Raw genomic sequence first — 115343 nt, forward strand, 5'->3', positions numbered from 1 at the left:
GGGACGCGTCGTTCATCCTTGGATCGATCATCGCAGCGTTCTTCCAGGGCGTGATCCTCGGCGCGATCCTGCAGGGCGTCGCGGTCGACGGCCGCGGCTATGGCGGCGGGGCGTTCGACTGGTGCACCGGCTTCTCGATCCTGACCGGCATCGCGCTGGTGATCGGCTATGGTCTGCTCGGCGCCACCTGGCTGGTGATGAAGACCGGCGGCGCGTTGCAGGCGCATGCCCGGCGGCTGGCCCGCCCTTTCGCCATCGCGACCCTTTTCTTCATCGTCGCGCTGAGCGCTGCGACACCTGCCCTGGAGCCCGGCTATTATCAGCGCTGGCTCTCGATGCCGAACCTGATCTTCACCGCGCCGGTGCCGATCGCCGTCGCCGCGGTCGTGCTGCTGCTGTTCCGCTCGCTCGCGCGCGGCCGGGACGAGGTTCGTCCGTTCCTGCTCGCGCTCGCATTGTTCGGCCTGTGCTTTCTCGGGCTCGGGATCAGCATCTTCCCTTATGTCGTGCCCGTCCGCGTGACGATCTGGGAGGCCGCCGCTCCCGCGATCAGTCAGGCGTTCATGCTGGCCGGTACGGTCGTGCTGGTGCCGCTGATCCTCGCTTATACCGGTTATGCCTATTGGGTGTTTCGCGGCAAGGTCGAGCCTGGGCAGGGCTATCATTGATGCGCCGCTCCGTTGCGCGCCTGGGCGCCAGGCTGGGCTGGTTCGTCGGGATCTGGCTAGCCAGCGTGCTGGCGCTCGCGGCAGTCGGCGGGATCATCCGCGCAATACTCGCGCCCTGACGCGTAACCCGGATACCCATCCTGAGAAGTACGTCGCTTTCATCCCCTGAATGGGGGATCGAAGACTAGCGGGTTCCGGTCTTCAGCGCGGCGCCGAGGCTGCGATGATGCTCATGCTGAAGTCTTCATCGGAGTAGCATCGTGACCCCAGTATATTGTCGTCACCGCGCCACCTGGCCGCGGGCTGGCCGATAGCGGCGGACCATGCTGGAGGGGCAACCAAGCACGCGCACATTTTTCGAATATCTGCCGGCCTTCGCCTGGCGGACCGATGCGGTCGGCAATTTCCTCCATCTCGATCCACGCTTCCTCGAATGGCAGGGCGCCCGGATCGAGGATCACAAGGTCAACGCCGACGGTAGCTTCAACTATGTCGACGCGGTGCATCCCGATGATGCGGCCGCCGCGCTCGGCGGATGGGCGGAGAGCTTGGACACCGGCACGCCCTATCGCTCGCAGCACCGGATGCGCGGCGCGGACAATACCTATCGCTGGTGCCAGTGCGACGGCATGCCGGTTCGCGATGCCAGCGGTGCGATCACCGACTGGTATGGCACGATCATCGACGTCGACGAATTCAAGCGCACCGAAACGAGCCTGCGCGACCGCGAGCACGAACTGGTCCGGCTCGCGGATACTGTGCCGGTGCTGATCTGGAGCACCACCGCGACCGGCGAGCCGATCTTCATCAATCGCCGGCTGTGCGAATGGGCGGGGATCGAGCTGACCGACCTCGACGACCCCGATCGCTCAAAGCTGGCGGCGGCGGTGGCGCGATCGGTGCATCCCGAGCATGCGGCGTCGGTCGGCAACGCGTTGCGCCACTCGTTCGAGACCGGCGCGGCATTCGCAATGCGCTATCGCCATCGCTGCGCCGATGGCGGCTATCGCTGGGTCGAGGGCAAGGCAGAACCGCTCCGTGACGACGCCGGCCGGATCGTGCGCTGGTACGGAGTGTCTCGCGACATAGAGGACGAGATCGGCGATCGCGAGGCGCTGCGCAAGGCGAGCCTTCGGCTGGCCCGCGCGACTCAGGCGGCAAGCCTGTCGGCGCTTTCGGCGTCGATTGCGCACGAAGTGAACCAGCCGCTCGCGGCGGTCGTCACCAACGCCCAAGCGTGCCAGCGCTGGCTCGCGGCGGATCCCCCGAACCTCGATCGCGCGCGCCAGACCATCGCCCGCATCGTTCGCGATGCCTTTGCCGGCGCGCAGGTGCTCGATCGGATCCGTGCGCTGTTCCATGACACCGACCCGCAGCGCCTGCCGACGCAGATCAACCACGTCGTGACCGAAGCGCATGCGCTCCTGGGCGACGAGATGCGCGCGCACGGCATCGAAGTGTCGCTATCGCTGGATTCTGGCTTGCCGCCGCTTCCGCTCGATCGCGTCCAGGTCCAGCAATTGTTGGTCAATCTCATGCGCAACGGCGCCGAGGCGATGGCGGAAAGTGCGATCCGGCGGCTCGAACTGGGGACGAGCCGTATCGATGGCCATGCGCGGCTCGAGGTGCGTGACTTCGGCACCGGGCTCGACGATCCCGACGCGGCGTTCGAACCCTTCGTCACCAGCAAACCCCGGGGCATGGGCATGGGGTTGGCGATCTGCCGCTCGATCGCCCGCGCCCATGGCGGCGAGCTGGAGGCGCAAATCGCCGCGCCGGTGGGTACCCGGATGATCTTTTCGCTCCCGCTCCCAGGCTAAAGGAAGTCGCCATGCCCCATCAGGAGCAACCGCTCGTCCTGATCGTCGACGACGATAAAGCGGTGCGCGACGCACTTCACGAACTGCTCGAGTCGGTGGGGATCGATGCGGTGCGCTATGCGTCGCCACGCGACCTGTTGGCGGCGGATCGCGAGGATCGGCCGGGGTGTCTCATCCTCGACGTCCGCATGCCCGGTGGCAGTGGGCTCGACCTCCAGCATCGGCTGGTCTCTGCGCGCGACGCCAAGCCGATCATTTTCCTCACCGGGCATGGCGACATTCCGATGTCGGTCGAGGCGATGAAGGCCGGCGCCGTCGATTTCCTCACCAAGCCGGTCCGCGACCAGACTTTGCTTGACGCCGTATCGACCGGGATCGCGCGCGACCGCGCCCGCCGCGCGGAAAGGCGGGTTACCGATCAGCTGCTCGATCGCCATGCGTCGCTCACGCCCCGCGAGCGCGAAGTGCTCCGCCACGTCGCACGGGGAAGGCTCAACAAGCAGGTCGCCTACGACCTCGCGATCAGCGAAGTCACCGTGAAGCTTCATCGCGGCAACGTGATGCGCAAGATGGACGCCGCGACGATCGGCGAACTGATCCGCGCGTGGGAGATGATCGCGCCGCATTTGCCGGCCTAGGCCGCGTCGGACTCCCGTACCACGGGTATCGGCAGGTGCAGCGTCACCGTGGTACCCTGTTCCGGCTGGCTCGCGATGGTCGCGCTGCCGGACAGCTCGCGCGCGAACTGCCGCACCATCGGCAGGCCCAGACCGGTGCCGCGGCCCTCGGGCTTGGTCGTGAACATCGGCTCGAACGCCGCGGCGGCAACCGCCGGCGTCATCCCCGTCCCGGTGTCGGACACTGCGATCACCAGATGCGCCGGCTCGGCGCTTGCGGAAACGGTAAGCCGGCCGCCCTCGGGCATCGCGTCGCGCGCATTGAGCACCAGGTTCAGGATCGCGTTCTCGAACTTGTGCCGGTTGCAGATGAGCGTCGGCAGCACGGCATCGAGCTGCAGCGTCAGCCCGACCGGATGCGGGCAGAGCCAGCGCAGCAGCCGCTCCATTCCCGCCAGCGCCAGCGCGACGTCGATCGGCTCGGCAGTCGCTGCATCCTCGCGCACGAAACCGAGGATCTGACGCACCGTGCCGCCCGCCCGGTCGAGCGAATCGATCGCGGCGGCGACTACCGGCTGGAGCGCGGCGCTGCCGCGAACCTCGGGGTGGCGCTCGACGATGTTGACTGCGCTGGCGAGCACCTGGATCATGTTGCCCAGATCATGGACGATCCCTGCGGTCATCAGGCCGAGCGCTTCGAGGCGCAGCAGATCGCGGACGCCCTCGGTCACCGGGTGCGGGCCGCGGCCCATTCAGGCTGCAGCTCCTCGCGCAACCAATCCTCGAACCTCGAGGAGGCGAGATAGGCGTCCGGACCCGGCAGCAGCGACCGCTCCTGAAGCTCCGCGCCGAAATAGCGGGCATGGACATCGGCCACGACGCGGCGATTGTCCTCCAGGGCGGTGGCGATCTCGGCCGCGACCCAATCGAGATGGAATTGCTCGGGCCCGGCGATCTCGATCCTGCCGTTTCGCGGATCGCCGAACGTCGCGTCCGCCAGCGCATCGGCGACGTCCTCGCCGGCGATCGGCTGGACCAAGGCTGGCGAGATAGGGATGTCGCGCGTGGTGCCGTCTTGCACCACATCACGAATGAACTCGAAGAACTGAGTCGAGCGGACGATGGTGTACGGGATCCCCGACGCTTCGATCATCGCTTCCTGCAGCTGCTTGGCGCGGAAATAGTCGATGGCGGCGAGCCGATCCGAGCCGACGATCGACAGCGCGATATGGTGCCGCACGCCCGCCGCGCGTCCCGCCGCCATCAGGTTGCGGCCCGATGCCTCGAAGAATCGCAACGGCGCCTCGCCGGTGAGCGTCGGCGAATTGGAGACATCGACGACGATATCCGTATCCTCCAGCACCTGAGCGAGCCCGGCACCGCTAACCGTATCGACGCCGTCCCTTCGCGAAGCCTCGAAGACCCGGCAGTCTTCCTGCCGGAGGTTCGCGACCAGCTTGGTGCCGATGCGGCCGCTGCCGCCGATGACGACGATCTTCATGACGCGAGCCCTTCTTCGGCGAGCGCCCGGCGCACCGTCTCGCGCTCGGCGACGCGGTCGAAATAGCCGGCCAGTTCGATCGGGATGCGGACTCCGAACGCCCGGGCCCAGCGCAGCATCACGAACAGATAGGCGTCGGCGACGGTGAAGTGCGCGCCGAACAGATAGAGTTCGCTGACATCGTCGACGAGATAGTCCAGTCGCCGGGCCACTGCCTCGATCGCCGCGGCCTTTTCCTCGGCGTTCGCCTCGTGCCACAGCGGCTTGAACGCGACATGCAGCTCGGTCGACAGCCAGGACAGCATCTCGATCAGCCGGGTGCGGCCGAGCGGGCCGCCCGCGCCGAGCCTGGGTTCGCGATCGGCGATGAATTCGAGCACGGCGGTGTTCTCGGTTACCGCGCTGCCGTCGTCGAGGACGAGCATAGGCACGTAACCCTTGGGGTTGATCGCAGTATAGTCATAGCCGTGCTCGGTGAGCTTGGTTGCGATGTCGACCCGCTCGAATGCGGCGTTGAACCCGGCCTCGTGGAGCGAAATGCGAACCGACAGGCTGCATGCGCCAGGTGCGTAATAGAGTTTCATCATATCTACCTTCGAAAGGGGTGCTCAAGCTGCCGCAGCCGACTGCGTTTCCATCGGGTGGACCGCACGAAGGCCGATCTGCGCGCGGTTCCACAGGTTGATCGCGCCGATCACCAGCGTCAGATGGGCGATCTCGGACTCGTCGAACTGGCTCTTCAACTGCGCATAGTCCGCGTCGGAAGCATGCGTCTTGGTGATGCGGGTGAGCGATTCGGTCCAGTTGAGCGCGGCGCGCTCGCGATCGGTGAATGCCGGCGAATCGCGCCAGCCGTCCAGCAGGTGGATGCGCATGTGACTCTCGCCGTTTTTCACGGCCTCGTTGACGTGCATGTGGATGCAAAAGGCGCAGCCGTTGATCTGCGACGCGCGCAGCCGAACCAATGCGAGCAGGCTGTGCTCAAGCCCGCTTTTCTGGATCGCCGCTTCGACGGCCAGCATCGCCTTGGTGGCTTCGGGGGCGGCCTGGAAGATGTTCAAACGAGGGGTCATGATATTCTCCTAGAGATGAGGTTCAGCGGCGGTCACGGATCGCCCAGAGAGTCAGTGCGACGCCGATCAATGCCGGTAGCGTGACTGCCGGAAAGTCGCGGAGGAGCGCCGGGCTGCCGCAGATGCCGACGGCGACTTCCCAGAAGTGGAACAGCGCATGGCAGCACAGCCACAGCGACGCAGCGCTCCACAGCACCACCCGGAATTCGGGCCGCGCGGCGCCGATGAGAAAGGCGGCACCGAGGAACAGGAAGATGATCCCGATGTCGCGGATGAAATGCTGGTTGAACGGCCCCGTCGTCGTGACGCCGGGCACTGCAAAGTACCAGCCGGTCGGCGACACCAGCATGAATCCGCCGTTCGCCAAGGCGCCGAGCCCGAGGATCACGGCGACCGCGATGCAGAATTGCCTGAGCATCACTTCTTGGCCGGCGGGGGCACGTTGGCGATCCACCAGTCGAAGCTGGTCGCGCCGAGGCGTGCGTCCGGACCGGGCATCAGCGCGCCGTCGTCGAGGCTGACACCAAAATAGAGCGCGTCGGGATCGAAGACGATGTGGCGCGGATCCTCGTCATGTTCGAGCACGCGGGCAACGATCGCATCCATTCGGAAGGCTTCCGGACCCGCCACTTCGATCGTGCCGTTCGCCGGCGCCGCGAGCGCGGCATCGGCGACCGCGGCCGCAACGTCGCGCGCCGCCATCGGCTGGAACAATGCGTCGGGCAGACGGACCGTGTCGCCCTCGGTCGCCGACGCGGCGATACCGCGGAGGAACTCGAAGAACTGGGTTGCGTGGATCAGCGTGTACGGGATCGGCGAGCGCCGGATCTGGTCTTCCTGCGCCAACTTGGCGCGGAAATAGCCGCTGTCCTGCAGCCGCTCGGTGCCGACCACCGAAAGCGCGACATGATGGCCCACGCCAGCCTCGATCTCGGCGGCGGTGATATTGCCGCCGGCGGTCTGGAAGAATTCCATCGCGGCCCGCTCTTCGAACGACGGCGAATTGGAGGCGTCGATGACGACCTGCGCGCCGGCCATGGCGTGGGCGAGCCCCTCGCCGGTAATCGTGTCGACGCCGGTGTTCGGCGCCGCGGCGATCGCCTCGTGTCCCTTTTGCTCCAGCAGCTCGACCAGCTGTGAACCGATCAGGCCGGTGCCGCCTATGACGAGAATCTTCATGCTATTTCCTTTCAGATTGAATGTGCGGGCGCGGATCATGCGGGGGTCAGGGACTGGTGCAGCCAGTCCTCGAAGTCGGTTGCGCCGATCTGCGGATACATGCCGCCGGCCAGCGGCTCGCTGACCGGCCCGCCGAAAAACGGTGCGGCATCATCGACGATGACCGGGCGCAGGTCGTCGTTGGCGGTCAGGATCTGTCCGGCGAGCGACGACAAAGCGTAGGTGTCCGGCCCGGCGATCTCGACGACTGCGTTTTCGGGAGCGCCGAGCGCGACGCGTGCCAATGCCCGCGCCGCGTCGTCCGCCGCGATCGGCCGAAGCCGAACCGGCGGCAAGCGCACGGCGGGGCGATCGCTCTGCGCGCCGACGATGTCGTAGATATACTCGAACAGCGGCGCCGAGCGGATGATCGTGAACGGGATGTTCGACGCGACGACCAAATCTTCCTGCGCGTTCTTGGCAAGGAAATAGCCGTTGGTGATGCGATCGCTGCCGATCGCCGAGAAAGTGACATGGTGCGTGACGCCGGCACGGTGCTCGGCGGCGAGGAGGTTTGCGCCCGATGCCTCGAAGAATCGCAGCATCTCCCCTGGATCGGCATAACCGGGATTCGACAAATCGACGACAACCTCCGCGCCGTCCAGCGCCTGCGCGAGTCCGGCGCCGGCGACGATATCGACTCCGGTCGAGCGCGCGGCGACCACGACATCGTGCCCCTCCAGCGCTAATTCGCGGACCAGCCGCGAACCGATCAGGCCGGTGCCGCCCACAACCACGATCTTCATGCCATCACCTCTTTGCTGCCGGCTCGGGGAACGAGGAGGAAGATTGCGCAATCGGCCGTGCCGTCCCACTGTGCGGACGGATGCCCAGGCTCGCCGAAGGTCGTGCGGACCTCACCTTTAGGGCAGGTTGATCCGTCCGATTCCGGCTGTTTCAGCGGTTCTCGAAAGCTCCGCCTGGCATCGCGGTCAGCGTGCCGGGACTATCGGCAGTGCAGCGCTGCGCGCCACGGGAAGCGACACCCGGAATGCCGCGCCGCCGGTCGCTCGATTCGCGGCGGTGATCGCGCCGCCATGCCCGGCGATGATTGACTGGCAGATCGCAAGTCCGACGCCGATGCCATCGTCCTTGGTGGTGAAGAAGCTGCCGAAGATCCGGTCCAGGTTTTCGGGATCGATGCCGGGCCCGTCGTCGCGGATGGTGACGACCACGGCATCCGCATCGATCGCAGTGGCAATTTCGATACTGCCGTGCGACGCTGCGCCGTGCGCCAGCGCCTGCACGGCGTTGAGCAGCAGGTTTACGATAACCTGCTGTAGCTGCACTCGGTCGCCTAGCACGCGCGGTAAATGTTCCTCGGTTACGACCGACAAGCCGATCGAGCTGGTCTCGATCTCATGACGGACGAACAGCAGCGCCTCTTCGACGATCGCCCCCAGATCGAGCAGCACCCGCTCGGGCGCGCCCTGCGACGCCATTCCCCGAATACGCTGGACGATCTCGCTCGCCACCCGTGCGCTTTCGACGACGCGCACAGTGAGCTGTTCGACCTTGGCGAGGTTGGGCTCCGGGCGGGCGAGCCAGCGCAGGCTGGTCTCGGCATTGGTCACGATCGCGGCGAGCGGCTGGTTGACTTCATGCGCGATCGAGGTGGCGAGTTCGCCGAGCATCGAGATCCGCGCCGCGCGGCTGTACTCGCCCTGAAGCTGGCGCAGCTGCGTCTCGGTGCGGACACGATCGGTGACATCCTCAAGGCTGATCAGCGTGACATCGAGCCGCTCCGGAGGGGTCGGATAGGTCACCGTCAGCTCGACGTCGCGGAGACGTCCATCGAAGGTCTGCAGCCGGGTGCGTTCGGCGTGGCTGCGTCGGCCCTTAAAATGCGCGGCGATTACGCGTCTCGCGGTCTCGGGCGACGCGGAAAAGAGGAATCCGATTGGGCCGATGCACTGGGTCGAGCAGTCCGCGCCGAGCAGCTGTATCGCGTTGCGATTGACGTCGGTGATTTGGACCACCCGGCTCGCATGGGCGACCAGTTCGGGCGTTTCGGCCAGATATCGGGCGATGTCGGTGACGCCTTCGAGTCGGATATTGTCGAAGATCGCGGTTATCGGGGTCGAATCGACCTGCAGCAGCGCGATCGGCAGATGATGAATCAAGTTGCGATAGCGCTCCTCGCTCGCGCGCACGCCCCACAGCGAACGCTGGTCGACCGGCGTCCCGGAGAGCGCGACGAAGACGATGTCGTGCGCTACCGCAGATACGCTGAGCGCCGGGTCGACGAACGCCAACGAAGTGATCGTGCGTGTCTTCGCATCGCGGGATATGGAGTCGGTCACCGCCGCTACGATCAATTCCGCCAGCGGCGCATGCCCCTCGCGTGGCCAATAGCTTATTGCCCGCGCGCCGATCATGCCCTTTCGGCCCGCATAGGAGCCGACCAGATGCACCGTGTTCTGGTTGACGTCGACGATGCGGGCGCCCGCCAGCAGCATGTCGACCCAATTGGCCGGGGCAGTCCCCGCGGCGACTGATTTGATAAGGCTGCGGACGTCCGCGATATCGAGCCACCATCTGGCGACGGCATCGTCGCCCTCGGCCGCCTCTGCTTTCGAGCGAGGCGCGGCCGTCACGTCATCGTCCAGAGCGGCCACCCTGGCCAAGCGCCCTCCGCAACGCATCCAGCAACGCCTGGTCGGCGACGGGCTTGGTGAACCACGCCGTCGCGCCGCCGCGCATCGCCTGGGCGCGCGTGCTGTCGGCGACCGAGGAGGTGATGAAGATCACCGGGACCGACGATCCCTGCGCGCGCAGTCGCGCCTGGAGCTCCAACCCGTCGATCTCGGGCATCCGTACGTCGGTGACGATGCAATCCACCTCTCCGACATCCGCTTGTGCGAGGAAAGCGGCGGCGCCGTCGAACGGGCGCGCCAACAGGCCTTCCACCAGCAGGAGGTCGCAAAGCGCCTCGCGTACGGCTCCGTCATCATCCACGATCGCGATCACGGGCGGCTTGGACAATCACACGGTCCTTGTTGAAGCGGCCGGATTGGCCATCGCCGCATGTCGCCGAGGAGCGAGGGGTTCGTAACCACACCATGGTCTAGGTCGCAGCTTCGCGGCGTTCCGCAGGGAGGATTTCCCAGGCGCGGATCAACTCGCCGACCGACCCCGCCTCCATCTTCCGCATCACGTTGCTGCGGTGCAGTTTCACCGTCACTTCGCTGATGCCGAGCTCGAAGGCGATCTGCTTGTTGAGGCGGCCGAGCGCCACCAACTGCAGCACCTGGCGTTCGCGCGCGGTCAGCGTCGCATGCCGATCGGTGTGCCGCTTGATCAGCGACGCATCGACGCGCCGGGCGATATCCTGCTCGATCCCGGTGGCCACTGCGTCGAGTAGCGCCTGGTCGCGGAACGGCTTGGTGAGGAAATCGATCGCGCCGGCCTTCATCGCCTGCACGGTCATCGGAATGTCGCCATGCCCGGACAGGAAGACGATCGGCTTCGCGTTGCCGCGCGCGGCGAGGTGCTGCTGCAGGTCGAGGCCGCTGGATCCCGGCATTCGGATATCGACCACCAGGCAGCCGGGCCGCTCGGGCAAAGGCGCTTCGAGCAATTCGCGCGTCGAGCCGAACCCGACGGCATCGATGCCGACCGAAAGCATCAATTCCTCGACCGAATCGCGAACCGCTGCGTCGTCGTCCACGACGAGGACCAACGGGCGTTCGAGAGTGGCCACGGTCATGACGGTACCTCCTGTTGCAACGGCCGCTGCACCTTTCCGGTGCGGCCGCGGAAGCGGGTATCGAGCCAGCCCTGGACATCGCGGGCGAATTCGGGGGGGGCCTTGCGGTCGACTGCTTTAGCGATATCGCGCAGCGTCGTCCCCGCCAGCACGTCGCGCATCGCCTTTTCCGCCTGGAGCATCACGGCGTGCACTGCGCAGACCCCGGTCGACGCCCAGCCGGGCGGCGTATCGCCGAATACCGCGCACTTGCCGCGGATCTCCTGGCAATCGAACAAGGGTTTTCGCCCTTCGATCGCATCTATGACCTCAAGGAAGCTGATCTCTTCGGCCCGCCGGGCAAGCAGATAGCCGCCGCGAACCCCTTCGGAAGCTCGGACGATTCCGGCCTTTTCGAGCCTGGGAAATATCTTGGCGAGGAAGCTGGGCGATATCCCCTGCAATTCGGCGAGATCGCGCGAACTCAGCGGCCTGCCGTCCGAGTCCACCAGCCAGAGCAGGCAATGGATGCCGTATTCAACGCTCGCGGTAATGTACGCCATAACGCGGACTATATCAGTCTGCGTTATGCGAGGCAACTCCCGGAGCCTCGACGTTGGTCTAGGCCCGGCGACCCTGTTGGCGTGTCCACGCTCGCACCTCGTCCGATTGCGCGGTCCCGCGCACGCCCGCATTTTTCGCGCCATCGGCAGTGAAGAGATCGCTCCCGACCGTCGCTATCCGGGAGGATCGCATGCCGAACCACGACCGACCGCTGCCGTTTGAAGCGCTCGCGCGCGGTTTCGCGGGGCGCACCGTTTCACCCAGCAGAAGGACTCAAGCCATGAACTATGTGACCACCACGGACGGCGTCGAGATATTCTACAAGGACTGGGGGCCCAAGACCGCGCAACCCATCGTCTTTCACCATGGCTGGCCGCTGAGCGCGGACGATTGGGACGTGCAGATGATGTTCTTCCTGAACCAGGGCTTCCGCGTCGTGGCGCACGATCGGCGCGGGCATGGCCGATCGAGTCAGGTCGATGGCGGGCACGACATGGACCATTATGCCGCCGACGCCGCGGCGGTGGCCGACCATCTCGATCTCGAGCGCGCGGTCCATATCGGCCATTCCACCGGAGGCGGCGAGGCGACGCGGTACGTGGCGCGCCACGGCACGGACCGCACTGCCAAACTGGTGCTGATCGCAGCGGTGCCGCCACTGATGCTCAAGACTGCGAACAACCCCGGCGGCCTGCCGCTCGCGGTGTTCGACGGTTTCCGCAAGGGCTTGGCCGACAATCGCTCGCAAAACTATCTCGATATCGCGAGCGGCCCCTTTTACGGCTTCAATCGGCCCGGCGTGGCGACCATCCCGGGGCTCGTCCAGAATTGGTGGCGCCAGGGGATGATGGGTGGCATCAGGGCGCATCACGACGGCGTGAAGGCTTTCTCCGAGACCGACTTCACGGATGATTTGAAGCGCATCCAGGTCCCGACCTTGGTGATGCACGGCAGCGATGACCAAGTGGTGCCGGTAGACGACAGCGCGCGACTTTCGGTGGAGCTGCTGAAGCACGGCACGCTCCAGATTTATGACGGTTTCCCGCATGGCATGATCACCACCCATGCCGAGGTAGTGAACCGCGACATTCTGGCTTTCATTCGGCGCTGAGCGTCTCGGGACGAGCGCCGAGTCGAACGGCTCTGACCGACAGGGGCTCGCCGATCTGAGATTGGGCCGTACGCGTCGCGGCTGGTGGGTGATCGGACGGCCGCTCGTGCCACAAATTTCAAGCGACTGCCGAAAGTAATTGCAAAGAACCGAAAAAGAGGAGAACTTGAAAGAACTGGGACGTTGAAGGTTGGCCAGTAAATGTCAGCTGTCGTCGCCAGTCATGAGGAGAAGGACATGACGAAGTCGACCAAGTCGGAACAGTTGCGTATCCAACTCAAGGCGCTCGACGCTTCGCTGGTGCCGGACTCAGCGCACGGCAAGGCACGGACTCTCGCCCTAAAGGTAAATTATGGAGAGGATCGAGTCCACGGCGAGGCGCCCTGAGATTGATCTGTCCAATCGAGAATGATCGAAAGCGCCTAGACAATTGTGTTTCGCGCTAGGTTGGACTTCCACGATATCGCTTCCCCCATCGGCTTGGCCGATGGGGGGCTGTTTCTGGGCCGCTCCTCGGTTTTCCCCGTCCAGCACCGAATGCTGCGCACCGAAGTCCTCGAGAGCGAGGATCGAGTCGTCCTGATCTCCTACGAACGGTTTACCGACGATCCGGAAGGCGTGGTGCTGGTTACCGGTCTCTCCGACTCGGCGATTCAGGGACGGTTGGACGCGCTCGACGCGTATCTTCTGGATTTCGCGGTGCTCGAGATTGATCGTCGAAAGCGGACGATATCTTATCGCGCATCCCCCGTCGTCTCGATCCCGGCCTATCTGATCGCTGATCAGGACGGTGTGGCGATCGATTGGGATTATAGCCGCTTGCTGGTCGATCGCGAGGTCGAGATCGTCTGGGACGTGGCGCTCGCGCAGATCGCAGGTCGTTCGACATACGCGCCGACGACGATCGTCGCAGGCGTGTATCGCGCCACCGCCGGGGCCGTGCTGAGGGCCAGTGCAAACGGCGTTGCCGTCGAATTGCCCGAAAGCATCGAGCATGACGGTCCGCACGACGTCTGGCCCGACGCGCATGTCGAGGCACAATTGTTCGAGGCGATCAAAGCGATCCTCGATTCGCGACCGCTCGATCCATCGCGCTTGGCAGTCGAATTGAGCGGCGGCATGGACTCGGCGCTGACCTCGATCGCTGCGGCGGCCGTCGCCGGCCCCGGGGTGATGAGCGTGGGTGCACAGTTCAACGGTCCGATGGGTGCAGCGCAACGCGAACGCAGGTCGATGCTTCGGGATCATGGCGGGTTTGACGATCTCAGCGTCCCGGCCGAGCGATTTGCTCCCTTCGGGCCGACAAGCCTGCGTCGCATCCGCTACGGAGTCTGGCCCGAGGACGAGAATTACCCGGAGTTGTTCGAGGCGATGTTCGGTATGTTGCAGGCGGCCGGCATCGATACGCTCGTCTCGGGATTGGGTGGGGACGAACTCTATACCGCCTATGAGGGCGAGGAAGGCGCGCCCGCCGGCAAGGGCGAGTCCGCCTGCGCATTCCTGACTGCCGAGGGGCTCGCAATCGCGCATCGTGCACGGAGTCCCTATCCGGCCGGCTGGCTACAGGAAACGTGCTGGAGCGGGGCCGCGAGCGAGTCGCAGCGGGTGCTGCGGTACGGGTTGTGGCCCGTTCACCCCTATCACACGCTCGCACTGGCGCGCTTCGTCTCGCGCCTGCCACGCCGATATCGGCGCGATCGTCGGTTGCTTCGCGATACGCTCTGCGAGCTTCTCGGAAACCAGGTCTTCGCGACGGACTATGTCAAAGAGACGTTCAAACTGGTGGCGCATCGCGGAATCGCCGAAAACAGGGCCTATCTGATCGACCTTGTGCAGAGATCGAATCTGTCGCGGCATCCTGGCATCGCGGATCAGGCAATCCTCGCCGCGTTGGCGGGGGACATCGAGGCGCTGGACCATCACACCTACAACGCCCTGTTTCGCGTTCTGAAAGTCTTCTGCTTCTTTCAATAGAAGCTCAAGGACGTGTCTGCCCACCCGGCGCTTCGCCGCGCCCGCCTATCCGTCCCGATGCGCTGGCCCGCTGTCGCGAACGGGATGGGATCGCGTCTTCGATGCTCTCACCGTTGCGCGCCGGGTGAAACCGGCTAGTTCGGGAGCGACGCAATGTGAAAGGACCCTAGTGGCACGAAGCGCACGCCCACGAAGCGCTACGATCAAGGATGTCGCGGCAATGGTCGGGGTGTCGCCGATGACCGTGTCGCGCGTAATAAACGATCAATATGGAGTCGGCGCCGAAACCCGCGCCGCCGTGGAAGAGGCTGTACGCGCGCTCGGCTACACGCCCAACGTCGCCGCGCGCAGCCTCGCAACCTCGGCGGAGCCCAAGATCGGCGTGATCTATTCCAATCCCAGTGCGGCGTTCATGAGCGACTTCCTGATCGGCGTTTTCGAGGAGGCCTCCGCGCGCGGGGTTCGCCTGGTTCTGCTGAAGGGGGAGGGCGGCAAGCCCCCGGCCGAGGCGCAGCTCAGGGATCTGGCGGCGTCGGGCGTGGCGGGCTTCATCGTGACGCCGCCGCTCGGCGAGTCGCGCGCGATGCTCGAACTGCTCGGCGAGACGGGACTGCCGATGGCCGCGGTGGGCGCGCATGCCGTTGAGAATGCGATCTGCGTGCGGATCGACGATCGCGGCGCGGCCTATGAAATGACCCGGCATCTGATCGATTTGGGGCATCGACGCCTTGGCTTCATCGTCGGCAATCCCGATCAGGCGGCGAGCGCGGAGCGGCTCGCCGGCTTCTACGCGGCGGTTCGGGAGGTGAACGACGTGCGGACGACCGTTGCGCAGGGTGACTTCAGCTTCGCGTCCGGATTGAGCGCCGCCGAGCAACTGCTCGACGCCAGCGAAATGCCTTCGGCGATCTTCGCCAGCAACGACGACATGGCGGCGGCGGTGATCTCGGTCGCGCACCGACGCCAGCTCGACGTGCCGAACGCGCTGACCGTCGTCGGCTTCGACGATACCCCTGCGGCCGTGATGCTGTGGCCGCCGCTGACGACGGTGCACCAGCCGGTTCGCGCGCTGGCATCCGAAGCGCTCCGCCTGCTCGTCGCCGAGATCGCTGCCGTCGAGGCGCCGCCCGCCGGCCGCCCCGACCGCGTGCTGGAGCACAGCATCGTCAAGCGGCAGTCCGCCGCGGTCGTCGCGCCTGACCCTGCGGCCGTTTCCGCCGCCGCCGAATAGCAAAGCCTCAGTCGGAGTCGCGGCCCTCATATCGGAAAAAGGCGAAATCCGCCGGGGCGGCGGTGCCGGCCATATCCTGGCACGCCATCCCGACGAACGCGCCGGTGAAATTCGGCAGACCGGAGAAGGAGACTTCGTCGGAAAGCACGCTGGCATCGAGCGCCGGCGCCAGCTGCCAGTCCCGATCGCCTTGCGGACGCCAGGCAAAGCGAAGCTCGTCGAGATCGACCTCCACTCGCAGATCGATCGGTCCGCGAGGAAGGTCTGGGGCGACGGTGACGACTGACGAACCACCGTCGACCGGCGAGCTCGACATGATCTGCAGCTGCCGCGCATCACCATCGCGTGTCACGAACAGATAATGATATTTCGTGCCGTTATAATAGCAGATCAGACCAGCTGCCTGCTGGAAGTGTGCGGGGTCGAATTCCACCTGCGTCGTCGCTGTGTAGCGGAAATGCTGCTGCCGGCGCGCCACCAGCGCCTGAGTGAAGTGGCTCCCCAGACTCTCGCGTCCGTACAGGCGCAAGTGACCTGGCCGGGCCGACAGGCTGAACAGCGCTTCCGGATGCGGGGTTCGCAGCCATTGCAGGTCCTGCGGCAAATCGGGCGTATCGAAGCTTCCCTCCCACGGCGTGGCTGGCCACGGGGCAGGGGGCAGGTCGGGCGCAGGCGGTGCGGGATCCGGCAGTGCATCCCCCCGAATCGTTCGCAGCCAGCCGTCGTCGCCCCATTGCATCGGCTGAAGTGCGGTCTCCCGGCCGAGCACGCAGCGTTCGCGTCCCGGCAGCGGGCGCCCGCACAGATAGCCGATCCACGGCGTTCCGTCCGCCAGTTCGACCAGGTCGCCATGGCCTGCGCGGGTCAGCGGCAGGTCGTGCTTGCCGAACGACGTCAGCACCGCGCCGTCGGGATGCACTTCATACGGGCCGAACAGGTTGCGCGACCGCGCCATCACCACTGCGTGCTCCCAGCCGGTGCCGCCCTCGGCCACGAGCAGATGGTACCACCCGTCGCGCTTGTAGAGGTGCGGGCCTTCAGTGAAGCCGCGCTCGGTGCCTTCGAAGATCAGATGCCGCCCCCCGAGCAGCTTGCCCGTGCCACGATCGAGCTCCTGCGCGACGATCCCCGCGAAGCGCGGCTTGGTGGGCCGATGATCCCAGAGCATGTTGAGCAGCCAGCTGCGCCCGTCATCGTCATGGAACAACGCAGGATCAAAGCCGCTGCTGTTGAGATAGACCGGGTCGGACCATTCGCCGTCGATACGATCGCAGGTGACGAAATAATTGTGAAAGTCGCGCAAGGTCAGGCCAGTGGCGCCGTCGAGCGTCGACTGGCCGAAGCGCTTGACGTCGGTATAGACCAGCCAGAAGCGGCCATCGGCATAGGTCAGGTCGGGCGCCCAGACGCCGCACGAATCGGGCGCGCCGCGCATGTCGAGCTGTTCCGGACGGCGCAACGGCCGCGTTGCCAGCCGCCAATGGACCAGATCCCTGCTGTGATGGATCTGGACGCCGGGAAACCATTCGAATGTGGAGGTGGCGACGAAGAAGTCTTCGCCGACGCGTACGATCGAAGGATCCGGATTGAAGCCGCGCAAGATTGGGTTGGAAATGCGATCGTTCATGTCGGTTTGCGCACGAGGCTCCAGAGTAAGGCGGCGCCTGCCAGATCGAGCACGCCGAGCACGATGAAGAACGGCACATACCCGACCTGATCGACGATCTGGCCGAGCACGAGCGTGAAAGCGAGGATGCCGAAATTACCGGCAAGCCCGGCGAGGCCGGCGGCGGTGGCGACTTCTTCGGCGCCGAACAGGTCCGATGCCATGGTGATGACCGTCACTGACAGCGTCTGATGGGCGAACCCGCCAAGGCACAGCAGGGCGATCGCGACATAGGGATTGGAGGCGAGACCGACGAACGCCATCCCGGTCATCAACACCGCGCCGATGGTGAATGCCCAGCGCCGGGCGTCGATCAGGTCGACTCCGCGCCGCTGGAGATGCGCGACGACCGCCGGTCCGAACAGGCAGCCGAGGTCGGCGGCGAGGAACGGGAGCCAGGCGAAGATCGCGATCTGGGCGAGATCGAAGCCGCGCACCTTCGCCAGGTATAACGGCATCCAGAAGGACAGCATTCCCCACACCGGATCGGCGAGCATGCGCGGGAGCGCGATGCCCCATAATTCCCGGCGACGGATCAGCTGCAGGATCGGTGTTCGCTTGCGCCCGGCCGCGCGCCAGGATTCCTTTCCGGCGTGGATATAGGCGCGCTCCTCGACACCGAGGCGCCGGTGCTCGCCGGGCGGACGATACCAGATCAGCCACGCCACGCACCATATCAGCCCGCAGGCCCCGGTGACGAGAAAGGCGAGCCTCCAGCTTTGAGTCAGCACGGCCCATGCGACCAAGGGAGGGGCCAGGACGGCGCCGAACGACGCGCCGATATTGTAGATACCGCCGGCGAGGCCGCGCTCGCGCGCCGGGAACCATTCGGTGATCAGCTTCTGGCCTGCCGGCTGCGCCGAACCTTCGGCGAACCCCAGCGCGAACCGCAGACCCGCGAACGACACCCAGCCAGTCGCCAGCACATGCGCCATCGTGATGATCGACCAGAGCGCGGCGCAAAGCGCGAAGCCTAGGCGCAGGCCGGTACCGTCGAGGAAATAACCGATCAACGGCTGGAGCATCACGCCCAGCTGGAAGGCGCCGGTGATCCAGGAATATTGTTCGCTCGAGATCGCCTGTTCGCTGAGAATCACCGGCGCGGCGACACCGAGGACCGAACGGGCAAGATAGTTCAGCACCATTGCCCCGACAAAAAGGCCGATGATGGTCCATCTCAAGTGACGAAAGCGGAAGCGCTTGGCAGGCTCCGCGGGTGCACTCCAGTCGTCTGCCATATGCTCCCCATGCGATAGCGCTATCGTAGCCCAATGACTCTCCGTCGTCGCGATATCGGCACTGCTGCTCCCGAGATGTGGGACAGACAGCAGGAGGCCGACGGGATTTCAAGCGCAAAATTTGGAAACAGGTTGAAATTTGTCGGAGCATTGACTCCCGGCGAAGGCGAACTTACCACACTTATGGTAACGCTAACGTAAAATCAAAAGCAGACGATGGCGAATGGTCCGAAGAGGCCGATCACTAGGAGGAGGGATGATGTCTAAGAGCGGGAATTCGCAACCGGAATTCGGTGCGGTAAGCGGATATGGCAGTGTTTTGCACTGTGGCATTCGACACGAATCGGCACTGCGCGAATCAGAGGTGCGGCGCGGTTTGCGCACCCAAGCGCGGTCTTTGCACGGAAACATACGCTTCCGAACCCTCCTTTCCGCAACTATTCTCTCGACGCTCGCGCTGGTTGCCAGCCCGGCCACCGCGCAAGAAGTAGCGACGCCGCCGGCACCGGCACAATCGCCCGGTCCTGCGCAAGTTTCTGAGGGAGCGACGCGGGCTGGCGAGCCGGCCGAAGCCGAGATCATCGTCACCGGCTCGCGGATTCAGGCCACCGGCTTCGCGGCACCCACCCCGACGACGATGGTCGGCGAGGAGCAGATCCAGAACAACGCCCAGCCGAACATCTTCGCAACCATCACGCAATTGCCTTCGCTGCAGGGATCGAGCGGTTCGACGACGAACACGTTCAGCACTTCGAGCGGACAGCAGGGTTTGAGCTCGTTCTCGCTGCGCGGGCTCGGTACGATCCGTACGCTCACTCTGATCGACGGCCAGCGCGTCGTGGGGGCATATTATACCGGCGTCACCGACGTCAGCCTGTTCCCGCAATTGCTCGTCCGCCGCGTGGACGTGGTGAACGGCGGCGCCTCGGCATCCTATGGCTCGGACGCAGTGGGCGGCGTGGTCAATTTCATCACCGACACCCGCTTCACCGGGATCAAGGGCAATATCCAGGGCGGCATCACCACGTATGGCGATGACGAGCAGGGGCTGATCCAGCTTGCCGCCGGCCGCAGCTTCTTCGGCGACCGGCTGCATGTCGTCGCCAGCGGTGAGTTCGCGAAGGAGGCGGGTGTGGGGCCGGGCGATTTCGGCACCGATCTTGCCGGCAAGCGCGACTGGTTCAAGCAGACCACGATGATCAATCGCAACGTCACCAACGACGGGTCGCCGCAATATGTCATGCGCGATTTCGCGCAGCCCTATAACTTCACCAAATACGGGCTGATCAGCGCGGGTCCGCTGCAGGGTATCGCGTTCGATCAGAACGGCCGGCCTTTCCAGTTCAATTACGGCTCCAACGGCAGGCCGGTTGGCAACGCCGCCGGCACGGTCGCCGGCTGCTTCCCGGGCTTCTGCGTGGGCGGCGACCTGTCGGGAAATACCGATACCGGGCGGACCCTGCAGTCGGGCATCCAGCGGCTGACCGGCTATGGCCGCATCGGCTACGACTTCGCCGAGGGCAACGAGATCTACTTCACCTACAATGCCGGCCAGGTGAAGACCCACAACCAGCCGGTCAACGGACAGAACCGCACTGGGCTGACGATCCAGTGCGCAAATCCGTTCGTCCCGGTTTCGGTCCAGACGCAATGCGCGACCGCGGGCGTCACCAGCTTCACCTTCGGCACGGCCAACGCGCTGCTGCCGAACACCCGGGTCCGCACCGACCGGCGCCAATATCGGTTCGTCGGGGGCATCAAGGGCCGGTTCGGGGTGCTGGGCTCCGACTGGAATTACGACGGCTATTACGAGCGCGGCGTCAATCACACGGCAGTCGACGTCGAGGATATCCTGCTCACGCCGCGGTACAATCAGGCGATCAACGTAATCACGCTCAACGGCGCGATCGTCTGTGCCGATGCCGTCGCGCGCGCCAACGGGTGCCAGCCGATCAACATCCTCGGCGGGGCCGAGCCGTCCGCCGCGGCGCGCGCCTATATCATGCCGGAGAACGGGCCGTTCCAGCGACTGCGGATCACGCAGGATGTGGCCAGCCTGAACTTCTCGGGCTCGCTGTTCGACTGGGGGGCAGGGCCGGTATCGCTCGCGTTCGGCGCCGAGTATCGCAAGGAATTCTATCAGGTTCGCGCCGACGCCTACGGTGCCGGTGTCACCGCGATCAGCCCGAACAATGCCGAATATCCCGCGGATCCTTTGCTCTCGCCCCTGGGCAACAATTGGTATGCGGGCAATTACAAGAACGGCGACGGCAAATACGACGTCAAGGAAGCGTTCGTCGAACTCAACGTTCCGTTGTTCAACAGCGACGTGCTGGGGCGCGCAAACATCAATCCGGCCGCGCGTGTCACCGACTACAGCACGTCGGGCACGATCTGGGCGTGGAAGGTCGGCGGCACCTGGGATACACCGCTCGACGGACTGCGCCTCCGCGGCGTGACCTCGCGCGATGTCCGCGCGCCCAATCTGTCCGAGCTGTTCGCGGCACCCGTCACGACGACGTTGCCCAACTTCCTGGATCCGGTGCGCAACGTGAACGTCGTCGCGATCCAGAGCGTGGTCGGCAATCCGAACCTCACGCCGGAAATCGGTCGCAACACCACTTTCGGCGCGGTCTACGCGAACCCGTCATGGCTGCCGGGCCTCAGCGTCTCGGTCGATTACTACAAGATCAAAGTGCGGGACGTCGTGTCGAGCCTGGGCGCGGCGCAGATCGTCGACCTGTGCTTCCGCAACATCATTCCCGAGACGTGCAGCGCGTATAATCTGAACAATCCGAACGGCCCGAATTTCATCAACGTGCAATCGTTCAATCTCGCTTCGATCAAGACCAGCGGGATCGATATCGAAGCCAGCTATCAATGGCGCCAGCCCTTGGGGCTTCCCGGAAGCTTCACGTTCCGCGCACTGGCGACGCATATCCGCGAGTACATCACCGAGGCTGGGCTTCCGGGCACCGCGCCGACGGACTCCGCAGGCGTCAACACCGGGAATACGCCGCACTGGAAGGTATTGGGGGTGCAGACCTATACCAACGACCGGCTCAGCCTGACGGTGCAGGAACGTTGGTTCACCGACGGCAATTACGGCAACCAATATGTCGTCTGCTCGGCCGGCAACTGTCCGGTATCGACCGCGATCGCGCCGACGATCGATAGCAACTTCATGCCCGGTGCCTTCTATCTGGATGTCGGCGGAACCTACAACTTCACCGAACAGGTGACCGGCTATTTCAAGGTCGACAATGTCCTGGATCACGATCCGGCAAAGTCGCCCAACAACGCGAACCCGGCATTGTACGACATTGTCGGCCGCATCTACCGCGCCGGCGTCCGGTTCAAATTCTGATCTCGTGCCGGCCGGCTACCCGGAGGGCCGCCGGCCGATTTTCCGATCGATTGCGTCCATATCTCGTTTGATAATGTCCGACTAATAGATATGGTAGCGCTAACTTGGCGCTCGCGATGTCCGGTCGGACCGAGCAGTAGCCACTGAAACGATATAGCCCGAGGCATCAGCCGCCATCGGGCAGAAAGCAGAGGAGGGACCTGTCATGAATCCGATCGAAAGCTCGAGGCCCTTGCGCAGAATCTGGCGTGCCCGCGGTATTGCAGCGTCGCTCGCTCTGGCTTGCGCCGTCGCGTCGCCGGCGAGTGCCCAGAAAGACAAGATGACGCCGATCGCGATCCCGGCGCAGCCCAGCGCGATCACGCTGGATACCGGCCCGCTGCCGGGCGCGACCGCGGCCGAATCGTGGCATAGCCAATATGGCAGTGTCTTCGCCCGGAATGTCACCGTCGCGACGCTGACTCCGTTCCTGCCCGATCCCGCCCGCGCGACCGGCGCCGCTGTCGTCGTCGCCCCTGGCGGCGGGTTCCGGACGCTCTCGATGGAGAATGAGGGCTGGGACGTCGCCAAAGCGCTTGCCGCAAAGGGCGTGGCTGCCTTCGTGCTCAAATACCGGCTCAATCAGACCCCCGCCGACATGCCGGGGTTCGAGCGTTCGATGAAGGAGATGTTCTCCGCGACCGCGCAGCGGCCGCGCATGGACCCTCAGCAGGCAATGGCGGGTCTGGCTCCGCAGATCGCCGACGCACGCGCCGCCTTCGCGCTGATCCGCCGCCGCTCGGGCGAATGGCACGTCGACAAGGACCGCATCGGCATGGTGGGCTTTTCCGCCGGGGCGATGCTGACGCTGGCGACCACGCTCGCGGGCGAGGATGCCAAGCCGGCATTCATCGGCAATATCTACGGGCCGCTTGCCGCAGTCACCGTCCCCGCCGACGCACCGCCGATGTTCGTCGCGCTGGCCGCCGACGATCCGTTTTTCGCCAATGGCGGAATCGGCCTGATCGACAATTGGCGCGCGGCCAAGCGGCCAGCCGAGTTCCATCTGTTCGAACAAGGCGGGCACGGCTTCGGCATGTATCCGAAGAAGACGACGAGCACCGGCTGGTTCGACTCGTTCGTGCGGTGGATCGGGATGCACGGCATGCTGGAGCGCGCGCATTGACCGCCGGCACGCCGGGTCTCGCGATCGTCGAATGCTGATATTGGGAGGGAAGATGTTCGATTTCGTCCGCGCGGGCGCCGCGATTTCGCTCGCTTTGGTGCCGGTGCCGCCGGCGCTTGCCCAGAGCGGATCCTCCGCCCCCGTCGTGGTGACGGTCGACCCGTCGAAACCGGGCAGCAGGATCGACCGCAACATCTTTGGCCAGTTCGCCGAGCATCTCGGCACCGGCATCTATGGCGGCGTCTGGGTCGGCGAGGATTCGCCGATCCCGAACGTCCGCGGCATCCGCAAGGACGTGGTCGCGGCGTTGCGCGCGATCCGGGTGCCGAACGTCCGCTGGCCGGGCGGGTGCTTCGCCGACGAATATCATTGGCGTCACGGCATCGGCCCGGCGAAAGACCGCCGAGTCACGATCAATTCGAACTGGGGCGGCTCCACCGAACCCAACAGCTTCGGGACCGAGGAGTTCATGGACTTCGTCGATCAGATCGGCAGCGAAGCCTATGTCTCGGTGAATGTCGGGTCGGGCACCGTCGCCGAAGCCGCCGAATGGATCGAGTACATGACCGCCGACCCGGCGACGACGGCGGGCAAGGAGCGCGCGAAGAACGGGCGCAAGGCGCCGTACAAGGTCAAGTATCTCGGGCTCGGCAACGAGAGCTGGGCGTGCGGCGGAGCGATGACGCCCGAACATTATACCGACGTGATGAAGCCGTTCGCGCGGTTCGTCCGCAACTATAATCCGGCGCAGACCGGTGCCGAGGCGATGCAGCGGATCGCGGTCGGCCCGAGCGACGATGATCCGGCGTACACCGACGGTGTGATGAAGGCGTGGAAGAGCCACGACTGGAGCTGGAACATCGAGGGCCTCTCGCTCCATCATTATACCACCGGCGGCTGGCCCCCTTCCTATCCCAGCACCGGCTTCGACGAGGGCGGCTATGCGCGGCTGGTCAAGGCGACGCTCGGCATGGATGCGCTGATCGCGAAGCATTCGGCGATCATGGACAAATACGACCCCGAGAAGAAGGTTTCGCTGGCGGTCGACGAATGGGGGGTGTGGCTCGCGCCGACGCCGGGAACCAATCCCGGCTTCCTCCAGCAGCAGAATTCGATGCGCGACGCGATCATCGCCGCGCTCAACCTCAACATCTTCGCGCGGCATGGCGATCGGGTGCGGATGACCAACATCGCGCAGATGGCGAACGTCCTCCAGGCGATGATCCTGACCGACGGCGGCAAGATGGTGCTCACCCCGACCTATCACGTCTTCAAGATGTATTTGCCGTTCCAGGATGCGACGCTGATCCCGGTACGCTTCGATGCCGCCACCTATTCGCAGGGCGGCATCACGCTGCCGCGCGTCGATGCCGTCGCGGTGCGGGACAAGGCAGGCCAGCTCTGGCTGGCGCTGACCAATCTCGACCCGAACCGTCCGGTGCGGATCGACGCGCACTTTGCCGGTTTGCAGGTGCGCGCTGCGCGGGGCGAAGTGCTGACGGCGCCGCGGGTGGACTCGAACAACAGCTTCGAAGCGCCGATGACCGTCGTCCCGAAGCCGTTCGCGGCCAAGGCGATCAAGGGAGGTGCGCAGATCGAGCTGCCGGGCAAGTCGGTCGCAATGCTCCAGATCGAGGAGTGACGGAGCGAGCGATTGCGTTCGCAGCAATTCGGTCGCGCCCAGCTCCTCTCGTCGCCCATCCCCCCGGCGCAGGGACGATTATTAGCACGCGCTCTGTACTCGGACTAATACGCCATACGCCTTGCGCTCGCTGGCCGGGCTGGGGATAACGCGCGGCGCATGGGGGAGATCGGGCATATGGCATCGGACAGCGAAGACGCCCCGGCGCCCATGGCCTCGATCGCGCCGCTGTCCGCGTCTGCCAAGGGCAGCGGCCGGCGGCTGCGCGGCGCGGTTGCCCATTATCTCGGCACGGCGATCGTTTCCGGGAGCATCGCCCCGGGCGAGCGACTGACCGGCGAAGTCGCCAATTCGGAGGCGCTGGACGTTTCGCGCAGCGCCTATCGCGAGGCGGTGCAGGTGCTCGCCGCGAAAGGGCTGGTCGAAAGCCGCACCAAGGCGGGAACGCGGGTGCTGCCCCGGAGCCGCTGGAACATGCTCGACCCCGTCGTGCTGGCCTGGGCGTTCTCGGGCGAGCCCGATTTGGAATTCGTCCGCGACTTGTTCGAGTTGCGCGCGATCGTCGAGCCGGCGGCCGCGCGCATCGCCGCCGGGCGACGCGACAAGGCCGATCTCAAGGCGATGAAGAACGCTCTGGCCGGAATGCGCCGGTTCACGCTGGCGACCGAGGCCGGCCGGGCGGCCGATCGCGACTTTCACAGCGCGCTGCTGCAGGCCACGCACAACAACGCACTGATCGCGCTCAGTGCGAGCATCGGCGCGGCGGTGAACTGGACGACTCAGTTCAAACAGCGGACGCGCGCGCTGCCCCGCGACCCGCTGCCCGATCATGCGCGTGTCTACGAAGCCATAGCGGCGGGCGATCCCGAGGCGGCGAGCGAGGCGATGCGGGTGCTCGTCGAGCTGGCGCTCGAGGATACGCGCTCGTCGATGTGAGTTCGCTACCGCGCCGCCGCAAACACCAGATGCTTGCTGAAGAACGGGATCACCTGTTCCTGGAAGCGCGCGGCGACATCGCTCGTGTGATCGCCAGGATAGATTTCGAAGCTGTTGGCGATGCCGTAACGGTCGAGTGCCTCGTGCAGCTTCGCGGCGTCGTCCTTGAGCCCGTCGCGATCGCCGACATCGATGGCGATCGCCTTGTAGCGCCGGAGATTGCCGACATATTGGTCGATGAACGCGAGCGGCGCGTTCGCCGCCCATTTTGCCAGTATTTCGGGCCGCACCACGCCGTCCTTGACGGGTAGGTCCAGGTACAGGGGCGGATTTTTGGGATTGGGAGACCATGCCGCGGCAGTGGCGAGCTGCGCGCGTTCGCCCCAGCCGAGCCTGCGCGCTTCCTCCAGCGACTTGACCTTGGCGAGTGCCTCGCCGGTTGCGGCGTTGAACTGCGCCGGATCGCGCGGCGACAGGCAGCACGGACTCATCATATAGATCGCCCCGAACGTCTCGGCGTGCTTCATTCCGATGCGCGCGGTGCCGTATCCGCCCATCGAATGCCCGGCCAGCCCGCGGCTCTCCCGCACCGCCAGCGTGCGATAATGCGCGTCGATATGGCGCACCAGATCGCGCGATACGAACGCCTCGAAATCGCCGGTGGTCGGCGAGCTCGAATACATAGAGCCGTTATGCACCGTCTTGCTGTCGGGGAGCACGACGATCATCTCGTTCGCATCCTTGGCAAAGGCGCCTTCGATCGTCTGCGGAACATGGATCTCCTTGATCCATTGCTCGGCGCCGATCGAATAGCCGTGGAGCGCATAGAGCACCGGATAGCGCTTCTTCGGGCTTCGCGCGTAGCCGGGGGGCAGCACCACCAACACGTCGCGATCCGCCGCCTCGCCCTCGAGATTGCCGACGATGGTGGGAGAGTGCACCTTGATGCGCTCGATGGTTGCCGAAAGCGCGCCCGGCACCGGTGCCGGAACGCGAGTCGCTACCTGCGCCGCAGCCGGACCGCTTGCGACCAAGGCCAATGCGAGACCCAGCATGTACGCAAACCGGTTCGTCATCGCTTCACTCTCCCTGCGACAGATCGCCCGTTGTCGACCGGCCCGATATTGGCATCCCCTTCTCGCTCCCGAACCTTGAATTGCGTCGAAGGGGGCTGGCGGAATGGTAGCGCTAACGTTACGCATAACGGCTATAACCGATAACACAATGGAGGGATGGATGAGGCTGGCGGCAACGGCGATGCTCGCGTTGATTCTCGGCGCGCGGGGGGCGCCGCTGGCGGCACAGGACATACGCGCGACCATCCAGGGCTCGCAGCGGTCGGCGCCGGTCACGCGCTATGCCTATGGCATGTTCATCGAGCCGATCGGCGGGCTGGTGGCCCGCACCTTGTGGGCGGAGATGCTCGACGATCGCAAATTCTACTATCCGGTCGTGTCCGAGGCGCGGGATGTTCCGCCGCCGCCGAACGCCGAGGGCCGGCCCGGGGTCTTTTATCGCAAATGGCGTCCGATCGGCGGCGACGCTGCAGTGACGATGGACGTGCAGGATCCGTTCGTCGGCCCGCACAGCCCCAGCGTCGCGGTCGGGGAAACCCCGCACGGTCTCGCACAATCCGGCATCGGGGTCGCGAGCAATGCGCAATACACCGGATCACTCTGGCTATCGGGGGATGCCACCGCCAGGGTACAGGTGGCGCTGATTTGGGGTGTTGGCGCAAACGACCGGCAGGTCGTCACGCTCCCCGCCGTCGGGCCCGCGTGGCAGCGCGTCGCCTTCGCTTTCGCGCCGGGCGCCGACACCCTCGACGCGCGGCTCGAAATCACCGGCACGGGTGCGGGCCGCTTCCGGGTCGCCGCGGTCTCGCTGATGCCTTCGGAGAATGTCGACGGCTGGCGCGCCGACACCACAACCATCGCAAAATCGCTCAACTCGGGCTTCTGGCGACTGCCGGGCGGCAATTTCCTGTCGGATTGGGATTGGCACGGCGCACTCGGTCCGCGCGATCGGCGGGCGCCGATGTTCGATCACGCGTGGAGCGCGATGCAGCCTAACGACATCGGCATGGACGAGTGGATGCGGCTCACTCGCATCCTCGGCGTCGAGCCCTATGTCACCGTCAATGCCGGGCTGGGCGACGCAAACTCCGCCGCCGAGGAAGTCGAGTATCTCAACGGTCCGGCGACCAGCGACTGGGGTGCGAAGCGCGCGGCCAACGGCCATCCCGAACCGTACGGCGTCCGCTTCTGGAATATCGGCAACGAACCCTATGGCTGGTGGCAGATCGGCAAGACCAGCCTCGCATATTATCTGATCAAGCATCGCGAGTTCGCCGAGCGAATGCGCGCAGTCGACCCTTCGATCACGCTAATCGCCTCGGGTGCGATGCCCGACCAGCTTCATCCGCGCGACGTCAAGGAGAATTCGACGCTCCAGAGCATCCAGCACAAGTTCGGCACCGAGGAAGACTGGACCGGCGGCTTCTTCGCCCATGCGATCGACACCTTCGACGGGATCAGCGAGCATTGGTACGATCGCCCGGAGGAGCGCCCCAACGCCCCCGCCGACGCCGAGCTGATCGAATATGCCCGCGCGCCTTCGAACCATGTGCGGATGAAGGCGGAGGAGTGGAAGATCTACCAGCAGCGCTTCCCGGCGATCGCCGCGCGCAAGACTTTCCTGTCGATCGACGAATATGCCTATTTCGGCAAGCCGACGCTCAAAAATGCGCTGGGCTACGCGATGGTGATGCAGGAAATGCTGCGCCACACCGATTTCCTGACGATGAGCGCCTTCACCACCGGCGCCTCGACGATGGACATCACCCCCACGGCGTCGACGCTCAACACCACCGGTACGGTGTTCAAACTATACGGCGAGCACTTCGGCGCGGGTACGATCCCGCTGGCAGTCGAGGGCAATGTTCCGCAGCCCGACCCGCGTCATTCGGTCGGCTTCGCGCATCCGCAGGTGAAGGCAGGGAGCGCGACCTGGCCGCTCGACGTCATCGCCGGGCTGAGCCCCGATGGCCGGCGGCTGCGCATCGCCGTGGTCAACGCCACCTACGAGCCCCAGCGCCTGCAGCTCGAACCGCGCGGTCTCAAGCCGGGCGGGGCGGGCATTCGGTGGATGCTCACCGGCCGATCGATCGACGCGGAAAACAAGGTCGGCGCGCCGGCGGGAGTGACGATCAGCGAGAAGCGCGTGCCGGCGCCCGGCCGCGCGCTCACCGTCGATCCGATATCGGTGACGATCTTCGAATATCCCGTCGGAAAATGATGCTGCATCGCGACGTGATCGCACGATCCATCGCCTGAACAGAGGATTCCCCATGACTAGATCCCTGGCCGTGTTCGCGGCGTTACTGCTGGCGAGCGCCGTCTCCGCGCCACCGGCCCAGGCGCAGGAAGCCGCATCGCGCGCGCGGGCCGGCGCCGACAAGCTGGCGGCCGATCTGGTCGCCAAGCTCACCCTCGACGAGAAGCTCGACCAACTGCTCAACACCGCGCCGGCGATCCCGCGGCTCGAGGTGCCCGCCTATAATTGGTGGACCGAATCGCTCCACGGCGCGCTGGGCTCGCTGCCGACGACGAATTTCCCCGAGCCGATCGGGCTCGCCGCGACTTTCGATGCGCCGCTCGTCAAGCAGGTCGCCGGGATGATCGGTGCCGAAGTGCAGGGTCTCCACGCTCTGGCGCGGCAGACCGGCCGGATGGGGCGGATCGGCACCGGGCTCGATACCTGGTCGCCCAACATCAACATCTTCCGCGATCCGCGCTGGGGCCGGGGACAGGAGACCTATGGCGAGGATCCTTATCTCGCCGCGCGGCTGGGTGTCGCTTATGTCACCGGCATGCAGGGCCCGGATGCCGACCTGCCGAATGTGATCGCCACGCCCAAGCATTTCGCGGTGCACAGCGGCCCCGAATCGACCCGCCACAGCGCGAATGTCTTCGTCTCGCGCCACGATCTCGAAGACACCTATCTGCCCGCGTTCCGCGCCGCGATCGTTGAGGGGAAGGCCGGGTCGGTGATGTGCGCCTATAACCGCATCGACGGCCAGCCAGCCTGCGCCAGCGACATGTTGCTCGGCGAATATCTTCGCGGCGCCTGGGGCTTCAGCGGGTATGTCGTGTCGGATTGCGACGCGGTAAAGGATATCAGCGACAACCATCATTATGCGCCCGACCCGGCGGCGGCAGTCGCGGCGGCGATGCGCGCCGGTGTCGACAGCGAGTGCCACGGCGCAACGCTTTCCGACACCGCCGGGCTCGGCGAACGCTATCGCGAAGCGCTTGCCCGCGGGCTGATCACAGAAACCGATGTCGACCGCACGCTCGTCCGCTTGTTCTCCGCGCGCTACCGCGTCGGCGATCTCGCCGGAGTGCGCAAGCCTGGCGGCAGCATCGCAGCGATCGGCGCCCCCGCGCACGCTGCCGCGGCGTTGTCGGCGGCGGAGAAGAGCCTTGTCCTGCTCAAGAATGACGGAATTCTGCCGCTGCGGCCGGGGCTGAGGATCGCGGTGATCGGTCCGCTCGGTGACGCGACGCGGGTGCTGCGCGGCAATTATTCGTCGCCGCTGTCGGGCACGCCGATCTCGGTGCTCGACGGCCTACGCCGCGCGCTGCCGGGCACGCGCATCAATCATGTCCCGTTCGCCGAGACCTACACCGATGGCGATCCCATCCCCGTGACCGCGCTGCGCGGCCCCGACGGCCGCCCCGGCCTGCTCGCGCGGTACTTCAATGTCCTCGGCATGCCACCGGCGCGCTTCGTCCCTGGCGCCATGGCCGATTACGTCGCCAAGGCGCGCTTTGCCGACACGCCGGTGGCCACGCGCATCGAGCCCGGGGTCAACGGTCGCAGCCTTGATCTGGCCCAGGTGTCGGATCATCATCGCGTGATCTGGACCGGTTTCATCGTCCCGCCCGAGACCGGCAGCTACCGGCTGGGCCTGTCGGGCTTCATGAGCGGCACGATGCGCTTCGCCGGCAAACCGTTCGTCGATCTCAAGGACGCGCCCTGGGGCAGCCTGCCGACGATGAAGACCGTGCGGCTCAAAAGGGGCAAGCGCTATCCGATCGTGGTGAGCGGCGACGCGCATACCGGGACGACCGGCGTGGGGCTGGTGTGGAAGCGCATCACCGCGACGCCCGAGCGCGACCTCCGGGCGGCCGCGGCGCAGGCCGATGTGCTCGTCGCGGTGGTCGGACTGACGTCGGATCTCGAAGCCGAGGAATCGCCGGTCCAGGTTCCCGGTTTCAAGGGCGGCGACAAGACGACGCTCGACATTCCGCCCGATCAGCAGGCGCTGCTCGAACGGGCGAAAGCGACGGGCAAGCCGATCATTCTCGTCGCAATGAACGGCAGCGCGCTCAACTTTGCCTGGGCCAAGGAGAATGCGTCGGCGATCCTCGAGACCTGGTACCCCGGCCAGGCCGGCGGGCTGGCGATAGCCAATGTGCTTTCGGGCCGAACCAACCCCTCAGGCCGCCTGCCGCTCACTTTTTATCGCGGCATCGACGATCTGCCGTCGTTCGGCGACTATGGCATGGCCGGCCGGACCTATCGCTATTTTACCGGAACGCCAGTCTATCCCTTCGGATACGGCCTCAGCTACACGCAATTCGCTTATGGCCCGCTGACCGTGACCCCGTCCGGCGGCGACGCCGCCAAGGGGCTTCGCGTGACCACCGAGGTGCGCAACACCGGCGGCCGCGCGGGCGACGAAGTAGCGCAGCTCTACCTCGACTTTCCCGACGATCCGGGTGCGCCTCGGATCGCCTTGCGTGGCTTTCAGCGGGTGACGCTCAAGCCGGGCGAGGCGCGCATCCTGCGCTTCGATCTCTCGCCGCGCGATCTCAGCGCCGTCACCGTGGAGGGCGTGCGCAAGGTGCTGGCGGGCGACTATCGCGTCACCGTCGGCTCGGGTCAGCCGGGCACCGGCGTGGCGGGGCAGAGCGCCGGCTTCAGCGTCGCGAAGCCGGTCGCCCTTCCCAAGTAAGGTTAGCCGTCTAGCCGTGCGCGCAGCGTCGCGCCGGTGAGACGCACCGGCCGTCCGGGCCGGAGCATGACGGAGACGCTTCGCGCGCCCAGCCGCACGCGAAACTCGCCGCCGACCGCGCTCACCAGGACGGCGTGCCGCAACCGCCCCGCGCGCCATTCGAGATCGACGGTGCACGCCCCCCGGGCCCGCAGCCCACGGACCGACCCGGCCGGCCAGGCCTCGGGAAGCGCCGGCAGCAGCAGGATCTCGTTGCCGCGATTTTGCAGCAGCATCTCGGTGATCGCCGCCGCTCCGCCGAAATTGCCGTCGATCTGAAAGGGCGGGTGTGCGTCGAACATATTGGGATAGGTGCGGCCCGGCCCGAGCAGGAATTTGAGGATCCGATGGGAATGCTCGCCCTCGCCGAGCCGCGCCCAGAGGTTGATCCGCCATGCGGTGGCCCAGCCGGTCGATTCGTCCCCGCGCAATTCGAGCGAGCGCTTGGCCGCGGCTGCGAGGGCGGGGGTGTCCCGAAGGTTGATCTGGTGCGACGGGTAGAGCCCGTAGAGATGCGAGACATGCCGGTGGTCGCGCTCGGGCGCGGCGGCGTCCCAATCCTCTTGCCACTCCTGCAATTGGCCGAGCGCGCCGATCTTGTCGGGTGCCAATTGCCCGCGGAGCGTTCGCAACTGCGCCGCGAATGGCGCGTCTGTGTCGAGCACATCGGCGGCGGCGGCGGTCTGATCGAACAGGTCGCGCAGGATCTGCATGTCCATCGCCGGCCCGGCGCACAGCGAGGCACCGTGCGGGTGCCGGTTTTCGGGCGAGAGCGACGGGTTGGTGACCAGGAAACCGGTCGAGGGATCGCGCTGGAGCGCATCGACGAAGAACTCGGCGGCGCCGCGCATCAACGGATAGACCGTCGCGAGCCACTTCGTGTCGCGGCCATATTCGTAGCGGGTCCAGAGATGGGTGCACAGCCATGCCCCGCCGGTGGGCCACAGGCCCCATTGCGCGCCGTCGATCGGCGCCGTCGCGCGCCACAGATCGGTATTGTGATGCGCGACCCAGCCGCGCGCGCCATACATCTCGCGCGCCGTCCGCGCGCCGGTTTCGGCGAGTTCGCGAATCATCTCGATCAGGGGCGTCGTGCATTCGGCGAGGCCGGTCACCTCGGCGGGCCAGTAATTCATCTCGGTGTTGATGTTGATCGTGTATTTGGAGCCCCAGGGCGGATCGAGGCTCTCGTTCCAAATCCCTTGCAGATTGGCGGGCTGGCTCTTCGGCCGCGAGGCGCAGATCAGCAGATAGCGCGCGTAATTGAAGTAGAGCGTGGCCAGCGCCGGGTCGGTTGCGGTTTCGCTCGTGCGGATGCGCGCATCCGTCGGCTGGTCGGCAGCGGCGCTGCGCCCGAGGTTCAGCCGGACGTTGCGGTAGAGGCGGCGGTGCTCGGCGGCAGCGTCGGCCGCGATTTCGGCGAAGTTCTTTACCGCCGCCGCATCGAGCCGGGCAGGGGTGAACGCGGTGGGATCCGCGTCGGTATCGTCGAAGTGTCGAAAGCTCGTCGCCATTGCGATCAGCAACGTCACCTCGTCCGCGCCCTCCACCGCGATCTTGCCATCGCGCGCGGCGAAGGTGCCACCGCGGGTGAACACGCGTACACGGATCTCGAAGCGTAGCGCGCCGGCGACACCCCCCATGTCGCCGTTCCGGCCCGACAGCACGATCGTGTCGCCTTCGATGACCAACCTGCGTTGCAAGGGCGAAGAAAGCCCCAATTCGCAGCTGATCGCGCCGGATCGATCCGAAGACAGCCGAACCGCGATGATCTGTCGGATCGGGCAGGCGACGACCTCGCGGTGGAAGCGCGTTCCATTCGCCGCGAAGCGCGTGGTGGCAAGGGCGGCATCGAGGTCGAGTTCACGTTCATAGTCGCGAATTTCGGCCTGGGCGAGCTGAGGCATCTCGATCAACAAATCGCCGGCCGTCTGGTACGCCATCTGCTTCAGCGGCCGGGCCATCAGTTTCGCGTCTGCCAGCGCCTGCGCCTCGGCATAAAGGCCCGCGAATATCAGGCGTCGAACCTCGGGCAGCGCCGCGTGTGCCGACGGATTGACGGGATTATACGGGCCGCCGGACCACAATGTGTCCTCGTTGAGCTGCAGCCGCTCGCGCGCCACCCCGCCGAACACCATCGCGCCCGCCCGGCCGTTGCCGACGGGCAGGGCCTCGGTCCATTTTTCGGCCGGCTGCCGATACCAGAGGCGATGCGCATGCGCTTCGAGTGCCTCGGCGGCCGCCGATGTCGGCTGGGTGGAAAAGCCGACCGCCGCCGCCGCGGACCCACCGAGCAGAAAGCGCCGCGTGATGCCTCGATGTTCTCCCTCTTCCCGAGAATCCATCGCCATTCCCCCCCCGTTTTGATCAGTCTAGCGCGGGAGTGATAGCGCTACCAGTGGTTGGAGGCGGAGGGAGCCAGGCAAGTCCCCCGTCGACAAGGTTCCGGAGTCACCCAGGCTGCATCGTACCGAGGTCGGGCGCTGGGTCGGCCGGAAACGCACGCGGCAGCGGCGTTGACGTTTTTCCGGCAGCGATGCAATAGAGCGCCTCGGGATGCCATCATGGCTGCCCAGTCGGGCATCGATGCGATCAAGGCGGGCAAAGATCGAGCATCCATCGACTATCGCTGCTGCCGAAAGCCGAATGTGGGCATGAACATGTTGAGTGGCGGCGGTCTCATTCCCCTGTTCGCGGAATTGCGCCCGGCCTTGTCGCGCTTTCTCCAGACCCGCGGGGCTTCCCCGGACGAGGCGGAGGACATCCTGCAGGATGTGAATATCAAGCTGCTTGCTGACGTGTCGGGACCTGTCGCGCAGCCGCGCGCCTATCTCTACAAGATGACCAATAACCATTTCCTGCTGCATCGGCGCACCGCCGGCCGGCGTGAGCGCCGCGAAGAGGATTGGGTGAGCGCGCATGGCGGTGACGGAGAGGCGGACGACCAGCCCTCGGTCGAGACCGAACTCATCGCGCGCGAGCAACTCGCGATCTTGCAGCGGGTTCTGGATGGTTTGCCCGAACGGACGCGGGTCATCTTTCGCCGCTTCCGGATCGACGGAGAACCGCAGCGCGCGGTTGCCGAGGAACTCGGCATCAGCGTCAGCGCGGTCGAAAAGCATCTCGCAAGGGCCTATGAAGCGATTTCCGTCGCGAAGCTGCGGCTGGATGAGGATCATTCGAGTCGGCGGAGTCTCACAGGGGAAAGAGGCCGCCATGCCATCTGAGACGCCGGACAGCATCGAGGCGCGCGCTATCGAGTGGCACATAAGGCTGCGCGATGGCGACGACGCGATTTGGGAGGGTTTCGCCGAGTGGCTCGTGGAAGACCCGCGCCATGCGGCCGCCTATGATTCGATCGAGCAGACCGATCTCGCGCTCGAGCCCCTGCTTCCGCACGTCGTCATTCGAGAGGCGGCAAACGATGCCGAGGCGCAGCCAGAACCGCCGGCGCGGCGCGGGTGGCGCTGGGGCCTCGCGGGCGGCGCACTCGCCGCCTCGGTGGCCGGCGCCTTCCTGTTGCTGCCGCAGGCCGAATCCAGCCGCTACGAGGTGGCCACGCGACCGGGCGAACGGCAGTTGGTCCAGCTCGATCCGGCGACGCAGGTGACGCTGAACGGCGCAACGCGGATGATTTTCGATCGCGAAAATCCCCGTTTCGCTGCCCTGGCAAAGGGGGAGGCGCTCTTCCACGTCCGGCACGACAGCGCGGAACCCTTCCGGCTCGAGGTCGGCGACAACATCGTCGAGGACGCCGGGACCGTGTTCAACGTGGTCCATGAGACCGACGAAGTCCGAGTGGCGGTTGCCGAAGGAAAAGTCGTCTACAATCCCGGACGGAGCGCGGTGTCACTGGGCGCGGGGCAGGCATTGGTGGACCGCAAGGCGTCGGATACCGTCGACGTGACTCGGGTTCCGGTCGATCGGGTGGGCTCGTGGAAAACCGGATCGCTGGTCTATTCCGCCGCCCCGCTGTCGCGCGTGGCGGCCGACCTCAGCCGTGCGATGGACTTGCGTGTCACCGTCGCGCCCGGCCTGGGCGATCGGCCGTTTTCAGGAACGATCATGCTCGATGGCACCGGACCCGAGCAGCTCCGGCGCTTGCAGCTCGCCTTGAATGTGAACCTCGAAAAGGGGTCTGACGGGTGGATCATGAAACCGGTCGGCAGTGCGGGGCAATAAGCGGGCGGCGGCCGTCGTCGCGATCGTATTAGGCCTCGGTGCGGCCAGCACCGCCCGGGCAGAGACGTTCAACATCGCGCCGGGTCAGCTTGGTGAGGTCGCCGCAGCCATTGGCGCGCAGGCCGGAATAACCGTCGCCGTCACCGATCCCGAACTCGCGCGGCGGCTCTCGCCGGGGGTGCGCGGCACGTTTTCCGCGCGTGCCGCGCTGGAGCGGGCGTTGCGGGGAACCGGCGCCGAGGCCGTGTTCTATGACAAGGCCACCGTGCGGATCGTAAAGGCGCGCGCGAAACCTCGCTTGGTCAGTCAGAAGCCGGCAGCTGTCGCAACCTCCGCTCCGCCCGCCGTGCCGGAGGAGATAATCGTCACTGCCAGCAAGCAGAATATTCTGCTCGACAACTATCCGGGTTCGGCCAAGATCGTCGACTTCGAGCCGGCTTGGCTTTCCCGCCACGGGCCGAGAGGAACGGCCGCGCTGACCGAGACGCTGCCCACGCTCAGCTCGACCAATCTCGGCCGCGGCCGGAACAAGCTCTACGTGCGCGGCATTTCCGACAGCAGCTTCAACGGACCCACACAGGCGACGGTGGGGCAATATCTCGGCGACGCGCGGCTCAACTATAATGCGCCCGACCCGGACCTGAACCTTTACGATCTGAAGCGAGTGGAGGTGCTCGCCGGGCCGCAGGGCACGCTGTATGGTGCCGGCTCGCTGGGCGGCGTGGTGCGGCTCGTTCCCAATGCGCCCGACAGCGCGGAGACTTATGCGACCGCGTCCACCGGCGTCAGCGCGACTCGTTTCGGCGGGGTGGGGGGCGACGCCGCGGCGATGCTCAATCTGCCGCTCGCCAAGGGGCGAATGGCGCTGCGTCTCGTCGTCTATGCCACGCGCGAGCCCGGCTATATCGACGATCCCTCGCGAAACCTGCACGACATCAACGATAGCCTGAGCTTCGGCCAGCGTTTGATGTTCCGGATGGACGATCTGGCGGGATGGACGATCGACGCGGGCGTGGTGGCTCAGAACATCACGACCGACGATGGGCAATATATCCTGCGCGGCGATCCGCCGCTCGAGCGGAGCAACGCCCTCGCCCAGCCATTCCGCAACGATTACCGCCTCCTTTACGTCACTGCGCGGCGCCCGGTGTTCGGCAGCAGCGAACTGGTCTCGACGACATCTTTGGTCTCGCACGATCTGAAGACGGTGTTCGACGCGACCGGCTCGGATGGCACGACATCGCCCCGGCGTTTCGAAGAGAAGAACAACATCGCGCTCCTCTCGAACGAGACACGGCTTTCGGGCGGCGACCGGCGGACGCCATGGGTTGCCGGCATGTCGGGGATCTACAGCATCAGCCGACTGTCGCGGTTCCTGGGATCCCCCGACAACCCAGGCCAGATCGCGGGCGTGCGCAACCGGCAAGTGGAGCTCTCGCTGTTCGGACAGGCTTCCTACCCGATCGCATCATCGCTGGTCGCAACCGGCGGCGGGCGATTGACCGTCTCCGACGGCGCTGGAAAGCTGCTCGACGATGCCCCGGGCGGGAAGGAGGAATCGTCGCATGCACGCGCACGTTTCGCGGGAAGCGCGGCGCTCGATTGGCATCTGTCGCCGTCGCTGTCGACCTTCCTCCATTACCAGCAGGGATTTCGTCCCGGGGGGTTTGCGGTCGCATCCGGCTCGACCACCGAAAGCCAGGAGTTCGAGGCAGACGATCTGAGCCAGGTCGAGCTCGGCGTTCGCTGGCGAGACAAAGCGCGGGACCGGCTGTCGGTCCGCGCTGCCATCTTCGCGGTAGACTGGAACCACGTCCAGGCGGATCTCGTCGACAGCTCGGGCCTTCCCATCACGGCCAATATCGGCAGCGGCAGGATCTACGGGCTGGACGGCGAGATTACGTGGCGTGCATCCCCGTTCTGGACACTGACGACCGCGGCCTTCCTGAACTACAGCAATTTGGTGGCGACGGATCCGGCAGCAGCGAACGATGCGATCACGCTGCCGAACATTCCCCGCGACGGGGTGCGGATCGGCAGCCAGTGGCGGTTTGAGCTGGGCCGCGACGTCATACTGACGGGCGAAGCTTCGGCGCACTATGTCGGCGAATCGCATCTGGGCGCGAGCCCGCCGCTGGACGTGATGCAAGGGCGGTATATCGTCAGCGCGATCGGCGCCCGGATCGACTTTGCACGCTTCGGGATCTCGCTGGACGTCTCCAATCTCGGCGACGCGCGCGCGAACACCTTCGCGTTCGGCAATCCCTTCGGACTGAGCCGACAGAACCAGATAACGCCGCTGCGGCCGCGCACCGTCCGGCTGGGGGTCGATGCGCGCTTCTGAGCGCGCGTAGGCACGCTTTCCGCAACGCTCGGACTCGGACTTTCCGAGCTTTGCAGGCTGCAAACACCGACGCATTTTTTTGGTGAGGGTCTTCGGACCTGGCGGTGTCTCAGGGCGGAAGGAGAAACCCTGATGTCCGAAGAACTGACGCCGCTCGAAAGGGCGGTGGTCGCCTTGTCGCGCACGGATTCGATCGCAAGTCTGCGGCCTATGAGCCGCAGGCGCGGCTGGATCCTGGGATGGCCGTCCAGCCCGCTGCCACTCGCCAATCCAAAGCTGGAGGCGTTGCGGCGCTATTCGGTCCTTCGCCGAGTGCGCGGGACTGCCCGGGTCGAAGCCGAGCGTGCGCTGCTCCGCGAAGCGGGCTTCAGCAGCCAGACGATCGAGAAGATCGACGACCTTGTCGATCCGTCGCGGCAGCGCCGGCGTGCGCAACCCCAGCCAGACGGGAATCTCTTCATCTTCGACGGAAGCTGCTTTCCGGCGCCCCGCTGGAGCTGAACTTGACCGAAACAATCAAATTAGTGGGATTATCCATGAAATTCACGAAGACGATGTCCGGTGGCGCGATATTGGTCATGGCCGCGCCGCTTTGCTTCTGGTCCGGGACGGCTTCCGCGCAGGGGGTGATCCCGGCAGGAGGGGAGGCCGCGGTGCCGGTCCAGCTCGAATCATCCGAGCGGGAAGACGAGAACCATATCGCGATCGGCGCCGGTGGCGGCTATATGCCGGCATATCAGGGCTCGGATAAATACCGGTTCCAGCCGCTGCCGGTGGTCGACATCAAGCTCGGCCGCTTCTTCGTCAATTTCGAGGACGGTATCGGCGCCAACCTCTTCGACAGCGAGAACGTGACTGCCGGCGTCGGCCTGACTTTCGCGGACGGGTTTCGCAAGCAGGACGCGCCAGTCGGGATCGGCAAGCTTTCGGACGGGGTGGGCGCGCGCGGCTTCGTCAAGCTTCGGCAATTCGGGTTCGAGGCCATGCTGGGCGGCACCAAGATCCTCGCGGGCAATACCAAGGGCGTCCTGGTCGACGCGAGCCTGTCTTACCCGATCAGGATAAGCGACAAGCTCGCGATCAGCGCGTCTATCGGCACGACCTATGGCGACCGGAAGAACAACAACCGGTATTTCGGCGTGACCGCGCAGCAAGCGCTTGCGTCGGGGCTTCCGCAATATCGTGCCGGAAGTGGCTTCATCGATGCGACGGCGAGTCTCGGGGCCCAATACCGCCTGACCGATCGCATCGGCGTGGGAGTCGCGGGCGGCGTCACCACGCTGCTGGGCGAAGTCAAGGACAGCCCGATCGTGAAGCGCAAGACGCAGCCCTTCGGCATGGGGTTCGTCAGCTTCCGCTTCTGAGCGGCTGTCCGGGGCGCCCTCGTCCCCCCTCGCGGGGGCGCCCTTTTGTCCGCCTCGATGACGCATTCCCCGGCGAGCGAGCAGCTCGCCGTCGTCTTCCGACGCGCCGTTACGCGGAGTTATTTTCTGGTGGTGAGACGATTTGCCGGTTCGATGCTGTTGCCTTTCGCATTGATCGGCGGGTGTACCCTGCAACCCGCGTACCAGCGCCCGGCGCTCGATCTGCCCGCCGAATGGAACAATGCCCCTGACGGCGCGGCGCAGCAGGCAGCGATCGAACGCGAGGGCTGGTGGGCGCTGCTCGGCGATCCTGCCGTCGACCGGCTGGTGGCGGCCGGTCTGCGCGACAATCCGACGCTTGGCGAAGCGGCCGCGCGAGTCGATCAGGCGCGGGCGGCGGCGAATGCGGAGAATGCGCGCCGCATGCCGAGCGTCGGCGCCACGGCGAACCTGTCGGGAGCGAAGGACCGCGCGGGCTCGGGCACCGCGACCGTCGCCCAGGCATCGGCCGATATCGGCGCCAATCTGGCGTGGGAGCTCGATCTCTGGGGTAGGCTTCGCGAAACCGCGACTGCCGCGCGGCACCGTCTGACCGCGCGCACCGCCGATGCGGAGGCGGCCCGCCTGTCGATCGTCGCCGAGATCGCCGACACCGCGCTGGCGCTTCGCGCGTGCAACCTCGTCCACGGCATCCGCGAGCGCGACATCGCCTCGCGCGAAGTGGAAGCGAAGATCATCCGGGCGCGGCTGGCGTTCGGCTATGTCGCGCCGGTGGCGGCCGCCACTGCGCAGAGCAATCTCGCCTCCGCGCGGACCGAGCGGATCGCGCAGGCGGAATCGTGCAGGCTGCTGGCCGATGCGCTGGTGGCGCTCTCGGGGCTCGATCTTGCGACGGTGCTGCAACTTCTGCCGAGGGAAACACCGACGCAGGGCGACATGCGGATGCCCGAGCCGCCGCCCTTCGCGCCGGCGCTTCCCGCCACGATCCTTCTCCGGCATCCCGGGGTGGTGGCCGCCGAGCGCGAAGTCGCCGCCCGGTGGTCGGAGATCGCCGTCGCGCGGGCCCAACGGCTACCGCGGATCGACTTGACGGCATTGCTCACCGGACAATGGCTCCGGGCGCTCGGATCCAGCGATTCCTATGTCAGCGGTTCGATCGGCGCCGGACTTACGGCACCGCTCTTCGACGGCGGCGCCGGCGCCGCGAACGTGCGGCTTGCCGAAGCGAGGTACCGCGAGGCGGTGGCGCAACTCGTCTTCGCGCTCCGCACCGCCGTACGGGACATCGAAGATGCCCTTGCTGCGCAGCAATCGGCCGCTGCGCGAATAGAGACCTCGAGCGAGGCGCTCGCGGCGGCGCGGTTCACGCTCTCGGCCAGCGAAGCGCGCTGGCGGGCAGGTTCGATCGCGCAATTGGAGCTCGAAGAGGCGCGCCGCCAGTCGAACCGGGCGCAGGAGAGCGCGGTCGGCGCCGCGGCCGACCGGGCGCGGGCCTGGGTCGCGCTGGTGCGACGAACCGGAACCGCCTGGCAGGCGCCACCCATCGGACCCGGCTCCGGGAACACCCCGGCCGGCGAAATTGACTCTGGAAGCGGGAATGTTCGGTGATGCGCGATACGATCGAACAGATAGCGGCGACTCGGTTGCGACGGACGATCGCCGTGCGCGCAATCATGGCCGCGGTCCTTCTCGCAGCGCTCGGCATCGGCGCGTATCTGCTCTGGCCAATGGCAGCGCCGCCGGCCGTGGTCGCGCCGCGACCCAAATTGACCGTAACCGTCGCCCATCCGGAACGCGTGGTCTTGCCGCAGCACCTGACCGCCTCCGGAGTCATTGCGCCGTGGCAGGAAGCGAGCATCGGCACCCAGATCGGCAGCTACCAGCTGATCGACGTGCGGGTGAATGTCGGCGACCAGGTCCGGCACGGCCAGGTCCTCGCCCAGCTCAACCCGGCATTGCTCCGTGCCGAGGAGGCGCAGTTGCTCGCGCGTCACGAGCAGGCGGCGGCGAATGACCGGCGCGCGAAGGGACTGCAGGCCAACGGCGCGATCAGCGATCAGGAAGTGCTCCAGTTCGCGACCGAAGCGAAGACGGCGGCCGCACTCCTTGCCGCTAAGCGCCTCGAGCTGCGCTACACCTTCGTCCTCGCCCCCGACGACGGCGTGATCACCGCGCGTACCGCGACGCTGGGCGCGGTCGTGCCGTCCGGGCAGGAACTGTTCCGCATGATCCGCAAGAATCGGCTCGAATGGCGTGGCGAGCTGACCGCCCCCCAGCTCAATGCCGTTGCCGTCGGGCAGCGGATCGCGCTGGTCCTTCCCGACGGAAGCAGGGCGAGCGCAGTGGTTCGCCAGACCGCGCCGGCGCTGGATGCCGGCACCCGCCTCGCCGTCGTTTACGCCGATGTCGCGCCGGGCAGCCGGGCGCGGGCGGGGATGTACGTGACCGGCGAGATCGCCTTCGGCGAGTCATCCGCGCTGGCCGTGCCGGCGGAATGCATCGTGATCCGCGACGGACGCAATTACGTCCTGCAAGTCGCTGGGACGGCGGCGGCTCCGCAAGTCGTGTTGCGCGGCGTGACCATCGGCAGACGTCATGGCGATCTGGTCGAGGTCCTGCGCGGCCTCAGCGGCGAGGAGCGGCTCGTCCGCAGAGGGGCAGGGTTCCTAGGCGACGGGGATGTCGTCCGCATTGCCGGCGCCCGCGAGGCCCGGCCATGAACCTCGCCGCCTGGTCGATCCGCAATCCGATCCCGTCGATCCTGCTGTTCGTTTTGCTGGCCATTGCGGGCATTCGCGGGTTCGGCATGCTGGCGGTCCAGGATTTGCCCGACATGTCGCTGCCCTCGGTCTCGGTGGTCGCGGCGCTCCCGGGTGCCACCCCGGCGCAGCTCGAGACCGAGATCGCGCGGAAGGCCGAGGACGCACTCGCTTCGCTGGACGGACTGCGCCACGTCACCACGTCGATCACCGACGGAACCGTGCGGATCGAGGCGGCATTCGATCTGGAAAAGCCGCTGTCCGATGCGCTGATCCAGACCAAGGATGCGATGGACGGCATCCGATCGGACCTGCCGGCCGATATGCTGCAGCCCACTGTCAGCGCCGTCACCTTCGCCGCGGAGCCGGTCCTGGTCTATGCGGTCGCCTCCGCGCGGCTGGACGAGACGGAGCTCTCCTGGTTCGTCGACGACAGCCTGACCAAGGCGGTGCGCGCGGTCGCCGGCGTCGGGCGCGTCGAACGCCTGGGCGGGGTCCAGCGGGAAGTGCGCGTGACGGTCGATCCTGCGCGCCTGATGGGGCTCGGCGTGACGGCGGGCGATGTTTCGCGCGCCCTGCGCGAGGCGCAGCAGCAATCGTCGGGCGGGCGCACGCAACTGGGCGGAGCCGAACAGGCGATCCGGACGGTCGCGATCGTGGAGCAGGCGTCCGCACTCGCGGCGCTGCCGATCGTATTGGCCGACGGGCGTCGCATTCGCCTTGATCAAGTCGCGACGATCCAGGACGGGGTCGGCGAACGCACCCAGGCGGCGGCGCTGAACGGTAAGCCCGTCATCGGCTTCCGGGTCTATCGTGCGCGCGGGGCAGGGGAGACCGAGGTGGCGAAAGGCGTCGCCGCCGCGCTCGACACGCTCATGAGCCGCAATCCGGGCCTCAACCTGACGCCGGTCGGCGGATCGGTCGACTATACCGTGGAGCAATATGAAGGCTCGATGGCGATGCTCTACGAAGGCGCGCTGCTGGCGATCCTCGTCGTCTGGCTGTTCCTCCGCGACTGGCGCGCGACGCTGATCGCCGCCACTGCATTGCCGCTCTCGATCCTGCCGACCTTCGCCGCGATGCAGTGGCTTGGCTATTCGCTCAACACGCTGACTCTGCTCGCGCTTGCCGCGATCGTCGGCATCCTCGTCGACGATGCGATTGTCGAAGTCGAGAATATCGAGCGGCATCGGCGCATGGGCAAGCCGGTCATGCAGGCGACCGAGGACGCCGTCGCCGAGATCGCCAAGGCAGTGATCGCGACGACGATGACCTTGGTCGCGGTATTCCTGCCGACTGCGATGATGTCGGGTTTCGCCGGACTGATCTTCAAGCCCTTCGGCTGGACCGCGGTAATCGCCGTGCTCGCCTCGCTGCTGGTCGCCCGGCTGCTGACGCCGATGATGGCCGCTTATCTCCTGAAGGGAGACGCGGCGCCCGCGCCCGAGAACCAGCGGCTCATGCGGCCGTATCTCGCCGCCGTGCGCTGGTGCCTCGACCACCGCAAGTCGACGATCGTGGCCACGCTCGCCTTTCTCGCTGCGTCGATCGCATTGCTGCCGTTGATCCCGACTGGTTTCCTGCCGGCGGACGACCGCAGCACGACCGAACTGTCGATCGAGCTCCCGCCCGGCGCCGCGCTCGGCACGACGATCGCGGTAGCCGAGGAGGTTCGCGTCGGCCTTGAGAGTATCGCCGGCGTCCGGGGCATATTCACCACCGTAGGGCAGGCGGGAAGCGATGGGGACGACGCCAGCGGCGTCCGTCTCGCATCAACGACGCTGCTGCTGGCGCCGCGCGGGTCGCGACCCTCCAAGTCGGAGATCGAAACCGTGGTTCGCGACCGGCTGGCCAAGGTGCCGGGTGCGCGCTTCGCCGTCGGCGACGGCACCGAGCGGCTGGAGCTGATTCTCGCCGGCAGCGATTCGCGTGCGCTGGCGGCGACTGCGCAACAACTCGAACGCGAATTGCGGGAAGTCGGCAGTCTATCGAACATCGCTTCGACTGCGAGCCTCGACCGGCCCGAGATCGTGATCCGGCCCGACCTCCAGCGCGCCGCCGAGCGCGGCGTCACCACCGATGCGATCGGCGAGGTCGTCCGGATCGCGACGAGCGGCGATTTCGACGCACGCGTGGCGCGGCTCAACCTCGACAATCGGCAGCTGTTCATCCGCACCCGGATCGCGGACGAAGCGCGACGGGACCTGGAGACGCTGGGCAATCTGCGCGTTGCCGGGCGCGACGGGCCGGTGCCGCTGGCAAGCATCGCCGACATCGCGATCGAGAGCGGACCGTCGCAGATCGATCGCTACGATCGCGAGCGCCACATCACCGTGACGGCGGATTTGAACGGAATGGCGCAGGGCGACGCACTGGCGAGGATCAACGCGCTTCCGGCCATCGCCGCCATGCCCTCGGGCATTTCGCTGGACCCTGCCGGCGGTGCCGAGATCGGCGAAGAGATCGCAGTCGGTTTCGCCACCGCGCTGGTTGCCGGCGTGCTGTGCATTTTTTGCGTATTGGTGCTGCTGTTCAAGGACTTCCTCCAGCCGATCACGATATTGTCGGCGATTCCGCTCTCGGTCGGCGGCGCATTCGTGGCGCTGCTGGTGGCCGGCAGCGCGCTCGACCTGCCGGCGATGATCGGCCTGGTCATGCTGATGGGCATCGTCACCAAGAATTCGATCCTGCTGGTCGAATATGCGATCCTCGGCATAGCCGAACGGGGGCTGTCGCGCGCCGATGCGCTGCTCGACGCCTGCCGTATGCGCGCGCGTCCGATCATCATGACGACAGTAGCGATGATCGCCGGAATGACGCCCATCGCCCTGGGCTTCGGCGCCGATGCCAGCTTCCGCCAGCCAATGGCGATCGCGGTGATCGGGGGCCTTCTCACATCGACCTTCCTCAGCCTGCTGGTAGTGCCGGTGGTGTTCACCTTGGTCGACGGCTTGGAGCGGAGATTACGGCGGTCCGTCGCCCGGCTGCGCGCCACCGGCGCGGAGCCCGCGCGGCGATCGGGCGCTCCCTCTGCCGCTGTCCATTCGGAGTGAGGAATTCCCAGCCGTCGGTGTCTTAGATCGAAAGGAGATTGCTCCATGTGCCTTCCTGGTCTGCGGAGCATCGCCTCGGGCGAGGAGTCGGCAGGCTTGGCTGCGAAAATGGTGCGTAACCTCGGTTGGGCTTTGTTCTCGCTCGGCGGCCTGCTGATACTCGTCAAGATCGGGATCCTGGTTGCGCAGGAGCTCCGCTCCGCACCGCTTGGCGTGATGGCGGCGGCCTTGACGTTGCTGCTGGCCATCACGCTTCGAGCCTCGCTCCTGCCGCGACGACGCTGAGCCCGCGTCGGCTCCGCCGCGACGGGGTTGGTTGCGCCGCGCCGCCTGCCTCGGCACACGACGCCGACGAGCGTAGCATGCCTGTCAGCTGGCTCAGGCAAATGCGACCGGGCCGACAGCACCGTACCAATGCTTCACCTGGCTCGTGTCGCACTCATCCATGTGAAAGAAGTGGGTCATGGTCGGCGCGAGCGGAGGATGGCTGGCGTCGTCCGGCGTCATCAGCACCTTGCCGCGAAACACCTTGAGGTGCGCACTGTCCCAATATTCCAGCACGTCGTGATGTGCGGTGAAACCGGTATCGATGAAGGCCTTCAGGTTTTGCCGGATCGTCTCGCGGCCGTGCCAGTCGGCAACGCCGAGATTGCAGATCGCATCCTCGGCCAGGCAGTCGAAACCTCGACCCCAGGTCTTGTCGTCGATCTCCTTCCAGAAGGCGAGCAGCCAGGCGGGAGGATCCCTCTTCGTGAAGGTCACCTGCGTACGATCGCTTCGCGTACGGCGCGATAATTCGTCCTTGATCATGGTCTTTCCTCAATCTTAGCCATGGCATGCGATCCGCCGTCGGCCATGGCGGCCGTGGAATAGCCGGCATAGGTAGTCATAACAATTACCTCATAGGTAATCATAACTTCCCGTGACGCGCCATTTCGGGTAGGGCGCGCGGCGTCGCTTTGGGCGATGGAGGCCTTCACGGTGAGCACGAAAGTCTTGAACTCGACCGCGGCTGGCGACCTTCTAAAGCTCTGGCGCGAGCGGCGGGGCAAGAGTCAACTCGACCTGGCGATCGACGCCAGTGTCTCCCAGCGGCATATCAGCTTCATCGAGAACGGGCGCAGCATCCCGAGCAGGCAGATGCTCCTGAGCCTGGCGGGTGTGCTCGATTTGCCGCTGCGCGATCGCAATGCGCTGCTGCTGGCAGGGGGATTTGCGCCGATCTATTCCGAGCGAACGTGGGACTCGCCGGGGATGGGCAGCTTGACCGCCGCTGTCCAACGCATGCTTCGCCAGCAGGAGCCTTACCCCGCGATCGTGCTGGATCGATATTGGAACGTGGTCATGACCAACGAGGCTTCTCCCCGGTTCTTCGGCAAGTTCGTCGATCTGGGCCGGCGACCCGAGCCGAGAAACATGCTGCATCTGATCTTTGATCCCGATGGCATGCGGCCGTTTGTGGTCGACTGGGAAAGAACAGCTGCAACGTTGATCGCCCGCGTGCATCGGGAAACGGCCGGTCGTGTAACTGAGGCGCGCACGCGCGCATTAATCGATGGCCTTCTGGCCTATCCTGATGTCGAGAGCCATTGGCGGGACGTATCCCAGCAGGATGACTTGCCGATGATCCCCCTGAGTTTCATGCGCGACGGCACCGTCCTGAGCTACTTCTCCATGGTAACGACGGTTGGCGCACCGATGGACGTTCTCACCCAGGAACTGCGGATCGAGAGCCTTTTTCCGGCCAATGCCGAAACCGAGCTGTATCACGAGAAGCACTTTGCCTGACGGGCGGGCGAGGGGGCGAAGGTCATGCTTGCGCCGGTTCCGCACCGATGATCGTGACGGGTAGCCCAGCGTTGCGGCACCGAGCGCGCCCAGCTGATAAGTGTCTCGGCATCAGGCTCACAGGGCGAACGCGGAGTTGATCAACCGGGTTGACGGCGCGGTTGCCGCTGAGCAGGTTGGATCCGCGAACTAGTACCGGAAAACTGATCAGGGGGTCCAATGCTGCGGCCATGGAAAGTGGTACTGGCGCAGCGCCTCCAACCGGAGAGCGATACGCCGCTTTACATGCAGATCGTTCACGCGATGATCCATGAGATCCAGCGCGGGCGGCTGCCGCCCGGGACCTTCCTTCCCGGGACGCGGGATCTCGCCGAGGCGCTCTCGGTCAATCGAAAGACCATCGTGACGGCCTATGAGGAGCTGGTCGCCCAGGGGTGGTTCCAATCGCTCGGCCGTCGCGGCACGATCGTGTCGACCTCGTTGCCGGAAAGCGATGACGCGCCGCACGCTTCCGGACTGCCGTCGGCTTTCGAGCCCGAGCGGCCGATCGCCTATCCCTTTCGCCAGCCTCCGGAACGCCCGTTGGCAGTGCCGGGCGGCGCCTGGCTCAAACTCGACGAGGGTGCCCCGGACGGGCGGCTGTTTCCCGCCGATCTGCTCGCGCGCGCCTATCGCACCGCGATACTTTCCGCCTCGCGCGAGGGGCGGCTGCTCTATCGCGACCCGCGCGGATCGCCGGCGCTGCGGCGGAGCATCGCGCTGATGCTGCACCGCGAGCGCGGGCTATTGGTCGAGCCCGAGAATATCTGCATCACGCGTGGCAGTCAGATGGGGATATTCCTCGCCGCGCGGGTGCTGTCGCGGCCGGGCAGCGTCGTGCTGGTCGAGGAACTGACCTATGAGCCCGCCGTGGCCGCATTCCGCGCTTGCGGCGCTTCGGTGGTGCCGGTGCGGCTGGATGGCGAGGGGCTCGATGTCGTGGATGTCGAACGACAGTGCCGCGCGCACCGGGTGGGCGCGATCTTCCTCACCCCGCACCATCAATTCCCCACTACCGTGTCGCTGCGCCCCGAGCGCCGGCTGCGGCTGCTCGAACTCGCGCGTCAGTTCGGCTTCGCGGTTATCGAGGACGATTACGACCACGAGTTCCGCTTCGGATCGCAGCCGCTGCTGCCGATGGCGAGCTATGCGCCCGAGCATGTGCTGTATCTCGGCTCGCTGTCCAAGCTGCTGATGCCGGCGCTGCGCATCGGCTATATCGCCGCGCCTCAGCCGCTGATCGACTCGCTTGCCCATGAAGTGTCGATGCTCGACGGGATGGGCAACACGATCACGGAGGACGCCGCCGCCGAGCTGATCGACAGCGGCGAGGTCCGTCGCCACGCGCGCAAGGCTACGCAAGTCTATGCGGGACGGCGCAAATCCTTCGCCCGCGCGGTCGAAACGCACCTTGGCGGGGTGTGCGAAATGCGCCTGCCGCAGGGTGGGCTCGCATTGTGGCTCGCCTTTCGCGACCATGCCGCGCTCGATCGTATCGAGCGCCGCGCGCCCGAGCTCGGGCTGAGTTTCGCGCCGTCGCATAGCCACATGGTCCACCCGGGCGCTGCGCGGGGCCTTCGCCTCGGCTTCGCGAGCCTCGACGAAGCGGATGCCGAGGCCGCGATTGCGGCACTGGGGCAGGCCGCACGCGCCTAGCGTCGTGCTGGACCCATCAACTTTGCAAATCTGGACGTTTCAATGGGATCAGGATCGTAACAGCATCGCAACATGAAGTTCGATCCGGGCACCGATGCCGACCTTTTGAAACTCATCGCCGAGCATCCGCTCGCCTGGCTGGTGTCGCGTGGCGCCGGCAGGTTCGAGGCGACGCCGCTGCCGATGCTCGCCGAGACCGACGCGGAGGGCGCGCTGGTGTCGCTGCTCGGCCATTGCTCGCGCTTCAATGCGCAAGTGGCTGACCTGCGAGCCGACCCGTCCGCGCTGCTGCTGTTCACGGGGCCACAGGCCTATATGTCGCCCGAGCCGGTGCGCCAGCCGCGCTGGGTGCCGACGTGGAACTTCGCGGTCGCGGTGATCGCGGTCGAGGTCGAATTCGTCGAGGAGGAGACGCTTGCCGCGATCGACTCGCTCACCAACGCGATGGAGACCGGGCGCGCCCGGCCCTGGACCTTGGCCGATGCCGGCGAGCGCGTCGCGGCGCTGCTGCCGAGAATTATCGCCTTTCGCGCGCATGTTCGCGGCATCGACGCCCGCTTCAAGCTGGGGCAGGAGGAGAGCGCCGCGACGGTGTCCGATCTGCTCTCCGCCTTGCCCGAGGGCGGGCTGGCGGACTGGATGCGGCGCATGAATGCCGATCGCCTCGCCAGCCTGGAGACTGCGAAATGAACGCCAGGATCAGCCGCCGCCTGTTGCTGGGCGCCGTCCCCGCATCTTTGCTGGCCCGCGCCGCCTGGGCGGCCGAAGGCGATCTCGACATCGCTTATCTCAACGCGCGGGTCTGGACAGGCGCGCGCACGCCACGTGCCGATGCGATCGGGATCAAGGGCAATCGCATCGCAGCGCTTGGGGCCGGCGCGGTCCGCGCGGCGAGCGGGCGCGGGACGCAGATGATCGACTTGCAGGGCGCCTTCGTGATGCCCGGCTTCATCGACAACCACACGCATTTCCTGCGCGGTTCGGCGATGCTCTCGCAGCCCAGCCTGCGCGACGCGGCCACGCCGCGGGAATTCGCACGCCGCATCGGCGAGGCCGCGGCGAAATTGCCCAAGGGCAAATGGCTCGAGGGCGGACATTGGGACGAGCAGCTCTGGGGCGGCGAGCTGCCCCGCCGCGCGTGGATCGACGCGCTGACGCCCGACACGCCGGTCGCGGTCGCGCGGCTCGATCTCCACATGTATCTGTGCAACGCGGTGGCGCTCAGGCTCGCCGGGATCACCCGCGATACCCCCGATCCCGCCGGTGGCGTGATCGTGCGCGATGGCAATGGCGAGCCCACGGGAATCGTCAAGGACGCCGCCAAGGACCTGATCGATCGAGTGATCACACCGCTCACCGACAGCGAGATCGACGCGACCCTGGCGCAAGGCGCGGCCTATGCGTTGTCGAAGGGCGTCACCCAGGCGCATGTTACCGAACTCGACTGGACCACTCAGCACGCTTTGCGCCGCATCCGCGCCCGCTCGGCCCTGCCGATGCGCTTCTATTCGTTCGTGCCGCTCAAGGACTGGGAGAAGATGGCCAGCATCGTCGCAGCCGAAGGGCGCGGCGACGACTGGGTCCGCTGGGGCGGGATGAAGGGGTTGATCGACGGCTCGCTCGGCTCGCGCACCGCATTGTTCCGCCAGCCTTACACCGACGCGCCCGACAGCCACGGCATCGCGCTCGATCCGCTCGACAAGATCGAGCAGTGGATTGCCGGCGCGGACAAGGCGGGGCTTCACGTCACCACGCATGCGATCGGCGATGCCGCGAACGGGCAATTGCTCGACATCTATGCGCGTGTCGCGAAGGCCAACGGCAAGCGTGACCGCCGCTTCCGGATCGAGCATGCCCAGCATCTCGACGTGAAAGACATCCCGCGCTTCGCCGCGCAGGGGGTGATCGCGTCGGTCCAGCCCTATCACGCGATCGACGACGGCCGCTGGGCAGTGAAGCGCATCGGCGAGAAGCGGCTCCACGGCACCTATGCCTTCCATTCGCTGATCGCGAGCGGCGCGCACGTGACTTTCGGATCGGATTGGCCGGTGGCGCCGGTCGATCCGCTCACCGGCATCGCCGCGGCAGTGCTTCGCCAGACGATCGACGGCGCCAATCCGGGCGGATGGCTGCCCGAGCAGCGCGTCAGCCTCGCCCAAGCGCTGCACGCCTACACTGCCGAGAATGCCTATGCAGGCTTCCAGGAAGACCGGCTGGGCACGCTGCAGATCGGCAAGCTCGCCGATCTCGTCGTCCTCGACCGCGACCTCGCGCGCGACGACCCGGCGGGGATCACGAGCACTAAGGTCTTGCGGACGATCGTCGACGGCACGCAGCGCTTCGGCGAGGCGTGAACAAAGGCTGCCGGGGAGGCCTGAGGATTTCGGGGAGGAACGCGAAGACGCGGCGCCCCAACCAGCGAAGGGGGAAGACAATGATCGGGAATCACGGGTTGCGGCTGGCGCGGGTTTCGGCGCTGGCGCTCGCAATCGCCGGCGCGGCGGGCGTCGCCCAGGCGCAGGAAGTCGTCGGCGAAGCGCGCGACGAGATCCTCGTGACCGCCACCAAGCGCGAAGAGGCGATCAGCCGGGCGCCGCTGGCGATCAGCGCAGTGACGGGCGAGGCGCTGGCCGACGCCAATGCCAACAGCCTGGCCGATTATATCGTCCGGCTGCCAGGCGTGGTGTTCAACGACTATCAGCCTGGCGTGTCGGAAGTGGTGATCCGCGGCATCGCGGCGACCACCTATCACGAGCAGGGCCAGACGACCGTCGGCTATTATCTCAACGAGATCCCGCTGGTCGAGCCCGGCTTCCCGATCGGCATCCCCGATATCGACACCTTCGATCTCGATCGCGTCGAAGTGCTGCGCGGGCCGCAAGGCACCTTGTTCGGCTCGTCGTCGCTCGGCGGGCTGGTCAACTATGTCGTCAAGACGGCGGATGCGTCGAAGTTCGACGCCGCCGCCTCGGGCCTCGTCGGTGTCACCAAGAATTCGAACAGCGAGCTCAATTATGCCGCCAAGGCGATGATCAACCTGCCGATCATCGCGGACACCCTGGCGGTGCGGGTGATGGCGCTCCAGCGCGTCGATGCCGGCTATCTCGACAATCCCGGGATCGGCGTCAAGGGATCGAACGACTTCCGTACTCGCGGGCTGCGCGGCTCGGTCGTGTTCACGCCGGGGCCGGACACCACGCTGACCTGGCTGTCGACCTATCAGGACACCCAATTCGACGACCAATCCTATCTCGACACCGACCATCCCTATGTCCGCATCACCCAGCGCGCCGAGACCCAGAAGACCGACTTCTGGCTCAATTCGCTGCGGCTGGATCAGGGGCTCGGCTTTGCGAAGCTCACGGTGCTCGGCGCGGTCACCAGGAAGAACAACGAGACCGTCTTCTCTTATCCCTATGCCTATGTGACCGGCGACACGACCGGCGACGAGGCGGCATATTCGTTCGGCACCGCCGATGCGACGATCAAGACGATCGAGGCCCGGCTCACCTCGCCCGGCACCGGCATGTTCAACTGGCTGATCGGCGCCAGCTATCTGCGCGCCGACAAATCCAGCTATGACCAGATCTTCCAGAAGGGCGCCGAGGCATTCATCAACGCCAATCCGGCGGGCTTCGGCGGCGTTTCCGGCAGCGTGCTCGCCCCCGGCGACCGCATCTATGGCTATATTTCGGACGGCGTGAACGAGGATCTCGGCGTGTTCGGCGAGCTCTCGATCAAGCCGATCCCGGCGCTCGAGCTGATCCTAGGCGGACGTTATTACTGGAATCGCTACCAGGCCACCGTCGCCAACCAGCCCGGCGCGGTGAGCGGCAGCGCCACGGGCAGCACCGCCACGGTCGAGGAGAAGGAGGACGGCTTCACGCCCAAGGTCACGCTGGCGCTGCGCCCCAGCGAGACGTTCATGGCCTATCTGACCTATTCGCAGGGCTACCGCGTCGGCGGCATCAACCCCAATGCCGGCTTCCTGCCGACGATCCCGCAAAGCTATGGCAGCGACACCACCGACAATTACGAAGCGGGAGTGAAATTCTCGCTGTTCGACCGCAAGCTGTATATCGAGGCGACTGCGTTCACCATCGACTGGACCGGCATCCAGGCGCGACTGTTCGGGCCAGGCCCGAATTTCTATTCCTATGTGTCCAACGCCGGCGGCGCCAATGTCGGCGGCGTCGAACTCGCGGCGACGGTGCAGCTCGCGCCGTTCGCCAGTTTCTCCACCAATATCACCTATCAGGATGCGCAGCTGACCGACTTTCTGCCGGATACCTTTGCGCCCGGCGGCGGCTATGTCTCGGGCACGACGCTGCCGGGATCCTCGGACTGGTCGATCGCCAACAATCTCCGGTTCGAACTGGCGGATTCGCCGCTCGCGCCCAGCTTCGAGATCGCGCACCGCTATCTCTCCGAGGCGCCGGTGGCGTTCGGCAATCCGAACACCCGCGGCAATTTCAACATCGTCGATCTGCGCGTATCGATCACTGCGTTCGACAAGGTGAAGCTGCTGGTGTTCGCGAACAATGTGCTCGACGAATACGGCATCCTCAACGCCCCCTTCACCGATGCCGTCGCGCCGGCGGGATCGATCGTGCGGCCACGCACGATCGGCCTTCGCCTCGATTGGTCGCTCTGACCTAATCCCGCCTCCGCAGCCACGAGCTTGCGGAGGCGGCCCTTTCTGGCGAAGCAACCGCTTATGATCCGGGCCCTTGCTCTCCTTGCGGCCTTGCCGATCGCCTCGACGGCGCTTGCCCAGACCGCGGCGCTGCCGCTGGCCCCGGCGCGCATGCTCGAATTCACTGCGCGTGAGGCGACGTGGATGCAGCTCGATCTCTCGCCGGACGGCAAGACGATCCTGTTCGACCTGCTCGGCGACATCTACGCGCTCGACGCAGCGGGTGGGACCGCGCGGCCCTTGCTCACCGGCATGGCATTCGAGCGCAACCCGGTCTTCTCGCCCGATGGCAAGCGCATCGCGTTCGTCTCCGATCGCTCGGGCGTGACCAATCTCTGGGTCGCCAATGCCGACGGCAACGACCCGCGCCAGCTGTCGCAAGACAGTGCGCTGACGCTCTACGCCGCGCCGGCCTGGTCGCCGGACGGGCAGAGCGTCTATGTCTCGCGCGCGGTGCATTCGGTGCTCGCCTTCGAATTGTGGCAATTTCCCGCGGCGGGCGGCGCCGGAACCGTAGTGGTCAAGGCGCAGCCGAACGGCGACGACGATTGGGACAAGCGGGTCAATGCGATGGGGGCGGTGATCTCCCCCGACGGGCGTTATGCCTATTACGCCACCAAGCACGGCCACACCTGGACCGAAGGCGATCCGCCCAACTGGACGATCGCGCGGCGCGATCTGGCCGAGGGAACCGACGAACCCTTCCTCACGCCGCTGGGCGGCGCGATCGCGCCGCAGCTCTCGCATGACGGCAAGGCGATTGCCTATGCCACCCGCGAAGCAGGGCGGACTGCGTTGCGGCTGCGCAGCCTCGAGACCGGCGAGGATCGCCGCATCGCTTTCCCGCTCGATCGCGACGGGCAGGAGGGGGGCTATTATGACGGCCTGTTGCCGCGCTTCGTGTTCGCGCGCGATGATCGCTCGATCGTGCTGAGCGTCGACGGCGGCATCCGCCGGCTCGATCTCGCCAGTGGCGGGGTGACACCGATCGCGTTCGAGGCGCCGGTGCGGCTAGATCTCGCCGGGTCGACGCGGGTGCGTCAGCGCGAAGAAACCGGCCCGGTGCGGCCGCGCGTCGCGCAGGCGCCGAAGCTGTCGCCCGACGGGCGGGAGGTTGCCTTCACCGCGCTGGGGGCGCTCTACGTCCAGCGCGACGGCGCGGCGGCGCGCAAGCTCGTCGCCGAAGACGCGTTTCAGCCGAACTGGTCGCCAGACGGGCGCACGCTGGCCTATGTCACCTGGAGTCCCGCGGGGGGCGGCCTGTGGACCATCCCCGCAGCGGGCGGAAAGCCGCGCCGACTGGCCTCGGGTGCATTCTTCACCGAACCCTTGTTCATGCCCGATGGTAGCGGCGTGGTGGCGATCCGGGCCAATCACTATGACCGCCTGCGCGCGCTCAATGAACTCGAACCCGATCGCCCCTCGGACATCGTCCGCTTTCCTGCGGCGGGGGGCGCGGCCGGTCTGCTCGCGCATGTGGCGGGCGCGCGCTCGCCTGCGTTCACGCGCGACGGCCGGCTGTGGTTTTACGGCACGGGCGCGCTGCGTTCGCTCGATCCTGGATCGGGCGTGGTGCGCAGCGAAGTTGCGGTCGTCGCACGGGCAATGGGGCAATATGTCGGCGTGCCGCTGCCGGTGCAGGACGCGCAGGTCAGCCCCGACGGCACCCGCATCCTCGCGCGGGCGGCATCGCAACTCTATCTGGTCGACATGCCCGCGCGCACCGGCGGCAAGCCGGCGACGGTCAATATCAGCATCCCGGGCGCAGCGCGGCGGCTCACCCGCGACGGCGCCGATTTCTCCGGCTGGGCGCAGGAAGGCGCGCGCATCACCTGGTCGGTCGGATCGACCTTCCGCACGGTGGCCGCGGCGGCTGCCGAGACCGGCGATACCGGCGCTGCCGAAGCCGGCGCGCAAAGCCGCGCGCTGGCGGTCGAGGTGCCGCGCGACGTGCCGAAAGGCACGCTCGTCCTGCGTGGCGCCACGGTGCTGCCGATGGAGGGCGCGGCGCGGATCGAAAATGCGGATGTAGTGATCGAAGGCGATCGCATCGCCGCGGTCGGGCCTGCCGGGACTGTTCCGGTGCCCGCCGGCGCCACCGTCCGCGACATGCGCGGCCGGTTCATCGTGCCCGGCTTCATCGATGCCCACGCCCATTTCTTCGGCATCCGCCGCGGCGTGCACGAGCGCGGTTATTGGGAGTTCGCGGCCGATCTGGCGTTCGGCGTCACGTCGGCGCTCGAGCTCCAGCCGTTCACCACCGACATCTTCGCCTATCAGGACATGATCGACGCCGGGATGATGCCGGGCCCGCGGGTCTGGTCGACGGGGCCGGGGGTGTTCGTGAACAGCGAAATCCATTCGCGCGCCGACGCGGTCGACGTGCTGCGCCGCTACCGCGACCATTACCGCACGCGCAACATCAAGGCCTATATGGTCGGCGACCGCGCCGCGCGGCAATTCACCATCCAGGCCGCGCAGGAGCTCGGCATGATGCCGACCACCGAAGGCGCGAGCGATCTGGTGCTCGGCCTCACCCACGCGATCGACGGCTTTGCCGGCAACGAGCACAGCCTGCCGGTGACGCCGCTGCGCGACGACGTGATCCGGCTGCTGGCGGCGACCCGGATCGGCTACACGCCCACCATCTCGGTGCTCTATGGCGGCGGGCCGGGGCTGTTCGACTTCGTCATCCGGCAGCATCCCGAGCAGGATGCCAAGCTGCGCATCTTCACGCCGGGCCCGGTGCTCGCCGAGAAGCTGCGCAACCGGCACTGGATGGCGGATCAGTCGCAATCCTGGCCGCGCTTCGCCACCGACGCGGTGCGGGTCCAGCGCGCCGGCGGGCTGGTCGGGATCGGCAGCCACGGCGAAATCCAGGGACTCGGTCTGCATTGGGAGATGCGGGCGCTGGCCGGCGGCGGCGCCACGCCGATTGAGGTGCTGCGGGCAGCGACGATCGACGGCGCGACGATCATCGGCCATGCCGACGACGTGGGCAGCATCGTGCCGGGCAAGTTTGCCGATCTGGTGATCCTGGCGGCCGATCCGCTTGCGGATATCCGCAACACCACGGCGATCGTCGCAGTGGTCAAGAACGGCCGGAGCTATGATCCGATGTCGCTCGCCAGCGATTGGCCCGAACCGCGGACCTCGCCTGCGCGCTGGTTCGACGAGGTACCGCGTCCTACGCCGGGATTGCCGGCGAACTAGGGCCAGGTAAAGGCGAAGCGAAGCGTCGAAGTGATCGAGCGGCTGGGCACGGTGATATGCGTCTCGCCTTCGAACATCTCGAATTCGCTGCGCAGGCCATAACCCGACAGCGCCTCCAGCCGTTTGGCCAGCGATACGGCATCGGTGCGTTCGACCGCGGTTTCATCGAGTTCGCCGGTAACCAGTCGAAGGCTGCTGACGGGCCCCGGCAACTTTCCCTCGGCCAGTTTCGCGGCGAAGGCGCGCTCCTCGGCGAGGATGGCCTGGTCGTTCCAGAATATCGACGGACTCGCGGCGACGATCGCGTGGAAGGCGCCCGGATGGTTGTAGAGCATGTACAAAGCGAACAGGCCGCCGAAGGAGTGGCCGAACAAGGCCTGGCGATGCGGATGGATCGAATAGCGCCGGGCGAGCTCGGGTCGCAGGCGACCGAGCAGGAAGGCGGCGAACTGCGCGCGGCCGCCGGCCTTGTATTTAGTCAGATAAAGCTGGGCGGGCGGGACCGGTTGGCGGAAGTCCTCGACGAAGTCGTATATGCGGCGGACGTCATAGGCCGCTTCCGTCTTGTAGCCGACGCCAACGACAATCGTCTTGCCGAGGTCCGCCTTCATATAACCGAGGATGCGCCGGGTCTCGGCGAAGCCGGCGAACATCGCATTGCCGTCCAGCACATAGAGCACCGGAAAGCCTTCGGGCGGGGGCGGGCCCTTCGGCCGCGAGACGAAGATCTGATACGGATAGCCGTCATCGGACTTGAGCTCCCACGTCTCGGTCTCGGGGAGCACATAGCCGGGGGCCGGCGCCGTCTGCGCTCGTGCCGAATGCACAGACGGCGGCATACCCAGGGCCAGAATGGCGGCCAGCAGGCTGCGTGACGCAAGGCCAGTCATCGTGCTCCCTTCGATCGTTACGGAATCATGCCGACACTGCCACCAGCGACGGGTGGGTGGCAGGCCGGTAGCGCTGCAGCAGCCCGAACAGATCGACCGGATCGTCGGGCTGGGCGATGAGGTCGATCTCGGCGATATTCGCATCGTCGGCGGTGAGCGCGTCGAGGTAGCGCAGCGCCGAGAAATCCTCGAGCGCGAAGCCGACCGAATCGAACAAAGTGACCTGCGCCGCGCTGGTCCGTCCGGGCTCGAGCCCGGCGAGCACGCGCCACACCTCGGTCACCGGGAAGTCGGCGGGCATCTGCTGCAGTTCGCCCTCGATCCGGGTCTGCTCCTCCAGCTCGACGAAGACGCTCGCGCGCAGCAGGATCTCGCGCTGCAGCTCGGTCTTGCCGGGGCAATCGCCGCCGATCGCGTTGATGTGGATCCCGGCGCCGACCATGTTGCCCGACAGGATCGTGGCATTGCGCTTGTCGGCCGTCGCGGTGGTGATGATGTCGGCGGACATCACTGCCTCTTGCGCGCTGTCGAACGCTTCGACGGCGAAGCCCTGTGCGGTCATGTTGCGGACGAATTTCGCGGTCGAGGCGGGCTCGACATCGTACACCCGCAGCCGTTCGATGCCGAGCAGCGCGCGGAAGGCGAGTGCCTGGAAATCCGATTGCGCGCCGAGACCGATCATCGCCATTACCCGGCTGTCCGGGCGGGCGAGGCGGCTGGCGACCAGCGCCGAGGTGGCGGCGGTGCGCAGCGCGGTGAGCAGGGTCATCTCCGCCACCAGTCGCGGATAACCGGTATCCATGTCCGCGAGCACGCCGAACGCCGCGACGGTGAGCAGTCCCGCGCGCGCATTGCCGGGATGGCCGTTGACGTACTTGAACGCGAACCGATCCTTGTCGCTGATCGGCATCAGTTCGACCACGCCGAGACTGGAATGGCTGGCGTGGCGCGGCACCTTGTCAAACTCGGCCCAGCGCCGGAAATCCTGTTCGATATAGCCGGCAAGGCCGACGAGGAACGGCTCGACGCCGATCGCATGGACGATAGTGGCGAGGCTCTCGACGCCGATGAACCTGGTCATGTGCTGCTCCCTGTGACGGTGGATTGATGCGACACTAGGCGGAGCAGAGTTTTGGGTTGAATGCGCATGATGTATAGATGTTGGGGGTCAAATTTGACAATCTGCCATGTCTGGTAGAGCATATTGTCATGCAAAATCTCGACGAGCTCGATCGACGGATCATCGCGGTTCTCCGCGGCGACGGGCGTGCGCCGGTCGCCAAGATCGCCAGCATGCTGCAGGTGTCGCGCGCCACGGTGCAGGCGCGGCTGGATCGGCTGCTCGATACCGGCATGATCCTGGGGTTCACGGTGCGCGTGCAGGAGCCCGGCGGTGCGGAATCGCTGCGCGCGGTGATGATGATCGAAGTCACCGGCCGCTCCACTTCGGCGATCATCCGCCGCCTGCGCAGCTTCCCCGAGATCCGCGCGCTCCACACCACCAATGGCGGCTGGGACCTGGTCGCGGAGATCGCTGCCGAGGGGCTTCAAGGGTTCGACCGCGTTCTGCGCGAGATCCGCGCGATCGAGGGAATCCTCAACAGCGAGACCAGCATCCTGCTCAGCAGCGCGTAAGGACGCGGCTCAGCCACTGCAGCGCTCGCCGCGCATGCTCAGCGGGCGAGCGGCTGGAGCTTGCCGAACACTTCGCGGCCCTGGAACAGCGTGAGCAGCACCCTGGTGGCGTGGATCTGGCGCGCGGGCGTCTCGAACAGATTGCGATCGAGTACGATGAGGTCGGCGCTCTTGCCAGGCGCGAGCGAGCCGGTCTGCTTGTCGAGGTGATTCACATAAGCGACGTTGAGCGTATAAGCCCGCAGCGCTTGCGCCAGCGTGATCCGCTCGCCGGCGCCGAGCGGGGGACGATCGCCGTCCGGCGCGACGCGGGTGAGCGCCACTTCGATGCCTTCCATCGGATTGGCCGAAGCCACCGACCAGTCGGCGCCATAAGCCAGCCGCCCGCCGAAGCGCAGCACGCTTCCCGAGGGGTAGATATAGGTTGCGCGTTTGGGGCCGATCCGCTCGATCGCGAGGTCCATATAGGCCTCGTTGCACGCCCATAGCGGCTGGAAGATCGCCGTGACGTCGAGCTTGGCGAAGCGCGGCTGGTCGGCCGGGTCGATCACGTTCATGTGCGAGATCATCGGGCGGGTATCGTGCACGCCGCCGCCCTTGCGGGCGCGTTCGACGGCGTCGAGCGCCTGACGGACGCCGGCGTCGCCGATCGCGTGGAAATGCGACTGCATGTTGCGGGCGTCGAGCTGCGCCACCGCCGCGGCGAGCGCATCGGGAGTGATCTGGGTCGCGCCTTTCACATCGGTGCCTTCATAGGGCGCGAGCATCGCCGCGGTCTGTTGCGGGATGACGCCGTCGATGAAGAACTTCACTCCGTTCGCGGTGAGCCCGATTTCGCGGGCACGGGCGGAGAGCTTGAGGATGTCGGGCATCTGATCGAGCCCGCGATCGTTGTTCCAGTGCAAGTCCATCACGGTGTGGACGGTGAGCGCGCCGCGATCCCTTACGGCCTTGTAGGCGTCGAGCGCCTTGCTGGTGCCGCCCTTGTCCCATTCGAGCGCCGCGTCGTGCCACGACGTTATGCCGAGGCTGTTGAACAGAGTCACCGTATAGGTGATCGCGCCTTCAAGGTCCTTCGCAGTTGGCGGCGGCACCAGCGGTTCGACCAGAGCCATTGCCGATTCCTCCAGCGCGCCGACCGGTTCGCCGCTTGAGTCGCGGTCGATGGTGCCGTTCTTCGGATCCGGGGTATCGCGGGTGATCTTCGCGAGTTCGAGCGCCTTCGAGTTCACCCACAAGGTGTGCCCGTCGGATTCGAAGATGAGCGCGCGGTCCTTCGAGACCGAGTCGAGCAATGCCTTGTCGGGGATGCCCTTTGGCGGGAATAGCGACTGGTTCCAACCCGAGCCGAAGATCGTGCCGTTGCCCGGCGTCTTCGCGACGCACTCGGTGATGATCCGGCGGTAATCGTCCAGCGTCTTGCCGTCATGGAGCGCGCAGCGCGCATGGCTCATGCCGCCGAAGATCGGGTGAGCATGCGCGTCGCCGAACGCCGGCATCACGAAGCGCCCGCCGAGATCGACGACGCGCGTCGCCGTGCCCTTGCGCCGGGCGATTTCGGCCGCCGATCCGATCGCGAGGATCTTGCCGTCCTTGATCGCCACTGCCTCGGCCCAGGGCTGGCCGGTCTCGACCGTATAGACCTTGGCGTTGGTGAGGATCAGATCGGCGGTCGGGCCCTTGGGTGCCGGGCCGGCGCCGATGGCGAGCATCGCGGCGCCTGCCAGCAGGAGGCGGGTTTTGGGGAAGCGGGGCGTGGCGGTGCGGTTCATGCGATCGATCCCGATGTTAAGGTTGTGGGGCCGGAGCGGCGCGGCTCCGGCCCTGCGCGCTCAGAAACGGCGGCGCAGCGAGGCGAGGACCGTGCGATCCTTGCCGAGATAGCAATAGCCCTCGTTGATCGTCCCGGCGCTATAGCTGCAGTTGGTGTAGACCTTCTCGTCGAAGATGTTGGCCCCGTTCACCGACAGCGACCATTTGCCGTAGCTCAGCTCGAGCATTGCATCGGCCAGCGTCACCGGATCGATTCGATAGATCTGGTCGAAGCTGACCTTGTCGCTCTGATAGCGCACGCCGCCGCCGAGCTTGACGCTGAGGTCGCCCCCCAGATCGAACCGCTTCGATGTCCAGACCGATGCCTGATGCTCGGGCAGATTTTCGCGCCGATCGCCACGCAGGCGGCCGTCGACCACGAGATATTCGGCGCGGGTATAGCTGTACGAGGCCGTGACGTCGAAATCAGCCGGCAGCTTGATATTGGCTTCCGCCTCCACGCCGCGCGAACGGGTCGAGCCGCCCTGGATGAAGTTCTGCAACTCGTTCGGGTCGGCGATCAGGACATTCTGTTCCTTGATGTCATAGGCCGCAATGGTGAACAGCATCCGCGCCAGAGGCCGGAACTTGATCCCTGCTTCGTACTGGCGGCCGCTCCGCGGAACATACGCCACGCCAAAGAAATTGGACCCGAACACCGGCAGGAACGATTCCGAATAATTGAAATAGGGCGATACGCCCTTGACTACATCAGCGATGATGCCGCCGCGGAAGGTCCACGCCTTGTTGGCCTCGAGCTGCACATTGTTGACGTTCGACTGCACATTGTCGTGCCGCGCGCCGAACACGAGCGAGACCCGGTCCCAGGCCCGGATCTGATCCTGGAAATAGAAACCCGTCTGCGAATTCTTCGTATCGGTGGTCCAGCCCACGCCACTGGCGAATGGCACGCCGTACACCGGCGCATAGAGATTGAGCCCGGGCGCGGCGCCAAAGCCTTCCTCCTTGTCCTCGCGGAACTCGGTATAGTCGAACCCAGCGAGGATCTGGTGCGCCAGCGGCCCGGTGCCGAAGCTCAGCACGAGATTGTTGTCGCTGTTGAGGCCGGTATATTTGGCGCGATTCAGATACCAGGCGCGGTTGGCGATGGTGCGGCCCGCATCGTCATAGGCGCCGCCGAAGCCGGTATAGCCGAACACTTCCTGATAATCGGTGTCCTGCTCGAAGGCGCGATTGCGGCTGTTGAAGGTCAGATTGTCGTTGAAGCGGTGCGTCACCAGCAGCGACAGGGCATAATGGCTCGCGCGGGTATGGTTGAAGTCGGGCTCTCCCAGATAGAAATCGTCGGAGATGCGCGTGGCGCCGCTGCCATCGACAGTCTTGCTGGTCGGCAGATAGGTCTGGCTGCCCAGATGATCGCGCTGGTACAGCCCGATAAACGTCACTTCGGTGTCCGGGCCCGGCTTGAGCGTAACCGCCGGCATGACCGTGATGCGGTCGTTCTTCTGCCCCGGCTGCTGCAGGTCGGCGTCGCGGTACAGCCCGACCAGCCGCGCCGAAACGCCGTCGACGATCGGGCCGGTGACGTCGAGCTGCGCCTGCTTGTAGTCGTCGGTGCCATAGGTGATTCCGATCTCGCCGCCGAAGGCTTCCTGCGGCCGCTTGCTGATCGAATTGAGGATGCCGCCGGCGCCGCCGCCGCCGTACAATGTCGACGAGGGGCCGCGCAGCAGCTCGGCGCGCTCGACGGTGAAGATTTCGAGCCGCCCGCCATAGATGAAGCCGGGCATACGGTTGAGGCCGTCGAGATATTGCTCGGCGCCGGTGCCGCGCACCGCGAGGAAGTCGCCGCGGGTATCGACCCCGTTCAACTCGCTGGTGGCACCCGCGCTGTAGCGGATCACGTCCTGCAGGTTGACCGCGGCGCGATCCTGGAAATCCTCGGCGGTGATCACGCTGATCGACTGCGGAACCTGAGTCAGCGGCGTATCGGTCTTGGTGCCCGAAAGCGCGCTGCCGGTCACGACAACGTCATCTTCCGCGGGCACTTCCTGCGCATCCTGGGCGCGTGCCGCCTGCGACCAGGCCAGCATGCCGCAAGCCGACAGCAGCACCAGCCGCAGTCGCTTCGCTCTCAGGGAACCGCTTAATTCGAACTGCCGTGTCATATGCCACCCCTTGTCTAGTCGTTGCCGATACCGGCCGCGGTGCGTTGCGCGGTCCAGTCCTCCCATCGGCATTGAACAACAGGCGCGCGGACACGCCACGCGCAAATCAGGGTAAGCAAGGAGTGAAGACGGGTAAGCCGCCAGGAGAGCGGGCGTCAGGGTGCGGGCAACTGGGCTCCGGGGAGGAACCCCCGTTCGCGCGAAACCCGCACGGCCTCGCGACGCTTGTTGACTCCGATCTTCCGGAAAACCGATTTGAGCCGATACTTTACCGTGTCCGGCGACATGCCGATCAACCGGGCGATTTCCTTGTTCGAATAGCCTTGGCTCAGATGCGCGAGGATCGCGGTCTCGGCATCATTGAGCGCATCGTCGGCTATCGGCGCCGCCGAACGGATGACGACGGCCCGGGAGAGATTGCGCAGGAATTGGGCGCGAAAGCGATCGATCCGCGGCGCGCCGGCGAGCGCGGCCTCGACCAGCTCGCGCGAGAAACGCCGCGCGTCGACGAACGGCCGGACCACGCCCTGGAACATCGCCACACCCACCGCCTCGTCGAAACAAGCCTGGGCGCGGGCCGCGTCCCCAGCCTGGCGCAGGCCGTGCGCGCGGAGCAGATTGACGTCGATCAGTAGCCGGCCGGCGCCGTGCTGGCTGGCCCAGCGGTGAATATGCGCCAGATCGGCCAGCGCAGTTGCAGGATCGCCATCGAGTAAGTGCAATTGCGCGCGGCACATCGCCGCGGCGACCGCTACCGCACGATATTGCGGAGATTCCTCGCGCATCGGGGCGGCGAGCGAGTCGAGCCCGATCCTCTCCGCCAATGCCTTGGCGGCCGCGACATCCGGCGCATGGTGGAGCAACAGCTCGAGCTCGCACAAATCGGTAAGCAAGGTGAGTTGGTGGAAGCGCCGACGCTCGGCGGTGCGCCGCGCGCGCTCGAGCAATGCCTGCGCGGCCGCGAGCGCACCATCGCTCGCCGCCGCCCGCGCGGCAGTGAAATAAGCCGCGGCGTAGACATCGACCCAGCCGTCGAACAATTCCATGTGCGGCAGCGCCCATTCGAGCAAGGCGAGCGCCTCGGGCGCGCGATCCTGCTCGTAGAGCAATTCCGCCTCGAACGCCGCGCAATTGGCCGCGAGATCCGATCGCGAGCCGAAGCCGCGTTCGATTTCGTCGCGTGCATCGGCGAGGATCGTCGCGGCGTCCTGCATGCGCCCCTGGGCGCGCTTGATCCGCGCCTCGTGAAAGCGCGTGAACAAATCCGAATAAAGCGAGCCGAGCGCCTGATAATGCTCGCGCGCGGCCAGCGTCGGTTCGAGCGCGCGTTCGAGCCAGCCGCCTTCATAATATTTGGCACCCAGCGTCTCGTAGAAATTGGCGAGCACCAGATGATCGTCGGCCGGCAGCGTGCGAAGCAGTGCTTCGCGCTCGAGCAACGTCTCGAACGTCATCGGCAAATTCTCGTACTCGACCAGCACGTCGCCGACGACGCGAATCTCGGTCCATAGATCGGCGGAGAGATCGGGATCCGCGGTCGCGACGAAGCGATCGTAATCGGCGCGGGCGACTTCCATCTGGCCCCGCTTCACTTCGAGATAGATCCGCGCCAGCACCAGTCGCGGCCGCGCCGCGATGGTGGTTGCAGGCAGTTCCGCGAAGCCGCGCTCGACCAGTCCCTGGAAGCCCTGCGGGATCAGCCGCCAGCCGCCGGCGTCCTCGACCACCGTCGCCAGCAGCGCGTCGTCGCGGGCCTGGATCGCATGATTGACCGCTTCGACGACTTCGCCGCGTTCGGAGAACCACAAGGCCGCGCGCCGCTGCAGCGTACGGAACAACGCGGCATCCCCGCGGGCAAGGCGCTCGCGCAGATATTCTGCGAAGAGCTGGTGATAGCGATAGGCTTGGCGATCGGGCGAAAGCGGAGTTAGCACTACGCCCTGCTGCTCGAGCCTTTCGAGGAGCAGCCAGCCGTCCTGCCGATCGCACAGCAAGTTGATCGTGTCACCAGTGAGATGGTCGAGCAAAGCAGTGCGCAGGACGACTTGCTGGGTCTCCTCGGGCAGCGTCATCAACACTTGCTCGGAAAGGTAGCGCGCCAGTTCGGAGCTCGCCCCGCTGAAACGTGCGACGAGCTGGCGCGGATCGGCGCCGCGCTTTAGCGAGAGCGAAGCGAGTTGGAGCGCGATCGCCCAGCCTTCGGTGCGCTCGACGATGCGCGCCACGTCTTCGCCGGAGAGTGCGGCGCTGTCGCCGCGCGCGAACAGCGCCTGGGCTTCCTCGGCGGAGAATTTGAGGTCCTCGGCACGGAGCTCGAGCAATTGCTCCTCGGCGGCGAGAAGCGACTGGCCAAGCCATGGATAATCGCGCGACGCGACGATGAAGTGGCAGTTCGGCGGCGCGAGCTGGATCAGCGACTTGAGGAACTCGCCGACCGGCGCACCTTCGGCGAGGTGGAGATCGTCGAGAATCAGCACCACTCGGCGCGGTTCGCGCGCTAGCCGGTTGATGATTGCGGATAATGCCGCGCGCGGCGGCAGATCGATGCGCTTGCGTTCGCCTTCGGCGTCGACGCCGTCTACTGCCAGCGCGATATATTGGGCCAGCCGCCGCGGATCGCCGTCGTCGCGCTCCAGCGTCAGCCAGGCGACCAAAGTCGTGTCGCCGTCGACTCGGCCGCGCCACTGCGAAAGCAGGCTGGTCTTGCCGTAGCCGGCGGGCGCGTGGACGAGCGTGAGGCGCCGCTCCAGCGCACCGTCGAGCCGGGTGAGCAGCACGTCGCGCCGCACCTGATTCCCCATCCAGGCGGGAGGCGCAATCTTCGTTGGGATCAGTTCATCCACGCAATCATCCGTTGCCAGGGCTTCTTGTCGCGCCCGCCGGCATCCCGCTCCGGCGTGAAGTCTAGGCGTGAAATTGCGACGCGCTCAAGGCCGCCGCGCAAGGAATTACCCGATTGGGCGGGTCGATTACCCGAACCGTCGGCATCGGCACCCGTTTTACGAGTTGCGCGGCGAACGACGCGGAACCTACCCACAAGGGGTTACCGGGGCAGGAGTGGTGGTCAGTGCGGATTGGTGTCGATGTCGGGGGCACGAATACCGACGCCGTGTTGATGGATGGGAGCGATGTCCGCGCCTGGACCAAGCAGCCGACCACGGCCGATGTGAGCTCGGGCGTGGCCGCGGCGATTACGGCCGTGCTGCGGCAGGCGGGCGTGGCGCCTGGCGCGATCGCATCGGTGATGATCGGCACCACCCATTTCGCCAACGCGCTGGTCGAGCGCAGCCAGCTCGACCCGGTCGGCGTGCTACGGCTGGCTAGCCCGTCGGGCGAGGCGCTGCCGCCGATGACCGGCTGGCCCACCGACCTGACCGCACAAATCGGCAACCATGTCTTCCTGCTACCCGGCGGCTATGAAATGGACGGGCGCGAGATCGCGCCGCTGGACGAGACCAGGATACGCGACGCCGCACGCACGTTGCGGTCATCCAAGGTCGACGCAATAGCGATCAGTAGCGCCTTCGCCCCGATCAACCCCGCGATGGAGCAGCGCGCGGCGGAGATCGTGCGGCAGGTTCACCCCGATGCGGTGGTCACCGTCTCCTACGCGATCGGCCGGATCGGCCTAGTCGAGCGCGAGAATGCGGCGATCCTCAACGCCGCGCTCACCAGCCTCGCGGGCCGCGTTATTTCGTCGTTCGAGCGGGCGCTGGCCGCGATCGGCGTGTCTGCGCCGCTCTACATCTCGCAGAATGACGGTACTCTGATCTCGGCGACGCAGGCGGCGACCTATCCGGTGCTGACGATCGGATCGGGGCCGACCAACTCCATGCGCGGCGCCGCCTTCCTGACCGGCGTTACCGACGCGATCGTGATGGACGTCGGCGGCACCACTACCGATGTCGGCGTGCTGATTAATGGCTTCCCGCGCGAATCCTCGATCGCAGTCGATATCGGCGGGGTGCGCACCAATTTCCGCATGCCCGACATCCTCGCGATCGGGCTGGGCGGGGGCACGCGGGTCCATCTCGATCCGGCGCTGTACGAAGCCACCGCGCTCGACGCGGCGGCGCTCCGGGTCGGTCCGGACTCGGTCGGCTTCCGCATCGCCGAGGAGGCGATGCTGTTTGGCGGGGAAACGCTGACGACGAGCGATGTCGCGGTCGCCACCGGCCGTGCCGATTTCGGCGATCCGTCGCGCCTTCCCGCGCTCAGCGACGCGGTGCTGCAGACGGTGTGGCAGCGGATTCAGACGATGCTGGCCGACAGCATGGATCGGATGAAGACCGCCCGGGGGGACGTGACGATCCTCGCCGTGGGCGGCGGGAATTTTCTGATCCCCGATACGCTCAAGGGCGCTGCCAAGGTGATCCGCCCGCCACATGCGGATGTTGCGAATGCGGTGGGAGCGGCGATCGCGCAGATCGGCGCGCAGGTCGAGCAACTCGTCAGCTATGACAAGGTGCCGCGAGCAACGGTGATCGCGCAGCTGTCCGACGAGGCGCGCGCGCGCGTGGCGGCGGCGGGGGGCGATATTGAGAAGGTGCAGATCGTGGACGTCGATGAAGTGTTCCTGAGCTACATGCCCGGCCGGGCGGCGCAAGTCCGCGTCCGCGCAGTGAGCGATCTCGTCGAGGGCCGCACCGCCGACGCTACCCCTGAAGCGAGCCTGGCCGCGCATGCGCATTGATCGCGCGGCGCTCGCCGATCTCGCCACCGGCGCGGCCTTTCTGGGATCGGGCGGGGGCGGGGATCCCTATTATGCGATGCTGCTCGGCGAGGCCGAGCTGGCCCGGCGCGGCAGCTTCGAGCTGGTGACGCTCGATACGCTGGCGGACGACGCGCTGGTCGTGCCGTGCGGCTGGGTCGGCGCGCCGACGGTGTCGGTCGAGAAGCTGCCGAGCGGCAAGGAAGCGATGGCCGGACTCCAGCGGCTGGAGGCGATGCTCGGCCGCAAGATCGACGCGGTGATGCCGATCGAGATCGGCGGGAGCAACGGGCTGGCGCCTTTGGTCGCCGCCGCCGAGCTGGGGGTGCCGGTGGTCGATGCCGACGGCATGGGGCGCGCTTTCCCCGAATCGCAGATGGCGATCTTCAACATCCACGGCATTTCCGCATGCCCTTCGGTGGTGACCGCAGCGTCGGGATCGCTGACGGTGATCGAAACCTCGGACAATGTCGAGCATGAGCGGCTCGCCCGCGCGCTCGCGATCGCGCTGGGCGGCATCGCGCACATGGTCGAATATCCGCTGAGCGGCGCGCAGGCCAAGGCCTATGCCGTGCCCGGCAGCATCTCGGTGGCGATTGCGATCGGCGCGGCGATACGGCAGGCGCGCGCGGCGGGTGAGGACCCGTTCGAGGCGTTGTTCACGGCGCTGTGGGAGAGCGGGCTCTATGCGCATGCCGGGATATTGTTCGACGGCAAGATCACCGATCTCGAGCGCGAGACGCAGGGTGGCTTCTCGGTCGGCCGTATCGTGATCGAGGCGTTCGACGGCCAGTCGCGCGTCGAAGTCGATTTCCAGAACGAGAATCTGCTCGCGCGCCGCGACGGCAAGATCGTCGCGATGGTGCCCGATATCCTGACGGTGATGGACCGCGAGACCGCCGACAGCATCACCACCGAACGGCTCAAATACGGCCAGCGAGTCAAATTGGTCGGGGCGGCCGCGCCCGCGATGCTGCGCACCGCGCGCGCGCTCGATTTCGTCGGGCCCGGTGCGTTCGGCTATCCCGACGCCTATGTGCCGATCGAGCGGCTGAACGGGTGGGGGGCGTGACCGAACAAGCAGGCGAGCTGCACGCGCATCGCCCCGTCCCTGAGGGCGTGACCGTCCCGGGCTGGCGGGTCGGGCTGATCGTCGCGAGCTTCTCGATCGGACTGCCGGACTTTCTCAACGGCGCGCACAATGCGCTGGCATTGGGTTTCTGGGGTGCGGTGAGCGCGGCGTTGATCGCGGCGGTGATCCTGTGCGCCGGCGGGTGTTTCACTTCGGTGGTCAGCGTGCGGACGCGGCTTTCGACCTATCTGCTCGTGCGCCGATCGTTCGGCACCGGCGGCGCGGCGCTGATCAACACCGTGATCGCGCTCATCCATTTCTGCTGGTTCGGGGTGAACGCCTCGTTCTTCGGCGAGGCGATGGTGCAGGCGGCGGAGGCCAACGGCATCGCCGGCAACTTCATGCTCTTCGTGATCCTCGGCAGCGCGCTGATGACGGTCTCGACGATCATCGGGTTCAAGGCGCTCGATCGGCTCGCGGTGGTGGCGGTGCCGGTGCTTGGCGTTATCCTGGCGCTGGTCGTCTGGGCCGCGCTCGATCGTCACGGACTGGTGACGGTTCCTGCCGTCAGCCCGCCCGAGCAGATGGGCTTCGGCATTGCGATCTCGGCGCTGATCGGCGCCTATATGCTCGCGGTCGCGACGATGCCCGATCTGTCGCGCTATACCCGCACCAAGCGCGGCGCGATCGCCAGCATGGTGTTGTCCTTTCCGATAGCGACACCGCTGATGATGACCGCCGCGGCGATACCCGCGCTTGCGACCGGCGAGACGAGCATCATGAAGCTGGTGGTGCAATTCGGCTTCGGCACGCCGGTGCTGTTCCTGCTGGTGCTGCCGACCTGGACGGTCAATTCGCTCAACCTTTATTCCGCCAGCCTGTCGCTCGGTACGACCTTCCCGCGCGTGCGGCCGTGGCTGTTCACGATGCTGGGCGGCACGATGGGGGCCGGCTTCGCGCTGATGGGCATCCTCGACGCGTTCATTCCATTCCTGCTGTTCCTCGGCCTGATCATCCCGCCGATCGCCGCCATCTATGTGATCGACGCGCTCACCACGTGGCGGGAGGCCGATTCCGCCGCCTCGATCGCCGCGGTGCCGCTGGTGCGCTGGCCGGCGCTGGCGACCTGGCTGGGGTCGATCCTGGTCGCGGTGCTCGCCGCTTATGAGGGATGGACACTGACCACGGTGCCGGCGCTCGACGCGACGATCTTCGCTGGGTTGGTCTATGCGCTGGTGCGCCGGCGCTTCGCGTCAGCCCAGCCCGGTTCCGACCACGCCTGAGGCGACCAGCGCGTCGATCGCCGCGTCGTCATGCCCGCAGTCGCGCAGCACCGCGCGGCTGTCTGCGCCAATCCCGGCTGGCGGTACGTCGGGAGCGGGGGACACCGTCCCGAAACCCACCGGCTGCGGCACCATCCGCACCAACCCGGCCGGATAGCCCTCGGGTACGTCGAAGAAGCCGATCTCGGCCAGATGCGGATCGTGCAGAAGATCGTCGGGGGTCGCGATGCGCGAACACGGGACATCGCGCGCCGACAGCGTCTCGATCCACGCATCGGTAGTCCGTGCGGGCAGGCTCTCTGCGAGGATAGCATAGAGCTCGTCGATCCGTGCCTGCCGCGTCCTTGGATCGCGGAACCAGGCCTCGTCGCACAGCGCCTCGCGGTCGATCTCGGCGAGGAAGCGGCGCCATTGCTCTGCGGTATAGGGCAGCACCGCGATCCAGCCGTCGGCGGTGCGGAACGGCCGGCGATTGGCCGAGAGCACGCGCGGATAGCCGGTCGCGCCGTCTTCGGTGAAGCTCGCCTCGGCGAGATGCTCGTTCATCAGGAAGGCGACCGTCGCCTCGAACATCGGCACTTCGACGCGGAACGGCCCCGGCTGCCCGCGCTCGCGGGCCACCAGCGCCGCGAGGATGCCGTAGACCGTATGCAGCGCCGCCACCTTGTCCGCCACGATCGTCGGCACGAATTGCGGCGCGCCACCGTTATGCATCGCCAGGCCCGCCATCCCGCTCGCTGCCTGAATGATGTCGTCGAACGCCGGCCGGTCGCGATATTGCCCTGCCTGTCCGAACCCGATCGCGGCGCAGTGAACGATGCGCGGGTTGATGCCGGCCACCGCATCGAAACCCAGCCCCAGCCGCTCGGCCGCATCGACACGCATGTTATGCAGCAGCACGTCCGCCGTCCCGATCAGCCGCGCCAGCGCGGTGCGGCCCTCTGGCTGCTTGAGGTCGATCGCAAGCATCCGCTTATTGCGGTTGTTGTTGACGAACAGCGCGCCGCCCCCGGGCCCCTGCGGATGCGCGTTGCGCGCGATGTCTCCCTCGAGCGGCTCGACCTTGATCACCTCGGCCCCGAGGTCGCCGAGGATCTGCCCGGCATAAGGACCCAGCACCACCGCCCCGATTTCGACCACGCGTACGCCCTTGAGCAGCGGAATCACTCGATTTCTCCCTGAGCCCTCTTGACTCATGTTTCCATGTGAGGACTAATATGTCCACATATAGAGAGTAAATTAATGCCACAATTCCGTTTCGATCGCCTGTTCATCGGTGGTGCATGGGTTGCGCCGATCGACGGTGGCGTGCGCGACAGCGTGGATCCGGCGACCGGTCAGCCTTGGGCGCTGGTCGCCTATGGCGGCGCGCAGGACGTGGACCGCGCGGTGGCTGCGGCGCGCGCGGCGTTCGAGGGGCCGTGGCGCAAGATGGCGCCGTGGGAGCGGGCAGGGCTGCTGCGCAAGTTCGCCGAGCTTTACGCCACGCAAATCGAGGCGCTGGCGCAGGTCGAATCGCGCGACAATGGCCGCGCGATTCGTGAGTCGCGCGGCGATATCGGCCTTCATCCGCAATATTGGCACTGGTTCGCCTCGCTCGCGGACAAGTGCGACGGGCGGACGATCCCGATGGACGACAGCGTCCACGCCTTCACGTCGCGGCTGCCGGTGGGCGTGGTCGGCACGATCACGCCGTGGAACGTGCCGCTGATGGCGGCGACGTGGAAGCTCGGCCCGGCACTGGCGGCGGGATGCACCGTGGTGCTCAAGCCCGCCGAGCAGACTCCGGCCTCATCGCTGGCGCTCGCCGCGTTGTTCGAGCGGGCGGGCTTTCCGCCGGGCGTGGTCAATGTCGTGCCGGGCGACGGCCCCGTCGCCGGCGCGCATCTCGTCGCGCACCCGGGCGTCGACAAGATCGCCTTCACCGGCGAGGGCGCGACCGCCAAGACGATTCTCAAGGCCGGCGCCGACACGCTCAAGCGCTTCAGCTTCGAGCTGGGCGGCAAGGCTCCGCACATCATTTTCGCGGACGCCGATATCGAGAATGCAGTCAACGCTGCCACCGGCTCGGCCTGGGCATTGTGCGGCCAGAGCTGCGCACTCGGCAGCCGGGTGCTGGTCGAGCGCCCGGTCTATGACCGCGTCGTCGACGCGTTCCGCCGCAACGCCGGCCGGGTGCGCGTCGGCAACCAGATGGACCCCGCCACGCATATGGGTCCGCAGGCGCATGCCGAGCAGCTCGCCAAGACGCTGTCTTATGTCGATATCGGCCGCGACGAGGGGGCCGAATTGGTGGCCGGGGGCGCGCGCATCGAGCGGGATGGATTAGCCGGCGGCTATTTCGTCGAGCCCACGGTGTTCGCCGGCGTCGCGCCGCAGATGCGGATCGCGCAGGAGGAGATTTTCGGCCCGATCGCGGCGATCATCCCGTTCGATGGCGAGGAAGAAGCAGTCGCGATCGCCAACGGCACGCCTTACGGTCTCGCCGCGGGGCTGTGGTCCAATGATGTCGGCCGCGCGCACCGAGTCGCCAACCGGATCCATGCTGGCATGGTCTGGGTCAACACCTATCGCTACATCCGCTGGTCCACGCCTTATGGAGGCGTCAAGACCAGCGGCTGGGGCCGCGAGAACGGCGTCGAGGCGCTCGATTCCTATCTGGAGACGCGCACCACCGTGATCTCGACCACCGGCAAGTTTGCCGATCCCTTTGCGAATTGAGGAGAGAGTGATGCGCCTTCAGGGCAGGCTGGCGATCGTCACCGCCGCGGCTTCGGGAATGGGCCGGGCGGGGGTCGAGCGCTTCGTGCGCGAAGGCGCGCAGGTCGCGGCGATCGATATCGATCCGGCGGCGCTCGACGCGCTGGTCGCAGAGTTCGGTGCCGATCGGGTGACGGCGATCGCCGCTGATCTGTCGACGCCCGAAGGCGCGCGCGGCAGTATCGATCAGGCAGTGGCGGCGCTTGGCGGGGCCGATATCCTCTGGGCGCATGCCGGGATGCCGGGGCCGGCATCGGTCGAGAATCTCGATCTCGTCGCGTATCAGAAGGCGATCGACCTCAACATCACCTCCGCGGCGCTCGGCGCCGGGCAGGTCGCGCCGCACATGCGCGCGCGCGGCGGCGGATCGATCATCTTCACCTCGTCGATCTCGGGGCTGGTCGGGTCGATGATGAGCCCGATCTATTCGGCGGCGAAATGGGGCGTGGTCGGCTTGGCCAAGTCGCTCGCGCTGGCGCTGGCGCCCGACAATATCCGGGTCAACGTGGTGTGTCCCGGCCTTGCCGACACGCCGATGAAGCTCGGCTTCACCGGACGCAGCGGCGATCCTGCCGAAGCGGCGGCCAACGAAGCGAAGATCGTCGCCGCGGTGCCGCTCGGCCGGCTGGTGCGGCCGGGGGAGGTGGCCGATGCCGCGCTCTGGCTCGCCTCGGACGAGGCCAGCTTCGTCACCGGCGTGGCATTGCCGGTCGATGGCGGCTTCACGGCGCGTTGAGGATGGGGCGGAGCCCGGCCTGCGCACGACACGCTGTTGCCGGGGCCGCGCTTGCGCCATACGGCTTCAATCATGATCGTCCGCCAGGCGGCCAATGCGCTGCAGATCCTCGAATTCTTCGCCGAGCGGCTGCGGCCCGCCAATGCCGCGGAGATAGCCGATGCTATGGGCTGGCCGCGCTCGAGCACGTTCAAGCTGGTCGGCACGCTGGCGTCGATGGGCTATCTCTACGAGCCGCTGCCGCGCGGCGGCCATTATCCGAGTCCGCGCTGGCTCGAACTGGCCGAGAAGGTCTCGCAGGCGGATCCGCTGCCGGCGGAACTTGGGCCGCTGATCCGCGCGGTGATGCAGGAGAGCGGCGAGACCGTGGCGATCTCGGCGCCGGCGGGCGTGCAGGCGATGTTTGTCGACGTGGCGGAGTCGCGTCAGCCGGTGCGCTATTTCGCGCGGGTCGGCGATCGAGTGCCGATTCATGCCAGCTCGGCGGGGCGCGCCTTGCTCGCGCAGATGCGTGCGGAGGAACGGCAGGTGCTCTATCGCCGCATCGACTTCACCGATTATTCGGCAACCACGCCGATGACGCCGGAGCGCATCGAGGGCGAGCTGGCCGAGGCGGAGGCGCGCGGCTGGCATCAGAGCAATGCCGAATATACCCCCGACCTAGCCGGCGTGGCGCTGCCGCTGGCGTATCCCGATCGGCGGCTGTCGATCGTGGTGGTCGGCCCGGTGTCGCGCTGCCTCGAACGGCGTGCCGAGACCGCGGCGCTGCTGCGACGGCATGTGAAGGCGCTGGTCGCCCCGCGCTGAAGCCATATGAGCCCCGTCCGAAGCGGCGCGGGCCGAACCCGAGAGGAACGCCATGACGCAGGATCCCCGCGCGGCGATCGCCGCCGAGCCGATGCGCGCCGCCCAGATCGTCGTGATCGCCTTGTGCATCGCGCTCAATGCGCTCGATGGTTTCGACGTGCTGGCGATCAGCTTCGCGGCCCCGGGGATCGCGCTGGAATGGGGGATCGACAAGGCGACGCTGGGCCTGCTGCTGTCGATGGAGCTGTTCGGCATGGCGGCGGGATCGGTGCTGATCGGCAATGTCGCCGATCGCATCGGGCGGCGCCCGACGATCCTCGGCTGCCTCGTGGTGATGGCGATCGGGATGTTCGCGGCGTGGGGCGCTCGCGATATTCGATGGCTCTCGGGCGCGCGACTGTTCACGGGGCTCGGCATCGGCGGGATGCTGTCCTCGACCAGCGCGATGGTCGCCGAATTCTCGAACGATCGCCGCCGCGGGCTCGCCGTGTCGCTTAACATCGCCGGCTATTCGACCGGGGCGATTCTCGGCGGACTGGTCGCCTCGGCGCTGCTGGCCGGTACCGGCGACTGGCGTTCGGTGTTTCTGTTGGGCGCGATCGCGACTGGCGTGGCGCTCCCGCTCGCTTTCTTTCTGCTTCCCGAATCGATCGACTCGCTGATCGCACGGCGCCGTCCGGACGCGATGGCGCGGGTGAACGCCACGCTCGCGCGGCTTGCCCGGCCCCCGATCGAGCAATTGCCGCCGCCGCCTGCGCAGCCCGAGACGCCGTCGGTATTGACGCTGTTCTCGCTGCGTTATGCCCGCATCACATTGCTGCTCACCATCGCCTATTTCGCGCAGATCATGTTCTTTTATTATGTCCAGAAGTGGATCCCCAAGATCGTGGTCGACATGGGCTTCGACCAGGCCTCGGCCGGTCGCGTGCTGGTCATGGCCAATATCGGCAATCTTGCCGGTGCCGTGGCGATCGCGCTTGCCGCGCAGCGCTTCGCGCTTCGCCCGCTGGTCATTGGGGCGATGCTCGCCGGTGTGGGGGCGATCGCGGTGTTCGGCCTCGGCTTCCAGGATCTGGTCAAGCTGTCGGCGGCGGCGGCGGTCGCGGCGTTCTTCATCAACGCCGGCGTGGTGGGCATGTACCCGATCCTCGCCCAGGCATATCCGGCGGCGCTCAGGGCGAGCGGGACCGGATTCGTGATCGGGATCGGGCGCGGCGGATCCGCGGTCGGGCCGCTGGTCGCCGGCGCGCTGTTCGCCGGGGGCAGCGGGCTCATGACGGTATCGCTGGCGATGGGCGTCGGCGGGCTGATCGCCGCGACGATGCTGGTCCTACTTCCGGCGAAGACCCATTGGTTGCGCGACGATAACGCCTCTGCACAGCCCCCGAGTGGAGCATGAACTGCGAGCGTCCGCGCTCCGGGCTAGGTTGCTACGACGCCGGCAGCAACCTTCGCCGCGAGATTGACCGCCGCCCTGCCTTCAGTGTCTTTAGCGGCGCGCGCCATGGTTTCCCAGGTGATCGCGGAGCGCTCATGCATTTCCCGGCGATTAGGGAGACTGGTATTTTCGGCTGCCGCGCGCTGGGCCGCGGCGTTCGCTAGATAGGTCTCGATAGTCGTCATCGTGCCCCCATTGCCGAAATCCGCCGGCGCGTCGAATCAGATGCGGCTTCACCGTCAAGGCTCCGTAGCCGACATTAAGCGGACGGACGGAAAGCGCCCAATTGTGGCCCTTCAGCGCTGCGAACGCACTTCCCGAAGCTGCCGGCTATTCGCGTAGCAGCGACAGTCGGATCGACAGCGTTCAGGGTCCGCCCATCGATTGAGCTACGGTGCCTGCGACCCGAAGTCAGTCAACGCTCGCGGGGGTCGGTATCCATCTTATCCCGGCTCAGCCTTGGAGGGGGTTTCGCAGCGGAAATTGGCCGCAGACAGCGTCGAGCCCGTCCCCTGGTAGATCGCCTTTTGCGGGTAGGAACAAAGCGGTCGCTGCATCTCGATCTTGCCCGCGTCCTCGGTCGCGAATTTCGTGGCGATGATGCGGTCGGGCGCTTCATCGCGCTCACGCCAGGCGATCAAGGCCGAGAACAGATCGTGCTTCGCATCGTCCGAGGGGGGGCGCGGCGGGATGCCAAGGGTGGCGTTGAAAGCGTCCGGGCCGGTGCCACCGCCGCAATGCATCATGCCCGGCGCCAGGAACAGCCGCGCACTGTCCGCAAGCTCGGCGTCGCCGCTCGTCTGCGCCGCGTGCCGGTCGAAAAAGGCGACGGACTGGCCTGGCGCCACCAGCGTGTCAGCAAGGCCGTGAAAGACGATCAGCTTGCCGCCGCGCGCGGCAAAGTCCGCGAGGCTGCCCCGCATCGCATCGTTCACGATCGCGTCCAGACGGGCGTCGACCAGCGGCATGTCGCGATCGAAATCGAAGTTCTTCCAATCCCAACCGGCACCGAACACCCATTTGAACAGCGCCGCGAAAGGTGGCTGATCGCCGATTGGTTTTTGCAGGAACGACCAGCCGAAGATGTCGGGCATTTCGCTGCCGGGCAGCCATCCGAAATAGGTCGGCTTGCCGGCCCGGTCGGTCGGTCCGGAATAGAAAGCGCGGGCAGTCGCGACTTCAGGTTCGGTCAGGCAGTTGTCCGACGACGCGCTTTTGCATTGGAGGACAGCGGGGTCGAACTTGCAGCGCATGGGATCCGAGATGAACCGGTCCCCCGCCACCCCGTGCCCCTGGCGCCAGCACGAAGCGATCGCGGCCTTATTGAGCAGCTTCAGCTTTGGTTCGGACAACAGGCTGCCGGGGTTGCGATTGGCCGCGGCGTAATCCCACAGCACCGCCGCATGACCCCAGGTGCGGTTCATGACCGGTGCGCCGACGAGGATGCCGTCATAGTCGCGGGGATAATGGAGCGCCTCGATCAACCCCTGCTGGCCTCCGGTCGAGCAGCCGGTGTAATAGGATCGCTGCGCATCCTTCCCGTAAAAGGCCTTGGTGATCGCCTTGCCGGCTGCGGTCATCGCGTGCGTCGACAGGCGACCCCAGTCGCGCCACTTGCGCTCCTGGCCGATCAGCGCGTCTCCTTCGAGCGGTGTGGCGGGCGCGGTGCCCGTATCCGTGGTCGCGGTGGCAAAGCCGCGTCGCAACCCATCGGCCATCCCGGAATAGCCGAGCGCGAAGGTGCCGCCGAAACCACCGCTGCCATTGCCGTGGAAGACGCCGGTCCAGCCCTCGACCGGCAACCAGATCTCGACGCCGATGTCGGAATCGGGCGCGGACCGGACGCGGGCGACGACGCGGCAGAAGCTGCGATAGCCGGGCACCTTGCCCGTAATCGTCGCTTCGGCAGCCTTGGCAGGCACGAGTTGCGCGCTGGCGATAATGGTGTCGGGTAGCTTCAGCTTTGCGAGGTCGCTGCACCGGCTGGCGGCGGCATCCGGTGCCGACATTGTGCCGGACGCCCTCGCTTCATTCGTGGCCGCCCATCCGATCGCGATGGTGGCCAGGACGGCGACGCTATGGGTGCGCTTCATCTTGCTCTCCATGAATATGGCAATTGTGGATCTTCGCCAGCCGGCGGCGGCCGGGCTGCGGCCGCGCGCCGGTCATTGCCCGCGCCGCTTGATCAGGCGGGCGAGCCACAGGAACAGCAGCGCGGCGATCAGGTACATCGGCGCCATCGCATAGAAGGCCATCTGCAGCGAATGCCCGCCATATTCCGGGCGGAAGAAGTCGCTCGCCATGCCGACAAATGTCGGCCCGAGACCAAGCCCGACCAGGTTCATCACCAGCAGCAGCAACGCGCCGGAGATCACCCGCGCGCCGGGATCGACTTCGCCTTGGACGAAGGTGACCGTCGCGGGGAGGAAGAAGGAATTGAGGAACAGCGGCACGAAGAGCAAAGCGAGCGCAATCTCCCACCGGTCCGCCGCGGCGAAGCCCAGGAAGAAGGGCAATGCGATCACCAGCGACGCGGCGGGAATGGTGCCATAGGCCGCCTTGTTGCGGGCGGCGAAGCGATCGACGAGCTTGCCCGAAACGAAGATCCCAGTGCCCATGCCGACGCCGACCGCCAGCGCATACCAGATCGCCACCTGATCCAGCGTCATGCCCTTTTCGCGCATCAGGAACAGTGTGGCGAAGTTGCTGAGCCCATAAGTGATGAAATTGGCGGCGCCGCTTGCAAGCGCGGCGAGCGCCAGCACCCGGTTTTCGAAAAAGCCGGCGATCGCCCGACCGAAGCTCTGCCCGGACCTTGCCTGCGCTGCGGATATGGGCGCGGGATCGAAGCGCCCGCGCGGAGGCTCGGGCACGAGGAAATAGACGAGGACGGCCGTAATCACCCCGATCGCGCCGACGAGATAAAAGGGCACCCGCCAGTCATAGGCGGCCGCGAGCGACGCTCCGAACGCCACGCCGAGCGCCGAGCCGAGCGGCGGGCCGAGGTTGAAGATGCCCATGGCGGTACCGCGCCGTTCGCGCGGAAAGCTGTCCGAGATGATTGCATAGGAGGGCGGCACGCCTCCTGCCTCTCCAATGCCGACCGCCATACGCGCGGCGACGAGCTGGCCATAGGTCCCGGCCATGCCACAGGCGATGGTCGCGCCGCTCCACAGGCCACAGGCGAGCGAAAGGATCTTCACTCGGTTGGTTCGATCCGCCAGCCAGCCGACGGGGATTGCGATGAAGCAATAGAAGAGCGCGAAATAGAAGCCGGTGATATAGCCTAGCTGGCTGTCCGAAATCTGAAGGCTGTCCTGGATTGGCTTGGCCAGGATCGAGACCAGCTGGCGATCCAGGAAGTTCAATACATAGATGAAGCACAGCATGCCCAGCACGAAGCCGCGCTTGCCGCCGCGGCCTTGATCTACGCTCCCATGGGGATGCGCCGCTTCACGCATGGTCATCGGCTCTCATCCCTTGCTGATCGTGCCGCTTTGCCGTTTATCCAGCCGGGGCGGGCCTTGCCGCCGCCAAGGCCCGCCGCCACGCGCTGCTTGAGCAAGGCGGGCGGGCGGAAACGTTCGCCATAGGCATCGTGCAGGATTTCCTGAACTTGCAGGCACAGATCCGAGGTGACGATGTCCATCATTGCGAACGGCCCGATGGGGTGGCCCAGTCCCAGACGGCACGCAATGTCGAGATCGGCGGGAGTAGCGACGCCCTCCTCGACCAGCTTCACCGCCTCGATCAGCAGGGCGTGAAGCATCCGGTTGACCGCGAAGCCGGCCACGTCCTTGATCGCGACCGGCTGCTTGCCGATGTCGCGCAGTACCGCCGTCACCTGCTCGATCGTCGCGGCATCGGTGGCGAAACCGGGGATGACTTCGACCAGCGCCATGCGCGAAACCGGCGAGAAATAATGCGTGCCGAGAAAGCGCGCGCGGCGCTCGGGCGTCACGAACGAAGCGAGCGTGGAAATCGGCAGGGTCGATGTGTTCGACGCGAGGATGCACGCGGGCTGGCAGTGCCCGTCCAGGGCGGTCAGCACGGCTGACTTCGCCTCGAGCGATTCGAAGACAGCCTCGGTCACCAGCGCGCAATCCGCCATGGCGGCGATAGTCGGGGTCGGCCGGATGCGCGCCAGCGCATCACGCGCCGTCTCCGACGCATAAAGCTGGCGGGACACGCCTTTGTCGAGGATCGAGCGCAGCCGATCGATGGCGGAGATCAGAGCTTCCTCGCTCCGATCCTGCAACACGACATCATGGCCGGCCAGCGCGAACACCAACGCGATCTCGGCACCCATCAGGCCCGCACCGACGACCCCGACCTTCATATCACCTCTCCCAGGCGCCGATTCCTTGCGGTCTCGACGTCGCGCTGCCAAAGCTGCGCCTGTTCGACATACCAGGGCAGGACTTCCGGCGTGGCGGTCGCATCGGCGCTTACCACCTTGGCGACGGGCCAGCCGGCGAACAGCCGCTTGATTGGCAGTTCCTGCTTCTTGCCGGACAGCGTGCGCGGAATGGCCGGCGCGGAAATCAGCAGATCGGGCACGAAACGCGGCGACAGGCTGGTGCGAATGGCCGCCGCGACCGCCGCCTCCATTGCCGCATCGACAGATACCCCCTCGGCCGGGACGACGAACAGGATCAGCTTGCTGTCTCCCTCGTCACCTTCAAGGTCGATGATCATCGTGTCCGCGACCTGTGGCAGGCCTTCGATGGCGGCGTAGATTTCCGCCGTACCCATCCGCACGCCGTGCCGGTTGATCGTCGCGTCGCTGCGGCCCGAAATGGTGCAGCTGCCGTCGGTGCCGATCGTCAGCCAATCGCCGTGCCGCCAGACACCGGGCCAGGTTTCGAAATAGGATTGCCGGTATCGGCTGCCGCCTTCATCGCCCCAGAAATAGAGCGGCATGCTGGGAAACGGACGCGTGCAGACCAGCTCGCCGACATCGCCCGTGACTGGCTTTCCGGCCTCGTCCCATGCCTCGATCGCAGCGCCCAGGTGCCGGCACTGAAGTCGCCCGGGCGTATCGGGGAGTTCGGGATTTCCGGCCATGAAGGCGGCGGCAATCTCGGTCCCGCCGCTGACGTTGCACCACCAGATATCGGGCCGGCCGAGCGCGGCGAATTGGGCGGAGCCCCAGCGCTGCACATCCGGCGGCAGCGGCGATCCGGTGCTGCCGAGGGCGCGAATGCAGTCAATGCCCTCGATCGTGCCGAGGTCGAGCCCGGACTTGCGGCAGCTGGCGAAAAACGCCGCGCCCGCCCCGAACCAGGTCACGCCGCTGCGCGCGGCAAACTCCCATAGCCGGGTCCAGTCGGGCTCGTTTTTGGTTCCGCTCGGCGAGCCGTCGAACAGGCAGATGGTGGTGCCGCTGAGCAGTCCGCCGACCTGGATATTCCACATCACCCACCCGCTGGCGCTGTACCAGTGGAAACGGTCACCGAGATTGTTCGCGGCATAGCTTGGGCCAAGGTCGAAATGCAGCCGTCCGGCCGCGGCCGCCAGCAGGACACCGCCATGGCCGTGAACGATCGGTTTGGGCAGGCCGGTGGTGCCGCTGGAATAGAGGATCCACAGCGGATGATCGAAGGGCAGCCATTCGGGCTCGAAGGCCGAGACGGCGGTGTCCTCGCGTGCGATCGCCTGTTCAAAGGCGATGGCGCCAGGCACCTCGGCTCCGGCACAGCCGCTGGCGACGATGAACCGCGTCTCGATGCTGGGAAGCTGCTCGCAAAGTCGGGCGACCGCGGCGCTGCGGTCGATTGCCTTGCCGGCGTAGAATATACCATCCACCGCGATCAGCGCCTTCGGCTCGGTCTGGCGCCAGCGGTCGAGCACCGCGTTGATGCCCATGTCGGGAGAGCACAGGGTCCAGATCGCCCCCAGGCCGGCACAGGCGAGCAGGCCCACCACGGCGGCCGGGATGTTGGGAAGATAGGCGGCGACACGGTCCCCCCGCCCGATGCCCCTCGCGCGAAGTTCGAGCGCCAGCGATGCCGTCTGGCGCCGCAGTTCCGCCCAGCTCAGCGTGAGGCTCGCACCAAGTTCATCCATAGCGATGATCGCGGGTTGCCCCGCCGCTTCCGCCGCTGCGGCGTGCCGAAAAACATGGCGCGCATAGTTCACATGGGTGCCTTCGAACCAACGCGCGCCGGGCATTTCGTCGTTGCCAAGCACCGCTGCGCAGGGCGTGGGCGATTCGATCCCGTCATAGTCCCAGATGCTGCGCCAGAAGCCCTCGAGGTCGTCCACCGACCACCGGCGCAGATCCTCATAGGTCGCGAATTCACGCCGATGCGTGCGCTTCAGCCAGTCCTGATACAGGCGGATCTGGGGGATGGGGGCCGGGACGTCCACGCGGGTAGTGGCACGGGTCATCGAATGGCAAACCTTGCTTGTTTCCAGGCATCAAGGGCGATGCGCTGGCAGGTGCGGGCGGCGAGCATCTGAGAGGCAGCCGCCCGCCAGAGCCTCAGAAGGAGCTCCGCAGGCTCATCGCGGCGTAGCGACCGATCGGATTATAGGCGCCGCCGATGCCGTCGGTCCCCGGGAAGAAGGGCGGAGTCGCGTCGAACAGGTCGTTCACCTGCAGCCCCAGCTCTATTCCTTGGGCAAATGCCAGATCCGGCAGGCGCGCGGACAGGCGCAGGTCCACCGTAGTATAACCCTTGGTCGTATAGAGGCTCGACCCGGTCGGCGTCGCATAGGAGGCGGTCAGGCCGCTGCGATGATTGACGAAGTTGACCAAGGTAACCGGCCCTGCCGTGAAGCCGAGCGTGGTGCGCAACGTGGTACGAGGAATGCCGGCTTCGAGCGAGTCGCTCTCCGCCGAGGTCGGGGACAGGCGGTTGCTGTAGTTCAGGATATAGTTGCCGGCGACCCCGGCGAAGATCGTCCCGAAGCCTGCTGGCTGCCGGTAGCGCACATCGAAATCGATCCCGTTGGTCTTGCGGACGCCGAAATTGCCCTGGCGCAGGTCGAGGATATTGCTGATCGTCGGTATGGCGGCGAAGGTGTAGAAGAAGGGCACGGTGTCGGCGATCGCTTCGCTCAGCTGCGTTGCCGATGGATTGCGAATGACCCGCGAGGCGAAAGTCGGATCGCTGAACAGCAGCGCCCCCAGCCCGGAAGGCGTGCCGATCACATCGTCATATTTGATGTCGTAGAAGGTGGCGCTCGCAGTCAGGTTCGGGGCAAATCTCGGCCGCAGATCGACGCCGAGCGACCAGGTGCGCGCTGTTTCGGGCTTGAGCGACTGGTTGCCGCCAAAGAGCAGGATCGTGTTGACCTGCGCCGCACCGCGCGACGGATCACGCGCGCCGAAGGCGTCGACCAAAGCGGCCGCGGCATAATAAGACCCGACGGTCGAGCCCAGGTCGCGAAGGCCCGGCGCCCGGAAGGAGCGCCCATAGCTTCCCCTGAGGTTCACGCCCTCGACCGGCTCCCAGGTGACGCCGACCTTCGGATTGGTCGTCGAACCGAAATCGCTGTAATGATCGTAGCGACCCGAGAGCGACAGAGTCAGGCTGCGCGCCATCGGCGAAGCATTGCCGTCACCGAACAGCGGCACGAACAGTTCGCCGTAGAGCGATTCGACGTCGCGCTCCAGATTTTCGGGGAAACCGACCCCGCCGCTCTGGCCGCGCTGCATATAGGTTTCGCGGCGATATTCGGCGCCCAGTGCGACCTTCACCGCGCCGCCAGGCAGATCGACCAGCGTCCCGTCGATCTTCGCGGCACCAATGTAGGTCCGCTGGCGATTGGTGAAGTCGGTGGGGTTGTCGAGGATGGCGGCGACCACCGCTGGGCTGGTGCGGGTGCCGAAGGGGTCGAGAGCGGTCGCGGCGGTGGTGCCCGCGGCGGCGGCAGTCAGCGCCGTCGTATTGATTCCCGGCTGGAAGGTGTCGTTGCGGGACCAATTATAGGTGCCGTAGACCGTCGCCTTGAAATCGCGCGGCAGGTTGATGTCGATGCCGGCAGTCGCATTGCCGGCACGCACCCGGAAGGTCTGGTCGAAATGATCCGCGCCGGCCAGCCTGTCGGGGCGGAAGTCGAAATAGCCGAAAAGCGAGCCGGTGCCCGGCGGTGCCCGGAAAAAGGGATTGGCAGCCGTGATCAGGACGAAAGTCTGGCCCGGCAAGGCCGCCTGCACGATGTCCTTGCGATCCGAATAGAGTATGTCGGCCCAGAGGGTCACGCCGCTCGAAAGCTTCTGCCGCGCCGAGGCGAACACGCTGTGCGTGCGGTTCTCCGGCAGAAGGTCGACCGGACCGCGCGGATCGCAGGTGTTGGTGCCCGGCGTCAGGCTGGGCGCCGCATAGATGGTGCCGGCGAACAGGTTCACATTGGCATCCGGGCAGACGGTCGAGCGCGTATCGACGCCGCCGACCGCCCGGAAATCGAGCGAACGATAGTCGCGGTCCGCCCCGGTGATGTTGCTGTTCTCGAGATATTGATAGGCCAGGACGAACGAGCCGCTTTTCCAGTCCTGGCCGAAAATGCCGCCCGCATTGAAGGCGTGATAATCGTCCGCCATGCCGTAGCGGACATTCGCCTCCAGGCCGGACACGCGCTTGCGGGTGATGAAATTGACCACGCCGGCCACCGCGTCCGAACCGTAGATCGCGGAGGCGCCGTCGGCCACGATCTCAACGCGTTCGATCGCCAGCTCGGGCAGGAACGGGTAATCGGGATTGGTCTGCTGGGTGCTGCCGGAGATCAGGCGGTGCCCGTTCATCAGCGGAAGGGTGGCCGCCGCTGGCAGCCCGCGCAAACCCGGCGCGAAGGAGCCGAGCCCGTTGTTGCTGGTGCGCGGCGCGGTGTTGAAGCTGTTGAGCTGCGGTACCGTCGCGAGCAGTTCGGGCGTGCTGGCGGCGCCAATCAGCTTGGCGTCTTCGCGCGACACGCTGATCAGGCCGGAACCGGTCGGCGGGATGCCGCGAATGCTCGTTCCGGTGACGACGATTTCCGTATCGGTTTCGGCGGTGTCTGCTTCGGCTTGACCGCGCGTATCGGCGGTTTGCGCGTGGACGGCGGTCGGCAGGCCCAGCATCGCCAGGACGATTGCGGACCGGCACAGCAGATGCGCACGGTTGCCCGCGAGAATGGCTCCGATCGACATGATGTTCCTCTCCCCTATTATATTGTGCGGTCATTGCCGCTGCCGGACTGTGCCGGCTTGATGCCTTGCTTATGGTGTGACAAACGGGCGCGTAAGCGCATCAGCGGACATCGACAGGTCTTTGGCGGACACACAGAGGGCGAGGATCACGATGGTGCCGGTTGGCGACGAGGAGACCGCATCGGCGACGCGCAACGGCCGCGCGGGTTTCCCCACGCTCAATCAGCGGATCTTTGCGCCGTTCAAGCTGGCGACGGTTATCGACGCGGTTGCCGGGCGTGGCATTACCCCCGAAGCTGCGCTCGACCGCACCGGACTCACGCTTGCCGAGGTTCGCGATCCGCATACGCTGACCTCGATCGGCCAATATCTCATCGCTTGCGAAAACATCGTGGCGGGCGGGGCCGAGTTCGGGGACGCCTTCGCCATCGGCTCGCGGCTCCACCTCTCGGCGTATGGCATGTACGGCTATGCGCTGATGTGTTCGCCGACGATGCGGGATTTCTTCGATTTCGCCGTTCGATACCAGCCACTGGCCACGCCTACCGTGCGCCTCGAATGGCGAGCGCAAGGCGACGTCGCGATCTGGCACTTCCGCGAAATCTATCGCGACGTGATGAGCAGCGATGTGCGTACGTTTCTCGTCCGGCAGCAGATGAAGATGACCTTCACTCATATTCGCGACACGGCGGGAACCGACAATCTGCCGATCCGCGCTCTGTTCGCACTGGATGAAGATCCGCACAGTGCAGCGGACGCGCGCGAACTTTCCTGCACGTGTCTCTATGGACAAGCGGCGAACGAACTCCATTATCCGATCGGAATCCTCGACCAGACCCCCGAGCTGGGCAATCGGCTGACTCGGGCTATGCTGGAGGAGACGTGCGAACGCCTGATCGGTCAGTCCCGGATTTCATCGGGCCTCTCGGGCGAGGTTTACCAGTTGCTGCTGAACGCACCCAGCCAGTTTCCGTCGATGACGGCAATCGCCGAGCAGCTGGGCCTGCAGGAGCGAACGCTTCGCCGCCGCCTCGCGGCCGAGGATTCGAGCTATGGGGCGATCGTCGACGATGTCCGCCGCAAGCTTGCAATCGAATATCTCCAGACGACTCGGATGAGCGTCGACGACGTCGCCTGGAAAGTGGGTTTCAGCGACAGCGCGAATTTGCGTCGGGCGATCCGGCGTTGGACTGGCAAAACGATCACCGAGGTCCGCGCGGGGAAATAGGAGACTAGTCAACCGCTGAGTCTTACAAATCGGCCAATTCGGCCATGAGTTGGCGCTTCAAATCCACATCGGAGGGGCAGGGCCTAGCCCTTGCAAAACGCGAATTTTGTCCGCGCGAGGCCAGGGCATGTTCGTCGTTCTCGATGGGCGCGAATCGGGCCTCCGCCGAATGCGCGAGCAGTGACCTGCAATCCGGAATAATCCGTGAAAATCCCCCGATTTCCAGCTACGGTTTTGCAGCAAATCTGCAGTAAGCGCACAACCGTGCAGATATCCGTCAGCTAAGAATTGAAATCGCTTGGTGACCCCTACGAGAATCGAACTCGTGTTTTCGCCGTGAGAGGGACCTGAAAAAACACCCTCGGACGTCCATGGACGTCAATAAATACAGATACTTAGCAAGTATTCATCCTTGCCGATCCGAGAGAATCCGAGTATCTTAAGAGAGAAAAATTCGGATTGTCCGCTTCCCATGTCCCGCGCCGCCATCGATGCCCGTATCCAGGACCGCACGCCCCGCGCGCGGCTGGCCGTGCGCAAGCGGCCCTATTGGCGCCAGCTCTCCGAAGGCGCGTTCCTCGGCTATTATCGCGGCACCCTCAAAGGCTCCTGGGTCGCCAAATATCACGACGCCGCCACCGGCGCCTATGTGACCGGGACCCTAGGCGAAGCCGATGACGATCTGGAGGCCGACGGCCGCACGATCCTCACCTACAAGCAGGCATTCGATGCAGCGCTGCGCTGGATCGAGCTCAAGACCTCCGGCGACGATCTGCCGCCGGCGATCGCCAGCGATCCCGATATGACCGTGGCCCAGGCGGTCCAGGCCTATATCGCGCTGCGCGACGCGCGCAGTTCGCAGCGCGCGGGCAGGGACATCAAGTCCGACGCCTCCTCCAACCTCACCCGCTATGTGCTCGAGGACAAGAGGCTGCCGATTGTGCGGCTGGCCGCCCTGGTTGAAGCCGATCTGCGCGCCTGGCAGCTGCGCTGCAGCCGCAAGAAGCCCTCCAGCCTCCAGCGCATCGTCAACGACTTCAAGGCAGCCCTCAACCACAGCTTCGCGATGCATCGTCGCGTGCTGCCCGCGGACTTGCCCACCGTCATCAAGTTCGGGCTGAAACTCGACGCGCCCGAGCTGCTGACCGCGGCCGCCCGCGACAACCAGATCCTTAGCGATGACGAGGTTCGCGCGATCGTTGCCGCCGCAATGGCGTTGGATGAGGATTTCGGGCGGCTGGTGGTGCTGCTCGCCGCCACCGGTGCGCGCTTCTCGCAGATCGCCCGCATGACCGTCGCCGACGTCCAGCTCGGCCAGTCCCGGCTGATGCTCCCGCAATCGTTCAAGGGGCGCAAGCGCACGCTCAGCTATATCCGCGTGCCCGTCGGCGCTGACACCATGGCTGCGATCGAGCCGGCTATGCGTGGTCGCAGCCCAGGCGCGCCACTGCTCGAGCATTGGCGGCACAAACAAGTGGGGCCGATGCAATGGGAGCGGGTGGACCGCGGCCCCTGGGCCTCCTCCTCGGCGATGCTGCGGCCGTTCCACCAGGCGGTCGCCGACGCGGGGCTATCGAGCGCGATCATCCCCTATGCGCTGCGGCACTCCTCGATCGTGCGGGGCCTGCGCGCCGGCCTGCCGATCCGGCTGGTCGCAGCGCTCCACGACACCTCGGTCGCGATGATCGAGCGGCATTATTCGCGCTACATCACCGAAGGGCTGGACGACCTCGTTGCCCGCGCGGTCGTGCCGATCGTGGCGATGGCGGCCTAGCCGCCACAGCCCGCCGATTCAGTCACAGCAGGGCGTCGCGCTGCTTCTTCAATGCGTCGAGCTCTTGCTGCTGCTCGGCGATGCGCTCCGACGAACGCTCCTCGTCATTGCCGCCGGAATAGGCTGCCGCCTGTTCCACCAGATCCCGCAGATTGTCCTCGAGGATCGCGATGCGTTCATCGAGTTCGGCAAGCGTCGAGCTGGTATCGGACATGACGGTGTCTCCTGTTCGGGTGCATCGCGGGTCGCGACGGATATCTATCGCAGTTGGCCGGTCCGGGCTATTCCGTCGCTGTGAACAATGACGACGACGCCAGAGCCTTTCTCATCGCGCGCGAGCTGATCGCCGAGCATGGCGACGACGTTGCCGCTTTTCTTCAAACCAGGATCGACGCGCTGATGGCCTCGGGAGATATCGAGCAGCTGTCGGCCTGGCATGTCATCCGAAACGCCGTCGCGCTGACGCTCGAATCCGACACGACGCTCCATTGATGCTCCCATTCCGATACATGTCGCGGCGCTGTCGGCATCGACGCACAGCGGGATCGGTAAGGGTGTAACCAAGGTCGTGTCAGCTACGAATTGACTCGTGCCATGTTGCGACGCATCAAGATCCCGTGCTGAAACTGCTCCGCCATCTTTTGTGCCTGGGCATCCTGTTCGGTCTCGCCGGCAACGGCGTTGCCGTAGCGGCTCCGTGCATCCTGATGACGCAGAGCCAGCCGGCGGCGATGGCAGATATGCCCGATTGCGACATGGTCCAGCCCAGCTCGCAGAGCCATGAGAGCAACAAGGGCAAGGCGCCGGGCTGCATGGCGATGACTGCATGCACCGCAGTGCTGGCGATGAAGGAGCCTGCCGCTCCGACCGCAAGCCGGCATCAGGCAACGGCCGTCAGCTTCTGGCCGACCGCGACCATCCTTGCCGGGCGCGATCTCGCGCCCGAACCGGAACCACCGACCTTCCTTGGCTGAACCCTCGCGCACGCGCGGCTGACCGGCTGTGCCGCTTTCGGGTGGCGGCCGTGAACCGATCCGCGTGCATCGAACCCGATTCACCCAAGGATTAGATCAATGACCAAGACGATCATGGCTGCCCTGCTGGCAGCAGCAACTTTCGTTGCGCCTTCCGCCTACGCCCAGTCCGCCGCGCTCTCCGGCAAGGGCATCCCGACCCTCTCCGCACAGGAGCGCCAGGCTCAGCAGGCATGGTGGGCGGCGCGCGCCGCCCGGCAAGCCGAAAAGCGCATGGCCGCCTGCGTGGCGATGCCGGAATGTGGCGATCGGCGGATGATGTCCGCCGCACCTTCGAACAAGGGCTGACGATCGCCGCCCGCGGCCGGAGCTTTACGCCGGTCGCGGGCGGTCGATTGCCGCGTCCTCAAGGAGGTTGCGATGCGACTCGCTTTATTTCCGGCCATATTGCTGGCCGCCGGCATCGTGCTGCCTTCCCCGGCCGCAGCCGATCCACTGACCTATGCGGAGGCGCTGGCGCGCGCGGCCGCGAATGCGCCCAGCCTGAAGGCGCGGGCGGCGACCACCGACGCGGCGCGCTCGTCGGCGATCGCCGCCGACCGGCTGCCCGATCCGACGCTCGATCTCGGCATCTCGGGGTTCCCCGTGACCGGGCCCAATGCCGGGAGCTTGACCCGCGACGATTTCACCATGGCGACGATCGGGTTCAGCCAGCAATTCCCCAACCTCGCCAAGCGCCACGCGCGCGCCCAGCGTGCGGCGGCCGAGATCGGCGTCGCGCAGGCCGGCGAGCTGGTGGAGGCGCGCAATGTCCGGCTCGAGACCGCGCTCGCCTGGATCGACCTTCATTATGGCGAGCGGCGACTGGCCCAGCTCGACCTGCTCAGCGCGAGCCTCGACGATTTGCAGAAGACCGTGACCGCCCGCCTGGCGTCGGGGAGCGCGCGGCCGAGCCAGGCGCTGGAGCCCGAGCAGCTTCGCGCCGCCGTCGCCGATCGCCGCGCCGAGATGGTTGCAGTCGTCGCGCAGGCCCGTGCCCGGCTCGCGCGCTACACCGGCAATTCCGATCCGGAGGTTTCCGGCGACCCGCCGGCGCTCGAGGTCGATCCCGACCGGCTGCGCGCGTCGCTCGATACCCTGCCGGCGCTCCGGGCGCTCGATGCCGGCATCGCCGCCGCCGAGGCGGATGTCCGGATGGCACGCGCCGACAAGCGTCCGGACTGGCGGGTCGGTGTGTCCTATGGCCGGCGCGATCCCGCGTTCGGCGATCTTGCCTCGGTCGGCGTGTCGGTCGACCTGCCGCTGTTCGCGGGCCGTCGTCAGAACCCGAAGATCGATGCCAGCAAGAGCCAGGCCCAGCGCGCGCGCTTCGACCGTGAGGCGGGCGAGCGCGAGTTGGTCGCGGCGCTCGACGCCGATCTCGCCGATCATGCCATGCACCATGAGCGGCTCCGCAACGCACGCGAGACGCTGGTGCCGCTGGCGAAGCGCCGCGCCGAGCTGGATCGCGACAGCTATGCGGCGGGCAAGCTCGATCTCGGAACCGCCTTGCTTTCGACGCTCGCGCTCGCCGAAGCCGAGGTCGAGACGCTCAACCGCGAGGCCGAGGTCGCGCGCGACGCGGTGCGCATCACCATCACCTATCAGGAGGAGCGGCCATGACGCTCGACAGGAACCAGGCGCTCCGCTGGAGCGGATCGCTGTTCGCCATGGCATTGGCCGCAGGCGGCACCGGCTATTGGATCGGACATGGCGGCGGATCGCCGGCACCCATGGCGGCAAGCACCGCCGGCGGGCGCCAGCCACTCTATTATTACGACCCGATGTTCCCGAACCAGAAGTTCGACCAGCCGGGCAAATCGCCGTTCATGGATATGCAGCTCGTCCCCAAATATGCGGATGAGGGCGGCGCGGCCGGGCCGGCGGGCGTCACCATCGACCCGGCAGCGCGCCAGAGCCTCGGCATTCGCGTGGTTGCCGCACAGATGGGCAGCCTCGCCGGCACGCTCGACGTCACCGGCACGGTCGACTTCAACCAGCGCGATGTCGCGATCGTGCAGGCGCGCTCGGGCGGGTTCGTGCAGCGCGTCTACGCCCGCGCGCCGGGCGATGTGGTTCGCGCAGGCACGCCGATCGCCGACCTGCTGCTGCCCGACTGGGGCGGTGCGCAGACCGAGTTCCTCAGCGTGAAGCGACTCGGCAGGCCCGACCTCACCGCCGCGGCACGCCAGCGGCTGAAGCTGATGGGGATGTCCGACGGACTGATCGCCGGCGTCGAGCGCAGCGGCCGCCCGAACGGCGTGGTCACCATCACCACGCCGATCTCCGGCGTGATCCAGACGCTCGACGCGCGCCAGGGCGTGACCTTGGCGACCGGGCAGACGCTGGCCCAGGTGAGCGGGCTCGGCACGGTCTGGCTCAACGCAGCCGTGCCCGAGGCGCGCGCCGGCGATGTCCGCATCGGGCAGAATGCGAGCGCGACGCTGACCAGCTTCCCCGGCGAGAGTTTCGCCGGCCGGGTGATCGCGATCCTTCCCACGGCCCAGGCTGACAGTCGCACCCTCACCGTGCGGATCGAGCTGGCGAACCGCGGCGGGCGCCTGCGGCCCGGCATGTTCGCGAACGTGTCGCTCGGGGGCGATGCGCGCCCCGCGCTGCTGGTGCCGAGCGAGGCAGTGATCCGCACCGGCACGCGCACCCTGGTGATGCTCGCGGCGGCCGACGGCCGCTACCATCCGGCGGAAGTGCGGGCAGGGCGCGACGCGGGCGGACAGACCGAGATCCTCGCCGGCCTCGCCGTCGGCGAGAAGGTCGTGGCATCGGGCCAGTTCCTGCTCGATTCCGAGGCGAGCCTGACCGGCATCCAGGTTCGTCCGATCGGCGGCGGCCAATGATCGCGACGATCATCCGCGCCTCGGTCAAGGCGCGCGGCCTGGTGCTGCTCGCGGCGCTCGTGCTCGTCGTGATCGGCATCGGCGCGGTGCGCACCACGCCGGTCGATGCGCTGCCCGATCTCTCCGACGTCCAGGTCATCATCCGCACCTCCTATCCGGGGCAGGCGCCGCAGATCGTCGAGAACCAGGTCACCTATCCGCTGGCGACGACGATGCTGTCGGTTCCCGGCGCCAAGGTGGTGCGCGGCTATTCCTTCGTTGGCGACAGCTTCGTCTATGTCCTGTTCGAGGACGGGACCGATCTTTATTGGGCGCGCAGCCGCGTGCTCGAATATCTGAGCCAGGTGCAGGGGCGCCTGCCGCCCGGCGCGACCGCCTCGCTCGGTCCTGACGCCACCGGGGTCGGCTGGATCTACGAATATGCGCTGGTCGACCGCACCGGCCGTCATGACCTTGCCCAGCTCCGCTCCTTGCAGGACTGGTTCCTCCGCTACGAGCTGAAGTCCGTACCGGGCGTCGCTGAGGTCGCGACCATCGGCGGTATGGTCAAGCAGTATCAGGTCGTCGTCGATCCGCAGAAGCTGGCCTCCTATGGCGTTACCCAGAGCGAGCTGGTCGAGGCGCTCAAGCGCGCCAACCAGGAAACCGGCGGCTCGGTCGTCGAGATGGCCGAGGCCGAATATGTCGTGCGTGCGACGGGCTATCTGTCCTCGCTCGACGATTTCCGCGCGGTACCGATCCGCACCGCCGCCGGCGGCGTGCCGGTGCTGCTGAGCGACGTTGCGACTGTCCAGGTCGGCCCGGAAATGCGGCGCGGCATCGCCGAGCTCAACGGCGAGGGCGAAGTCGCGGGCGGCGTCATCGTCATGCGCCAGGGCAAGAACGCCCGCGAGGTGATCGACGGCGTCAAGGCCAAGCTGGCCGAGCTGCGCGCCGGCCTGCCGCCGGGCGTCGAGGTCGTCACCACCTATGACCGCTCGGGGCTGATCGACCGGGCGGTCGACAATCTCACCGGCAAATTGCTCGAGGAGTTCCTCGTCGTCGCACTCGTCTGCGCGCTGTTCCTCTGGCACGTCCGCTCGGCGCTGGTCGCGATCTTGACCCTGCCGCTCGGCATCCTGGCGGCATTTGTCGTGATGCGCGTGCAGGGCGTCAACGCGAACATCATGTCCTTGGGCGGGATCGCGATCGCGATCGGGGCGATGGTCGATGCCGCCGTGGTGATGATCGAGAATGCGCACAAGCATCTTGAACGCTGGGCGCACGACCATCCGGGCGAAGAGCTCAAGGGCGAGGCGCGCTGGCGGGTGGTGACCGAAGCCGCCGCCGAGGTAGGGCCGGCGCTGTTCCTCAGCCTGCTGATCATCACCTTCTCGTTCATCCCGATCTTCTCGCTGCAAGGGCAGGAGGGGAGGCTGTTCGCGCCGCTCGCCTTTACCAAGACCTATGCGATGGCGGGCGCGGCGATCCTTTCGATCACGGTGGTGCCGGTGCTGATGGGCTGGCTGATCCGCGGCAGGATTCCCGGCGAGGACGCCAATCCGGTCAACCGCTGGCTGGCGCGCGGCTATCGGCCGGCCCTGGACTGGGTGCTCAGGCGACCCAAGGCGACACTCTTGATCGCCGGACTCGTGTTCGCCTCGAGCCTCTGGCCGATCAGCCAGACCGGCGGCGAGTTCATGCCGGCGATGAACGAGGGCGACCTGCTCTACATGCCCTCGGCGCTGCCGGGCATCTCGACCGCCAGGGCGGCGCAACTGCTCCAGCAGACCGACCGGCTGATCAAGACCGTGCCCGAGGTCGAGAGCGTGTTCGGCAAGGCCGGCCGCGCCGAAACCGCGACCGATCCTGCGCCGCTGGAGATGTTCGAGACCACGATCCGGTTCAAGCCCAAGGACCAGTGGCGGCCGGGCATGACCCAGGCGAAGCTGATTGACGAACTCGATGCCCGCGTGAAGGTGCCCGGCCTCGCCAATTTCTGGATCCCGCCGATCCGTAACCGGATCGACATGCTTGCGACCGGCATTAAGAGTCCGATCGGGATCAAGGTGTCGGGTGCCGATCTCGGGCAGATCGACCAGGTGGCCCGGCAGATCGAGACGGTGGCGAAGACCATCCCCGGCGTCAGCTCGGCGCTGGCCGAGCGGCTGACCGGCGGGCGCTATATCGACGTCGCTGTCAACCGCGCAGCGGCCGGCCGCTACGGGATGAACGTCGCCGATGTGCAGGCGGTGGTCTCCGGCGCGATCGGCGGCGAGTCGATCGGCCAGACGGTCGAGGGACTGGCGCGCTATCCGATCAGCGTGCGCTACCCGCGCGAGCTGCGCGCCAGCATCGGCGACCTGGTCAATCTGCCGGTACTGACGCCGTCACGGCAGCAGATCACCCTCGGCACCGTGGCCGATGTCCGCATCGTCTCGGGCCCACCGATGCTCCGCAGCGAGAATGGTAGGCCTGCGACCTGGATCTATGTCGACGGGCGCGATCGTGCGCTCACCGCCATCGTCCACGACCTGCAAACGGCCATCGCCGCCAAGGTCAAGCTGCCGCCGGGGATCAGCGTCGCCTATACCGGGCAGTTCGAGTTCCTCGAGCGCGCGACGCAGCGCCTGAAGATCGTCGTCCCGGCCACGCTCGCGATCATCTTCCTGCTGCTCTATTTGACGTTCCGGCGATTGGACGAAGCCGCGCTGATCATGGCGACCTTGCCGTTCGCGCTGACCGGCGGCGTGTGGCTGCTCTATCTGCTCGGCTACAACCAGTCGGTCGCGACCGGCGTCGGGTTCATCGCGCTGGCCGGCGTCGCCGCCGAGTTCGGCGTGGTGATGCTGATCTACCTCAAGCACGCGCTCGCCGAGCGCGGCGATGCACCCGATGCCACTCAGGTCGAAGGCGCGGTCCGCGAAGGCGCGCTGCTCCGCGTCCGCCCCAAGGCGATGACGGTGGCGGTGATCATCGCCGGCCTGCTGCCGATCCTGCTCGGCACCGGCACCGGCTCGGAAGTGATGAGCCGGATCGCCGCGCCGATGATCGGCGGCATGCTCACCGCGCCGCTGCTGTCGATGTTCGTGATTCCCGCCGCCTATCTGCTGATGCGGCGACGGACCGCAGCGCCTCAATTCCCATCCCAAGTGCAACCATGAAGGAGACTTTGATGAAACCGCTCTATCTGATTCCCGTGCTCGGCTTCACCGTGCTGCTCGCTGCCTGCGGCGAAAAGGCAGCCACCAATGCCGCATCGCCGACCGACGCCGCGACGGCCGGTATGGGGAACATGTCCGGCGACATGGGCAACATGGCGATGCCCGCCGATGCAAAGATGGGCAAGGGCACCGGGACCGTGACCGCGATCGACAAGGCGGGCGGCAAGATCACGCTCGCCCATGGGCCTATTCCCGAAGTGAACTGGCCGGCCATGACGATGGCGTTCGCCGCCAAGCCCGCGCTGCTCGAAAAGGTGGCGGTAGGCGACAAGGTGACGTTCGAGGTGACGGTGACGGGCAGCGCCGGCGAAGTGACGGCGATCGCCAAGCAATAGCCGACGCGCCTCGAACCCGTCGGGGACGGGTCGCCGGTACGCCGGCGGCCCGCCCCCGGTCTCTCGCCCCCGCCAAGGCGCAGCAATCGCCCGCTCGGCCGGTGGCGGACAGCCTGGTTGCCGGTTTTCGGGAAAATCGGCTTGACCCTCTACCTGCTAAAGGGTGCAGAGCGCGAACGACTCGCAACAAGAGATTCGTCGATGCTCCACCGCCTTGCTGTTCCCGCCTGCCTGCGTCGCCCGTCCTTGAAGCGGTTGCTCGTGCTGGCGCTTGCGGTGCTGACCGTATCGCTCCCCGCGCGCGCCTTGGCCAGCGACGCCGACGTGCAGACGACCTGGCGGCTGCTCGACTATCTCGCGGTCGATTATTCCGGCGCGGTAGCCGGCGGCAAGGTCGTCAGCGCTTCCGAATATGCCGAGATGACCGAGTTCGCGGGCCAGGTGGAAACGCGGATCAGGACCTTGGCGCCGAATGCGGCCAAGGCCGACCTGCTGCGCCAGTCCGCGGCGCTGCGCGGCGCCATCGCCGCCAAGGCACCGCCGGCAACCGTCGCCGAGCAGTCGCATGCGCTCGCCGCGGCATTGCTCGCGGCCTATCCGGTGCCCCTGGCGCCGAGTTCGCCGCCCGATCTCGCGCGCGGCGCCACCCTCTATGCGCAGAACTGCGCTGCCTGCCACGGCGCGAACGGGGACGGTCACGGCCCGAATGCCGCAAAGCTCGATCCGCCGCCGATCGCCTTCGCCGACAAGGCGCGGGCCGATCAGCGCAGCCTGTTCGGCCTCTACCAGGTGATCAGCCAGGGCTTGGACGGGACCGCGATGCAGAGCTTCGCGGCGCTGCCCGAGGCCGATCGCTGGGCGCTGGCCTTCCATGCCGGCCAGTTCGCCTATCCCGAAGCCGCGGCGCGCGAGGGCGAGCGGCTGTGGCGCGGCGATGCGGCGATCCGCGCCAAATATCCCAATCTGACCGCGCTGGTCGGCATCACCCCGGCCGCGCTGGCGGCCGATATCGGCCCCGGCAAGGCGGCGGCGCTCACCGCCTATCTGCGCCGCCATCCCGATGCCGTGACCGAACGCGTCGACGGGTCGCTCGCCCTGACGCGCGAACGGCTCGGCCAGAGCCTGGCCGCCTATCGCGCAGGGGACCGCAAGGCCGCGGCGGATCTTGCGCTCTCCGCCTATCTCGACGGCTTCGAGCCGGTCGAGCCGGTGCTGGCCGCGCGCGACGCGGCGCTGATGACGCGGATCGAAGACGCGATGGGGGAACTGCGCGCAGCCATCGGACAAGGGCGCCCGGTCGACCAGGTCGAAGCGGCCAACCGTTCGCTGGCGGGTCTGTTCACCGAGGCCGAAGCCGCCCTGGCGCCGGAGCGGGCGAGCAGTGCGTCGAGCTTCCTCGGCGCATTCGGCGTGCTGCTGCGCGAAGGGCTCGAGGCGCTGCTGATCGTCGTCGCGATGATCGCCTTCCTGAAGAAGACCGAGCGCACCGAGGTGCTCGGCTTCGTCCATGGCGGCTGGATCGCGGCGCTGGCCGCGGGCGTCGCCACCTGGTTCGTCGCGACCTATTTCATCAGCGTGAGCGGCGCATCGCGCGAACTGACCGAAGGGTTCGGCTCGCTGTTCGCGGCGACCATCCTGCTCACCGTCGGCATCTGGATGCACGGCAAGAGCAACGCCGAGGCCTGGCAGCGCTATGTGAAGGCGAAGGTGACCGCCGCGCTGTCGCGCCAGTCGGGCTGGTTCCTGTTCCTGCTCTCGTTCGTGGTCGTCTATCGCGAGGTGTTCGAGACGATCCTGTTCTATGCCGCGCTCTGGGCGGAAGGGAACGGCATGGCGATGCTGGCCGGCGCCGGCACCGCGGCCGGCCTGCTCGCGGGGATCGCGTGGGTGATGCTGCGCTTCAGCGCCCGGCTGCCGATCACCCAGTTCTTCTCCTGGAGCTCGATCCTGATCGCGATCCTGGCGGTCGTGCTTGCGGGCAAGGGTATCGCCGGGCTGCAGGAGGCCGGCATCCTCGGCGTCGTGCCGCTTCCCGACGTGCCGCGCATCGAGATCCTCGGGCTGTTCCCGACGACCGAGACCGTGCTGGCGCAGGTCGCGGCGATCGTCGTGCTCGTCGCGGGCTTCTGGTACAGCGGGCGCAGCGCCGCCGCGGCCCGGGTGTCGGGACCGCCCGCCGAATAGGCGGATGCGTGCGAGCCAGGGCAGATGCTGCCCGGCTCCGACGGCGTCCGTCAGCCGGGCCGGTCGGCCGTGATCAAGGCGATCGTGCCCGTCACCGTATGCACGCGGTCCGGCTCCCGGGCGTTCGCGAAACCTGCCGCGCGGACGAGCTCGGGCAGCAGACCATCGGCATTGGGCTGGGTGTCGGTCACGCCGTCGAGCCGCTGGATGGTAAGGCGGAACAGCAGCCGCATCAATCCGCGTTGCCGCCCATAATCGGCGATCACCAGCCTGCCGCCGAGGCGGAGCGCCGCGTGCATCGCGGCGAGACCGGCACGCTTCTCGGCCATGGGCACCTGGTGGAACATCAGGCTGGTGACGATCGCGTCGGCGGAGCGAGCGCCAATGTCCCGGGCAAAGCCGCGCTCCCAGCGGATATCCGCATCCGCGGCATCGCTCTTGGCGCGCGCGATCGCCAGCGCTTCCTCGTCGGGATCGATGCCGATGACCTGCACGTCGGGCGCAGCCGCCTTTAGCATGACGGCGAAGCTGCCGGTACCGCAGCCGACATCGACGATGGTCTCACCCGGGCGCGGTGCAAGCGCTTCGATCATGGCACGGCGCCAGCGCATCTCGCGGGTCCAGCGCCGGATCGCGCGATCATAGTCGGCGGTGTCGCCGGTCCCCAGCGGCGGCGTGTACGCGTCCTCGCTCATGCCCGTCCTCCCTTGTGATCCGCCAGCTCGCGTCGCGCATCGCGAAGGATGTCATAGGCCGAATGCAGGAACAGCAGCGCGATCACGCCGGCGACGACGAGATCGGGCCAGGCTCGCCCCGTCCAGCCGACGAGCGCCGCCGCGACGATCACCGCGATATTGGCCAGCGCGTCGTTGCGCGAGAACAGCCAGATGGCGCGCGATGTCGCATCCCCCTGGTCCCGGAACCGCGCGAGGACCAGGGCGGCCGAGATGTTCACGACCAGCGCGACGATGCCGATCCCGCCCATCAACTCCGCCTCGGGCGGGATGGCGTTGAATGCGCGCCATATTGCAAAGCCGATGACCCCGAGCCCAAGCGCCAGGAGAAACAGGCCCTGCACCAGCGCGGTGCGGCTGCGGGCGGCGGCGGACCAACCGAGCGCCATCAGCCCGACGAGCGTAATCGACCCGTCGCCGATGAAATCCAGCGAATCCGCCTTCAATGCCTGCGACCCGGCGACGAAACCGCCGGCCAGCTCGATCAGGCCGAATCCCACATTCAGGATCACCACGATCCAGAGCGCGCGCCGATAGGCCGGATCGGTGCCCGCGCGATCGGTGTCGGCCTCACATCCACAGTCGCTCATCGTCACCTCCGCCGCGAGTCGTGCGCAGGTTCTGCACCCTGTAGCAACTAGAGGGTCAATGGCTCGATTCCGGCCCCAGCGCTTCGATGATCCGGCAGTCGGAAATCGCGCCCTGGCTGCACTGGCCGATCAGCTCATCGAGTTCGCGCCGTAGTGCGCGAAGGTCGGCGATCTTCTGGTCGATCTGCGCAAGATGGGCGCGCGCAACGCCATCGACCGCGCTGCACGAGCGGTCCTTGTCGTCGGATAGCGCGAGAAGCTCGCGGACCTGGTCGAGCGTGAAACCGAGATCGCGCGCTCGGCGGATGAAGGAAAGCCGCGCCAGATGAACGGCGCCATAGTCGCGGTAGTTGCCCGCCGTGCGCCCGGGCTCGCCGAGAAGCCCGATCTTCTCGTAGAAGCGAATGGTTTCGACCTTGGTCGTCGTCGCCCGCGCCAGTTCGCCAATCTGCATCGGAAATCCCGCTTGACCCTGTAGTTGCTAGAGGCCGCACATAGCGCAGGACATCGAGTCGTTCGAGGGGATGAAATGGCCTGCAGCAACTGCGCGTCCGCGAAGCAGGACCCGTCCACCGAACCACGCTGGCGGCGCGCGCTGTGGATCGCGCTGATCGTCAACGCGACCATGTTCGGCGTGGAGATTTTCGCGGGCGTCACCGCGCAGTCCGCCGCACTCAAGGCAGACGCGCTCGACTTCCTCGGCGACAGCGCCAATTACGCGATCAGCTTGGCCGTCGCGGGGCTGGCGCTCCGCTGGCGTGCCAAGGCAGCCTTGCTCAAGGGCGCCACCCTGTTCGCGCTCGGGGCCGGAGTGATCGGCAGCACCGGCTATGCCGCGTTCGCGGGCACGTTGCCCGAGGCCGAAACGATGGGGATCATCGGCGGTCTCGCGCTGGCGGCTAATGTCGCCGTCGCCCTGCTCCTGTACCGCTTCCGCACTGGCGAGGCGAACATGCGCTCAGTGTGGATTTGCTCGCGCAACGACGCGATCGGCAATGTCGCTGTGGTCGCCGCTGCCTTTGGCGTGTTCGGCACCGGCACGGTGTGGCCCGACCTGATCGTCGCCGCGATCCTCGCCACGCTCGGGCTCAGTGGCGGCGTCCAGATCATGCGCCAGGCGGCGTCCGAGTTGCGATCGGCGCACGTATCCCACGCGCGACCGATTCTTCAGGGGGAATAGGATGGCTTCGAAACATCAGGACGGGGTGCGATCCCCGCATGCCGCTTTGCTTGGTCCGATCGTCCGGCTACGAACGCTGTCGATGCGACAATCGCTCGCCCTGATCGCCGGCCTGATGCTCGTCCTCACCTTGTGGGCGGGCATTTCGGCATCGGCGGCCCATGCAGCAGAGATCGCCGGCTGCATCGAGCTCTCCGTTGCCGATGCTGGGCTCCACGCGCCGGGCGACGGCGATGAGGTCCCCGGAGACGCGGACAATCCGATGCCGCATCATCACGGCAGCTGTCACAACCATCATTTGAGCGTCCCTGCCATCGATGGACTGGCGGCGGTCGCTCCTGGTGGCCGGACGTCGTTGCGGATCGGTGCGGCCGTCGCACCCGACGCGGTTGCCCGGGAGCGCGATCTGAGGCCGCCGATCGCCTGACGCGCCTCTCGTCCGCGCGGCTGTGTGCCGCCGCGGAGTTCACGCCCTTCGTCAGGAGACCGTTCCCATGTCCCGAATCTTCGCGGCCGTCCTCGCCGCGGCCCTCTGCGCAAGCCAAGCTGCCGCACAGGACACCACATCACCGGCAGCGCCGTTCACGCTGGACGACGCGCTCGCCGCGGCGCGCCAGACCTCGCCCGCGCTCGAAGCGGCCTCGGCCGATCTGCGCGCAAGCAGCGCCGCGCGTACCGTCGCCGGGCTCCGCCCCAATCCGTCGCTCCAGGCCGAGACCGAGAATGTCGTCGGCAGCGGTGCCTATCGCGGGCTCGACAGCGCCGAGACCACCATCGGCTTCGCGCTACCGATCGAGCTGGGCGGCAAGCGCTCGGCGCGGATCGGCGTCGCCGACGCGCAGAGCGGGCGCGCGCGGATCGATGCGGCGATCGCCGAGGCCGACCTCGGCTTGCGCGTCACCCAGGCCTATATCGCCGCGGTGGCCGCACAGCGCAGGCTGGGCATTGCCCGCGAGCGGGCCGGGATTGCCGGCGAGACGTATCGCGGCGCCGGCATCCGCGTGCGCGCGGGACGCGCCTCACCGATCGAGGAGCAGCGCGCCGATGTGCTCCGGATCAATGCCGAGGCGGCAGCCGCGCGCGCCGAGCGCGAGGCCATGGTTGCGCGGGACACGCTCGCCCGGCTGATCGGCCGTCAAGTCCCGGCGGAGCTGGATCTCGCCTGGTTCGACCGGATCGACGGCTATGGCCCGAGCGCGCGAGCCGCTGCCGACGGCACGCTGGCGCTCGCCGCCGCCGATGCCGAGGTGGTGACCGCCGATGCCCAGGTACGCCTCGCCCGCTCGCAGCGCATTCCCGATGTGACCCTGAGCGCAGGCGCGCGCCGGCTCGAGGCGACCAACGATACCGCCGCCGTGTTCGGCGTGTCGGTGCCGCTGCCGCTGTTCAACAATGGCAGCGCCGGCGTCGCCCAGGCACGCGCCGAGCGGGACCGGGCGGAAGCGCGGCGGCGCATGGTCCGGATCGACGCCGAGCAGGCGATCGCCGCAGCCGAAGCGGAGGTCGCCAATGCCGCCGCCGATGCGCGCAATGCCACCGGTCCCGCGCTTGCCGCAGCGGTCGAAGCCGCGCGGATTGCGCGGATCGGCTATCGCGAAGGCAAGTTCGGGCAGCTCGACCTGCTCGATGCCGAGCGCACGCTGGCCGAGACCCGCGCCGCCGCGATCGACGCGCTCGCCGCCTGGCACGATGCCCGCGCCCGTCTTCAGCGCCTGACCAGCGCTGTCCCCACGATCACGAAAGACTGAGCCCATGACCAAGCCGATCCTGCGCACGATGCTGCCGCTCGCGCTCGTTGCAGCCCTTGCCGCCTGTGGCGGCGCCAAGCCCGCCGAAGAAAAGGCCGAGACCGAAGCCAAGGAGGGCGCCGAGGCGCCCGCCGGAGGCGCCATCAAGCTCACGCCCCAGCAGATCGCGACCGCGGGCATCCAGCTCGTGCGGCCGACCGTCGGCGGCGCCGGCGCGATCGAACTGCCCGCGACCATCGACGGCGATCCCCAGGGCACCCAGGTGGTGTCGGCAGCGATCGGCGGCCGCGTCGTCGCGCTGACCCGCAATCTCGGCCAGCCGGTCGGTCGCGGCGACACGCTTGCGGTCATCGAGAGCCGCGAAGCCGCCCAGCTCAACGCAGAGGTCGAGGCGGCGCAAGCGCGCGCCGCGCTCGCCCATTCCAATCTCAAGCGCGAGCAGCGGCTGTTCGACGAGCGCGTCTCGGCCGAGCAGGATTTGATCGCCGCGCGCACCGCGGCCCGCGAAGCGGACATCGCGCTCCGGCTCGCGCGTCAGCAGATCTCGGCCGCGGGCGGCGGCGGCGGATCGCTCAACCGTCTCGCGATCCGCGCCCCGATCGGCGGCCAGGTGATCGCGCGCTCGGTCACGCTCGGCCAGACCGTGAGCGCCGATATCGAGCTCTTCCGGGTCGCCAATCTCTCGACCGTGTCGTTGACCCTGTCGCTGGCGCCGGCCGATGCCGGTCGCGTCCGACCGGGTGCCACCGTCGAGGTGAGCGCGCCGGGCCGGCAGACGACGGCGCGCGTCACCTTCGTCTCGCCGGTGCTCGACCAGACCACCCGGCTCGTGCCGGTGATCGCGACGATCGACAATCGCGCCGGCCAGTGGCGCGTCGGCGAGAGCGTGCAGGCCGCGATCCTGCTCGGCGGCGGCCAGGGCGGAACCGCGATCAGCGTGCCCTCGACCGCGGTCCAGACGATCGGCGACAAGCCGGTCGTGTTCGTCCGCACCGGCGACGGATTCCGGGCAGTGCCGGTCACCCTCGGCCAGACCCATGGCGCTTCGGTCACGATCCTCTCAGGGCTCACCGGCCGCGAGCAGATCGCCGCGGCCAACAGCTTCACGCTCAAGGCCGAACTCGGCAAGGGCGAAGGCGGGGACGAGGATTGATCATGATCGACCGTATCGTCACCCTCGCGGTCGAGCGTCGCTGGTTCGTCCTGCTGCTCACCGCCATCGCCGCCATCGTCGGCGCCGCCTCGCTCTATCGGCTGCCGATCGACGCGGTGCCCGACGTCACCAACAACCAGGTCCAGATCAACGTGCGTGCGCCCGCGCTCTCGCCCGAGCTGATCGAGAAGCAGGTCACCTTTCCGGTCGAAACCGCGCTGGCCGGCATCAAGGGGCTGGAAAGCACCCGGTCTCTGAGCCGCAACGGGTTCGCGCAGGTCACGGCGGTGTTCTCGGACGCGACCGACATCTATTTCGCGCGCGCACAGGTCGCCGAGCGGATCAACGACGCCAAGGAGCGGCTGCCCGATGGGGTTACGCCCGAGATGGGCGCGATCGCGACCGGGCTCGGCGACATCTATATGTGGACGGTCCGCTATCAGGACCGCGGGCACGACCAGCACAAGCCGGGCGAGCCCGGCACCCAGCCCGACGGCAGCTACATCACTCCCGAGGGTGACCGGCTGGTCAGCGAGGCCGACAAGGCGACCTATCTCCACACCGTCCAGGAATGGATCGTGGCACCGCAGATCAAGTCGGTGGCCGGCGTCGCCGGCGTCGATTCGCTCGGCGGCTACGACAAGGAATATCTCGTCGTCCCCGACGTGCAGAAGCTCGCCGCGCTCAAGCTCTCGCTGAGCGAGCTGGCGACCGGGCTCGAGGCCAACAACAGCGCGATCGGCGGCGGCATCGTCGACCGCAACGGCGAGGGCCTGGCGGTCCGCGCCGATGCGCGGATCGTCAGCACCGCGCAACTCGCCAACACGGTCGTTGCCACCCGCGAGGGCACGCCGATCCTGCTGAGCCAGGTCGCCGAGGTGCGGCTGGGCCAGGCGATCCGGCTGGGATCGGCATCCGAGGCAGGCCATGAGGTCGTCACCGGCACCGCGGTGATGCGGATCGGCGAGAACAGCCGAACCGTCTCGACCGGGGTCGGCGAACGGTTGCGGCGCATCGGCCCGTCGCTGCCGCCCGACATCGTCATCGAGCCGGTGCTCGACCGTACCGATCTCGTCAACGCGACCATCTCGACGGTCGCGCGCAATCTCGGCGAAGGCGCGCTGCTCGTCATCGTCGTGCTGTTCGTGCTGCTCGGCAATTTCCGCGCAGCGCTGATCGCGGCGGCGGTGATCCCGATCACCATGCTGCTGACCGGGTTCGGCATGCTCCAGGCCGGGGTCTCCGCCAACCTCATGAGCCTGGGCGCGCTCGACTTCGGGCTGATCGTCGACGGTGCCGTCATCATCGTCGAGAATGCGCTGCGGCGCATCGCCGACCGCCAGCACCATCTCGGCCGCACCCTCGATCGCAGCGAGCGCCTGACGCTGGTGTCGCAGGCCGCGCGCGAGATGATCCGCCCCTCGGTCTTCGGCCAGGCGATCATCATCCTCGTCTATGTGCCGCTGCTCACGCTCTCGGGCGTCGAGGGCAAGACCTTCGAGCCGATGGCGCTTACCGTCATCATGGCGCTGGTCTTCGCGTTCGTCCTGTCGTTGACCTTCGTGCCGGCCGCGATCGCGGTATCGCTGAGCAAGCCGGTCGAGGAGAAGGAAGGCCGGATCGTCGGCTGGGTGCGCCGGCGCTACGAGCCGGGGCTCGACCAGGCACTGCGACGTCCCAAGGGCATTTTCGGTATCGGGCTTGCCGCATTGGTGCTGGCCGGTGCTGGCTATGCGACGCTCGGCCAGGAGTTCCTGCCGCAGCTCGACGAGGGCAACGTTCTGGTCCAGGCGTTCCGGGTGCCCGGCACCTCGGTCGACCAGAGCCAGAAGATGCAGTTCCAGATCGAGAAGGCGCTGTCGGGCATTCCGGAGGTCCGGGTCGTGTTCTCGCGCACCGGCACCGCAGAGCTGGCCTCCGACCCGATGCCGCCCAATGCCACCGACACGTTCGTGATGCTCAAGCCGCGCGGCGAGTGGCCCGATCCGAGCGAGACCAAGGCCGATGTCGTCGAGCGCATCGAGAAGCGCCTCGCCCAGGTTCCCGGGCACAGCTACGAGATCACCCAGCCGATCCAGATGCGGTTCAACGAGCTCATCGCCGGCGTGCGCAGCGACGTCGCGGTCAAGGTGTTCGGCGACGACTTCGGGCAGATGAACGACACGGCCGACAAGATCGCCGCGGTGCTCCGCCGCACCAAGGGCGCGCAGGACGTGAAGGTCGAGCAGACCGAGGGTCTGCCGATGCTCGACATCGCGTTCAACCGCGATGCCGCGGCACGGCTCGGGGTCACCGCCAGGGACGTGCAGGACGTGATCGCGGCGGCCGTCGGCGGCCGGCCGGCGGGGGTAATCTATGAAGGCGACCGGAAATTCCCGATCGTCATCCGCCTGTCGGATGCGGAGCGCGCCAATTTCGCGACGCTCGGCCAGACCCCGGTGCCGACGCCCTCGGGCAATTTCGTGCCGCTCGCCAGCGTCGCCGATATCCGCGTCGCCGACGGCCCCAACCAGATCAGCCGCGAGAACGGCAAGCGGCGGGTGGTGATCCAGGCGAATGTCCGCGGCCGCGACGTCGCCGGCGTCGTGGCCGATGCCCAGGCGGCGATTGCCAAGGACGTGCGGCTGCCGGCTGGGCTCTTCCTCGAATGGGGCGGGCAGTTCGAGAATCTCGCCTCGGCGCGTGATCGCCTCATGCTGGTCGTGCCGGCCTGTTTCGCGCTGATCCTGCTGTTGCTCTACGGCGCGCTCGGCAGCGCCCGCGACGCGGCCATCGTGTTCACCAGCATCCCGTTGGCGCTGGTCGGCGGCGTGGCGGCCCTGATGCTGCGCGGCATGCCGTTCTCGATCTCGGCGGCGGTCGGGTTCATCGCGCTGTCCGGTATCGCCGTGCTCAACGGCCTGGTGATGGTCACCTCGATCCAGGACCTGATGCGCGGCGGCATGGACCGTGTCCGGGCCAGCCGCGAAGGCGCGCTGCTCCGGTTGCGGCCGGTGGTGATGACGGCGTTGGTCGCCTCGCTCGGGTTCGTGCCGATGGCGCTTGGCCACGGCGCCGGCTCCGAGGTCCAGAAGCCGCTCGCGACGGTGGTGATCGGCGGGCTGATCTCGGCGACGCTGCTGACCCTGTTCGTGCTGCCGACGCTTTACGCCCGGTTCGGTCGGCGCGAGTTGCCAGCATCGAACACCGCAGACGCCGAGGAGTTGACGAAGCGGGCCGGTTGAAGCCGATGCGACCGGATTTGCATCGTCGATTGGATCGGGAGATTGGTTGGCGTCACTAGCCAGCGTGCGGGGCCAGCTCCCGCGCGGCCGGGTGGCCCTCGCATATGTCCAGGCCGGTACCGGCTAAAAGCGAGGGCGCATGTCTCAAGCATGCTCTCAACATCCGGCTTTCGCGCGGCTAGGCCTGGTCAAAGGGGCATGCGCCGCCATGGCTGGCGGGGAAGGGCAGGCTGACCCCCCGCATCGTTTTGCGGGCCGAGTTGCTAAATCGCGGAACGGCCTTATCCTCTCGCTCGCGTCGTCGGCACGGCGGCGCCGAGGCGTGAGAACCTCGCTTGAGAAAAATGGTCTCGCACGGCGCATCGCCGGGTGGCCGTCGCATATGTCCAGGCCGCATGCGGCTAAAGGCGTCGGCGCGTGTCTTAAGCATGTTCTCAACACCCGGCTTTCGCCGGCTCCGCCTCGGAAGAGCGGAGCGGTACGATGGCGAAGTTGCAGCTTCAGGCCCGATCCCGTCGGCAGGCGGAGGCACCATGCTGGAAAGCATGAGGTTGGCGCATGAGCTTCCCGGCGGCATCGGCGAGGGGGACCCGTTGCCGCCCGAGGATCGCGTCGTTCCGGCGGCCACCCGCCGGCTCGAGACGCTGTTTCGCGAGCACCGGCCGCGGCTGTTGCGCTTCCTTTTGCGCCGGACCTCCAACGACACCGCCGAGGACCTGACCCAGCAGGCATTCGCGCGCCTCGCCGCACTTGATCATGCGGCGGTCGACGCGATCGAAAGCCCGGGCGCCTATTTGCACCGCACGGCGGTGAACCTGTTGAAGGACGAGGCCAAGAGCGCGGCGCGGCACGGCGCGCATTTGCATGTGTCCATGGACGACGTCGCCATAATGGGGCCGGATCAGATCGCCGCGCTCGAAGCGCGTGATATGCTCGCGCGGCTTGAGGCTGTTATGCTGCGACTCAAGCCGCGAACACGGGAGATCTTCTTGGCGCATCGAATCGACGGCTATAGCTATGCCGAGATCGCGGCCCGGACCGGGCTCGGGATCAAGGCGGTGGAAAAGCATATGAGCCGTGCCATCGCCTATATCGACGACCATTCCTCCTTCCGATGACCGGACCGGCAGGGGAGGATGGCGCCGCCGGACGCGCACGGCAGGAGGCTGCCGGTTGGTTCGCGCGACTGCAGGCGGGTGCGAGCGAAGCGGAGCTGGCGGCGTTCGAGGCCTGGCGTGCCGATGCCTTGAACGGCGAGACCTATGACCGGCTCGCCCGGCAATGGGAGCAGTCCAAGTTCCTCGCCAATACCAGTGTCGGCAAGGGGCGGGATCTCGGCCGCGCGCGCGCCTGGCATCGCCAGCCGGCAGCGCGCGCCGCGGCGGTAGCCGCCCTTTTGGTGCTGATCGTCGGCGGCACCCTGTTGCTGCGCACCGGCTTGCGGCCGGACCCGGCCGCCGCGCCGGTCGCCTATGCCGGCAAGGCCGATGCGGTTCGCACGGTGACGCTGGCGGACGGCTCGCGCGTCACGCTCGACCGGAACAGCGCGATCCGGGTCGCCTATGGCGCGTCCGAGCGTGTCGTCGAACTCGTCAAGGGGCGCGCGCGCTTCGATGTCGCGCACGACGCCGCGCGTTCCTTCCTGGTCCGCGCCGATGGCGGCACGGTGGTTGCGCACGGGACGGTCTTCGACGTCGAGCGGCGGCCGGCCCTTGTCCGCGTCGTCCTGCTGCGCGGCTCGGTCGAGGTCCGCGCCGACTCCGCGGGCGCGCGCGGCAGCGCGCGGGGGCGCATGCTCGCGCCAGGCCAGGCGCTGGTCTATGCCCATGGCAAGGCGCCGTCGCCGCCGGTCGCCGCCGATCCTGCCGATACCGCCTGGCCCGACGCCATGCTCTCGTTCGACGGAACGCCGCTGCGCGACGCGGTCGCGGGCTTCAATCGCCGCAATCCCGTCAAGCTGGTGCTCGGCTCCGACCGGGTCGGCGACCTGCGTATCACTGGCGCGTTCGCCGCCGACGATCCGATGGGGTTCGCCGAGGCAGCGGCCGCGATGTTCAAGCTCGATCTTCGCCGGCAGCCGGACGCGTCGGTCTCGCTGCAATAGGAGCGCACAAAAAGTCGTAGGGTAGTTTCCGTCCGCGTCGTCACCGCACCGAATGGCACCAGCAAGGATGCCAGGTGGGGAGGACGATATATGCGGGGAATTCTGGAATTATCGGCACTTTTTCTGGGCAGCACGGCGCTGGTCGCGGCGAGTTCGACCGCTGCCTTCGCGCAAGAGGCCCAACGGCGAAGCTACGACCTTCCCGCGCAGCCGCTTGCCCAATCCATCCGGGCGGTCGCCGCCGCGACCGGACGGAGCATTGTCGCGCCGACCGAGTTGCTCGGCGACCGCCAGGCCCCGGCGTTGAAGGGAATGTTCTCGGTCGAAGAGGCGCTGGGGCGGCTTCTTGCCGCATCCGGGCTGCGCGCGCGGCGATCGGGTGCCGCTTTCGTGATCACCGCCGCAGAACCGCATGCACTCGAAGCGCCCGTCGAGGCACAGCAAGAGATTACCGTCACCGGCAGCCGCATTCGCGGTGCGCCCGTCGCCTCCACGGTAATCCAGGTCACGCGCGAGGAAGCGCGCAATGCCGGACAGGCGACGCTGGCCGAGATCGCCCGCAGCCTTCCGCAGAATTTCGGCGGCGGCCAGAATCCGGGGGTCGGCTTCAACGTGCCGGAAACCAACGGAGCCGATGTCGGTGGCGGCGCTTCGATCAACCTGCGCGGGCTCGGCGGCGACGCGACTCTGACGTTGCTCAACGGCCACCGCCTTTCCTACAACGCCGCGAAGCAGTCCGTCGATATCTCGGTCATTCCGCTTGGCGCCGTCAGCCGGATCGATGTCGTTCCCGACGGGGCGTCGGCGCTATTCGGCTCGGACGCGGTCGCCGGCGTCGTCAACATCCTGCTGCGCCGGGACCTCAAGGGCGTCGAGACCAGCGCGCGGCTCGGCGCGGCGACCGACGGCGGCGGGTTCAGCCAGACCTATGGGGCCACGGCAGGCACCAACTGGGGATCCGGCAACGCGCTGCTCGCCTATGAATATGGCAGCACCGACGCGATCCTGGCCCGGCAGCGCGATTATGCCGCGACCCGTTCGCCCGGGCTGACGCTGTTCCCGGCACAGCGCCGGCACAGCGTTCTCGGCTCCGCCGAGCAGGATCTCGCCCCCGGTGTCCGCCTGGCCATCGACGGCCTGTTCAACAAGCGATGGACGAACCTGACCTATCCGCTGGCCGCCGGCGGCGACCTCACCGTCGCCCGGGGGCGGACGACCTCGACGGCACGATCCTTCGGCGTCTCGCCGTCCCTGTCGTGGAGCTTCCCGGCAGACTGGAACACGACGCTATCCGCCACCTATGGCGAGGATCGCGTCGACTATGGTGGCTATAGCTTTCAGGGCGGCGTGCTGTCGGTCAACACCGGCGGCTATTACGTCAATCGCGCGCGGTCGATCGAGCTTGCGAGCACCGGCCGGTTGTTCGCGCTTCCGGGCGGCCCGGCCAAGCTCGCGATCGGAGCCGGGCATCGCCAGATCGACTTTCGCCGCTTCACGGGTGTGAACGGCACCCAGAATATCGACCAGTCGCAGGCGGATACCTATGGCTTCGGGGAGCTCAGCCTGCCGCTGGTGTCGCCCGATCAGTCCATTCCGCTCGTCCGCAGCTTGGTGTTGAGCGCCGCAGTGCGCTACGAGGCCTATCGCCGCATCGGCGATGTCGCGACACCGAAGCTGGGACTGGTTTACGCGCCGGCCAGCGACTTCACCTTCAAGGCGAGCTGGGGGAAGAGCTTCCGCGCGCCGACGCTGTATCAGCAATATCAACCCCAGACGCTTTACTTGACGCGCACCTCGACGGTGGGCGGGCAGGGCTATCCGGCATCGGCGACGGCGCTGCTGCTGCTCGGCGGCAACCCCGATCTCAAACCCGAGCGCTCGACCAACTGGTCGGCAACGATCGAGGTGCGCCCGCGCTTCCTTCCCGGGGCAAACCTCGAGCTTGGCTATTTTTCGGTGCGCTACCGGGATCGCATCGTCACCCCGATCCCATCGCTTTCTACGGCGCTGCGCGACGCCGGCTATGCCAGCTTCGTGACGCTCAACCCCGACGGTGCCGAGCAGGCATCGACGATCGCCGGCGCGAGCGTCTTCACCAACCTGACTGGGGGCACCGCCTACAATCCGGCGAATGTGGTGGCGCTGGTCCGCAACACCAGCGTGAATGCGGGCCGGCAATCGGTCCATGGGATCGACGCCTTGCTGCGCTACGCCGGGACGCTCGGCGGCGGAATGGTGACGGCGTCGGCGAACGCGGCCTATCTCGAGAGCGAGCAGCAGATCGGCCCGGCCCTGCCGGTCACCCAGCTGGCGGGCATCCTCTTCAACCCCCCGCATCTGCGGCTGCGCGGCGATCTCGGATGGTCGGTCGGCGGGGTGACGATCACGGCCAACGTCACCCGTATCGGTTCGGTCACCGACAATCGCACCGCGCCTTCCGTCCGGATCCCCGGCATGACGCCGGTCGATCTCACCCTGCGCTACCGGGGCGACAGCGGGCTGCTGCGCGGCTTCGATCTGATCGCGTCGGTCCAGAACCTGTTCAACGCCAAGCCGTCGCCGATCGCGACGTCGCTCTTCTACGACACGCCCTATGACTCGACGAACTATTCGCCGCTGGGGCGCTTCGTCAGCCTGTCGGTGTCCCGGAAATGGTGAGGGCGGCCCTGCTCGCCGGCCTGATGCTCCTGAGCGGAGCGCCGGCCTTCGCCGGCTGCTCCGACATGCTGCCGACCGCGGCCGAAGCGAACGGGCCGCGGCGCCTGATCGAGGCGAGGGACCTGATCGAACTCCGCGACATCGGCATGCCCGATCCCTCCTATTTCTTCCTGCCGAGCCCGCTCGCCGTCTCACCCGACGGCAAATCGATCGCCGTGCTGCTGAGCCGCGGCGATATCGCCGGCAACGGCTATTGCCGCGCGCTGGTGGTGCTCAGCACCGCGAGCGGCGGCGCGCCCCCGCGCATAGTCGATCGGGGCGGTGAAATGATCACCGCCACCGACGTCAAGCGCGGGCTCTTCGTCAACACCGGCTTTCCCGACCTGGTCGTGCCGGCCTGGTCGCCGGACGGTCGATGGATCGCCTATCTGAAGCGTATAGACGGGATCACCCAGCTGTGGCGCGCCCGTGCCGACGGCTCCGCGGCAGAGGCGGTCACCCGCTCCGCGGTCGATGTCGAGCGCTGGTCCTGGGCGCCGAATGGCCGGGACCTGCTCTATGCGAGCCGGCCTGGGGTCGCCGACGCGCGGCGGGCGCTCGATCGCGAAGCGGCGACAGGCTATTTGTACGATGGGCGGGTCAGGCCCAATCCGAGTCCCCGTCCGCAGCTGCGCGAGGCGGACGTGCCGCAGGCGGTATTCCTCGTCGATCCCGAGACTGGTCTGGACCGACCGGCAAGCGCCGAGGAGGGTTCGGCTTTGCCACCCGATCCACCAGGCGGATCCCAGCCGCAGGCCGTTGCCGTGTCGGGCGACCGCCGGGCCTGGACCGAGCGCGAGGCGCCGGGCCCGCTCAGCCCGTCGCGGATCTGGGTCACCGATCGCTCGGGGCGAAAACAGCCTTGCCCCGCCACGGCCTGTCGCGACGGCATCGTCAACCTATGGTGGCAGGCGGACGGGTCGCTCCTATTCCTGCGCCGCGAAGGCTGGGCGAAGGGCCGCATGGCGCTCTATCGCTGGCGCCCGGGAAGTCGGGCTGCCCGGCGCTTCCTGTCGAGCCCGACCTGGCTCACCGGCTGCAGCTATCGCGAGGCACGGCTATATTGCGTCTCCGAAGACGCGGTAACGCCGCGCCAGGTGGTGGCGATCGATCTGCCAAGCGGGCGGCGGTCGCTGCTGTTCGATCCCAATCCGGGTTTCGCGCGGCTTCGGCTCGGCAAGGTGGAACGGCTGACCTGGCAGAGCGAGCCCGGCATGCCGGCCTGGGGCGACCTTGTCCTGCCGCCCGATGCCGTGCCCGGCCAGAAACTCCCGCTGGTGATCGTCCAATATCATAGCGACGGTTTCCTGCGGGGCGGCACCGGCGATGCCCATCCGATCTTCCTGCTCGCCGCGCACGGATTCGCAGTGCTGAGCTTCGAGCGGCCGGCCGTGGAAAGCGCGGCCTATCCGGGATTGAAGACCATCGACGCGATCATCGCAGCGATGACCAGGGACTGGGGCGAACGCAGGAGCGTGCTGTCGTCGCTCCTCGCCGGGATCGATCGCACGATCGCGATGGGCGTGGCCGATCCCCGGCGCATCGGCATCACCGGCCTCAGCGACGGCGCCTCAACCGTCAATTACGCGCTGATCAACGCCGACCGGTTCGCGGCCGCCTCGATCAGCACCTGCTGCGAGGACCCCAGGACGGTGATGACCTATGGCGGCACCGCCTGGGCCGACTGGAATCGCGCGGTCCGGCATTATCCGCTGGCGACCGAGGACGGTACCGCGTTCTGGAAGCCGATGGCATTGTCGCTCAATGCCGACCGGATCGATACCCCGATCCTCATGCAGCTCGCCGACAGCGAATATCTGCTGGCGCTCGAAGCCTTCACCGCGCTGCGCGAGAAGAACAAGCCGGTCGAGATGTACGTCTCGCCCGGCGAGTTTCACACCCGGACCCAGCCGCTGCACCGGCTCGCCGAATATAGCCGCGACATCGACTGGTTAGGTTTCTGGCTTCAAGGGCGCGAGGATCCGGATCCGGCCAAGCGTGCGCAATATGCGCGCTGGCGGGCGCTTCGGGACATGCGATCCCCGGCGCCGGCGACCCCGGCGGTGCCGCACTAGCCGGGCCAGCACCGGCTCCAGGCTTCGGCATCGACCAGCCGCAGGATGCGAACATGGCCGGAGCCTCGCGCGGGGCGCGCGTCGTCGAGATAGGCGGCCAGAGCATCGCAATCGAGCAAGCCGTGCGCTGCGAGATTGCCCTCCAGCAAAAGACTACGGATCTGCCGGCGCCTGCTCTCGTAGAGCGCGACAAGAAAGGCGTCCGGCGATCCCTTGGACCGGCGCCAGGCCACTTCTTCGGGGAGGATGGCCTCGAAGGCGTGGCGCGCGACCGCGCGGTTGCAGCCGCGGTCGAACCATAGCCAGGTCGGAATCCGCAGGCAGAGTTCGACGACCGGCTGGGCGAGGAGCGGGTATAGAAAGCGCCGCTCGGCGCAGGGGTCGCTGTCTTCGGTGAGATATTGCGGTCCGATCAGCAAAGCGACATGCGCGGCCTTGCCTGGAAGCGCCTCTGCCGGCGGCGCTAGCCAGGGATGCCGCGAGGCGGCCTGCGCCCGCGCTGCGGCGTCGGCGGACAAGAAGCCGGTGTCGGTGTCGAGCGGCGGGGCGCGCCGCTGCCAGGACCGTAGCCACGCCTTGCGCCGGACGGTCCACCGGCTCGTGTCGCACAGGTCGGCGATCTCGCGCGCCACCCGGCGATATTCGCGGCCATCGTCGAGCGCGGCGCGGCAGTCGAGCAACGGTAATACCGATTGCAGCGAGCAGAAGATGTTGTCGCCGCCGCCGCCGCTCAGCACAGCGTCGGCACCCGCGGTTTCAGCGACGCGATGGGCCTGGCGCCGGGCTTCATACTCGAACGCCCGCGAGGCGGGCCGGGGAAGCTTGGCCGCTGCGGCATGCGCGAGATCGACGCCGTCCAGTTCGAAATAGCGTTCGGCGAGCGGCAGGCCGAGCCGCGCGCAGACCGCGCGGGCGTACCGGCGTTCGTCGCCTGCCGCATCGTCCGTACTGACATTCGCGCAGTGAAGGTCTTGCCCGCGCGTCGCTGCGCTGGCGGCGATGATCGAGGAGTCGAGACCCCCGGAGAGCATCAGCACGCCGCGCGTGATGGTGGCCCCGCGCGCGGCGACCGCGGCGACGATCTCGCCCTGAAGCCGCCTCGCGGCTTCCTTTCCGTCGGCGAGCGCGCGTGCGCTATCCGCGAAGGTCCAGGGCGACCAGAGGGTCGTGACAACCGGCTCGCCGATGCCGAAGCGGATCTGGTCGCCGCCCCGGAGCTCGCGCAGCCCGGCAAGGCAGGTCGCGGCGCCCCGGACGCGCGGCGCGCAAAGGAAGTCACCCAAGGCCGGCCAGTCTAGCCGGGGCCGGAAGCCCCCGAACCGCTCGAGCATCGCCACGTCGGAGCCGGCCACCCATCCTTCGCTGCTCGGCGCATAGAAGCAGGGCAGTTCTCCGAAGGGGGCGCGCACGAGGCTGGCGTGATCCTGCCCGCCGTCCACGACGATCGCGACATAGCCGCCCCAATAGCCATGCGTCAGCCCGGCACCGCCACTCGCCCGGAGCGACGCGACGGTCGAGGGGGAGAGCAGGTCGAGCGGGCCGGGCCTGCCGATCGCGAACAGCGGGCCGATCACGAGGCCGCCATCGGCGAGGGCAACGCGGCTCGCACCCCGTTCGACGAGCACCAGGCATTCCGGCAGGTCGAGCGCGATTTGCCAGCAGGGGTCGGAACGCGCGGCTTGCCGTACGGCATCACGCCGCCCGGCATCGCCGCCGATCGCCGCGAAGAAGCGATTGCCCATTCACACCACCAGGATCGGAGAGAAGTCGCGAACCGCATCCACCCGGTCGTTGACCACCAGGTCAAGCCATTGCACCCAGGCATGGGCCGCAAAGGGCTGCAGTTTCACGGCCAGCACCAGATCGGCGCGCACGCCCGCCGCAAACAGCCGCTCGGCCACCGCAATCGATCGGGGCAGGCACTGGTCGTGCGTCGTGATGACCGTGCGGAGCCTGGCGAAGGCGGCGGCGGTGTGCGCGAGCCTTTCCTGTTCCGCGCGCGCGGGTTGGAGCCGCGCTTTTTGTCGCTGCAGACGGGTGATCGCCGCGTGCAGGCCGAACAGCCGCAGCCGCAGCGGCGCCTGCAACAGCGCTATGCCCGCCAACAGGATCGGGATCGGGCGCACCGGGATCGGAGCCGCATCGAGCAGGCTGGAGCGGGCCTCGGCCACATCGGGACAAGCGCGCGGCTCGGCGTGCGCGT

90 protein-coding genes (2 of these 90 running past the window's edge) are annotated in these 115343 nt (G+C 66.9%); 56 read left to right on the forward strand and 34 right to left on the reverse strand.

Annotated features, from left to right (window positions below):
- The 4 genes from cydB to E5A73_RS00955 form a co-directional block, all read left to right on the forward strand.
- Positions 1-668: the 3' portion of a cytochrome d ubiquinol oxidase subunit II gene (cydB, locus tag E5A73_RS00940; RefSeq protein WP_135961929.1), read on the forward strand. 349 nt of this gene lie to the left of the window's left edge; 668 of the gene's 1017 nt are visible here — the last part of the coding sequence; its start codon lies beyond the left edge, outside the window; it ends in the stop codon at positions 666-668.
- Positions 668-787: a DUF2474 family protein gene (locus tag E5A73_RS00945; RefSeq protein WP_135961930.1), complete on the forward strand. Its 120-nt coding sequence runs from the start codon at positions 668-670 to the stop codon at positions 785-787. The genes cydB and E5A73_RS00945 overlap by 1 nt, the downstream gene beginning before the upstream one ends.
- 204 nt (positions 788-991) lie before the next feature.
- On the forward strand, positions 992-2488 hold the full coding sequence (locus E5A73_RS00950) for a PAS domain-containing sensor histidine kinase (protein WP_135961931.1): 1497 nt from the start codon (positions 992-994) through the stop codon (positions 2486-2488).
- 11 nt (positions 2489-2499) lie between these two features.
- Positions 2500-3126 carry a response regulator transcription factor gene (locus E5A73_RS00955; protein ID WP_135961932.1) on the forward strand — a complete coding sequence of 209 codons (627 nt, stop codon included), beginning with the start codon at positions 2500-2502 and terminating at the stop codon, positions 3124-3126.
- Here E5A73_RS00955 and E5A73_RS00960 read toward each other — a convergent pair.
- The 11 genes from E5A73_RS00960 to E5A73_RS01010 form a co-directional block, all read right to left on the reverse strand.
- Complete coding sequence (locus tag E5A73_RS00960) at positions 3123-3857, reverse strand: sensor histidine kinase (protein ID WP_135961933.1); 735 nt, start codon at positions 3855-3857, stop codon at positions 3123-3125. The genes E5A73_RS00955 and E5A73_RS00960 overlap by 4 nt on opposite strands.
- Positions 3833-4606 carry an SDR family oxidoreductase gene (locus E5A73_RS00965; RefSeq protein WP_135961934.1) on the reverse strand — a complete coding sequence of 258 codons (774 nt, stop codon included), beginning with the start codon at positions 4604-4606 and terminating at the stop codon, positions 3833-3835. Before E5A73_RS00965 ends, E5A73_RS00960 begins: the two co-directional genes overlap by 25 nt.
- Complete coding sequence (locus tag E5A73_RS00970; RefSeq protein WP_135961935.1) at positions 4603-5190, reverse strand: glutathione S-transferase C-terminal domain-containing protein; 588 nt, start codon at positions 5188-5190, stop codon at positions 4603-4605. The genes E5A73_RS00965 and E5A73_RS00970 overlap by 4 nt, the downstream gene beginning before the upstream one ends.
- 24 nt (positions 5191-5214) lie before the next feature.
- Positions 5215-5679 carry a carboxymuconolactone decarboxylase family protein gene (locus E5A73_RS00975; protein ID WP_135961936.1) on the reverse strand — a complete coding sequence of 155 codons (465 nt, stop codon included), beginning with the start codon at positions 5677-5679 and terminating at the stop codon, positions 5215-5217.
- 22 nt (positions 5680-5701) lie between these two features.
- Positions 5702-6097 carry a hypothetical protein gene (locus E5A73_RS00980; RefSeq protein ID WP_240699950.1) on the reverse strand — a complete coding sequence of 132 codons (396 nt, stop codon included), beginning with the start codon at positions 6095-6097 and terminating at the stop codon, positions 5702-5704.
- Positions 6097-6858, reverse strand: a complete 762-nt coding sequence (locus E5A73_RS00985) for an SDR family oxidoreductase (protein ID WP_135961937.1) — start codon at positions 6856-6858, stop codon at positions 6097-6099. The genes E5A73_RS00980 and E5A73_RS00985 overlap by 1 nt, the downstream gene beginning before the upstream one ends.
- 35 nt (positions 6859-6893) lie before the next feature.
- Positions 6894-7643 carry an SDR family oxidoreductase gene (locus tag E5A73_RS00990; RefSeq protein WP_135961938.1) on the reverse strand — a complete coding sequence of 250 codons (750 nt, stop codon included), beginning with the start codon at positions 7641-7643 and terminating at the stop codon, positions 6894-6896.
- A gap of 186 nt (positions 7644-7829) precedes the next feature.
- Positions 7830-9515, reverse strand: a complete 1686-nt coding sequence (locus E5A73_RS00995) for a sensor histidine kinase (protein ID WP_240700007.1) — start codon at positions 9513-9515, stop codon at positions 7830-7832.
- Positions 9496-9882 (reverse strand): response regulator transcription factor, encoded by a 387-nt coding sequence (locus E5A73_RS01000; RefSeq protein WP_240699951.1) that lies wholly within the window; start codon positions 9880-9882, stop codon positions 9496-9498. Before E5A73_RS01000 ends, E5A73_RS00995 begins: the two co-directional genes overlap by 20 nt.
- 82 nt (positions 9883-9964) lie before the next feature.
- Positions 9965-10606, reverse strand: coding sequence for a response regulator transcription factor (locus E5A73_RS01005; protein WP_135961939.1), 642 nt, complete (start codon positions 10604-10606; stop codon positions 9965-9967).
- Complete coding sequence (locus E5A73_RS01010) at positions 10603-11148, reverse strand: RrF2 family transcriptional regulator (RefSeq protein WP_135961940.1); 546 nt, start codon at positions 11146-11148, stop codon at positions 10603-10605. The genes E5A73_RS01005 and E5A73_RS01010 overlap by 4 nt, the downstream gene beginning before the upstream one ends.
- A 281-nt stretch (positions 11149-11429) precedes the next feature.
- On the opposite strand from E5A73_RS01010, the gene E5A73_RS01015 reads away from it, so the two are divergent.
- From E5A73_RS01015 to E5A73_RS01025, 4 genes are all read left to right on the forward strand, one after another.
- Positions 11430-12260, forward strand: a complete 831-nt coding sequence (locus E5A73_RS01015; RefSeq protein ID WP_135961941.1) for an alpha/beta fold hydrolase — start codon at positions 11430-11432, stop codon at positions 12258-12260.
- Positions 12261-12497: 237 nt separating this feature from the next.
- Entirely contained in the window at positions 12498-12647 is a 150-nt protein-coding gene (locus tag E5A73_RS21150; protein ID WP_168355758.1) for a hypothetical protein, read from the forward strand.
- Positions 12648-12797: 150 nt separating this feature from the next.
- On the forward strand, positions 12798-14234 hold the full coding sequence (locus E5A73_RS01020; RefSeq protein ID WP_206366351.1) for a hypothetical protein: 1437 nt from the start codon (positions 12798-12800) through the stop codon (positions 14232-14234).
- Positions 14235-14403: 169 nt separating this feature from the next.
- Positions 14404-15465, forward strand: coding sequence for a LacI family DNA-binding transcriptional regulator (locus E5A73_RS01025; protein ID WP_135961943.1), 1062 nt, complete (start codon positions 14404-14406; stop codon positions 15463-15465).
- A 7-nt stretch (positions 15466-15472) separates the two neighbouring features.
- Here E5A73_RS01025 and E5A73_RS01030 read toward each other — a convergent pair whose 3' ends face one another.
- Together E5A73_RS01030 and E5A73_RS01035 are read right to left on the reverse strand one after the other, a co-directional pair.
- Positions 15473-17092, reverse strand: a complete 1620-nt coding sequence (locus tag E5A73_RS01030) for a glycoside hydrolase family 43 protein (protein ID WP_135961944.1) — start codon at positions 17090-17092, stop codon at positions 15473-15475.
- Positions 17089-18276, reverse strand: coding sequence for an MFS transporter (locus tag E5A73_RS01035; protein WP_240699952.1), 1188 nt, complete (start codon positions 18274-18276; stop codon positions 17089-17091). Before E5A73_RS01035 ends, E5A73_RS01030 begins: the two co-directional genes overlap by 4 nt.
- A 490-nt stretch (positions 18277-18766) precedes the next feature.
- Here E5A73_RS01035 and E5A73_RS01040 point away from each other — a divergent pair, with 490 nt between their 5' ends.
- From E5A73_RS01040 to E5A73_RS01055, 4 genes are all read left to right on the forward strand, one after another.
- Complete coding sequence (locus tag E5A73_RS01040; protein ID WP_240699953.1) at positions 18767-21736, forward strand: TonB-dependent receptor plug domain-containing protein; 2970 nt, start codon at positions 18767-18769, stop codon at positions 21734-21736.
- 205 nt (positions 21737-21941) lie between these two features.
- A complete protein-coding gene (locus E5A73_RS01045; RefSeq protein ID WP_135961947.1) occupies positions 21942-22901 on the forward strand; it encodes an alpha/beta hydrolase in 960 nt (319 codons plus the stop codon).
- Between the two features lie 31 nt (positions 22902-22932).
- Positions 22933-24543: an alpha-N-arabinofuranosidase gene (locus E5A73_RS01050; RefSeq protein ID WP_240699954.1), complete on the forward strand. Its 1611-nt coding sequence runs from the start codon at positions 22933-22935 to the stop codon at positions 24541-24543.
- A 210-nt stretch (positions 24544-24753) separates the two neighbouring features.
- Complete coding sequence (locus E5A73_RS01055; protein ID WP_206366370.1) at positions 24754-25479, forward strand: FadR/GntR family transcriptional regulator; 726 nt, start codon at positions 24754-24756, stop codon at positions 25477-25479.
- Between the two features lie 5 nt (positions 25480-25484).
- On the opposite strand, the gene E5A73_RS01060 is transcribed toward E5A73_RS01055, so the two are convergent.
- Positions 25485-26555, reverse strand: a complete 1071-nt coding sequence (locus tag E5A73_RS01060) for an alpha/beta hydrolase (protein ID WP_240699955.1) — start codon at positions 26553-26555, stop codon at positions 25485-25487.
- A gap of 160 nt (positions 26556-26715) precedes the next feature.
- Between E5A73_RS01060 and E5A73_RS01065 the strand changes: the two genes are divergently transcribed.
- The gene (locus E5A73_RS01065; protein ID WP_135961950.1) at positions 26716-28776 is read left to right on the forward strand and encodes an alpha-L-arabinofuranosidase C-terminal domain-containing protein; all 2061 of its coding nucleotides are present in this window, start codon (positions 26716-26718) and stop codon (positions 28774-28776) included.
- A 52-nt stretch (positions 28777-28828) separates the two neighbouring features.
- Positions 28829-31501 carry a glycoside hydrolase family 3 C-terminal domain-containing protein gene (locus E5A73_RS01070; protein ID WP_135961951.1) on the forward strand — a complete coding sequence of 891 codons (2673 nt, stop codon included), beginning with the start codon at positions 28829-28831 and terminating at the stop codon, positions 31499-31501.
- Positions 31502-31503: 2 nt separating this feature from the next.
- On the opposite strand, the gene E5A73_RS01075 is transcribed toward E5A73_RS01070, so the two are convergent.
- Positions 31504-33885, reverse strand: a complete 2382-nt coding sequence (locus tag E5A73_RS01075; protein WP_135961952.1) for a glycoside hydrolase family 95 protein — start codon at positions 33883-33885, stop codon at positions 31504-31506.
- A 219-nt stretch (positions 33886-34104) separates the two neighbouring features.
- Between E5A73_RS01075 and E5A73_RS01080 the strand changes: the two genes are divergently transcribed.
- The 9 genes from E5A73_RS01080 to E5A73_RS01115 all read left to right on the forward strand — a co-directional run bounded on the left by E5A73_RS01080 (position 34105) and on the right by E5A73_RS01115 (position 45527).
- Positions 34105-34767: an RNA polymerase sigma factor gene (locus E5A73_RS01080; protein WP_135961953.1), complete on the forward strand. Its 663-nt coding sequence runs from the start codon at positions 34105-34107 to the stop codon at positions 34765-34767.
- Entirely contained in the window at positions 34757-35722 is a 966-nt protein-coding gene (locus E5A73_RS01085; RefSeq protein WP_168355759.1) for a FecR family protein, read from the forward strand. Before E5A73_RS01080 ends, E5A73_RS01085 begins: the two co-directional genes overlap by 11 nt.
- Positions 35709-38066 carry a TonB-dependent receptor gene (locus E5A73_RS01090; protein ID WP_135961955.1) on the forward strand — a complete coding sequence of 786 codons (2358 nt, stop codon included), beginning with the start codon at positions 35709-35711 and terminating at the stop codon, positions 38064-38066. The genes E5A73_RS01085 and E5A73_RS01090 overlap by 14 nt, the downstream gene beginning before the upstream one ends.
- Before the next feature lie 132 nt (positions 38067-38198).
- On the forward strand, positions 38199-38567 hold the full coding sequence (locus tag E5A73_RS21155) for a hypothetical protein (protein ID WP_168355760.1): 369 nt from the start codon (positions 38199-38201) through the stop codon (positions 38565-38567).
- 35 nt (positions 38568-38602) lie between these two features.
- Positions 38603-39430 carry a MipA/OmpV family protein gene (locus tag E5A73_RS01095; RefSeq protein ID WP_168355761.1) on the forward strand — a complete coding sequence of 276 codons (828 nt, stop codon included), beginning with the start codon at positions 38603-38605 and terminating at the stop codon, positions 39428-39430.
- Positions 39431-39583: 153 nt separating this feature from the next.
- A complete protein-coding gene (locus tag E5A73_RS01100) occupies positions 39584-41038 on the forward strand; it encodes an efflux transporter outer membrane subunit (protein ID WP_135961957.1) in 1455 nt (484 codons plus the stop codon).
- The gene (locus tag E5A73_RS01105; protein ID WP_206366352.1) at positions 41038-42150 is read left to right on the forward strand and encodes an efflux RND transporter periplasmic adaptor subunit; all 1113 of its coding nucleotides are present in this window, start codon (positions 41038-41040) and stop codon (positions 42148-42150) included. Before E5A73_RS01100 ends, E5A73_RS01105 begins: the two co-directional genes overlap by 1 nt.
- Positions 42147-45242: an efflux RND transporter permease subunit gene (locus E5A73_RS01110; protein ID WP_135961958.1), complete on the forward strand. Its 3096-nt coding sequence runs from the start codon at positions 42147-42149 to the stop codon at positions 45240-45242. The genes E5A73_RS01105 and E5A73_RS01110 overlap by 4 nt, the downstream gene beginning before the upstream one ends.
- Positions 45243-45287: 45 nt before the next feature.
- Positions 45288-45527 (forward strand): hypothetical protein, encoded by a 240-nt coding sequence (locus E5A73_RS01115; protein ID WP_135961959.1) that lies wholly within the window; start codon positions 45288-45290, stop codon positions 45525-45527.
- A 93-nt stretch (positions 45528-45620) separates the two neighbouring features.
- Here the strand turns inward: E5A73_RS01115 and E5A73_RS01120 are convergent, their stop codons facing one another.
- Positions 45621-46052, reverse strand: a complete 432-nt coding sequence (locus E5A73_RS01120) for a nuclear transport factor 2 family protein (RefSeq protein ID WP_135961960.1) — start codon at positions 46050-46052, stop codon at positions 45621-45623.
- A 171-nt stretch (positions 46053-46223) separates the two neighbouring features.
- Between E5A73_RS01120 and E5A73_RS01125 the strand changes: the two genes are divergently transcribed.
- The 6 genes from E5A73_RS01125 to E5A73_RS01150 all read left to right on the forward strand — a co-directional run bounded on the left by E5A73_RS01125 (position 46224) and on the right by E5A73_RS01150 (position 56634).
- Entirely contained in the window at positions 46224-47030 is an 807-nt protein-coding gene (locus E5A73_RS01125) for a helix-turn-helix domain-containing protein (RefSeq protein ID WP_240699956.1), read from the forward strand.
- A gap of 219 nt (positions 47031-47249) precedes the next feature.
- Positions 47250-48725 (forward strand): MocR-like pyridoxine biosynthesis transcription factor PdxR, encoded by a 1476-nt coding sequence (gene pdxR, locus E5A73_RS01130; RefSeq protein ID WP_135961962.1) that lies wholly within the window; start codon positions 47250-47252, stop codon positions 48723-48725.
- Positions 48726-48797: 72 nt separating this feature from the next.
- Positions 48798-49415: an FMN-binding negative transcriptional regulator gene (locus E5A73_RS01135; protein WP_135961963.1), complete on the forward strand. Its 618-nt coding sequence runs from the start codon at positions 48798-48800 to the stop codon at positions 49413-49415.
- A complete protein-coding gene (locus tag E5A73_RS01140) occupies positions 49412-51079 on the forward strand; it encodes an amidohydrolase (RefSeq protein WP_135961964.1) in 1668 nt (555 codons plus the stop codon). Before E5A73_RS01135 ends, E5A73_RS01140 begins: the two co-directional genes overlap by 4 nt.
- Positions 51080-51159: 80 nt before the next feature.
- Entirely contained in the window at positions 51160-53379 is a 2220-nt protein-coding gene (locus E5A73_RS01145) for a TonB-dependent receptor (RefSeq protein WP_135961965.1), read from the forward strand.
- Between the two features lie 63 nt (positions 53380-53442).
- A complete protein-coding gene (locus E5A73_RS01150) occupies positions 53443-56634 on the forward strand; it encodes an amidohydrolase family protein (RefSeq protein ID WP_240699957.1) in 3192 nt (1063 codons plus the stop codon).
- On the opposite strand, the gene E5A73_RS01155 is transcribed toward E5A73_RS01150, so the two are convergent.
- Both E5A73_RS01155 and E5A73_RS01160 read right to left on the reverse strand, forming a co-directional pair.
- Positions 56631-57461: an alpha/beta hydrolase gene (locus tag E5A73_RS01155; protein WP_168355762.1), complete on the reverse strand. Its 831-nt coding sequence runs from the start codon at positions 57459-57461 to the stop codon at positions 56631-56633. The two genes, E5A73_RS01150 and E5A73_RS01155, sit on opposite strands and share 4 nt — an antisense overlap.
- A gap of 88 nt (positions 57462-57549) precedes the next feature.
- The gene (locus E5A73_RS01160) at positions 57550-58605 is read right to left on the reverse strand and encodes an ornithine cyclodeaminase (RefSeq protein WP_135961967.1); all 1056 of its coding nucleotides are present in this window, start codon (positions 58603-58605) and stop codon (positions 57550-57552) included.
- A gap of 128 nt (positions 58606-58733) precedes the next feature.
- Between E5A73_RS01160 and E5A73_RS01165 the strand changes: the two genes are divergently transcribed.
- Positions 58734-59159: an Lrp/AsnC family transcriptional regulator gene (locus E5A73_RS01165; RefSeq protein ID WP_135961968.1), complete on the forward strand. Its 426-nt coding sequence runs from the start codon at positions 58734-58736 to the stop codon at positions 59157-59159.
- Positions 59160-59197: 38 nt separating this feature from the next.
- On the opposite strand, the gene E5A73_RS01170 is transcribed toward E5A73_RS01165, so the two are convergent.
- From E5A73_RS01170 to E5A73_RS01180, 3 genes are all read right to left on the reverse strand, one after another.
- On the reverse strand, positions 59198-60931 hold the full coding sequence (locus E5A73_RS01170) for an amidohydrolase (RefSeq protein WP_135961969.1): 1734 nt from the start codon (positions 60929-60931) through the stop codon (positions 59198-59200).
- A gap of 60 nt (positions 60932-60991) precedes the next feature.
- On the reverse strand, positions 60992-63100 hold the full coding sequence (locus tag E5A73_RS01175; RefSeq protein ID WP_168355763.1) for a TonB-dependent siderophore receptor: 2109 nt from the start codon (positions 63098-63100) through the stop codon (positions 60992-60994).
- Between the two features lie 155 nt (positions 63101-63255).
- Positions 63256-65901: a helix-turn-helix transcriptional regulator gene (locus tag E5A73_RS01180; RefSeq protein WP_168355764.1), complete on the reverse strand. Its 2646-nt coding sequence runs from the start codon at positions 65899-65901 to the stop codon at positions 63256-63258.
- 266 nt (positions 65902-66167) lie between these two features.
- Here E5A73_RS01180 and E5A73_RS01185 point away from each other — a divergent pair, with 266 nt between their 5' ends.
- From E5A73_RS01185 to E5A73_RS01195, 3 genes are read left to right on the forward strand one after another with little or no spacing between them, the layout of a single operon-like run.
- Positions 66168-67793, forward strand: coding sequence for a hydantoinase/oxoprolinase N-terminal domain-containing protein (locus E5A73_RS01185; RefSeq protein ID WP_135961972.1), 1626 nt, complete (start codon positions 66168-66170; stop codon positions 67791-67793).
- Positions 67783-68883 (forward strand): DUF917 domain-containing protein, encoded by a 1101-nt coding sequence (locus tag E5A73_RS01190; protein WP_135961973.1) that lies wholly within the window; start codon positions 67783-67785, stop codon positions 68881-68883. The genes E5A73_RS01185 and E5A73_RS01190 overlap by 11 nt, the downstream gene beginning before the upstream one ends.
- Positions 68880-70166, forward strand: coding sequence for a purine-cytosine permease family protein (locus tag E5A73_RS01195; protein ID WP_240699959.1), 1287 nt, complete (start codon positions 68880-68882; stop codon positions 70164-70166). Before E5A73_RS01190 ends, E5A73_RS01195 begins: the two co-directional genes overlap by 4 nt.
- Here the strand turns inward: E5A73_RS01195 and E5A73_RS01200 are convergent.
- Complete coding sequence (locus E5A73_RS01200; RefSeq protein WP_168355765.1) at positions 70137-71333, reverse strand: CaiB/BaiF CoA transferase family protein; 1197 nt, start codon at positions 71331-71333, stop codon at positions 70137-70139. The two genes, E5A73_RS01195 and E5A73_RS01200, sit on opposite strands and share 30 nt — an antisense overlap.
- Before the next feature lie 75 nt (positions 71334-71408).
- Here E5A73_RS01200 and E5A73_RS01205 point away from each other — a divergent pair, with 75 nt between their 5' ends.
- From E5A73_RS01205 to E5A73_RS01220, 4 genes are all read left to right on the forward strand, one after another.
- Entirely contained in the window at positions 71409-72887 is a 1479-nt protein-coding gene (locus tag E5A73_RS01205; protein WP_135961976.1) for an aldehyde dehydrogenase, read from the forward strand.
- A 10-nt stretch (positions 72888-72897) separates the two neighbouring features.
- Positions 72898-73662, forward strand: coding sequence for an SDR family NAD(P)-dependent oxidoreductase (locus tag E5A73_RS01210; protein ID WP_135961977.1), 765 nt, complete (start codon positions 72898-72900; stop codon positions 73660-73662).
- Positions 73663-73734: 72 nt separating this feature from the next.
- A complete protein-coding gene (locus E5A73_RS01215) occupies positions 73735-74469 on the forward strand; it encodes an IclR family transcriptional regulator (RefSeq protein ID WP_135961978.1) in 735 nt (244 codons plus the stop codon).
- Positions 74470-74521: 52 nt separating this feature from the next.
- Positions 74522-75868 (forward strand): MFS transporter, encoded by a 1347-nt coding sequence (locus E5A73_RS01220; protein WP_135961979.1) that lies wholly within the window; start codon positions 74522-74524, stop codon positions 75866-75868.
- Between the two features lie 23 nt (positions 75869-75891).
- Here the strand turns inward: E5A73_RS01220 and E5A73_RS01225 are convergent, their stop codons facing one another.
- The 6 genes from E5A73_RS01225 to E5A73_RS01250 form a co-directional block, all read right to left on the reverse strand.
- Positions 75892-76092 carry a hypothetical protein gene (locus E5A73_RS01225; protein ID WP_135961980.1) on the reverse strand — a complete coding sequence of 67 codons (201 nt, stop codon included), beginning with the start codon at positions 76090-76092 and terminating at the stop codon, positions 75892-75894.
- Between the two features lie 258 nt (positions 76093-76350).
- Positions 76351-78000 (reverse strand): tannase/feruloyl esterase family alpha/beta hydrolase, encoded by a 1650-nt coding sequence (locus E5A73_RS01230; protein WP_135961981.1) that lies wholly within the window; start codon positions 77998-78000, stop codon positions 76351-76353.
- Positions 78001-78072: 72 nt separating this feature from the next.
- Positions 78073-79374 (reverse strand): spinster family MFS transporter, encoded by a 1302-nt coding sequence (locus E5A73_RS01235; protein ID WP_135961982.1) that lies wholly within the window; start codon positions 79372-79374, stop codon positions 78073-78075.
- A complete protein-coding gene (locus E5A73_RS01240) occupies positions 79371-80246 on the reverse strand; it encodes a 3-hydroxyacyl-CoA dehydrogenase family protein (protein WP_135961983.1) in 876 nt (291 codons plus the stop codon). Before E5A73_RS01240 ends, E5A73_RS01235 begins: the two co-directional genes overlap by 4 nt.
- Complete coding sequence (locus E5A73_RS01245; RefSeq protein WP_135961984.1) at positions 80243-82300, reverse strand: acetoacetate--CoA ligase; 2058 nt, start codon at positions 82298-82300, stop codon at positions 80243-80245. Before E5A73_RS01245 ends, E5A73_RS01240 begins: the two co-directional genes overlap by 4 nt.
- A 94-nt stretch (positions 82301-82394) precedes the next feature.
- Positions 82395-85043: a TonB-dependent receptor plug domain-containing protein gene (locus tag E5A73_RS01250; RefSeq protein ID WP_135961985.1), complete on the reverse strand. Its 2649-nt coding sequence runs from the start codon at positions 85041-85043 to the stop codon at positions 82395-82397.
- 151 nt (positions 85044-85194) lie between these two features.
- Between E5A73_RS01250 and E5A73_RS01255 the strand changes: the two genes are divergently transcribed.
- Together E5A73_RS01255 and E5A73_RS01260 are read left to right on the forward strand one after the other, a co-directional pair.
- Entirely contained in the window at positions 85195-86271 is a 1077-nt protein-coding gene (locus tag E5A73_RS01255; RefSeq protein WP_240699960.1) for an AraC family transcriptional regulator, read from the forward strand.
- A gap of 472 nt (positions 86272-86743) precedes the next feature.
- Positions 86744-88045 carry a tyrosine-type recombinase/integrase gene (locus tag E5A73_RS01260; RefSeq protein WP_135961986.1) on the forward strand — a complete coding sequence of 434 codons (1302 nt, stop codon included), beginning with the start codon at positions 86744-86746 and terminating at the stop codon, positions 88043-88045.
- Between the two features lie 22 nt (positions 88046-88067).
- On the opposite strand, the gene E5A73_RS01265 is transcribed toward E5A73_RS01260, so the two are convergent.
- The gene (locus E5A73_RS01265; RefSeq protein ID WP_135961987.1) at positions 88068-88259 is read right to left on the reverse strand and encodes a hypothetical protein; all 192 of its coding nucleotides are present in this window, start codon (positions 88257-88259) and stop codon (positions 88068-88070) included.
- A gap of 53 nt (positions 88260-88312) precedes the next feature.
- Between E5A73_RS01265 and E5A73_RS01270 the strand changes: the two genes are divergently transcribed.
- The 8 genes from E5A73_RS01270 (at position 88313) to E5A73_RS01305 (ending at position 97635) form a co-directional block, all read left to right on the forward strand.
- The gene (locus tag E5A73_RS01270; RefSeq protein WP_240699961.1) at positions 88313-88537 is read left to right on the forward strand and encodes a hypothetical protein; all 225 of its coding nucleotides are present in this window, start codon (positions 88313-88315) and stop codon (positions 88535-88537) included.
- 125 nt (positions 88538-88662) lie between these two features.
- Complete coding sequence (locus tag E5A73_RS01275) at positions 88663-89019, forward strand: hypothetical protein (protein ID WP_135961988.1); 357 nt, start codon at positions 88663-88665, stop codon at positions 89017-89019.
- A gap of 99 nt (positions 89020-89118) precedes the next feature.
- Positions 89119-89367 carry a hypothetical protein gene (locus tag E5A73_RS01280; protein ID WP_135961989.1) on the forward strand — a complete coding sequence of 83 codons (249 nt, stop codon included), beginning with the start codon at positions 89119-89121 and terminating at the stop codon, positions 89365-89367.
- 72 nt (positions 89368-89439) lie between these two features.
- The gene (locus tag E5A73_RS01285; RefSeq protein ID WP_135961990.1) at positions 89440-90681 is read left to right on the forward strand and encodes a TolC family protein; all 1242 of its coding nucleotides are present in this window, start codon (positions 89440-89442) and stop codon (positions 90679-90681) included.
- Positions 90678-91913, forward strand: a complete 1236-nt coding sequence (locus E5A73_RS01290) for an efflux RND transporter periplasmic adaptor subunit (RefSeq protein WP_135961991.1) — start codon at positions 90678-90680, stop codon at positions 91911-91913. The genes E5A73_RS01285 and E5A73_RS01290 overlap by 4 nt, the downstream gene beginning before the upstream one ends.
- Positions 91910-95056 (forward strand): efflux RND transporter permease subunit, encoded by a 3147-nt coding sequence (locus tag E5A73_RS01295; RefSeq protein ID WP_135961992.1) that lies wholly within the window; start codon positions 91910-91912, stop codon positions 95054-95056. The genes E5A73_RS01290 and E5A73_RS01295 overlap by 4 nt, the downstream gene beginning before the upstream one ends.
- Positions 95057-95067: 11 nt before the next feature.
- Positions 95068-95451, forward strand: a complete 384-nt coding sequence (locus tag E5A73_RS01300) for a copper-binding protein (RefSeq protein ID WP_135961993.1) — start codon at positions 95068-95070, stop codon at positions 95449-95451.
- A 201-nt stretch (positions 95452-95652) separates the two neighbouring features.
- The gene (locus tag E5A73_RS01305; protein WP_135961994.1) at positions 95653-97635 is read left to right on the forward strand and encodes a cytochrome c/FTR1 family iron permease; all 1983 of its coding nucleotides are present in this window, start codon (positions 95653-95655) and stop codon (positions 97633-97635) included.
- A gap of 50 nt (positions 97636-97685) precedes the next feature.
- Here E5A73_RS01305 and E5A73_RS01310 read toward each other — a convergent pair whose 3' ends face one another.
- From E5A73_RS01310 to E5A73_RS01320, 3 genes are read right to left on the reverse strand one after another with little or no spacing between them, the layout of a single operon-like run.
- Positions 97686-98330, reverse strand: a complete 645-nt coding sequence (locus E5A73_RS01310) for a class I SAM-dependent methyltransferase (protein WP_135961995.1) — start codon at positions 98328-98330, stop codon at positions 97686-97688.
- Positions 98327-98959 carry a cation efflux transmembrane domain-containing protein gene (locus E5A73_RS01315; RefSeq protein WP_135961996.1) on the reverse strand — a complete coding sequence of 211 codons (633 nt, stop codon included), beginning with the start codon at positions 98957-98959 and terminating at the stop codon, positions 98327-98329. The genes E5A73_RS01310 and E5A73_RS01315 overlap by 4 nt, the downstream gene beginning before the upstream one ends.
- Before the next feature lie 55 nt (positions 98960-99014).
- Positions 99015-99413, reverse strand: coding sequence for a MerR family transcriptional regulator (locus E5A73_RS01320; protein ID WP_135961997.1), 399 nt, complete (start codon positions 99411-99413; stop codon positions 99015-99017).
- Positions 99414-99488: 75 nt separating this feature from the next.
- On the opposite strand from E5A73_RS01320, the gene E5A73_RS01325 reads away from it, so the two are divergent.
- The 9 genes from E5A73_RS01325 to E5A73_RS01365 all read left to right on the forward strand — a co-directional run bounded on the left by E5A73_RS01325 (position 99489) and on the right by E5A73_RS01365 (position 113140).
- Complete coding sequence (locus E5A73_RS01325) at positions 99489-100139, forward strand: cation efflux transmembrane domain-containing protein (RefSeq protein WP_135961998.1); 651 nt, start codon at positions 99489-99491, stop codon at positions 100137-100139.
- Between the two features lies 1 nt (position 100140).
- The gene (locus E5A73_RS01330) at positions 100141-100566 is read left to right on the forward strand and encodes a hypothetical protein (protein WP_135961999.1); all 426 of its coding nucleotides are present in this window, start codon (positions 100141-100143) and stop codon (positions 100564-100566) included.
- 67 nt (positions 100567-100633) lie between these two features.
- Complete coding sequence (locus E5A73_RS01335; RefSeq protein WP_135962000.1) at positions 100634-101887, forward strand: TolC family protein; 1254 nt, start codon at positions 100634-100636, stop codon at positions 101885-101887.
- 4 nt (positions 101888-101891) lie between these two features.
- Positions 101892-103040 carry an efflux RND transporter periplasmic adaptor subunit gene (locus E5A73_RS01340; protein WP_135962001.1) on the forward strand — a complete coding sequence of 383 codons (1149 nt, stop codon included), beginning with the start codon at positions 101892-101894 and terminating at the stop codon, positions 103038-103040.
- Positions 103041-103042: 2 nt separating this feature from the next.
- Entirely contained in the window at positions 103043-106264 is a 3222-nt protein-coding gene (locus E5A73_RS01345; RefSeq protein ID WP_135962002.1) for an efflux RND transporter permease subunit, read from the forward strand.
- Between the two features lie 533 nt (positions 106265-106797).
- On the forward strand, positions 106798-107382 hold the full coding sequence (locus tag E5A73_RS01350; protein WP_135962003.1) for an RNA polymerase sigma factor: 585 nt from the start codon (positions 106798-106800) through the stop codon (positions 107380-107382).
- Entirely contained in the window at positions 107379-108368 is a 990-nt protein-coding gene (locus tag E5A73_RS01355) for a FecR family protein (RefSeq protein ID WP_135962004.1), read from the forward strand. Before E5A73_RS01350 ends, E5A73_RS01355 begins: the two co-directional genes overlap by 4 nt.
- 90 nt (positions 108369-108458) lie before the next feature.
- Positions 108459-111026, forward strand: coding sequence for a TonB-dependent receptor (locus E5A73_RS01360; RefSeq protein WP_135962005.1), 2568 nt, complete (start codon positions 108459-108461; stop codon positions 111024-111026).
- Positions 111027-111049: 23 nt separating this feature from the next.
- Complete coding sequence (locus tag E5A73_RS01365; RefSeq protein ID WP_168355766.1) at positions 111050-113140, forward strand: Atxe2 family lasso peptide isopeptidase; 2091 nt, start codon at positions 111050-111052, stop codon at positions 113138-113140.
- On the opposite strand, the gene E5A73_RS01370 is transcribed toward E5A73_RS01365, so the two are convergent.
- Both E5A73_RS01370 and E5A73_RS01375 read right to left on the reverse strand, forming a co-directional pair.
- Complete coding sequence (locus E5A73_RS01370; RefSeq protein ID WP_135962007.1) at positions 113137-114882, reverse strand: asparagine synthase-related protein; 1746 nt, start codon at positions 114880-114882, stop codon at positions 113137-113139. The two genes, E5A73_RS01365 and E5A73_RS01370, sit on opposite strands and share 4 nt — an antisense overlap.
- Positions 114883-115343, reverse strand: partial view of a lasso peptide biosynthesis B2 protein gene (locus E5A73_RS01375; protein ID WP_168355767.1) — the 3' portion only. The gene runs 205 nt beyond the window's last position; only the last 461 of its 666 coding nucleotides appear in the window; its start codon lies off the right edge, out of view; the stop codon is at positions 114883-114885.

Origin of the sequence: Sphingomonas gei, from assembly GCF_004792685.1 — a bacterium.
In the GTDB taxonomy this organism is placed as follows: domain Bacteria; phylum Pseudomonadota; class Alphaproteobacteria; order Sphingomonadales; family Sphingomonadaceae; genus Sphingomonas; species Sphingomonas gei.

Bases quoted from the DNA above. Each gene is read 5' to 3' on its own strand.
- E5A73_RS01300 (WP_135961993.1), top strand. From the start codon at position 95,068: ATGAAACCGCTCTATCTGATTCCCGTGCTCGGCTTCACCGTGCTGCTC.
- E5A73_RS01100 (WP_135961957.1), top strand. From the start codon at position 39,584: ATGCTGTTGCCTTTCGCATTGATCGGCGGGTGTACCCTGCAACCCGCG.
- E5A73_RS01095 (WP_168355761.1), top strand. From the start codon at position 38,603: ATGAAATTCACGAAGACGATGTCCGGTGGCGCGATATTGGTCATGGCC.
- E5A73_RS01135 (WP_135961963.1), top strand. From the start codon at position 48,798: ATGAAGTTCGATCCGGGCACCGATGCCGACCTTTTGAAACTCATCGCC.
- E5A73_RS00985 (WP_135961937.1), bottom strand. From the start codon at position 6,858: ATGAAGATTCTCGTCATAGGCGGCACCGGCCTGATCGGTTCACAGCTG.
- E5A73_RS01085 (WP_168355759.1), top strand. From the start codon at position 34,757: ATGCCATCTGAGACGCCGGACAGCATCGAGGCGCGCGCTATCGAGTGG.
- E5A73_RS01335 (WP_135962000.1), top strand. From the start codon at position 100,634: ATGTCCCGAATCTTCGCGGCCGTCCTCGCCGCGGCCCTCTGCGCAAGC.
- E5A73_RS01265 (WP_135961987.1), bottom strand. From the start codon at position 88,259: ATGTCCGATACCAGCTCGACGCTTGCCGAACTCGATGAACGCATCGCG.
- E5A73_RS01035 (WP_240699952.1), bottom strand. From the start codon at position 18,276: ATGGTGCTGAACTATCTTGCCCGTTCGGTCCTCGGTGTCGCCGCGCCG.
- E5A73_RS01280 (WP_135961989.1), top strand. From the start codon at position 89,119: ATGACCAAGACGATCATGGCTGCCCTGCTGGCAGCAGCAACTTTCGTT.
- E5A73_RS01245 (WP_135961984.1), bottom strand. From the start codon at position 82,300: ATGACCCGTGCCACTACCCGCGTGGACGTCCCGGCCCCCATCCCCCAG.
- E5A73_RS01115 (WP_135961959.1), top strand. From the start codon at position 45,288: ATGTGCCTTCCTGGTCTGCGGAGCATCGCCTCGGGCGAGGAGTCGGCA.
- E5A73_RS01340 (WP_135962001.1), top strand. From the start codon at position 101,892: ATGACCAAGCCGATCCTGCGCACGATGCTGCCGCTCGCGCTCGTTGCA.
- E5A73_RS01045 (WP_135961947.1), top strand. From the start codon at position 21,942: ATGAATCCGATCGAAAGCTCGAGGCCCTTGCGCAGAATCTGGCGTGCC.
- E5A73_RS01315 (WP_135961996.1), bottom strand. From the start codon at position 98,959: ATGAGCGACTGTGGATGTGAGGCCGACACCGATCGCGCGGGCACCGAT.
- E5A73_RS01330 (WP_135961999.1), top strand. From the start codon at position 100,141: ATGGCTTCGAAACATCAGGACGGGGTGCGATCCCCGCATGCCGCTTTG.
- E5A73_RS01225 (WP_135961980.1), bottom strand. From the start codon at position 76,092: ATGACGACTATCGAGACCTATCTAGCGAACGCCGCGGCCCAGCGCGCG.
- E5A73_RS01055 (WP_206366370.1), top strand. From the start codon at position 24,754: ATGGCCTCGATCGCGCCGCTGTCCGCGTCTGCCAAGGGCAGCGGCCGG.
- E5A73_RS01305 (WP_135961994.1), top strand. From the start codon at position 95,653: ATGCTCCACCGCCTTGCTGTTCCCGCCTGCCTGCGTCGCCCGTCCTTG.
- E5A73_RS01345 (WP_135962002.1), top strand. From the start codon at position 103,043: ATGATCGACCGTATCGTCACCCTCGCGGTCGAGCGTCGCTGGTTCGTC.
- E5A73_RS01105 (WP_206366352.1), top strand. From the start codon at position 41,038: ATGCGCGATACGATCGAACAGATAGCGGCGACTCGGTTGCGACGGACG.
- E5A73_RS01065 (WP_135961950.1), top strand. From the start codon at position 26,716: ATGAGGCTGGCGGCAACGGCGATGCTCGCGTTGATTCTCGGCGCGCGG.
- E5A73_RS01355 (WP_135962004.1), top strand. From the start codon at position 107,379: ATGACCGGACCGGCAGGGGAGGATGGCGCCGCCGGACGCGCACGGCAG.
- E5A73_RS01190 (WP_135961973.1), top strand. From the start codon at position 67,783: ATGCGCATTGATCGCGCGGCGCTCGCCGATCTCGCCACCGGCGCGGCC.
- E5A73_RS21150 (WP_168355758.1), top strand. From the start codon at position 12,498: ATGACGAAGTCGACCAAGTCGGAACAGTTGCGTATCCAACTCAAGGCG.
- E5A73_RS01015 (WP_135961941.1), top strand. From the start codon at position 11,430: ATGAACTATGTGACCACCACGGACGGCGTCGAGATATTCTACAAGGAC.
- E5A73_RS01120 (WP_135961960.1), bottom strand. From the start codon at position 46,052: ATGATCAAGGACGAATTATCGCGCCGTACGCGAAGCGATCGTACGCAG.
- E5A73_RS00975 (WP_135961936.1), bottom strand. From the start codon at position 5,679: ATGACCCCTCGTTTGAACATCTTCCAGGCCGCCCCCGAAGCCACCAAG.
- E5A73_RS01215 (WP_135961978.1), top strand. From the start codon at position 73,735: ATGATCGTCCGCCAGGCGGCCAATGCGCTGCAGATCCTCGAATTCTTC.
- E5A73_RS00955 (WP_135961932.1), top strand. From the start codon at position 2,500: ATGCCCCATCAGGAGCAACCGCTCGTCCTGATCGTCGACGACGATAAA.
- E5A73_RS00980 (WP_240699950.1), bottom strand. From the start codon at position 6,097: ATGCTCAGGCAATTCTGCATCGCGGTCGCCGTGATCCTCGGGCTCGGC.
- E5A73_RS00960 (WP_135961933.1), bottom strand. From the start codon at position 3,857: ATGGGCCGCGGCCCGCACCCGGTGACCGAGGGCGTCCGCGATCTGCTG.
- E5A73_RS01295 (WP_135961992.1), top strand. From the start codon at position 91,910: ATGATCGCGACGATCATCCGCGCCTCGGTCAAGGCGCGCGGCCTGGTG.
- E5A73_RS01285 (WP_135961990.1), top strand. From the start codon at position 89,440: ATGCGACTCGCTTTATTTCCGGCCATATTGCTGGCCGCCGGCATCGTG.
- E5A73_RS01060 (WP_240699955.1), bottom strand. From the start codon at position 26,555: ATGACGAACCGGTTTGCGTACATGCTGGGTCTCGCATTGGCCTTGGTC.
- E5A73_RS01010 (WP_135961940.1), bottom strand. From the start codon at position 11,148: ATGGCGTACATTACCGCGAGCGTTGAATACGGCATCCATTGCCTGCTC.
- E5A73_RS01320 (WP_135961997.1), bottom strand. From the start codon at position 99,413: ATGCAGATTGGCGAACTGGCGCGGGCGACGACGACCAAGGTCGAAACC.
- E5A73_RS01250 (WP_135961985.1), bottom strand. From the start codon at position 85,043: ATGTCGATCGGAGCCATTCTCGCGGGCAACCGTGCGCATCTGCTGTGC.
- E5A73_RS01350 (WP_135962003.1), top strand. From the start codon at position 106,798: ATGCTGGAAAGCATGAGGTTGGCGCATGAGCTTCCCGGCGGCATCGGC.
- E5A73_RS01255 (WP_240699960.1), top strand. From the start codon at position 85,195: ATGGTGCCGGTTGGCGACGAGGAGACCGCATCGGCGACGCGCAACGGC.
- E5A73_RS01220 (WP_135961979.1), top strand. From the start codon at position 74,522: ATGACGCAGGATCCCCGCGCGGCGATCGCCGCCGAGCCGATGCGCGCC.
- E5A73_RS01150 (WP_240699957.1), top strand. From the start codon at position 53,443: ATGATCCGGGCCCTTGCTCTCCTTGCGGCCTTGCCGATCGCCTCGACG.
- pdxR (WP_135961962.1), top strand. From the start codon at position 47,250: ATGCTGCGGCCATGGAAAGTGGTACTGGCGCAGCGCCTCCAACCGGAG.
- E5A73_RS01170 (WP_135961969.1), bottom strand. From the start codon at position 60,931: ATGAACCGCACCGCCACGCCCCGCTTCCCCAAAACCCGCCTCCTGCTG.
- E5A73_RS01080 (WP_135961953.1), top strand. From the start codon at position 34,105: ATGGCTGCCCAGTCGGGCATCGATGCGATCAAGGCGGGCAAAGATCGA.
- E5A73_RS01230 (WP_135961981.1), bottom strand. From the start codon at position 78,000: ATGAAGCGCACCCATAGCGTCGCCGTCCTGGCCACCATCGCGATCGGA.
- E5A73_RS00950 (WP_135961931.1), top strand. From the start codon at position 992: ATGCTGGAGGGGCAACCAAGCACGCGCACATTTTTCGAATATCTGCCG.
- E5A73_RS01360 (WP_135962005.1), top strand. From the start codon at position 108,459: ATGCGGGGAATTCTGGAATTATCGGCACTTTTTCTGGGCAGCACGGCG.
- E5A73_RS01205 (WP_135961976.1), top strand. From the start codon at position 71,409: ATGCCACAATTCCGTTTCGATCGCCTGTTCATCGGTGGTGCATGGGTT.
- E5A73_RS00970 (WP_135961935.1), bottom strand. From the start codon at position 5,190: ATGAAACTCTATTACGCACCTGGCGCATGCAGCCTGTCGGTTCGCATT.
- E5A73_RS01110 (WP_135961958.1), top strand. From the start codon at position 42,147: ATGAACCTCGCCGCCTGGTCGATCCGCAATCCGATCCCGTCGATCCTG.
- E5A73_RS01260 (WP_135961986.1), top strand. From the start codon at position 86,744: ATGTCCCGCGCCGCCATCGATGCCCGTATCCAGGACCGCACGCCCCGC.
- E5A73_RS01070 (WP_135961951.1), top strand. From the start codon at position 28,829: ATGACTAGATCCCTGGCCGTGTTCGCGGCGTTACTGCTGGCGAGCGCC.
- E5A73_RS01030 (WP_135961944.1), bottom strand. From the start codon at position 17,092: ATGAACGATCGCATTTCCAACCCAATCTTGCGCGGCTTCAATCCGGAT.
- E5A73_RS21155 (WP_168355760.1), top strand. From the start codon at position 38,199: ATGTCCGAAGAACTGACGCCGCTCGAAAGGGCGGTGGTCGCCTTGTCG.
- E5A73_RS01180 (WP_168355764.1), bottom strand. From the start codon at position 65,901: ATGGGGAATCAGGTGCGGCGCGACGTGCTGCTCACCCGGCTCGACGGT.
- E5A73_RS00990 (WP_135961938.1), bottom strand. From the start codon at position 7,643: ATGAAGATCGTGGTTGTGGGCGGCACCGGCCTGATCGGTTCGCGGCTG.
- E5A73_RS01160 (WP_135961967.1), bottom strand. From the start codon at position 58,605: ATGACCAGGTTCATCGGCGTCGAGAGCCTCGCCACTATCGTCCATGCG.
- E5A73_RS01005 (WP_135961939.1), bottom strand. From the start codon at position 10,606: ATGACCGTGGCCACTCTCGAACGCCCGTTGGTCCTCGTCGTGGACGAC.
- E5A73_RS01290 (WP_135961991.1), top strand. From the start codon at position 90,678: ATGACGCTCGACAGGAACCAGGCGCTCCGCTGGAGCGGATCGCTGTTC.
- E5A73_RS01370 (WP_135962007.1), bottom strand. From the start codon at position 114,882: ATGGGCAATCGCTTCTTCGCGGCGATCGGCGGCGATGCCGGGCGGCGT.
- E5A73_RS01145 (WP_135961965.1), top strand. From the start codon at position 51,160: ATGATCGGGAATCACGGGTTGCGGCTGGCGCGGGTTTCGGCGCTGGCG.
- E5A73_RS00965 (WP_135961934.1), bottom strand. From the start codon at position 4,606: ATGAAGATCGTCGTCATCGGCGGCAGCGGCCGCATCGGCACCAAGCTG.
- E5A73_RS01235 (WP_135961982.1), bottom strand. From the start codon at position 79,374: ATGACCATGCGTGAAGCGGCGCATCCCCATGGGAGCGTAGATCAAGGC.
- E5A73_RS01210 (WP_135961977.1), top strand. From the start codon at position 72,898: ATGCGCCTTCAGGGCAGGCTGGCGATCGTCACCGCCGCGGCTTCGGGA.
- E5A73_RS01020 (WP_206366351.1), top strand. From the start codon at position 12,798: ATGCTGCGCACCGAAGTCCTCGAGAGCGAGGATCGAGTCGTCCTGATC.
- E5A73_RS01240 (WP_135961983.1), bottom strand. From the start codon at position 80,246: ATGAAGGTCGGGGTCGTCGGTGCGGGCCTGATGGGTGCCGAGATCGCG.
- E5A73_RS01140 (WP_135961964.1), top strand. From the start codon at position 49,412: ATGAACGCCAGGATCAGCCGCCGCCTGTTGCTGGGCGCCGTCCCCGCA.
- E5A73_RS01365 (WP_168355766.1), top strand. From the start codon at position 111,050: ATGCTCCTGAGCGGAGCGCCGGCCTTCGCCGGCTGCTCCGACATGCTG.
- E5A73_RS01075 (WP_135961952.1), bottom strand. From the start codon at position 33,885: ATGGATTCTCGGGAAGAGGGAGAACATCGAGGCATCACGCGGCGCTTT.
- E5A73_RS01310 (WP_135961995.1), bottom strand. From the start codon at position 98,330: ATGAGCGAGGACGCGTACACGCCGCCGCTGGGGACCGGCGACACCGCC.
- E5A73_RS01050 (WP_240699954.1), top strand. From the start codon at position 22,933: ATGCTGATATTGGGAGGGAAGATGTTCGATTTCGTCCGCGCGGGCGCC.
- E5A73_RS00945 (WP_135961930.1), top strand. From the start codon at position 668: ATGCGCCGCTCCGTTGCGCGCCTGGGCGCCAGGCTGGGCTGGTTCGTC.
- E5A73_RS01325 (WP_135961998.1), top strand. From the start codon at position 99,489: ATGGCCTGCAGCAACTGCGCGTCCGCGAAGCAGGACCCGTCCACCGAA.
- E5A73_RS01165 (WP_135961968.1), top strand. From the start codon at position 58,734: ATGCAAAATCTCGACGAGCTCGATCGACGGATCATCGCGGTTCTCCGC.
- E5A73_RS01175 (WP_168355763.1), bottom strand. From the start codon at position 63,100: ATGACACGGCAGTTCGAATTAAGCGGTTCCCTGAGAGCGAAGCGACTG.